General features: G+C 38.3%; 115 protein-coding genes, 7 tRNA genes, 1 rRNA gene, 1 pseudogene and 1 other annotated feature (1 of these 125 running past the window's edge). Of the genes and pseudogenes, 46 read left to right on the forward strand and 78 right to left on the reverse strand.

Annotation, left to right across the window (positions count from 1 at the left end):
• The 6 genes from DV424_RS03175 to DV424_RS03200 form a co-directional block, all read right to left on the reverse strand.
• Positions 1 to 109, reverse strand: a 16S ribosomal RNA gene (locus DV424_RS03175); the annotation flags it as partial.
• 175 nt (positions 110 to 284) lie between these two features.
• Positions 285 to 361 (reverse strand) — tRNA-Pro (locus DV424_RS03180).
• Positions 362 to 382: 21 nt separating this feature from the next.
• A tRNA-His gene (locus DV424_RS03185) sits at positions 383 to 458 on the reverse strand.
• Between the two features lie 26 nt (positions 459 to 484).
• A tRNA-Arg gene (locus DV424_RS03190) sits at positions 485 to 561 on the reverse strand.
• 148 nt (positions 562 to 709) lie between these two features.
• Positions 710 to 2,845, reverse strand: a complete 2,136-nt coding sequence (gene rlmKL / locus DV424_RS03195) for a bifunctional 23S rRNA (guanine(2069)-N(7))-methyltransferase RlmK/23S rRNA (guanine(2445)-N(2))-methyltransferase RlmL (RefSeq protein WP_118859048.1) — start codon at positions 2,843 to 2,845, stop codon at positions 710 to 712.
• A 130-nt stretch (positions 2,846 to 2,975) separates the two neighbouring features.
• A tRNA-Met gene (locus DV424_RS03200) sits at positions 2,976 to 3,052 on the reverse strand.
• 185 nt (positions 3,053 to 3,237) lie between these two features.
• Here DV424_RS03200 and mltA point away from each other — a divergent pair.
• From mltA to znuA, 3 genes are all read left to right on the forward strand, one after another.
• The gene (gene mltA / locus DV424_RS03205; RefSeq protein ID WP_118859049.1) at positions 3,238 to 4,350 is read left to right on the forward strand and encodes a murein transglycosylase A; all 1,113 of its coding nucleotides are present in this window, start codon (positions 3,238 to 3,240) and stop codon (positions 4,348 to 4,350) included.
• Positions 4,350 to 5,120, forward strand: a complete 771-nt coding sequence (tcdA, locus tag DV424_RS03210; RefSeq protein ID WP_192880642.1) for a tRNA cyclic N6-threonylcarbamoyladenosine(37) synthase TcdA — start codon at positions 4,350 to 4,352, stop codon at positions 5,118 to 5,120. The genes mltA and tcdA overlap by 1 nt, the downstream gene beginning before the upstream one ends.
• A 178-nt stretch (positions 5,121 to 5,298) precedes the next feature.
• A complete protein-coding gene (gene znuA, locus DV424_RS03215; RefSeq protein WP_118859051.1) occupies positions 5,299 to 6,342 on the forward strand; it encodes a zinc ABC transporter substrate-binding protein ZnuA in 1,044 nt (347 codons plus the stop codon).
• 49 nt (positions 6,343 to 6,391) lie between these two features.
• Here znuA and DV424_RS03220 read toward each other — a convergent pair whose 3' ends face one another.
• Positions 6,392 to 6,898 carry a DUF2301 domain-containing membrane protein gene (locus tag DV424_RS03220; RefSeq protein WP_118859052.1) on the reverse strand — a complete coding sequence of 169 codons (507 nt, stop codon included), beginning with the start codon at positions 6,896 to 6,898 and terminating at the stop codon, positions 6,392 to 6,394.
• A gap of 112 nt (positions 6,899 to 7,010) precedes the next feature.
• Entirely contained in the window at positions 7,011 to 8,372 is a 1,362-nt protein-coding gene (gene mpl, locus DV424_RS03225) for a UDP-N-acetylmuramate:L-alanyl-gamma-D-glutamyl-meso-diaminopimelate ligase (RefSeq protein WP_118859053.1), read from the reverse strand.
• Positions 8,373 to 8,518: 146 nt separating this feature from the next.
• On the opposite strand from mpl, the gene DV424_RS03230 reads away from it, so the two are divergent.
• Positions 8,519 to 9,112 carry a hypothetical protein gene (locus DV424_RS03230; RefSeq protein WP_118859054.1) on the forward strand — a complete coding sequence of 198 codons (594 nt, stop codon included), beginning with the start codon at positions 8,519 to 8,521 and terminating at the stop codon, positions 9,110 to 9,112.
• Positions 9,113 to 9,159: 47 nt separating this feature from the next.
• Here the strand turns inward: DV424_RS03230 and metC are convergent, their stop codons facing one another.
• A complete protein-coding gene (metC, locus tag DV424_RS03235) occupies positions 9,160 to 10,347 on the reverse strand; it encodes a cystathionine beta-lyase (protein ID WP_118859055.1) in 1,188 nt (395 codons plus the stop codon).
• A 136-nt stretch (positions 10,348 to 10,483) separates the two neighbouring features.
• On the opposite strand from metC, the gene DV424_RS03240 reads away from it, so the two are divergent.
• The 5 genes from DV424_RS03240 (at position 10,484) to DV424_RS03260 (ending at position 12,191) form a co-directional block, all read left to right on the forward strand.
• A complete protein-coding gene (locus tag DV424_RS03240) occupies positions 10,484 to 11,086 on the forward strand; it encodes a peroxiredoxin C (protein ID WP_005625599.1) in 603 nt (200 codons plus the stop codon).
• Positions 11,087 to 11,186: 100 nt separating this feature from the next.
• On the forward strand, positions 11,187 to 11,744 hold the full coding sequence (pgsA, locus tag DV424_RS03245; protein WP_005625600.1) for a CDP-diacylglycerol--glycerol-3-phosphate 3-phosphatidyltransferase: 558 nt from the start codon (positions 11,187 to 11,189) through the stop codon (positions 11,742 to 11,744).
• A gap of 154 nt (positions 11,745 to 11,898) precedes the next feature.
• Positions 11,899 to 11,974, forward strand: a tRNA-Gly gene (locus tag DV424_RS03250).
• A gap of 4 nt (positions 11,975 to 11,978) precedes the next feature.
• Positions 11,979 to 12,065: transfer RNA gene (locus DV424_RS03255), tRNA-Leu, on the forward strand.
• A gap of 50 nt (positions 12,066 to 12,115) precedes the next feature.
• A tRNA-Lys gene (locus tag DV424_RS03260) sits at positions 12,116 to 12,191 on the forward strand.
• 212 nt (positions 12,192 to 12,403) lie between these two features.
• Here the strand turns inward: DV424_RS03260 and thrC are convergent.
• The 3 genes from thrC to thrA are packed head-to-tail and all read right to left on the reverse strand — an operon-like array spanning position 12,404 to position 17,120.
• The gene (gene thrC / locus DV424_RS03265; RefSeq protein WP_118859056.1) at positions 12,404 to 13,678 is read right to left on the reverse strand and encodes a threonine synthase; all 1,275 of its coding nucleotides are present in this window, start codon (positions 13,676 to 13,678) and stop codon (positions 12,404 to 12,406) included.
• Between the two features lie 37 nt (positions 13,679 to 13,715).
• Complete coding sequence (gene thrB / locus DV424_RS03270) at positions 13,716 to 14,660, reverse strand: homoserine kinase (RefSeq protein WP_118859057.1); 945 nt, start codon at positions 14,658 to 14,660, stop codon at positions 13,716 to 13,718.
• 12 nt (positions 14,661 to 14,672) lie between these two features.
• Positions 14,673 to 17,120, reverse strand: a complete 2,448-nt coding sequence (gene thrA, locus DV424_RS03275) for a bifunctional aspartate kinase/homoserine dehydrogenase I (RefSeq protein WP_118859058.1) — start codon at positions 17,118 to 17,120, stop codon at positions 14,673 to 14,675.
• A 35-nt stretch (positions 17,121 to 17,155) separates the two neighbouring features.
• Positions 17,156 to 17,274, reverse strand: a sequence feature (Thr leader region).
• A gap of 170 nt (positions 17,275 to 17,444) precedes the next feature.
• On the opposite strand from thrA, the gene DV424_RS03280 reads away from it, so the two are divergent.
• A complete protein-coding gene (locus tag DV424_RS03280; protein ID WP_118859059.1) occupies positions 17,445 to 18,146 on the forward strand; it encodes a YggS family pyridoxal phosphate-dependent enzyme in 702 nt (233 codons plus the stop codon).
• 76 nt (positions 18,147 to 18,222) lie between these two features.
• On the opposite strand, the gene DV424_RS03285 is transcribed toward DV424_RS03280, so the two are convergent.
• From DV424_RS03285 to DV424_RS03315, 7 genes are all read right to left on the reverse strand, one after another.
• The gene (locus tag DV424_RS03285) at positions 18,223 to 18,978 is read right to left on the reverse strand and encodes a class I SAM-dependent methyltransferase (RefSeq protein ID WP_032824169.1); all 756 of its coding nucleotides are present in this window, start codon (positions 18,976 to 18,978) and stop codon (positions 18,223 to 18,225) included.
• A 132-nt stretch (positions 18,979 to 19,110) separates the two neighbouring features.
• Entirely contained in the window at positions 19,111 to 20,256 is a 1,146-nt protein-coding gene (gene nagA, locus DV424_RS03290; protein WP_118859060.1) for an N-acetylglucosamine-6-phosphate deacetylase, read from the reverse strand.
• 57 nt (positions 20,257 to 20,313) lie between these two features.
• Entirely contained in the window at positions 20,314 to 21,117 is an 804-nt protein-coding gene (gene nagB / locus DV424_RS03295; protein WP_009500377.1) for a glucosamine-6-phosphate deaminase, read from the reverse strand.
• 178 nt (positions 21,118 to 21,295) lie between these two features.
• A complete protein-coding gene (nanA, locus tag DV424_RS03300; protein ID WP_118775252.1) occupies positions 21,296 to 22,174 on the reverse strand; it encodes an N-acetylneuraminate lyase in 879 nt (292 codons plus the stop codon).
• Between the two features lie 10 nt (positions 22,175 to 22,184).
• Positions 22,185 to 23,051, reverse strand: coding sequence for a MurR/RpiR family transcriptional regulator (locus DV424_RS03305; protein ID WP_005625613.1), 867 nt, complete (start codon positions 23,049 to 23,051; stop codon positions 22,185 to 22,187).
• The gene (locus DV424_RS03310; RefSeq protein WP_118859061.1) at positions 23,044 to 23,946 is read right to left on the reverse strand and encodes an N-acetylmannosamine kinase; all 903 of its coding nucleotides are present in this window, start codon (positions 23,944 to 23,946) and stop codon (positions 23,044 to 23,046) included. The genes DV424_RS03305 and DV424_RS03310 overlap by 8 nt, the downstream gene beginning before the upstream one ends.
• A gap of 44 nt (positions 23,947 to 23,990) precedes the next feature.
• On the reverse strand, positions 23,991 to 24,677 hold the full coding sequence (locus DV424_RS03315) for a putative N-acetylmannosamine-6-phosphate 2-epimerase (protein WP_118859062.1): 687 nt from the start codon (positions 24,675 to 24,677) through the stop codon (positions 23,991 to 23,993).
• 358 nt (positions 24,678 to 25,035) lie between these two features.
• Here DV424_RS03315 and DV424_RS03320 point away from each other — a divergent pair, with 358 nt between their 5' ends.
• The 5 genes from DV424_RS03320 to DV424_RS03340 all read left to right on the forward strand — a co-directional run bounded on the left by DV424_RS03320 (position 25,036) and on the right by DV424_RS03340 (position 31,245).
• Entirely contained in the window at positions 25,036 to 26,022 is a 987-nt protein-coding gene (locus DV424_RS03320; RefSeq protein ID WP_118859063.1) for a sialic acid TRAP transporter substrate-binding protein SiaP, read from the forward strand.
• A gap of 71 nt (positions 26,023 to 26,093) precedes the next feature.
• On the forward strand, positions 26,094 to 27,944 hold the full coding sequence (locus tag DV424_RS03325; RefSeq protein ID WP_118859064.1) for a TRAP transporter large permease subunit: 1,851 nt from the start codon (positions 26,094 to 26,096) through the stop codon (positions 27,942 to 27,944).
• Between the two features lie 123 nt (positions 27,945 to 28,067).
• Positions 28,068 to 29,195: an N-acetylneuraminate epimerase gene (locus DV424_RS03330; protein ID WP_192880637.1), complete on the forward strand. Its 1,128-nt coding sequence runs from the start codon at positions 28,068 to 28,070 to the stop codon at positions 29,193 to 29,195.
• A gap of 88 nt (positions 29,196 to 29,283) precedes the next feature.
• Positions 29,284 to 30,747 carry an N-acetylglucosamine-specific PTS transporter subunit IIBC gene (nagE, locus tag DV424_RS03335; protein ID WP_118859066.1) on the forward strand — a complete coding sequence of 488 codons (1,464 nt, stop codon included), beginning with the start codon at positions 29,284 to 29,286 and terminating at the stop codon, positions 30,745 to 30,747.
• Positions 30,748 to 30,810: 63 nt separating this feature from the next.
• Positions 30,811 to 31,245 (forward strand): methyltransferase family protein, encoded by a 435-nt coding sequence (locus DV424_RS03340; RefSeq protein ID WP_118859067.1) that lies wholly within the window; start codon positions 30,811 to 30,813, stop codon positions 31,243 to 31,245.
• A gap of 42 nt (positions 31,246 to 31,287) precedes the next feature.
• Here DV424_RS03340 and hflC read toward each other — a convergent pair whose 3' ends face one another.
• The 11 genes from hflC to yceD all read right to left on the reverse strand — a co-directional run bounded on the left by hflC (position 31,288) and on the right by yceD (position 41,372).
• Complete coding sequence (gene hflC / locus DV424_RS03345) at positions 31,288 to 32,175, reverse strand: protease modulator HflC (protein ID WP_118859068.1); 888 nt, start codon at positions 32,173 to 32,175, stop codon at positions 31,288 to 31,290.
• Entirely contained in the window at positions 32,175 to 33,410 is a 1,236-nt protein-coding gene (gene hflK / locus DV424_RS03350; protein WP_192880638.1) for an FtsH protease activity modulator HflK, read from the reverse strand. Before hflK ends, hflC begins: the two co-directional genes overlap by 1 nt.
• A gap of 120 nt (positions 33,411 to 33,530) precedes the next feature.
• Positions 33,531 to 34,238 (reverse strand): 4'-phosphopantetheinyl transferase family protein, encoded by a 708-nt coding sequence (locus tag DV424_RS03355; RefSeq protein ID WP_118859070.1) that lies wholly within the window; start codon positions 34,236 to 34,238, stop codon positions 33,531 to 33,533.
• A gap of 59 nt (positions 34,239 to 34,297) precedes the next feature.
• On the reverse strand, positions 34,298 to 35,629 hold the full coding sequence (locus tag DV424_RS03360) for an anaerobic C4-dicarboxylate transporter (RefSeq protein WP_118859071.1): 1,332 nt from the start codon (positions 35,627 to 35,629) through the stop codon (positions 34,298 to 34,300).
• A 204-nt stretch (positions 35,630 to 35,833) separates the two neighbouring features.
• Positions 35,834 to 36,064 (reverse strand): acyl carrier protein, encoded by a 231-nt coding sequence (gene acpP / locus DV424_RS03365; protein WP_005627318.1) that lies wholly within the window; start codon positions 36,062 to 36,064, stop codon positions 35,834 to 35,836.
• Positions 36,065 to 36,336: 272 nt separating this feature from the next.
• Complete coding sequence (fabG, locus tag DV424_RS03370; RefSeq protein WP_118859072.1) at positions 36,337 to 37,065, reverse strand: 3-oxoacyl-ACP reductase FabG; 729 nt, start codon at positions 37,063 to 37,065, stop codon at positions 36,337 to 36,339.
• 12 nt (positions 37,066 to 37,077) lie between these two features.
• Positions 37,078 to 38,016 (reverse strand): ACP S-malonyltransferase, encoded by a 939-nt coding sequence (gene fabD / locus DV424_RS03375; RefSeq protein ID WP_118859073.1) that lies wholly within the window; start codon positions 38,014 to 38,016, stop codon positions 37,078 to 37,080.
• A gap of 625 nt (positions 38,017 to 38,641) precedes the next feature.
• Entirely contained in the window at positions 38,642 to 39,592 is a 951-nt protein-coding gene (locus tag DV424_RS03390) for a beta-ketoacyl-ACP synthase III (protein ID WP_118859075.1), read from the reverse strand.
• A gap of 20 nt (positions 39,593 to 39,612) precedes the next feature.
• The gene (plsX, locus tag DV424_RS03395; RefSeq protein WP_118859076.1) at positions 39,613 to 40,632 is read right to left on the reverse strand and encodes a phosphate acyltransferase PlsX; all 1,020 of its coding nucleotides are present in this window, start codon (positions 40,630 to 40,632) and stop codon (positions 39,613 to 39,615) included.
• Positions 40,633 to 40,654: 22 nt separating this feature from the next.
• The gene (gene rpmF, locus DV424_RS03400; protein WP_005544470.1) at positions 40,655 to 40,825 is read right to left on the reverse strand and encodes a 50S ribosomal protein L32; all 171 of its coding nucleotides are present in this window, start codon (positions 40,823 to 40,825) and stop codon (positions 40,655 to 40,657) included.
• 22 nt (positions 40,826 to 40,847) lie between these two features.
• Entirely contained in the window at positions 40,848 to 41,372 is a 525-nt protein-coding gene (gene yceD, locus DV424_RS03405) for a 23S rRNA accumulation protein YceD (protein ID WP_118859077.1), read from the reverse strand.
• 362 nt (positions 41,373 to 41,734) lie between these two features.
• On the opposite strand from yceD, the gene DV424_RS03410 reads away from it, so the two are divergent.
• The 6 genes from DV424_RS03410 (at position 41,735) to yedF (ending at position 47,916) form a co-directional block, all read left to right on the forward strand.
• Positions 41,735 to 43,600, forward strand: a complete 1,866-nt coding sequence (locus DV424_RS03410) for a pertactin-like passenger domain-containing protein (protein ID WP_118859078.1) — start codon at positions 41,735 to 41,737, stop codon at positions 43,598 to 43,600.
• A gap of 15 nt (positions 43,601 to 43,615) precedes the next feature.
• Positions 43,616 to 44,533: an autotransporter outer membrane beta-barrel domain-containing protein gene (locus DV424_RS03415; RefSeq protein WP_204628225.1), complete on the forward strand. Its 918-nt coding sequence runs from the start codon at positions 43,616 to 43,618 to the stop codon at positions 44,531 to 44,533.
• A 139-nt stretch (positions 44,534 to 44,672) separates the two neighbouring features.
• The gene (asd, locus tag DV424_RS03420) at positions 44,673 to 45,557 is read left to right on the forward strand and encodes an archaetidylserine decarboxylase (RefSeq protein WP_192880643.1); all 885 of its coding nucleotides are present in this window, start codon (positions 44,673 to 44,675) and stop codon (positions 45,555 to 45,557) included.
• 24 nt (positions 45,558 to 45,581) lie between these two features.
• Positions 45,582 to 46,205: a BamJ family beta-barrel-assembly machinery protein gene (locus DV424_RS03425; protein WP_118859080.1), complete on the forward strand. Its 624-nt coding sequence runs from the start codon at positions 45,582 to 45,584 to the stop codon at positions 46,203 to 46,205.
• A 203-nt stretch (positions 46,206 to 46,408) separates the two neighbouring features.
• A complete protein-coding gene (gene yedE, locus DV424_RS03430; RefSeq protein ID WP_118859081.1) occupies positions 46,409 to 47,629 on the forward strand; it encodes a selenium metabolism membrane protein YedE/FdhT in 1,221 nt (406 codons plus the stop codon).
• A 17-nt stretch (positions 47,630 to 47,646) separates the two neighbouring features.
• Entirely contained in the window at positions 47,647 to 47,916 is a 270-nt protein-coding gene (yedF, locus tag DV424_RS03435; protein ID WP_005627337.1) for a sulfurtransferase-like selenium metabolism protein YedF, read from the forward strand.
• A 62-nt stretch (positions 47,917 to 47,978) separates the two neighbouring features.
• On the opposite strand, the pseudogene DV424_RS09045 reads toward yedF, so the two are convergent.
• From DV424_RS09045 to suhB, 6 genes and pseudogenes are all read right to left on the reverse strand, one after another.
• Positions 47,979 to 48,311: pseudogene (locus DV424_RS09045) on the reverse strand (5-methyltetrahydropteroyltriglutamate--homocysteine S-methyltransferase); the annotation flags it as partial.
• 59 nt (positions 48,312 to 48,370) lie between these two features.
• On the reverse strand, positions 48,371 to 49,576 hold the full coding sequence (locus DV424_RS03445; protein ID WP_118859082.1) for a BaiN/RdsA family NAD(P)/FAD-dependent oxidoreductase: 1,206 nt from the start codon (positions 49,574 to 49,576) through the stop codon (positions 48,371 to 48,373).
• A complete protein-coding gene (gene nrfF / locus DV424_RS03450; protein ID WP_118859083.1) occupies positions 49,573 to 50,718 on the reverse strand; it encodes a heme lyase NrfEFG subunit NrfF in 1,146 nt (381 codons plus the stop codon). The genes DV424_RS03445 and nrfF overlap by 4 nt, the downstream gene beginning before the upstream one ends.
• Complete coding sequence (locus DV424_RS03455; RefSeq protein ID WP_118859084.1) at positions 50,715 to 51,245, reverse strand: DsbE family thiol:disulfide interchange protein; 531 nt, start codon at positions 51,243 to 51,245, stop codon at positions 50,715 to 50,717. The genes nrfF and DV424_RS03455 overlap by 4 nt, the downstream gene beginning before the upstream one ends.
• The gene (nrfE, locus tag DV424_RS03460) at positions 51,245 to 53,152 is read right to left on the reverse strand and encodes a heme lyase NrfEFG subunit NrfE (protein WP_118859085.1); all 1,908 of its coding nucleotides are present in this window, start codon (positions 53,150 to 53,152) and stop codon (positions 51,245 to 51,247) included. The genes DV424_RS03455 and nrfE overlap by 1 nt, the downstream gene beginning before the upstream one ends.
• A 108-nt stretch (positions 53,153 to 53,260) precedes the next feature.
• Positions 53,261 to 54,064 (reverse strand): inositol-1-monophosphatase, encoded by an 804-nt coding sequence (gene suhB, locus DV424_RS03465; RefSeq protein WP_118859086.1) that lies wholly within the window; start codon positions 54,062 to 54,064, stop codon positions 53,261 to 53,263.
• A gap of 199 nt (positions 54,065 to 54,263) precedes the next feature.
• Here suhB and DV424_RS03470 point away from each other — a divergent pair, with 199 nt between their 5' ends.
• From DV424_RS03470 to degS, 8 genes are all read left to right on the forward strand, one after another.
• Positions 54,264 to 54,782 carry a type II secretion system protein gene (locus DV424_RS03470; RefSeq protein WP_005645912.1) on the forward strand — a complete coding sequence of 173 codons (519 nt, stop codon included), beginning with the start codon at positions 54,264 to 54,266 and terminating at the stop codon, positions 54,780 to 54,782.
• On the forward strand, positions 54,776 to 55,492 hold the full coding sequence (locus DV424_RS03475) for a PulJ/GspJ family protein (RefSeq protein WP_032825077.1): 717 nt from the start codon (positions 54,776 to 54,778) through the stop codon (positions 55,490 to 55,492). Before DV424_RS03470 ends, DV424_RS03475 begins: the two co-directional genes overlap by 7 nt.
• 14 nt (positions 55,493 to 55,506) lie before the next feature.
• Positions 55,507 to 56,190 (forward strand): DUF2572 family protein, encoded by a 684-nt coding sequence (locus DV424_RS03480; protein ID WP_118859087.1) that lies wholly within the window; start codon positions 55,507 to 55,509, stop codon positions 56,188 to 56,190.
• A complete protein-coding gene (locus tag DV424_RS03485) occupies positions 56,183 to 56,470 on the forward strand; it encodes a DUF5374 domain-containing protein (protein ID WP_192880644.1) in 288 nt (95 codons plus the stop codon). Before DV424_RS03480 ends, DV424_RS03485 begins: the two co-directional genes overlap by 8 nt.
• Before the next feature lie 46 nt (positions 56,471 to 56,516).
• Positions 56,517 to 59,876, forward strand: coding sequence for an exodeoxyribonuclease V subunit gamma (gene recC, locus DV424_RS03490; RefSeq protein ID WP_118859164.1), 3,360 nt, complete (start codon positions 56,517 to 56,519; stop codon positions 59,874 to 59,876).
• Positions 59,877 to 59,939: 63 nt separating this feature from the next.
• Positions 59,940 to 60,389: a transcriptional regulator NrdR gene (gene nrdR / locus DV424_RS03495; RefSeq protein ID WP_046949673.1), complete on the forward strand. Its 450-nt coding sequence runs from the start codon at positions 59,940 to 59,942 to the stop codon at positions 60,387 to 60,389.
• 2 nt (positions 60,390 to 60,391) lie between these two features.
• The gene (gene ribD / locus DV424_RS03500; protein ID WP_118859089.1) at positions 60,392 to 61,510 is read left to right on the forward strand and encodes a bifunctional diaminohydroxyphosphoribosylaminopyrimidine deaminase/5-amino-6-(5-phosphoribosylamino)uracil reductase RibD; all 1,119 of its coding nucleotides are present in this window, start codon (positions 60,392 to 60,394) and stop codon (positions 61,508 to 61,510) included.
• Positions 61,511 to 62,533, forward strand: coding sequence for an outer membrane-stress sensor serine endopeptidase DegS (gene degS, locus DV424_RS03505; protein WP_118859090.1), 1,023 nt, complete (start codon positions 61,511 to 61,513; stop codon positions 62,531 to 62,533). It abuts the gene before it with no gap.
• A 61-nt stretch (positions 62,534 to 62,594) separates the two neighbouring features.
• Here degS and mutM read toward each other — a convergent pair whose 3' ends face one another.
• The 4 genes from mutM to radC all read right to left on the reverse strand — a co-directional run bounded on the left by mutM (position 62,595) and on the right by radC (position 64,780).
• A complete protein-coding gene (gene mutM, locus DV424_RS03510; RefSeq protein WP_118859091.1) occupies positions 62,595 to 63,410 on the reverse strand; it encodes a DNA-formamidopyrimidine glycosylase in 816 nt (271 codons plus the stop codon).
• A gap of 72 nt (positions 63,411 to 63,482) precedes the next feature.
• Complete coding sequence (rpmG, locus tag DV424_RS03515; protein ID WP_005613503.1) at positions 63,483 to 63,653, reverse strand: 50S ribosomal protein L33; 171 nt, start codon at positions 63,651 to 63,653, stop codon at positions 63,483 to 63,485.
• An 11-nt stretch (positions 63,654 to 63,664) separates the two neighbouring features.
• Positions 63,665 to 63,901 (reverse strand): 50S ribosomal protein L28, encoded by a 237-nt coding sequence (rpmB, locus tag DV424_RS03520; protein ID WP_005542826.1) that lies wholly within the window; start codon positions 63,899 to 63,901, stop codon positions 63,665 to 63,667.
• Between the two features lie 213 nt (positions 63,902 to 64,114).
• Positions 64,115 to 64,780, reverse strand: coding sequence for a RadC family protein (gene radC, locus DV424_RS03525; protein ID WP_118859092.1), 666 nt, complete (start codon positions 64,778 to 64,780; stop codon positions 64,115 to 64,117).
• 163 nt (positions 64,781 to 64,943) lie between these two features.
• Here radC and coaBC point away from each other — a divergent pair, with 163 nt between their 5' ends.
• The 5 genes from coaBC to crp are packed head-to-tail and all read left to right on the forward strand — an operon-like array spanning position 64,944 to position 68,244.
• On the forward strand, positions 64,944 to 66,146 hold the full coding sequence (coaBC, locus tag DV424_RS03530) for a bifunctional phosphopantothenoylcysteine decarboxylase/phosphopantothenate--cysteine ligase CoaBC (protein WP_118859093.1): 1,203 nt from the start codon (positions 64,944 to 64,946) through the stop codon (positions 66,144 to 66,146).
• Positions 66,147 to 66,193: 47 nt separating this feature from the next.
• The gene (dut, locus tag DV424_RS03535; protein ID WP_118859094.1) at positions 66,194 to 66,649 is read left to right on the forward strand and encodes a dUTP diphosphatase; all 456 of its coding nucleotides are present in this window, start codon (positions 66,194 to 66,196) and stop codon (positions 66,647 to 66,649) included.
• A 3-nt stretch (positions 66,650 to 66,652) separates the two neighbouring features.
• Complete coding sequence (gene slmA / locus DV424_RS03540) at positions 66,653 to 67,309, forward strand: nucleoid occlusion factor SlmA (protein WP_118803193.1); 657 nt, start codon at positions 66,653 to 66,655, stop codon at positions 67,307 to 67,309.
• A 21-nt stretch (positions 67,310 to 67,330) separates the two neighbouring features.
• A complete protein-coding gene (locus DV424_RS03545) occupies positions 67,331 to 67,582 on the forward strand; it encodes a YheU family protein (protein WP_005631427.1) in 252 nt (83 codons plus the stop codon).
• Positions 67,567 to 68,244 carry a cAMP-activated global transcriptional regulator CRP gene (gene crp, locus DV424_RS03550; RefSeq protein WP_118859095.1) on the forward strand — a complete coding sequence of 226 codons (678 nt, stop codon included), beginning with the start codon at positions 67,567 to 67,569 and terminating at the stop codon, positions 68,242 to 68,244. The genes DV424_RS03545 and crp overlap by 16 nt, the downstream gene beginning before the upstream one ends.
• 364 nt (positions 68,245 to 68,608) lie before the next feature.
• On the opposite strand, the gene rlmC is transcribed toward crp, so the two are convergent.
• From rlmC to rpmH, 11 genes are all read right to left on the reverse strand, one after another.
• Positions 68,609 to 69,787: a 23S rRNA (uracil(747)-C(5))-methyltransferase RlmC gene (gene rlmC, locus DV424_RS03555; RefSeq protein ID WP_118859096.1), complete on the reverse strand. Its 1,179-nt coding sequence runs from the start codon at positions 69,785 to 69,787 to the stop codon at positions 68,609 to 68,611.
• Positions 69,784 to 70,836 (reverse strand): beta-N-acetylhexosaminidase, encoded by a 1,053-nt coding sequence (gene nagZ, locus DV424_RS03560; RefSeq protein ID WP_118859097.1) that lies wholly within the window; start codon positions 70,834 to 70,836, stop codon positions 69,784 to 69,786. The genes rlmC and nagZ overlap by 4 nt, the downstream gene beginning before the upstream one ends.
• Before the next feature lie 3 nt (positions 70,837 to 70,839).
• On the reverse strand, positions 70,840 to 71,190 hold the full coding sequence (locus tag DV424_RS03565) for a YcfL family putative periplasmic lipoprotein (RefSeq protein ID WP_118859098.1): 351 nt from the start codon (positions 71,188 to 71,190) through the stop codon (positions 70,840 to 70,842).
• The gene (gene hinT / locus DV424_RS03570; RefSeq protein WP_065249363.1) at positions 71,190 to 71,540 is read right to left on the reverse strand and encodes a purine nucleoside phosphoramidase; all 351 of its coding nucleotides are present in this window, start codon (positions 71,538 to 71,540) and stop codon (positions 71,190 to 71,192) included. The genes DV424_RS03565 and hinT overlap by 1 nt, the downstream gene beginning before the upstream one ends.
• A 78-nt stretch (positions 71,541 to 71,618) precedes the next feature.
• On the reverse strand, positions 71,619 to 73,487 hold the full coding sequence (gene ppiD, locus DV424_RS03575; RefSeq protein ID WP_118859099.1) for a peptidylprolyl isomerase: 1,869 nt from the start codon (positions 73,485 to 73,487) through the stop codon (positions 71,619 to 71,621).
• A 66-nt stretch (positions 73,488 to 73,553) separates the two neighbouring features.
• Complete coding sequence (locus DV424_RS03580) at positions 73,554 to 74,120, reverse strand: manganese efflux pump MntP (protein WP_118859100.1); 567 nt, start codon at positions 74,118 to 74,120, stop codon at positions 73,554 to 73,556.
• 10 nt (positions 74,121 to 74,130) lie between these two features.
• Entirely contained in the window at positions 74,131 to 75,489 is a 1,359-nt protein-coding gene (gene mnmE, locus DV424_RS03585) for a tRNA uridine-5-carboxymethylaminomethyl(34) synthesis GTPase MnmE (RefSeq protein ID WP_118859101.1), read from the reverse strand.
• Positions 75,490 to 75,691: 202 nt separating this feature from the next.
• Positions 75,692 to 77,320, reverse strand: a complete 1,629-nt coding sequence (yidC, locus tag DV424_RS03590) for a membrane protein insertase YidC (protein ID WP_118859102.1) — start codon at positions 77,318 to 77,320, stop codon at positions 75,692 to 75,694.
• Positions 77,320 to 77,580 carry a membrane protein insertion efficiency factor YidD gene (gene yidD, locus DV424_RS03595; protein WP_005627402.1) on the reverse strand — a complete coding sequence of 87 codons (261 nt, stop codon included), beginning with the start codon at positions 77,578 to 77,580 and terminating at the stop codon, positions 77,320 to 77,322. The genes yidC and yidD overlap by 1 nt, the downstream gene beginning before the upstream one ends.
• Positions 77,544 to 77,903 carry a ribonuclease P protein component gene (gene rnpA / locus DV424_RS03600; protein ID WP_032803246.1) on the reverse strand — a complete coding sequence of 120 codons (360 nt, stop codon included), beginning with the start codon at positions 77,901 to 77,903 and terminating at the stop codon, positions 77,544 to 77,546. The genes yidD and rnpA overlap by 37 nt, the downstream gene beginning before the upstream one ends.
• A gap of 12 nt (positions 77,904 to 77,915) precedes the next feature.
• A complete protein-coding gene (rpmH, locus tag DV424_RS03605) occupies positions 77,916 to 78,050 on the reverse strand; it encodes a 50S ribosomal protein L34 (protein ID WP_005539760.1) in 135 nt (44 codons plus the stop codon).
• Between the two features lie 254 nt (positions 78,051 to 78,304).
• Between rpmH and dnaA the strand changes: the two genes are divergently transcribed.
• From dnaA to recF, 3 genes are read left to right on the forward strand one after another with little or no spacing between them, the layout of a single operon-like run.
• Complete coding sequence (dnaA, locus tag DV424_RS03610; protein ID WP_118859103.1) at positions 78,305 to 79,669, forward strand: chromosomal replication initiator protein DnaA; 1,365 nt, start codon at positions 78,305 to 78,307, stop codon at positions 79,667 to 79,669.
• A gap of 13 nt (positions 79,670 to 79,682) precedes the next feature.
• The gene (dnaN, locus tag DV424_RS03615; protein WP_118859104.1) at positions 79,683 to 80,783 is read left to right on the forward strand and encodes a DNA polymerase III subunit beta; all 1,101 of its coding nucleotides are present in this window, start codon (positions 79,683 to 79,685) and stop codon (positions 80,781 to 80,783) included.
• A gap of 1 nt (position 80,784) precedes the next feature.
• Positions 80,785 to 81,864 carry a DNA replication/repair protein RecF gene (gene recF / locus DV424_RS03620; protein ID WP_118859105.1) on the forward strand — a complete coding sequence of 360 codons (1,080 nt, stop codon included), beginning with the start codon at positions 80,785 to 80,787 and terminating at the stop codon, positions 81,862 to 81,864.
• Between the two features lie 40 nt (positions 81,865 to 81,904).
• Here recF and leuD read toward each other — a convergent pair whose 3' ends face one another.
• From leuD to leuA, 4 genes are all read right to left on the reverse strand, one after another.
• Positions 81,905 to 82,507, reverse strand: a complete 603-nt coding sequence (leuD, locus tag DV424_RS03625; protein ID WP_118859106.1) for a 3-isopropylmalate dehydratase small subunit — start codon at positions 82,505 to 82,507, stop codon at positions 81,905 to 81,907.
• Between the two features lie 10 nt (positions 82,508 to 82,517).
• Positions 82,518 to 83,927, reverse strand: coding sequence for a 3-isopropylmalate dehydratase large subunit (leuC, locus tag DV424_RS03630; protein WP_118859107.1), 1,410 nt, complete (start codon positions 83,925 to 83,927; stop codon positions 82,518 to 82,520).
• An 89-nt stretch (positions 83,928 to 84,016) separates the two neighbouring features.
• Positions 84,017 to 85,093, reverse strand: coding sequence for a 3-isopropylmalate dehydrogenase (gene leuB / locus DV424_RS03635; protein ID WP_118859108.1), 1,077 nt, complete (start codon positions 85,091 to 85,093; stop codon positions 84,017 to 84,019).
• An 83-nt stretch (positions 85,094 to 85,176) separates the two neighbouring features.
• Positions 85,177 to 86,724 carry a 2-isopropylmalate synthase gene (leuA, locus tag DV424_RS03640; RefSeq protein ID WP_114908745.1) on the reverse strand — a complete coding sequence of 516 codons (1,548 nt, stop codon included), beginning with the start codon at positions 86,722 to 86,724 and terminating at the stop codon, positions 85,177 to 85,179.
• A 543-nt stretch (positions 86,725 to 87,267) separates the two neighbouring features.
• Between leuA and dprA the strand changes: the two genes are divergently transcribed.
• From dprA to smpB, 5 genes are all read left to right on the forward strand, one after another.
• Positions 87,268 to 88,389: a DNA-processing protein DprA gene (gene dprA, locus DV424_RS03645; protein WP_118859109.1), complete on the forward strand. Its 1,122-nt coding sequence runs from the start codon at positions 87,268 to 87,270 to the stop codon at positions 88,387 to 88,389.
• A gap of 52 nt (positions 88,390 to 88,441) precedes the next feature.
• The gene (yaaA, locus tag DV424_RS03650; protein WP_118859110.1) at positions 88,442 to 89,218 is read left to right on the forward strand and encodes a peroxide stress protein YaaA; all 777 of its coding nucleotides are present in this window, start codon (positions 88,442 to 88,444) and stop codon (positions 89,216 to 89,218) included.
• Entirely contained in the window at positions 89,211 to 89,792 is a 582-nt protein-coding gene (locus DV424_RS03655) for a hypothetical protein (RefSeq protein ID WP_118859111.1), read from the forward strand. The genes yaaA and DV424_RS03655 overlap by 8 nt, the downstream gene beginning before the upstream one ends.
• 107 nt (positions 89,793 to 89,899) lie before the next feature.
• Positions 89,900 to 90,865, forward strand: a complete 966-nt coding sequence (gene pfkA, locus DV424_RS03660) for a 6-phosphofructokinase (protein ID WP_005633361.1) — start codon at positions 89,900 to 89,902, stop codon at positions 90,863 to 90,865.
• 245 nt (positions 90,866 to 91,110) lie between these two features.
• Positions 91,111 to 91,593 (forward strand): SsrA-binding protein SmpB, encoded by a 483-nt coding sequence (smpB, locus tag DV424_RS03665; RefSeq protein ID WP_005633362.1) that lies wholly within the window; start codon positions 91,111 to 91,113, stop codon positions 91,591 to 91,593.
• A gap of 51 nt (positions 91,594 to 91,644) precedes the next feature.
• On the opposite strand, the gene DV424_RS03670 is transcribed toward smpB, so the two are convergent.
• Complete coding sequence (locus tag DV424_RS03670) at positions 91,645 to 92,433, reverse strand: outer membrane protein assembly factor BamD (protein ID WP_118859112.1); 789 nt, start codon at positions 92,431 to 92,433, stop codon at positions 91,645 to 91,647.
• Between the two features lie 107 nt (positions 92,434 to 92,540).
• Between DV424_RS03670 and rluD the strand changes: the two genes are divergently transcribed.
• Both rluD and pgeF read left to right on the forward strand, forming a co-directional pair.
• Entirely contained in the window at positions 92,541 to 93,515 is a 975-nt protein-coding gene (rluD, locus tag DV424_RS03675; protein WP_118859113.1) for a 23S rRNA pseudouridine(1911/1915/1917) synthase RluD, read from the forward strand.
• A 1-nt stretch (position 93,516) separates the two neighbouring features.
• Complete coding sequence (gene pgeF, locus DV424_RS03680; RefSeq protein WP_118859114.1) at positions 93,517 to 94,251, forward strand: peptidoglycan editing factor PgeF; 735 nt, start codon at positions 93,517 to 93,519, stop codon at positions 94,249 to 94,251.
• A gap of 42 nt (positions 94,252 to 94,293) precedes the next feature.
• Here the strand turns inward: pgeF and mnmA are convergent, their stop codons facing one another.
• From mnmA to DV424_RS03730, 10 genes are all read right to left on the reverse strand, one after another.
• Positions 94,294 to 95,445 (reverse strand): tRNA 2-thiouridine(34) synthase MnmA, encoded by a 1,152-nt coding sequence (mnmA, locus tag DV424_RS03685; protein WP_118859165.1) that lies wholly within the window; start codon positions 95,443 to 95,445, stop codon positions 94,294 to 94,296.
• A gap of 116 nt (positions 95,446 to 95,561) precedes the next feature.
• Positions 95,562 to 95,822 carry a (Na+)-NQR maturation NqrM gene (gene nqrM / locus DV424_RS03690; protein ID WP_005629187.1) on the reverse strand — a complete coding sequence of 87 codons (261 nt, stop codon included), beginning with the start codon at positions 95,820 to 95,822 and terminating at the stop codon, positions 95,562 to 95,564.
• 2 nt (positions 95,823 to 95,824) lie between these two features.
• Entirely contained in the window at positions 95,825 to 96,865 is a 1,041-nt protein-coding gene (locus tag DV424_RS03695; protein ID WP_118859115.1) for an FAD:protein FMN transferase, read from the reverse strand.
• A 144-nt stretch (positions 96,866 to 97,009) separates the two neighbouring features.
• Complete coding sequence (gene nqrF, locus DV424_RS03700) at positions 97,010 to 98,245, reverse strand: NADH:ubiquinone reductase (Na(+)-transporting) subunit F (protein WP_005629183.1); 1,236 nt, start codon at positions 98,243 to 98,245, stop codon at positions 97,010 to 97,012.
• A 12-nt stretch (positions 98,246 to 98,257) separates the two neighbouring features.
• Entirely contained in the window at positions 98,258 to 98,854 is a 597-nt protein-coding gene (gene nqrE / locus DV424_RS03705) for an NADH:ubiquinone reductase (Na(+)-transporting) subunit E (RefSeq protein ID WP_005631374.1), read from the reverse strand.
• 3 nt (positions 98,855 to 98,857) lie between these two features.
• Positions 98,858 to 99,484 carry an NADH:ubiquinone reductase (Na(+)-transporting) subunit D gene (nqrD, locus tag DV424_RS03710; protein ID WP_005629349.1) on the reverse strand — a complete coding sequence of 209 codons (627 nt, stop codon included), beginning with the start codon at positions 99,482 to 99,484 and terminating at the stop codon, positions 98,858 to 98,860.
• The gene (locus tag DV424_RS03715; RefSeq protein ID WP_005629176.1) at positions 99,484 to 100,218 is read right to left on the reverse strand and encodes a Na(+)-translocating NADH-quinone reductase subunit C; all 735 of its coding nucleotides are present in this window, start codon (positions 100,216 to 100,218) and stop codon (positions 99,484 to 99,486) included. Before DV424_RS03715 ends, nqrD begins: the two co-directional genes overlap by 1 nt.
• Complete coding sequence (locus tag DV424_RS03720) at positions 100,211 to 101,446, reverse strand: NADH:ubiquinone reductase (Na(+)-transporting) subunit B (RefSeq protein WP_118859116.1); 1,236 nt, start codon at positions 101,444 to 101,446, stop codon at positions 100,211 to 100,213. The genes DV424_RS03715 and DV424_RS03720 overlap by 8 nt, the downstream gene beginning before the upstream one ends.
• Before the next feature lie 2 nt (positions 101,447 to 101,448).
• Positions 101,449 to 102,792, reverse strand: a complete 1,344-nt coding sequence (locus DV424_RS03725; RefSeq protein ID WP_118859117.1) for a Na(+)-translocating NADH-quinone reductase subunit A — start codon at positions 102,790 to 102,792, stop codon at positions 101,449 to 101,451.
• Positions 102,793 to 103,084: 292 nt separating this feature from the next.
• The gene (locus DV424_RS03730) at positions 103,085 to 103,396 is read right to left on the reverse strand and encodes a BolA family protein (RefSeq protein WP_118859118.1); all 312 of its coding nucleotides are present in this window, start codon (positions 103,394 to 103,396) and stop codon (positions 103,085 to 103,087) included.
• Between the two features lie 92 nt (positions 103,397 to 103,488).
• Between DV424_RS03730 and DV424_RS03735 the strand changes: the two genes are divergently transcribed.
• The gene (locus DV424_RS03735; RefSeq protein WP_118859119.1) at positions 103,489 to 104,088 is read left to right on the forward strand and encodes a YajG family lipoprotein; all 600 of its coding nucleotides are present in this window, start codon (positions 103,489 to 103,491) and stop codon (positions 104,086 to 104,088) included.
• Between the two features lie 232 nt (positions 104,089 to 104,320).
• Positions 104,321 to 105,691, forward strand: a complete 1,371-nt coding sequence (gorA, locus tag DV424_RS03740; protein ID WP_118859120.1) for a glutathione-disulfide reductase — start codon at positions 104,321 to 104,323, stop codon at positions 105,689 to 105,691.
• 70 nt (positions 105,692 to 105,761) lie between these two features.
• Here gorA and pnuC read toward each other — a convergent pair whose 3' ends face one another.
• The 12 genes from pnuC to lnt all read right to left on the reverse strand — a co-directional run.
• On the reverse strand, positions 105,762 to 106,439 hold the full coding sequence (gene pnuC / locus DV424_RS03745) for a nicotinamide riboside transporter PnuC (RefSeq protein WP_118859121.1): 678 nt from the start codon (positions 106,437 to 106,439) through the stop codon (positions 105,762 to 105,764).
• A gap of 167 nt (positions 106,440 to 106,606) precedes the next feature.
• On the reverse strand, positions 106,607 to 107,374 hold the full coding sequence (locus tag DV424_RS03750; RefSeq protein WP_118859122.1) for an amino acid ABC transporter ATP-binding protein: 768 nt from the start codon (positions 107,372 to 107,374) through the stop codon (positions 106,607 to 106,609).
• Between the two features lie 9 nt (positions 107,375 to 107,383).
• A complete protein-coding gene (locus tag DV424_RS03755) occupies positions 107,384 to 108,100 on the reverse strand; it encodes an amino acid ABC transporter permease (RefSeq protein ID WP_105899093.1) in 717 nt (238 codons plus the stop codon).
• Complete coding sequence (locus DV424_RS03760) at positions 108,084 to 108,857, reverse strand: amino acid ABC transporter substrate-binding protein (protein ID WP_105899094.1); 774 nt, start codon at positions 108,855 to 108,857, stop codon at positions 108,084 to 108,086. Before DV424_RS03760 ends, DV424_RS03755 begins: the two co-directional genes overlap by 17 nt.
• A gap of 271 nt (positions 108,858 to 109,128) precedes the next feature.
• A complete protein-coding gene (murA, locus tag DV424_RS03765) occupies positions 109,129 to 110,394 on the reverse strand; it encodes a UDP-N-acetylglucosamine 1-carboxyvinyltransferase (protein WP_118859123.1) in 1,266 nt (421 codons plus the stop codon).
• Positions 110,395 to 110,405: 11 nt separating this feature from the next.
• Positions 110,406 to 110,663, reverse strand: coding sequence for a BolA family protein (locus DV424_RS03770; protein WP_118782005.1), 258 nt, complete (start codon positions 110,661 to 110,663; stop codon positions 110,406 to 110,408).
• A gap of 15 nt (positions 110,664 to 110,678) precedes the next feature.
• Positions 110,679 to 111,002 (reverse strand): STAS domain-containing protein, encoded by a 324-nt coding sequence (locus DV424_RS03775; protein ID WP_118859124.1) that lies wholly within the window; start codon positions 111,000 to 111,002, stop codon positions 110,679 to 110,681.
• A gap of 10 nt (positions 111,003 to 111,012) precedes the next feature.
• A complete protein-coding gene (gene mlaC, locus DV424_RS03780; protein WP_192880645.1) occupies positions 111,013 to 111,657 on the reverse strand; it encodes a phospholipid-binding protein MlaC in 645 nt (214 codons plus the stop codon).
• 28 nt (positions 111,658 to 111,685) lie between these two features.
• On the reverse strand, positions 111,686 to 112,192 hold the full coding sequence (mlaD, locus tag DV424_RS03785) for an outer membrane lipid asymmetry maintenance protein MlaD (protein WP_046949632.1): 507 nt from the start codon (positions 112,190 to 112,192) through the stop codon (positions 111,686 to 111,688).
• Between the two features lie 9 nt (positions 112,193 to 112,201).
• Entirely contained in the window at positions 112,202 to 112,987 is a 786-nt protein-coding gene (gene mlaE, locus DV424_RS03790) for a lipid asymmetry maintenance ABC transporter permease subunit MlaE (protein WP_118859126.1), read from the reverse strand.
• A complete protein-coding gene (gene mlaF / locus DV424_RS03795; protein ID WP_118859127.1) occupies positions 112,984 to 113,778 on the reverse strand; it encodes a phospholipid ABC transporter ATP-binding protein MlaF in 795 nt (264 codons plus the stop codon). Before mlaF ends, mlaE begins: the two co-directional genes overlap by 4 nt.
• Before the next feature lie 39 nt (positions 113,779 to 113,817).
• Positions 113,818 to 115,343, reverse strand: the 3' portion of a protein-coding gene (lnt, locus tag DV424_RS03800) for an apolipoprotein N-acyltransferase (protein ID WP_118859128.1). The gene runs 13 nt beyond the window's last position; 1,526 of the gene's 1,539 nt are visible here — the last part of the coding sequence; the start codon falls outside the window, past its right edge; the stop codon is at positions 113,818 to 113,820.

Here is a 115,343-nt window from a genome sequence, read left to right on the forward strand (position 1 = left end):
TCCGCCACTCGTCAGCAAGAAAGCAAGCTTTCTCCTGCTACCGTTCGACTTGCATGTGTTAAGCCTGCCGCCAGCGTTCAATCTGAGCCATGATCAAACTCTTCAATTCAAGTTCAATCGCTCAATAAACTGCTTAGCTATAAATAAAACACTACTTAAAAAGTAATGATGAATTTTCAGTTAAGCACCTATTAAGACTTCAAAATTAAAAATATTTTTAAAACAAGTCAATCAACAAGTGCCCACACAGATTGTCTGATATATTGTTAAAGAGCAAAATAAAGTGGTCGGCGAGATAGGATTTGAACCTACGACCCACTGGTCCCAAACCAGTTGCGCTACCAAGCTGCGCTACTCGCCGTCAGATCTTATAAAGATAAGATGGGGTGGCTAATGGGATTCGAACCCACGACAACTGGAATCACAATCCAGGGCTCTACCAACTGAGCTATAGCCACCATTAAAAGTTGTTATTGCACTGACCTGGCGCGCTCGACAAGATTCGAACTTGCGACCTTTGGCTCCGGAGGCCAACGCTCTATCCAACTGAGCTACGAACGCGTTATTGCGTCGTTGCGGAGGCGTATATTAATGATTTCATAAAACCTTGTCTAGCACTTTTTGAAAAAAAATGTTTGAGCGATAGTTTTTTATTCAGTTTGTTTAAAATTCACTATTTTTTCGACTATTTTTACAACTTAGCAAATCATTATATATGTTGAATCATCCAACAATTATGAATTTGTTTATTACGTTCAAAATCTAGCGGTAACGTTTTATGCGAAATTTCTATTACACTTAAGCCAAATTCTTCCAACGCAACTAAATTCATTTTGAATCCACGTTTATTATTCGAAAAAACAATTGTGCCATTATTCGACAAAACTCGTTTTAAATTGCTCATCAATTTTACATGATCTCGTTGAACATCCCAACTCTCTTCCATACGTTTAGAATTCGAAAACGTCGGTGGATCCACAAATATCAAATCAAATTGACGATCACATTTTTCTAACCATTGAAGGCAATCTGCTTGAATTAATTTATGCTGTTTACCTTTAATATCATTCAAAATAAGATTTTGCTCCGCCCAATTAAGATAAGTATTGGACATATCAACGGTGGTTGTCGATTTAGCGCCACCAAGTGCTGCATGAACAGTTGCTGAGCCAGTATAAGCAAATAAGTTCAAGAAATCTTTACCCTTTGCCAACTCACCAATCATTTTTCTTGTTAAACGGTGATCTAAGAATAAGCCTGTGTCTAAATAATCTGTCAAATTTACCCAAAGTTGCACGCTATATTCATTCACATAAAAGTATTCACCTTTATTGGCCAATTTCTCATATTGGTTGGTACCTTTTTGTTTCTGGCGAACTTTAAGGATCAACTTATTCGTTTCGACACCCGTAACGTGCAAAGTTGCAGTAACAGCATCCAATAAACGTTGACGCGCTTTATTTTCATCAATATTTTTCGGCGCTGCATACTCTTGCACAACAATGTAATCCGCATAACGATCGACGGCTAAATTATATTCAGGCAAATCGGCATCATATAAACGATAAGCATCTAATCCTTGTTGCTTTGCCCATTTGCTAATTTTCTTAATATTTTTTTGTAATCGATTAGCAAAATCGGTTGCCACCTCCGAAGTGCGGTTAAATTCTAGTTCATTTTCAGCTGTAATTTCGTCAGATTTTCGTTCTGAAACTTGATAATTCTTCTGCACACAATCTAATGGGCCATTTTTTGCTTTAAACTGTCGGCTGGCACGCATTCTCAAACAATCAAGCAATGTGGATTCGCTACTAAAAACAGAAACATTCCAACCGCAAAATTCTTTTTTAAGTCTCTGCCCAAATACAGAATAGAGCGCGATTAAAGCTGGTGTTGTGCCTAAACGTTCCCCATAAGGTGGATTACAGATAACCGTACCAACTTCATTTAAACTAGGATTTTTTAACGCTGCCACATCAGCTTGCTGCCATTTAATTAAATGTGAAACACCTGCATTTTGTGCATTCTTCTGCGCCTTTTTTAACACGCGGTGATCGAGGTCAAATCCATAAAAGTGCGGTTGAATTTCACGTTGTTTTTCCTCTGCTAATTCAATCGCTTCATTTTTTACTTTTTCCCAAGCCGATTGATTATGCGATTTCCAAAAATCAAATCCCCAATGTAAACGATAAAGTTGCGGTGCAATTTTAGCTTCAATTTGTGCCGCCTCAATTAAAAGCGTACCTGAACCACACATTGGATCTACTAATGGAGAACCCACTTGCCAACCTGAACGCATAACAATTGCCGCCGCTAGAGTTTCACGTAAAGGTGCTTGACCTGCATCTTCACGATAGCCTCGCAAATGTAATGCTTCCCCACTTAAATCTAAAGAAATCACTAAATTTTCACGATTCAAATAAGCATGGATACGTACGTCTGGCTGAATTTTATCTACATCAGGGCGAGTTTTACCTTGACGTTCAAAGTAATCGACAATTCCATCTTTAACGCGCATCGCACCAAATTGAGTATGACGAATTTCTTGGTTGGTTCCATTAAAATCTACAAAGAATGTAACTCGTTCATCAAATTGCGCTAACCAATTAAAGCCTGAAACAGCTGCATAAAGATCCAAATCACTGTAAATCTTGGTTTCAATCAAAGGAAATAAAATGCGTGAAGCAAGGCGTGACCAAAGCAAAGTGCGGTATAAAGTTTCGTCATCTGCTTGATAATGAACGCCACCTTGAACCACTTTTGCCTCTTTCGCGCCAAGTTCAGTAAGTTCAACTTTTAATAATTCTTCAAAGCCACGAGAAGTCGTTGCAAATAATTGTTTCATTTAGGTACCGATTTTGAAAATTTTGAGAGATTATAGCATAGAAAAAGATGATCTAATTGAGATCATCATAGCGAGTTAAACTGTAAAAAGAAAAGCCCCGATTTTCTTAAATCAGGGCTTTAGAATTTGTTGGTTGCGGGGGCCGGATTTGAACCGACGGCCTTCGGGTTATGAGCCCGACGAGCTACCAAGCTGCTCCACCCCGCGTCTGATGTGGTGCACTATACGCTATTAATATTTTTTTGCAAGAATTAAACAAAAGTTTATGTTTCATTTGTTAATAAAATGTTCAATGTGCGTTTTTATTAATCAGCTTGACTAAATAACACTGGTCGTTTTGAAGGATTTTTGATAGCGTATGCAGCCTTATTTAAGCTTATTTAGGATTAAAAATGTCAGTTAGAAAATTTTTCTCATTAAAAACATTTTCTATTGCAGTGACAACCGCACTTTTAGTTGCCTGTGGTTCCTCTAATACAACAAAAACTCAAATTCCCACCACCTCAAATGGCAGCGATCCTCAACAATTTGGTGCGAAATATTCGGGTCGTACTTATCAACAAGCTGTATTTATGCCAGTTTCTCAAGTTGAAAACCAAAGTGCGGTCATTAATCAGGGTGATTTTTTAACGCAACTTTCGAATGTACAAAGTTATTCAAGCAAACTATCTGATCGTTTCTATGGCAACTATGAAAAAATCACAAATTGGGTACTTTCTGGCGCCAATATCAGTGAGCTTTCTAAATTTGGCATTAACCCGCAAATTATGCGTGGCTTTGATGGATTTCAAAATGTGCTGATGACAGGCTACTACTCTCCAGTCCTTCATGCACGCCGTTCACCGCAAGGTCAATTCCAAAATCCAATTTATCGTATGCCGGCAAATAAACGTTTTAGCCGTGCGCAAATCTACGCCGGTGCATTAGCGGGTCAAGGATTAGAATTAGCGTATAGTGATTCCATGTTAGAGAACTTTTTACTTGGAGTACAAGGCAGCGGCTATGTAGATTTTGGTGATGGCAACCTTAATTACTTCGCTTATGCAGGACAAAATGGCTTTCCTTATACCGCCGTTGGGCGTTTATTAGTAGAAGATGGTGAAGTGCCAAAAGAGAAAATGTCTATCCAAGCAATTCGTGAATGGGGCAATCGTAATCCATCTCGTGTACAAAGTTTATTAGAACGCAATTCTTCCTATGTATTCTTTAAAAATGATCCGAGTGGCAAAGTAAAAGGTTCTGCTGGCGTACCACTTGTACCAATGGCTTCAGTAGCATCAGATCGTAGCATTGTACCATCTGGTACTGTTCTTTTAGTCGAAGTGCCTGACATTGATAATAACGGAAACTGGCTTGGCACACACAAATTGCATTTAATGGTTGCACTTGATGTGGGCGGTGCGGTGAAAGGCCACCACTTTGACTTATATCGCGGCATTGGTGATCAAGCAGGTCATATTGCGGGATTATCAAAACACTATGGCCGAGTATGGATGTTGCAATAATGGCGCCAGTGGACAATTATGAACAGCGATTTGGCGGTATCGGTCGACTTTATACACCTGATGGACTCGCGCGCTTACGCCAAGGCCATATTTGCGTAATAGGTATTGGAGGCGTGGGTTCTTGGGTCGTAGAGGCTTTAGCACGTTCAGGCGTTGGTGAACTAACATTAATTGATATGGATGATATTTGTGTCACAAATATCAATCGCCAACTTCCTGCGATGAGCGGCACAATCGGCAAATTAAAAACTGAAGTCATGTCAGAGCGAGTAAAATTAATTAACCCAGAATGTACCGTCAATATTATTGATGATTTTATCTCGCCAGAGAATCAATCGGATTATCTCAACCGAGGCTATGACTACGTCATTGATGCCATTGACAATGTGAAAACTAAAGCGTCGCTGATTGCTTATTGTAAACGTAACAAAATTAATGTGATTACTATTGGTGGTGCTGGCGGTCAAACTGATCCAACCCAAATTAAAATTGCCGATCTCAGTAAAACCATTCAGGATCCGCTGCTCGCCAAAGTGCGGTCAGTTTTACGCAAGGATTACAATTTTAGCCAAAATCCAAAACGCAAATTTAGTATCGATGCGGTATTTTCAACACAACCTTTAATATTCCCACAAATGACTGAAGGTTGTTCTATTTCTGCCACAATGAATTGCGCAAATGGATTTGGTGCAGCCACAATGATAACTGCAACCTTTGGTTTTTTTGCCGTTTCTCGTGTAATAAATAAATTACTCAAGAAAAAATCTTAGTCTTCCTTTTAAAATGCACATTGACCATAAATGTGCATTTTTTATTGAATGAAACCCATTTACTTTAAAAATGAAAAATTTTCCCTCTTTTTAGCTATAAAATCATTGCAATTTATAGAAAAGAGCGTAGGCTTTTTGCCCTTTACTAATTATTATCAACAAGTAAGGAAACAGAAATATGAAAAAACTTTTAAAAATTAGCGCCATTTCTGCCGCACTTTTAAGTGCGCCAATGATGGCGAATGCTGATGTATTGGCATCAGTAAAACCTTTAGGCTTTATTGTTTCATCTATTGCAGATGGCGTAACTGGTACACAAGTCCTTGTTCCTGCTGGAGCCTCTCCGCATGATTACAATTTGAAATTATCTGATATTCAAAAAGTAAAATCTGCAGATTTAGTTGTATGGATTGGTGAAGACGTTGATTCATTCTTAGACAAACCAATTAGCCAAATTGAACGTAAAAAAGTAATTACCATCGCCGATCTTGCGGATGTTGAACCTTTATTAAGTAAAGCTCACCACGAACATTTCCATGAAGATGGCGATCACGATCATAAACATGAGCATGAGCACAAACACGAACATAAACATGAACATGAACACGGCCATGATCATAAGCATGAACATCACGACCATGACCACGCTCATGAACATCACGATCACGACCATGACCACGATCACCATGATCATGACGAAGGTTTAACAACAAACTGGCATGTTTGGTATTCTCCAGCTATCAGCAAAATTGTTGCACAAAAAGTAGCGGATAAATTAACTGCACAATTCCCAGATAAAAAAGCGTTAATTGCACAAAATCTTTCAGATTTTAACCGCACTTTGGCAGAACAAAGTGAAAAAATTACGGCACAACTTGCAAATGTTAAAGATAAAGGTTTCTACGTTTTCCACGATGCTTATGGTTATTTCAACGATGCTTATGGGTTAAAACAAACGGGTTACTTTACCATCAATCCATTAGTAGCACCGGGTGCAAAAACTTTAGCGCACATTAAAGAAGAAATTGATGAACATAAAGTAAATTGCTTATTCGCAGAGCCTCAATTTACGCCAAAAGTGATTGAGTCTTTAGCGAAAAATACTAAAGTCAATGTAGGACAACTCGACCCAATTGGCGATAAAGTTACTTTAGGTAAAAATTCTTATGCAACATTCTTGCAATCTACTGCAGATAGCTACATGGAATGTTTAGCTAAATAAATCTTTCTAAAAACAATGACCGCACATAAAAGTGCGGTCATTTTCTTTGCTAAATTTGATATTTAGTTTTATCTCCAATATCAAAATGCAAAGGCATTCGCCATTTTTGTATCGCTAAAACTAAAAGTAATACGCCAGAAATAATAGAAAAAATGCGTAGTGCAATAAGATTATTTAACACCCACGAAAACCACAAGCAAGCCACAAATATCGGCTGTAAATTTAGCAAAGGCACGCGGAAACAAAAATATTCTTTAAAACACAAACCGCCTAAAGTAAGTAACGCACCGCCAAGAGCCAACGCAGGATAATGATTAATATAAAAAAGTAATCCTATCCAAGTAGCAAATTGAAAAAGCAATCGAAAAGATTTTAAGTAAATGTGTAACGAAGAGGCACAACAGGTTGCCGCAATTAATATAAATGTGAGTGATAAATCTGGATACCAACTCACTGTAAGAACAGCCAACGCCGCTATCACAAAACCAGTGCGGTAAATAAGAACAGTCAGATAATCTAAAAAATCCATCGGTGATTTAATATGTGGATCAGCCATTGTATAAATTTTCCTTTTTATGAATTACAAATTAAAAATAAATATAGCCTAAAAATCAGAAATAAAAAGTACAGTCAATTTAAAAACACGTTCTAAATTAACCGCACTTTGATTATTTCTGTTTAAGTTTATCAAGAATTTTTTGATGAATGCCACCAAAACTGCCGTTAGACATCACCAAAATATGATCTGTAGGTTGAGCCTCAGCGACAATCATATCGACTAATCGATCTAAATTTGCATTCCAATAGGCAGGTTGTACACATTGATTTGCAATATCTGCCACTTCCCAAGGAAGTTGTTCTGGTTGAAGCATAAACACTTCATCAGCTCGGCCAAGCGCAGGCGCGATTTCATCTTTATGAACGCCCATTTTCATTGTGTTAGAACGAGGCTCAAGCACTGCAAGAATTCGCACGCCACCACCCACTTTATCTCGTAAAGCAGTTAGCGTAGCAAGAATAGCTTCTGGATGATGAGCAAAATCATCATAAACGGTGATGCCATTAACTTCACCTTTTACTTCTAAACGACGTTTAGCATTTACAAAAGATCCCAATGCTTTACACGCATCTTCAATAGCCACACCCGCATGATGAGCAGCAGCGATCGCCATTAAAGCGTTATGCATATTATGTTGTCCCACTACATTCCATTTTACTTCTGCTACTTTTTCACCATGATGGAAGACCGCAAAATGTGAAGCATCATTTGTAATACGCTCAGCAAACCACTCATTATCTTTGCCTAAAAATTGTTGTTGTGACCAACATCCCAATGCTAGTGTTTCTTTTGCACTTTGTTCACTCGCCGAACTTAATACCAAGCCACTTGCCGGAATGGTTCGAATCATATGATGAAATTGGCGTTGGATCGCTTTGAGATCATCAAAAATATCTGCATGATCAAAACTAATGTTGTTTACGATAAGTGTACGCGGATTGTAATGGACAAATTTCGAACGTTTATCAAAGAAAGCTGTATCATATTCATCAGCCTCAATAACAAAATAAGGGCTGTCTCCTAAACGAGCTGAAATGCCAAAATTACCCGCAATGCCACCGATTAAAAATCCTGGTTTTAAGCCATTTTGTTCTAAGATCCACGTTAGCATGCCTGTTGTAGTTGTCTTTCCATGCGTACCAGAAACTGCCAATACCCAACGATCGCGCAATAAATGATCATGCAACCATTGAGGACCAGATGTGTATTTCAAATTATTTTCCAACACATATTCTACACAAGGATTACCGCGCTTCATCGCATTACCAATAATTACTGTGTCAGGCGCAGGTTGTAATTGTGCAACATCATAATTTGGAATAATCTGGATGCCTTGCTCTTCTAAAAAAGTGCTCATTGGAGGGTAAACATTAGTATCAGACCCCGTCACGTGATAGCCCATTTGTTTAGCAATCATCGCCACGCCGCCCATAAATGTGCCACAAATACCTAAGATATGAATATGTTTCATTGTGCTTCTCTGTTGATTAAGGAAAACGAAAAATATGATAAAACAACTTCTATGAACTTTCAAAAGAAAAGACTGTCATATCAAACTATATGATCTATAATTAACGCCACTGAACTATTATTTAACCACTTCAATAGGAATAAACAATGAAATTTAATAAGTCTTTTCTTTTCGCAACTATCATCGCAAGCTCTATTGCATTAACCGCTTGTAACGATAAAGAGCAAAAACAAGCTGAAAAACCCGCAGTAGAAACAACTCAACCAGCTGTAGAAAAAGCTCAACCCGCAACAGAAGCTACACAATCAGCAACAACCCAATCAGAACAACAGACTCAAATAAAAATAGATGAATTAGTTGCTCAAGCTAATGTAGAATTTCAAAAAGTTGCAAACATAAAAGTTACTAATGTTTCTGTTACTGATGATTTAAAATCCTTTTCTATTACTTATGAAATTACAAATTTAAGCGATAAAGCAATTTCAGAAGCACAATGGCTCACTATTTATAAAGAAAATAATCAGCCGTTCTATGTAGCAAATCTTCCTGCATTACAATTTGGAAAAACAGTTGCACCAAAAGCAAATGAAGTCGTTACCTTATCAACTGATGAAGAAGCCGTGCTTTCTCAAATTCGTCCTCACTTACAACAAGGAAAAAGTATTCAAGTCGATATTATTGGGACTTCAATTCATTTTGCTGACGGTACCCAAATTGGTTTAGTTTCAGAACAAAAATAATCCTATAAAAAATGCCTGTGTAAAACAGGCATTTTTTATCCGCACTTTTAGGCAATTCGCTCAAATCCAGCTTTTAAATCTGCAATCAATTCATCTACATCTTCAAAGCCAATATGCACACGAATTAATGAACCTGTAAGATTACGTTTAATATTTGGACGAATATGTGCAATTTCTTCTGGTTGATTACAAAGAATTAGAGATTCAAATCCTCCCCATGAATAAGCCATAGTGAACAGTTGAAAATGATCCATGAAATTTGAGACTTGTTCTGATGTCAATCGCTTAGTTAATTCAAAAGAAAATAAGCCACTGCTTCCACTAAAATCACGTAAAAAGAATTCATGACCAGGGCAACTTGGTAAAGCTGGATGGTACACAGTTTTTACTTCTGGTTGCTCACTCAACCATTTTGCTACTTTAATACTGCTTTCCTGATGTTGTTTTAATCGGACACCCAATGTACGAATACCACGAGCAGTTGTATAAGCAGAATCTGCATCAACCATTTGCCCCATTAAATAGGAATGTTCTCTAAGTTGATCCCAAGTTCGCGCATTCGCAACGGCAGTACCAATCATAATATCAGAATGCCCCACTAAATATTTCGTACCCGCTTGAATAGAAATATCAATATCATGCTCTAACGCTTTAAATAGAACACCTGCCGACCAAGTATTATCAATCATAATCACAATATTAGGGTTCACCTTTCTTGCAGCCTTCACAATAGTCGGAATATCAGGAATTTCCATTGTGATAGAACTCGGTGCTTCTAAGAAAAGTACTTTTGTATTCGGTTGAATAAGCGTTGCAATATCAGCACCAATAAGAGGATCGTAATAAGTTGTATCGATCTGCATTTTTTTCAGCACAATATTACAGAAATCTTGGGTTGGCTCGTAAGCTGCGCCACTCATTAACACATGGTCGCCTGTTTTAACAAAAGAAAGAATCGAATTAGTGACTGCAGCTGCACCACAAGGATAAAAATAACAACCTGCCCCTCCTTCCATTTCGCACATTAAATCTTGTAACGCAAAATGTGTTAATGTCCCTCTTCTGCCATAAAATAATTCGCCTTTTGCTCTATGTTGAGTGGCATGTTTTTTATCTTCAATACTGTCAAATACTAATGAAGAAGCTCGCTGTAAAACGGGGTTTACGGAGCCTTGTGAAAAACGTTTTTTACGTCCTGCATGGACAAATGTTGTTAATAGATTGTGTTGTTGCATATTTCCACCTTATTTTAGATAAGATTAATTGCTTTAATAGATAAAATCGAGTATAAAATGTCGGCATTTCAAATAAAATCGCGCCGCTATTTTATGTGGCAAAACTTTAACTTAACTTTATATAGGAATTATGACTATGGTATTAGTAACCCGTCAAGCACCAGATTTTACTTCATCTGCTGTATTAGGCAATGGCGAAATCGTTGATAACTTCAACTTTAAAAAACACATTGCTGGAAAAGCTGCAGTAATCTTTTTCTACCCATTAGACTTTACCTTTGTTTGCCCTTCAGAGTTAATCGCATTTGACCACCGTTATGAAGAATTCAAAAAACGTGGCGTAGAAGTAGTTGGTGTTTCTATCGACTCTCAATTTACTCACAATGCATGGCGTAACACCCCAACTGAAAACGGTGGTATCGGTCAAGTTAAATATGCATTAGCGGCAGACGTTAAACACGAAATCGCACAAGCATACGGTATCGAACATCCAGAAGCAGGCGTTGCATTACGTGCTTCATTCTTAATCGACAAAAATGGCGTAGTTCGTCACCAAGTGGTAAACGATCTTCCATTAGGTCGTAACATCGATGAAATGTTACGTATGGTTGATGCATTACAATTCCATGAAGATCACGGTGAAGTTTGCCCTGCTCAATGGGAAAAAGGTAAAGAAGGGATGAAAGATAACCCTGAAGGCGTTGCAAAATACTTAAAACAAAACGCTGATAAACTTTAATCCGTAATTATTTACAAGAAAGCCACATAATGTGGCTTTTTTTATATTCTCAGATACTTTAGAATAGGCGTATCTCTGACACCAAGAGCGGTTCATTTCTATGAAATTTAATATTCCTATTTTCCTAACGATGTTTCGTGTAATCCTGATTCCGTTTTTCGTGATTGCATTTTATTTACCTATCGAATCCTCCCCTTTTATTACTACATTCATATTCTTTATTGCCGGTGTTACTGACTGGCTTGATGGTTATTTGGCTCGTAAATGGAAACAAACTACAAGATTTGGCGCTTTTTTGGATCCTGTTGCGGATAAAGTAATGGTTGTCGCAGCCTTGGTTCTCATCGTTGAATATCAACACTCTCTTTGGATTACGATTCCTGCCATTATTATGATTTCTCGCGAAATTATAATTTCTGCATTACGTGAATGGATGGCTGAACTCGGAGAGCGTAGTAAAGTCGCTGTCTCTTGGTGGGGAAAATGGAAAACAACCGCACAAATGTTAGCCCTAGGCGGATTATTATGGCGTTACAATAACTATATGGAAATTGCCGCTATAATCTTGCTTTACATCGCAGCTATTTTAACAGTATGGTCAATGATCCAATATTTACAGGCAGCAAAAGGTAGCCTACTAGATGACCTAAAACTCTAATTTTGGATAAAGTGCGGTATTTTCTACCGTACTTTTATTATTTTGTCTTATTTTTAATCAAACAAAGTTTTTTTTTATTTTTTCATTTGACACAAGACTATAAAACCGTAAAATACGCCCCGTTGTCACGTAGCAATGCTGATTAGTGATAAATGCGGGAATAGCTCAGTTGGTAGAGCACGACCTTGCCAAGGTCGGGGTCGCGAGTTCGAGCCTCGTTTCCCGCTCCAATTTGCCCGAGTGGTGGAATCGGTAGACACAAGGGATTTAAAATCCCTCGCCTTTCGAGGCGTGCCAGTTCAAGTCTGGCTTCGGGCACCATTTAAACACGAATCAAAAGATTTTAAAATTTACTTTAAAATCATCTAATTGGGTCGTTAGCTCAGTCGGTAGAGCAGCGGACTTTTAATCCGTTGGTCGAAGGTTCGAATCCTTCACGACCCACCACTTAAAAATAAAGCAAGCACCGAAAGGTGTTTTTTTATTGCCTAATATCTTGTAAAACTCTTTCAAATCACTTGATTATTAAAAAATAGTTATTCTTTCTACCCGATCTAAAATAATTAATATATTTTATCTCTACGTTATATTTTCTAAAATAAAATAGCGCCTGAAAATCAAGCGCTATCCAAAATACAATAAAAATTTACCGCACTTTATTACTTCAATAAGTAAGCCCGTAGTTGTGCAAAATCATTATCCATTTCATCAGAAAGCAATGGTAGCTGATTATGTTTATCCAGTGCTTCAGGTAATGGAAGCTGAATACCAAGAATACATTCTACGGATTCTTTAAATTTTGCTGGATGAGCTGTACACAGGAAGATTCCTGTTTCACTAGCTTTAAGTTGAGCTTTCAACACCTGATAAGCAATCGCTCCGTGCGGTTCACAAACATAACCTTCAGCATTCATTGCTTTTAAGGTTTCTTCAGTTTGTGCATCAGTCAGCATCCCCGAACCTAAATCAGTTAAATTCCAACCATTTCGTTTAAACAGTTCTTCCACTCTTGGCCAGTTATTTGGACGGCTTACATCCATTGCGTTAGAAAGAGTTGCAACTGTCGTTTTAGGATCCCAATTGCCCGATTTCAAATAACGTGGCACAGTATCATTTGCGTTTGTTGAAGCGACAAAGCGTTTTATCGGCAAACCTAAGGTTTTTGCAATTAACCCTGCAGTTAAGTTACCAAAATTACCACTTGGCACAGAAACCACAACATTATCACGTTTTTCTTTTGGCAATTGTGCGACAGCCTCAAAGTAATAACAAACTTGAGCTAATAAGCGGCTAATATTAATAGAATTTGCAGAGTTAAGTCCGATAGTTTGGCGCAATTCAGCGTCATCAAAGGCTTGCTTAACTAAAGCCTGGCATGCATCGAAATCAGCGTTAATCGCAACAGTACGAATATTCCCACCTAAAGTACAGAATAGCTTTTCTTGCAATGGACTGATTTTGCCTTTTGGATAAAGGATAACTACATTAATATTTTCTAATCCATAAAACGCATGTGCTACAGCTGCTCCAGTATCGCCAGACGTTGCCGTTAAAATAGTAATTTTGCCATCACCACGAACTGCTGCAAGCGCCTGAGCCATAAAACGGCCCCCAAAGTCCTTAAATGCCAATGTGGGACCATGAAATAATTCAAGTGCATAAATATTATCTTCCACTTTTTCTAACGGTGCGGTAAAAGTGAATGCATTTCTCACCATCTCGTCTAACGTTGCTTTCGGTAATTCTTCACCAATTAATGCCCCTAGAATTTTTTGGCTACGCTCCACAAGAGGCACTTCCAATAATTCATCAATGTTATTAAGTTGAGGGATAACTTCAGGAAAAAATAAACCTTGATCCCGTCCAAGACCTTGACGAACAGCCTGAGAAAAAGTGACTTGTTCTTCGGGATGTTTGATATTGTATAAATTCATATTTAATCCGTTTTTAATTTTATCTATTTAAATTAACTTATTTAATTTCTCTTGCGCCTTCGTTATCGACCTTGCATACATGCACAAAACCTTCATTATTTTGTAAATAATGATTCTCTAAATAAGTTGAAAGTTTAATTGCAGTTTGTAAATCAGGAGCAATAGAGAAAATAGTTGGTCCTGAGCCTGAAATACCAGTGGCAAGTGCACCTAAGTCTCGCGTAGCTTGTTTTACTTCAGCAAAATTAGGTAGCAGAGATTCACGATAAGGCTCAGCAATGACATCTTTCATCATAATCGCAGCAAGGTTTTCCTGATGGGTATGGCAAGCATGTACAAAGCCACCTAAATGACGACCATGGGCAATCACGTCTTGTCGAGTATAGCTTTTCGGTAAAATTGCACGAGCTTCAGCGGTAGAAACTTCAATTCCTGGATATGCCAACACCCAATACCAATTATCAAAAAATGGAAGCTTTTGACAAATATTGCCGAGCGATTGCACCATAAATTGCACACCGCCAAGATAGCAAGGTGCGACATTATCATAATGGATTGAACCAGAAATACGGCCTTCCAATTCTCCCATCATTTCAAGCAATTCCATTTTCGAAAAAGGGCCATCATGAAACTGATTTAATGCCACTAATGCAGCAACAATAGAACAAGCACTAGAGCCTAAACCAGAGCCAATAGGCATATTTTTTTCGAGCGTTAAACGCAAAGGCTTCAGATTTCCTCCGCGTAATTTTAATTGCTCGCTAAATAGCACATAAGTTTGGTAAACAATATTTTTTTGTGGTTCTTTCGGTAATTTACGAACAAAATAGCCCGCACTTTCTAACTCAAAACCACTTGAAATAGATTCTATTTGAACCACATCACCCAACAATGAACCATCAATAGGAGAGATCGCGGCGCCTAAAGTATCGAAACCTACGCTAATATTCGCGCTAGATGCAGGGGCGTAAATTCTTAACATTGGTAATCCTTATTAATGTTGTAATGTTCTTAAAATATCTGCAAAGATACCTGCCGCCGTCACCGCATTGCCTGCTCCATAACCACGCAATAAAAGCGGAATCGGTTGATAATAACGAGTGTAAAATGCTAAGGCATTTTCGCCATCTTTTACTTTATAAAGTGGATTATTCTGATCAACTGCAACAATAGATACTTTACATTTACCTTCACAAATTTTTCCAACATAACGCAATACTTTGCCTTCAGCTTTAGCGGTGGAAACACGAACTTTAAATTCTTCATCAAGCTGTGGCAATATTGCCATAAATTCATCTGCAGATTTTCCTTCAGAGAAGCCTTTCGGCAATACACCTTCAACTTCAACATCTGAAAGCTCAAGCTCAATTCCAGCTTCACGAGCAAGAATTAATAATTTACGTGCTACATCTTGTCCAGAAAGGTCATCACGGGGATCTGGCTCAGTAAAGCCTTTTTCTCGGGCAAGTGCGGTGACTTCTGAAAGAGAAAGTCCTTCCTCCAATTTACCAAAAATAAAGGAAAGCGAGCCAGATAAAATACCTTCAAAATATTCAAGTTCATCACCCGCAGCAAGTAAGTTTTGAAGATTTTCAATTACTGGCAAACCAGCGCCCACATTGGTTTCATATAAGAATTTATGTTGGCTTGCTTGAGCGTTTTGGCGTAACTCATTGTAATAAGCTAATTCTCGTGTATTCGCTTTTTTATTTGGCGTGACTACATGGAAACCTTCTTTTAACGCACGAGCATAAAGCCCCGCTACAGATTCGGCTGAGGTACAATCTACAAATACTGGATTCACCACATGATGTAATTTAATGAAAGAAAGCAATACATCAAAATCTGATGGTTGAGTCGCATTTTCTAAATCGGTTTTCCAATCGTCTAAACATAATCCATTTTCATCGAGCAACATGCGGTTGGAATTCGCAATAGCACAAACTCGAATTTCAACATTCTTCTTTGCTAGATACTCCTTTTGACGCTTTACCTGCTCAATTAATTCTCCGCCTACTCCACCAACGCCCACTAAAAACATATCCACTACTTTTTTATTATTGAAAAGAGCCTGATGGGTAGCTTTCACCGCTTCAATCGCTTTATTTTGCGGCACAACCGCAGAAATTGAACGTTCACTAGAACCTTGTGCAATCGCCACAATGCTAATATTTGCCTGTGCTAACGCAGAGAAGAAACGAGCAGCAATGCCTTTCGCTTGCTTCATTCCATCGCCCACAACAGAAATAATGGATAAATCTTTAATCACTTCAATTGGTTCTAATTGGTGTTCATTTAATTCATTAGCAAACTCAGTTTCTAGTACGGTTTTCGCTACTTCTGCAAATTTCACAGGCACACAGAAACTAATACTATATTCAGACGAAGACTGAGTAATTAAAATGACTGAAATACCTGCGCCTGACATAGCTGAAAATACGCGAGATGCCATGCCTACCATGCCTTGCATACCAGGGCCTGACACATTAAACATCGCCAAATTATCTAAGTTAGTGATACCTTTGACTTGTAAACCTTCTGATTTCACATTGCCATCAATAATCGAACCCGGCGCAGAAGGATTTCCTGTATTTTTAATGACACAAGGAATATTTTGTGGCAACAATGGGCCAATCGTACGAGGATGAATCACTTTCGCACCAAAATAAGAAAGTTCCATTGCTTCACGATAAGAAAGAGTTGGCAATAAACGGGCATCAGGCACTAAACGCGGATCACAAGTATAAACGCCATCCACATCGGTCCAAATTTCGCATACGCTTGCGCCTAAACAAGCGGCTAAACAAGCTGCAGAATAGTCTGAACCATTACGACCGAGCAGCACCAACTCACCTTTTTCATTACCCGCAGTAAAGCCAGCCATAAGCACCACTTTATCTTTTGCAATACTTGCTGCATCAACACGTTTTGTTGATTCTTCAATTTCAACAGACGATTCAAGGTAACCGCCTTTTGCCAATAATTGTTTGACAGGATCCACAATATGTACGCTATAGCCACTCGCTTCAAACCAAGCTTTCATCATCGCGATAGAAAGTTTTTCACCGCGGCAATCAATTGTCGCTTTAACTGCATCTTCTACTTTTCCTGCTTGACGAATTTCTTCTAATAATCCTTTGATTTGAGCAAATTCAGCATCAATAAGCGCCTTCGTGCCATTTAAGTCGAATTGATTATTTTCGGCATGTAAGCCATTGATGATGTTATAGAAAATTTCGATTGCTTCGTTGAAATGCGTATCGGTTGGTTGATTTAATGCAGCTTTTTCAGAAAGGGCGACGAGATGATTAGTTATTTTTGCTGGTGCTGATAAAACACCTGCAGCCTGCTCTTCTAAATGAGCTTGCTCGATCAATTTCGCTGCTTGGGAAAAACGTTCCGGATTTGCAAGCGAAGTGCCACCAAATTTAAGTACGCGCATGATTGGTTCTCCTAGAGATATTGTGTTTTTAAATTTATAAAAAAACCCGCTATTCAGTTGAATCGCGGGTTTTCTGTATCCTGTTTTTTGGTGCACTAACCCGCGCCATTAATCATAGTAATGGTCATCATAATAGTGGTAATCGTGCTAATGATTACGGATGAAGTGCGGTTATTTTTCATTGTGTTTTATCTTGAAAAATGAATGCGTAAAGAAATACCGAAATTTCCCGAGCTTGTCAAATAGAAAGTAACAAATTTTTCAGAAATTTTCTCAGCAAATAAATTTCGTGTAAACTAACCGCACTTTTATAAAGGAGAATCTATGGATATCCAACATAATCTCAACCTAATTCATCAAAAAATTGAAACAGCTTGCGAAGAAACAACACGCAATCAAAATACCGTAAAATTACTTGCCGTATCTAAGACCAAACCTATTTCCGCGATTCTTTCAGCTTATCAGGCTGGACAAAGGGCTTTTGGTGAAAATTATGTGCAAGAAGGTATAGAAAAGATCCAATATTTTGAATCCCAAGGTATTAACCTTGAATGGCATTTTATTGGTCCATTACAATCGAATAAAACCCGTCTCGTTGCAGAACATTTTGATTGGATGCAAACACTTGATCGAGCAAAAATTGCTGATCGTTTAAATGAACAACGACCGACTAACAAAGCACCATTGAATGTCTTGATTCAGATTAATATCAGCGATGAAGAAAGTAAATCTGGTATTCAACCTGAGGAAATATTAACACTAGCAAAACACATCGAAAATTTACCGCACTTACGCTTACGTGGCTTAATGGCAATACCTGCGCCGACCGATAAAATCGCAGAACAAGAAAATGTATTTAAAAAGATGTTGTCTCTATTTGAACAACTTAAACAAGCCTCACCCAATCAACAAATTGATACACTTTCTATGGGAATGACAGATGATATGCCGAGCGCAATAAAATGCGGTTCTACTATGGTACGCATTGGCACTGCGATTTTTGGTGCAAGGGATTATTCAAAATAAATCTAAACAACCCTAGTGAAAAAATTATCGTAATAAAAAGCGAACCGCACATAAAAGAGCGGTTCGTTTTTTAATGTTATTTTTGACTACATACAGCAATAAAATGTAATTTATGTTCAGGATCATTAAAGGTTTTGAACATTCTTTTAAATTGCTCACGATTTTCCGCTTTCATGGCATTACGGATGATTTTTAACGTCCCAAGAATGCCCTCATCATAAATCATTCCTTTTGGTGAAAGTAAGGTCATCTCACCAGAGAAAGTATCAACATTTCTAAAGCCACTTTCTTGGAATATTCCTTTCCAGCCATCTTTTGTTAATGGCGTGACAGTCACATTAATCGCTTTGCGCATATTTTCTAGAATAGTTTGATGATCATTCCCCACCAGCATAACATCGTGAGTAAGCAATAAACCATTAGGTTTTAACACTCGAAAATATTCTGCAATGGCTTTTTTCTTAGCTTCCACGGGTAACATCGTCAGCATCGCTTCATTAATGACAATATCAAAACTTTCATCCTCGAAAGGCAATTTCATCGCATTCGCACGCTGCACATGAATTTTTTCTTGCAAGCCATTTGCTTCGATATTTGCTTGTGCTTTTTCTAACGCATGTTCATCTAAATCAACACCTTCAATATGGCAACCAAATTGCTTCGCCAATCCAATCGCTGTCGTTCCCATATTACAGGCAACCTCTAAAACTTTTTTATCTTGGCTAAAATCGCCATTGGCAATTAACCAATCTGTCGCTTTTTTACCGCCTGGACGCAAACGAGTTTTACCTAAACGTGCAAGAAAATTATGCCCTACTTCATCTTTTGCCATATCTATCTCCTAGTAATTAACTTGGTTTTTATATTATAGATGAAAATTATTCTTATTAAAGTAGTAAAGCAAAAAATAACCCAACCGATTGGTTGGGCTATAAAATATCAGGAAAATTTACCGCACTTTAAATCAATTAGGTTTCCATTCACCATTGAGCACGGTTGCTGTCACTTTATAATCTGACGTAAACACAGCTAAATTTGCGATTTTTCCTTTTTCTACCGAACCTAAACGATCATCCACACCAATTGCTCGTGCAGGATAAAGGTTACTCATTCGAATTGCTTCAGCAAGTGGAATTTCCACAAACTCGACTGCATTCTTAATAGATTCGATCATGGTAATTGATGCGCCAGCGATCGTACCGTTTGCATCAAAACAGCGGCCATCTCGGATATAAATGGTTTTTCCTACGAAGGTGAAGGTTTCCAATTCAGGTGGCGCACCTGCTGCAGCAAGAGAGTCAGTCACAATACAGAGTTTGTCGCCTTTGATTTTTTTATCAATGCGAACATTACCGTAATTGATATGCACACCATCCACGATAATACCAGTGTAAACATCAGAATCGAGTACCGCCCCTACTACGCCCATCGCACGTCCAGAACTAATTGGCGACATGGCATTATGCAAGTGAGTCGCAAAAGTTGCGCCTTTGTGGAATGCGGCTTTAGCGACTTCATAAGTCGCATTAGAATGGCCAACAGAGACAATGATGCCCGCTTTCACAAAATCAGGCGTATAGTTAATGGTTGGGTTTTCTGCAGCAATGGTAATTTTTGTAATAACATCACCATTTTCACAGAGGAAATCCTTCATTTCAGGCGTAATTTCACGAATATATTCGGGACGGTGTACCCCTTTTTTCTCAACGCTGATAAACGGTCCTTCAATATGTAAACCAAGTGCTTGGTTTTTATGCTTATTTAAATATTCACGCATAATTTTCACCGCACTTTTTATGTTTTCATCTGGTGCCGTGATAAAAGTAGGAAGGAAACTTGTACAACCTGATTTCAAGTTAGTTTCCTGCATAATTTCCAAGGTTTCAACGCTAGTTTGGTCGTTAAACATCACGCCACCACAGCCATTTAATTGAAGATCAATAAAACCAGCCGTTAAATTATTACCTTGTAAATCAATGGTTTTGATACCTGTTTCTAATTCAGCTTGTAGAACTACCGCTTCAATAATTTCACCGTTAATAATTACAGCAAAATCACGTAAAACATCATATTTTGTGTAAATCACACAATTCGTTAATGCATATCTCATTTTTTGTCCTTAAATAAAATAATCAGAAAAATTACCGCTCTTTTGAGTGGTAGGATCTTATAACACGCTATGAATGGCGCGTTGTTCTAATTCAGTAAAATATTTAACCGTTTTTACTTTCAATTCTTGTTGTGCTGGCTCATCACAAACTAACACAAAATGGCGATGTAGCTGAAGTGCACTCACTGTCCACATATGGTTTACACCACCTTCTACAGCAGCTTGAACTGCAAGCGCCTTATGATGGCCAGTCGCAAGGATCATCACTTCTTCAGCATCTAATAATGTGCCTACACCAATAGTCAAAGCATATTTAGGCACTTTATTCACATCATTATCAAAGAAGCGTGAATTTGCGATCAGCGTGTCTTGAGTTAACGTTTTAATACGAGTACGGGAACTTAATGATGATGCTGGTTCATTAAAGGCTATATGACCATCATTGCCTACTCCGCCCATAAATAAATTAATTTTTCCGTAAGATTTAATTTTTTCTTCATAACGGCGACATTCCGCATCATGATCATCCGTGTTGCCATTAAGAATATTGATATTTTCTGGCTGAATATCGATATGATTGAAGAAATTGTTATACATAAAACTATGATAACTTTCAGGATGTTCCTCTGGTAAACCCACATATTCGTCCATATTGAATGTTACTACATGCTTAAAGCTCACCTCTCCCGCTTTACAAAGTGCGATTAATTCTTGGTAAGTTTTTAATGGCGTGCCACCAGTTGGTAAACCTAGAACAAAAGGGCGTTCAGCCGTAGGATTAAAATGATTGATACGATCAACAATATGGCGGGCAGCCCAACGACTCACCTGTTGTTCGTTGTGTAGAGGGATAAGACGCATACTATACTTCCTTTATTTTCAATACCGTGAATAAACAAACCAACGGTTAAACATAATGGTTCCCCACTACGAAATAGAAAAACTGAGAAGCAGGAAACGAGAATTGCTACCCCAATAGGGATAAATTATGAGTAACCTAGGGAAATCACTCCCCTAGGTTCTCACGATATTCCATTAATTATAAAAATTTTGCTTTCAACTCTTTTGCTTTTGCAAGCTGAGCATCTGTTGCTTTTGCTGTCATTGGCTCACGGCAATAACCCGCATCCACACCTTCTAATTTAAGCAATTCTTTAATGGTTAAATATAAACCATTCGCTAAAATGCCTTCGATTAAATCATTGGTTACGTGTTGAATGTCTAACGCTTCGGCTAATTTACCCGCTTTGGTTAATTCAAAAATTTGACGAGCACGAACACCGTTTACGTTGAAAGTCGAACCGATTGCACCATCCACACCAAGTGCAGCCGCAGGTAACATCATTTCATCGAAACCTGCCCAAATTAAGTGGTTTGGATAAGCTTTTTTCAAACGTTCTAATAAGTAGAAATCACCTGCTGTGAATTTTACCCCTAATACTTTCGGGTTTTTGTAAAGTTCACCAAATTGTTCAATTCCCATATTCACGCCAGTTAAGAACGGAATAGAATACACGATCATATTATTGCCCGTTTCTGCAATAATGGTGTCGTAATAATGTTTGATTTCTGGGAAACTAAATTTATAGTAGAACGGAGTAACTGCAGATAAGCTATCGTAGCCTAATTCTGTTGCATATTTACCTAATTCCACCGCTTCTTTTAAATTTACGCTGCCCACTTGAGCAATTAGCGCGATTTGATCTTTTGCTTCATCTTTTGCAATACGGAAGATTTCTTTTTTCTCTTCAGTTGAAAGCATAAAGTTTTCGCCTGTTGAACCACCCACATATAAACCATCAACTTTCATCTTATCGATATTGTGGCGGATAATTTGACGTAAACCTTTTTCATTAATTGTGCCATCTTCATTAAATGACACTAATAATGCACTGAAAATACCTTTTAAATCACGCATAAGTTTTCTCCTATTTTATACGTTGTTCAAGAATCACATTGAGAGTTTTTTGCTTGGTTTGAGCTGCAAGTTCTTCTTCGCCCTGCACTAACAAAGCATAAATTAAATCTAATACAAAAAGCTGTGCAATTTTGGTACCAATGGAGTCACCTTGTAGCTTCCCTTGTTTATTACCATTTACCAAAACATAATCAGCATATTCTGTAACGGGGGAACGCAAACTGTGAGTTAATGCCACTGTCGTTGCACCGTTTTGTTTAGCAATTTTGAGTGTGTGCGCTGTTTCTGCGGAATATCCGGAATGACTTAAACCAATTGCCACATCAGAAGACGTAAGTAATGCCGCCTGCATATACATAAAATGATTATTGCCTGTTGCATCCACTTGAAAACCGATACGCATCAATTTATTTTTCGCATCTTCAGCTGTCACACCAGATGATCCCACGCCAAATAAAAAGATACGACGTGCTTTTTTAATGGCTTTAACGACTTGTTCAAGCTGTTTCAAATCTAATAAATTAACCGTTTCTTCCATTACATTAGAAACTGCCGCTTGCAACTTTTGTGCAATCGTTAAAGAATCATCACTCGGCATAATTTCTGTTTCGAGCACAGTTTCATCATTGTTATCTTTCGTGGCAAGCTCAATGGAAAGTTCTAATTTAAAATCGCTGAAACCTTTAAAACCAATGGTTCGACAAAAACGGACGAGCGTAGCTTCTCCAACTTCCAAATGTTTAGCGATTTCTGAAAGGGGACATTGAGACACCAAATCAGGGGAACGCAAAATCGTATCAGCAATTTTTTTCTCTGATTTAGTTAAGCTATGGTAAAGCGAACTAATAGTGTTTAACACATTTCCGGATTTAGCCATAAATTGTTCCTTTTGGTTTATCAAGCAGAACATCTTTCACCCAATAAGCTGCGCCCACTAATCCTGCATCTTGACCAAATTTGGCAGATTCAATGTCACAGCTATATACAGCAGGCATATCCTGTAAGAAGCGTTTGACTAATGGTAAATAACCTTCAGCCAACCCGACACTACCACCTATAACGACTTTTTGTACATCTAATCCAATCACTAAATCTGCCACTAAATTGGCAATGGCTTGGGCTGAACGTTCTATAAGTGCGGTAGCTTTTTCATCATTTTTTCTAAAACGTTCAAAAACTTCTTTTGGCTCACAAGGATCATCCCATTGGGAAGACACTGCTTCAATTGCACGCCCTGCCGCAACGGCTTCTACACAACCTCGACGACCGCAACCACACATTGGGCCATTTGGATCCGCTAATGTATGCCCGATATGTCCTGCGATTCCCTTTAGACCAGTTTGTAATTGTTGGTTTAATATGACACCGCCACCGACGCCAGTAGAAACCGTAATAAAAACAAAGTTTGATACTTTCTCTGGATCTTGAAGTTGATATTCCGCATAAGTCGCGGCTTGTGCATCATTTAATAAACCAATTGGTTTATCCGTGTGTTTAGCAATACTTTCTTTTAGTGGAAATTGATTTAAACCACCCAAATTTTTAGGATTAAGTGCGGTTAAAACACCATCATTTATAATACCGGTTGAAGCCACCGCCACATAATCAAATTGCCCCGCATAATGATTAAGAAGTTGTTCCAATGCTTGATGCATTCCTTCTACCACATTTTCACGCGGTGTATGAATTTGCTGGCGTTGTTCAACTTCGCCGTTTTTTACGATAGCCGCTGCGATTTTTGTACCGCCAATGTCTAGAGCTAAACAACGCATAACTTATCCTTATAATATGAAGTATTTTCTCACATGTCTTACGACTATCTTGCAGATTTCACAGAATTAGCGAACCAACTCACGATATGCTCAAGACGAGTTAAGGCTGAACCAACGGTTACGCAATCTGCGCCAATTTCAATGGCTACTTTTGCCAATTCAGGGGTGTTATAGCGACCTTCTGCCATCACAAAACAACCTGCAGCTTTTAAATCTTTCACTAATTGATAATCAGGTTCTTTGGGAACTGGACCACTTGTATAACCAGACATTGTGCTACCCACAATATCAAAACCGAGTTTTTGACAATACAAGCCTTCTTCTAAATTAGAGCAATCTGCCATAGCCAAGCAGCCCATTTCATGGATTTTTTTCACCGCACTTTCAATATCAACTGGGCGAGGACGGCTGGTGCCATCTACCGCAATAATATCTGCCCCAGCATTGGCAAGATCTTCAATATCTTGCAGAAATGGCGTAATACGAATCGGACTATCAGGTAAGTCACGTTTTACAATACCGATAATTGGAATGTTTACAAAAGGACGTGTCGCTTTAAGGTTATCTACACCTTCAATACGTAAACCTGATGCGCCACCAGCCACAGAAGCTTGGGCCATAGCAGAAACAATTTCTGGTTTATCCATTGGGCCATCATCAACAGGTTGGCAAGAAGCAATGAGACCATATTGAATTTGAGAAAGCACATCTTGATGAGATAATTTCGACATAATATCACTCCTAAATATATTGAGGCCGATAATGCTCAAATGCTTTATTACAAGCCATCTAGGCGTTAGCATTATTTAGGCTCAACCATCCTCAAAAATATAACTGAGCCTGCATTTTCGTCAGTGCTTGGCATTATATAAAAACATAACTCCATTTTAAAAGTTTTTTTGAAGTATTTTTTTGCAAATGTGATCTACCTCTCAATTTTGAAATAAAACTTCAAAGAGCAGTTCAAAAAGTATTTTTTTACTTTAGAATAGCGTCCGAGTCGTTTTTTGATGTCTAAAACATCAAGTATTCACTTTTAAGCTGAGCCAATTATGGCTTATATCAACATAGGTTCACACAGGAGCGAACATTATGAAATTTACTAAACTTTTCCTTGCAACTGCTATCACATTAGGCGTTTCTTCAGCCGTTTTTGCCGCAGATTATGACTTAAAATTTGGTATGAATGCGGGTACTTCATCTAATGAGTACAAAGCCGCAGAAATGTTTGCAAAAGAAGTAAAAGAAAAATCACATGGTAAAATCGAAGTTTCACTTTATCCAAGTTCACAACTTGGTGATGACCGTGCCATGTTAAAACAATTAAAAGATGGTTCTCTTGATTTCACTTTTGCTGAATCAGCTCGTTTCCAATTATTCTATCCTGAAGCCGCAGTGTTCGCGTTACCCTATGTCATCACCGATTACAACGTTGCGCAAAAAGCCTTATTTGACACTGTATTTGGTAAAGATTTAATTAAGAAAATGGATAAAGATCTTGGTGTTACTCTACTTTCTCAAGCTTATAATGGTACACGTCAAACAACTTCAAACAGAGCAATCAATAGCATTGCAGATATGAAAGGCTTAAAACTTCGTGTACCAAATGCTGCAACTAACTTAGCGTACGCAAAATATGTAGGCGCATCTCCAACACCTATGGCATTCTCTGAAGTATATCTTGCACTTCAAACTAACTCTGTAGATGGTCAAGAAAACCCATTAGCAACAGTACAAGCACAAAAATTCTATGAAGTGCAAAAATTCTTAGCGATGACTAACCACATTTTGAATGACCAACTTTATTTAGTGAGTAACGAAACTTATAAAGAATTACCAGAAGATCTTCAAAAAGTAGTCAAAGACGCCGCTGAAAATGCAGCAAAATACCACACTAAATTATTCGTAGATGGCGAAAAAGATTTAGTGACATTCTTTGAAAAACAAGGGGTGAAAGTAACTCGTCCTGATTTAACGCCATTCAAAGATGCGATGAAACCATTCTATGCTGAGTTTGTAAAACAAACTGGTGAGAAAGGTGAAAAAGCATTAAAAGAAATCCAAGCTATTAAATAATCTCTATCATGTGCGCCAGCAATTTGGTTGGCGCACTCATTTTCGTTCTCCACAATCTCTCGGAGTGAAGTATGAAATTTTTTAACAAACTTGAAGAATGGATTGGTGGCGTACTGTTCCTTGTCATCTTCGGTATTCTTGTAGCCCAAATTCTATTCCGTCAAGCTTTCCACTCGCCGTTAATTTGGAGTGAAGAACTCGCTAAATTATTGTTTGTATATGTAGGTATGCTCGGTATTAGTGTTGCTATCCGCAAACAAGAACACGTTTACATTGATTTCTTAACCAATTTAATGCCACCTTCAGTTAAAAAAGTCGCAAACTCTTTTGTACAGTTAGTGATTTTCCTTGGTATTATTTTCTTTATTCATTTTGGTATCAAAACTTTCCTTGGCTCTAGTTTCCCGATTGATGCATTAGGTGGAATTTCAGAAAAATGGATTTACGCTTCTTTACCGATCATTTCTATCCTAATGTTAGTGCGCTTCTTCCAAGCACAAGCGGACAATTTTAAAGAAGATAAAAGCTATTTACCGGCGACATTTTTCATTGTAAGTGCGGTCATTTTATTAGGCATTTTATTTACGTTCCCAGAGTGGTACAAAGTATTACGCATTACAGAATATGTGAAATTTGGTTCTAACTCTGTATACGTTGCCCTAATATTCTGGCTAGTTATTATGTTCCTTGGTGTGCCGGTAGGTTGGTCATTATTCATCACCACATTGCTTTATTTCTCCATGACCCGATGGAATGTGGCAAACGCAGCAGCTGAAAAACTGACCATGAGTTTAGATAGTTTCTCATTACTTGCTGTGCCGTTCTATATCCTAACGGGTATTTTAATGAATACTGGCGGTATCACAGAACGTATCTTTAACTTCGCAAAAGCCTTACTCGGTCACTACACTGGTGGTATGGGTCATGTAAATATTGGTGCAAGTTTATTGTTCTCAGGAATGTCAGGTTCTGCACTTGCTGATGCAGGTGGCTTAGGTCAATTAGAAATCAAGGCTATGCGCGATGCAGGTTATGATGACGATATTTGTGGTGGTATCACTGCAGCATCTTGTATCATCGGTCCATTAGTTCCACCAAGTATCGCCATGATTATTTACGGTGTAATCGCCAACGAATCCATTGCGAAACTCTTCGTTGCAGGTTTTGTACCAGGCGTACTCGTTACGATTGCCTTGATGTTCATGAACTACTACATCTCTAAAAAACGTGGTTATCCAAGAACACCAAAAGCAACTCGTGGAGAACTTTGCACATCATTCAAAAAAGCGTTCTGGGCAATTTTAACCCCATTACTCATCATCGGTGGTATCTTCTCTGGCTTATTTAGCCCAACAGAATCTGCCGTTGTTGCTGCGACTTACTCCGTCATCATTGGTAAATTCGTTTATAAAGAATTAACCATGAAAATGCTCTTCAATAGCTGTGTTGAAGCTATGGCGATTACGGGTGTGGTTGCATTAATGATTATGACTGTGACCTTCTTCGGAGATATGATCGCGCGTGAACAAGTTGCAATGCGTATTGCAGATGTATTCGTTGCTGTAGCTGATTCGCCACTTATGGTATTAGTCATGATCAATGCGCTCTTGCTCTTCTTGGGTATGTTCATTGATGCATTAGCATTGCAATTCTTGGTATTACCAATGTTAATTCCAATCGCAATGCAATTTAATATCGACTTAGTATTCTTTGGTGTAATGACGACTTTGAATATGATGATCGGTATCTTAACACCGCCAATGGGAATGGCTCTCTTTGTGGTGGCGCGTGTGGGTAACATGTCTGTATCTACTGTAGCTAAAGGTATATTGCCGTTCTTAATCCCAATATTCTTAACATTAGTATTAATTACGATTTTCCCACAAATCATTACTTTTGTGCCAAATCTATTGATGTCTTAACACTAAAGTGCGGTTAAAAAAAGCAAGGCTTTTATAACCGCACTTTTTTTATAAAATAAATCCTATTCAATGCGGTTTTATGAATAGCAACCCATAAACATAACTTAATAAATGAGGTTTATTATGAAATTGACAAAAACAGCATTATGCGCCGCACTTTTTGCAACTGTTGCATTTTCAGCTAACGCACAAGCCTATCCAGATTTACCAGTAGGCATCAAAAGCGGAACGGGCGCACTCATCGGTGATACCGTATATGTAGGCTTAGGTTCTGGTGGCAATAAATTCTATTCTTTAGACTTAAAAGATCCTACTGCACAATGGAAAGAAATTGCAGCATTCCCTGGTGGTGAACGTAATCAACCTGTTGCAGCAGCTGTAGATGGAAAACTTTATGTATTCGGTGGTTTGCAAAAAAATGAAAAGGGCGAACTTCAACTTGTTAATGACGCTTACAGCTACAATCCAGCTGATAATACTTGGATGAAACTTCCTACCCGCTCTCCGCGTGGTTTAGTGGGTTCAAGCAGCGCATCTCACGGTGATAAAGTTTATATTTTAGGTGGTTCTAACCTCTCTATATTTAATGGTTTCTTCCAAGACACCGTAGCAGCTGGTGAAGATAAAGCAAAAAAAGATGAAATCGCAGCCGCTTATTTCGATCAACGTCCAGAAGATTATTTCTTCACAACAGAATTATTGAGCTATGAACCATCAACCAATAAATGGCGCAATGAAGGTCGTATTCCATTCTCTGGCCGTGCTGGCGCGGCATTCACTATCCAAGGTAATGACTTAGTGGTTGTTAATGGTGAAGTGAAACCAGGTCTTCGTACCGCAGAAACGCATCAAGGTAAATTCACTGCTAAAGGTGTGCAATGGAAAAACTTACCTGACTTACCTGCGCCAAAAGGTAAATCACAAGATGGTTTAGCCGGCGCACTCGCAGGCTATAGCCATGGTCATTATTTAGTCACGGGTGGAGCAAACTTCCCTGGTTCAATTAAACAATTCAAAGAAGGCAAACTTCATGCGCATAAAGGTTTAACCAAAACATGGCATAACGAAGTTTATACTTTAAATAACGGTAAATGGAGCATCATTGGTGAATTACCAATGAATATTGGCTATGGTTTCTCTGTGTCTTACAACAATAAAGTATTGCTCATCGGCGGTGAAACTGACGGTGGTAAAGCGTTAACCAGCGTCAAAGCCATTAGCTACGATGGTAAAAAATTGACCGTTGAATAATTTGGCATAGAATAATGTATAAGGCTTGAGGCAAAGAATGGGCTCAAGCCTTTTGATTTCATCAAAATATAAAAATTAAGGAGATTATATGAGTGTACTTAGTTACGCACAAAAAATCGGTCAAGCCTTAATGGTACCTGTGGCAGCCTTACCTGCTGCGGCATTATTAATGGGTATTGGCTATTGGATTGACCCAGATGGTTGGGGTGCAAACAGTCAATTAGCCGCATTATTAATTAAATCTGGCGCAGCAATTATTGACAACATGGGCTTACTCTTCGCAGTAGGCGTAGCGTTTGGTCTTGCAAAAGACAAACACGGTTCCGCCGCACTTTCAGGTCTTGTTGGTTTCTACGTAGTAACTACCCTACTTTCCCCTACTGGTGTAGCACAATTACAACACATTGATATTAGTGAAGTGCCAGCAGCATTCAAAAAAATCAATAACCAATTTATAGGGATTTTAATTGGTGTGATTTCAGCTGAACTTTACAACCGTTTCTATCAAGTTGAATTACCAAAGGCACTTTCGTTCTTTAGCGGGAAACGCCTCGTGCCAATTTTGGTTTCTTTCGTGATGATAGCCGTATCATTTGCCTTACTCTATATTTGGCCTCATATTTTCAACGCGCTCGTTTCATTTGGTGAATCCATCAAAGATTTAGGTGCAGTAGGTGCGGGAATCTACGGTTTCTTCAACCGCTTATTAATTCCTGTTGGCTTACACCATGCCTTAAACTCTGTATTCTGGTTTGATGTAGCGGGTATCAACGATATTCCAAACTTCTTGGGCGGTGCTAAATCCATTGCCGAAGGCACTGCAACTGTGGGTGTAACTGGTATGTATCAAGCTGGTTTCTTCCCAGTGATGATGTTTGGTTTACCAGGTGCTGCCCTTGCGATTTATCACTGTGCAAAACCAAATCAAAAAGTACAAGTGGCCTCAATTATGCTTGCGGGTGCATTAGCTTCTTTCTTTACAGGAATCACTGAACCGCTTGAATTCTCATTCATGTTTGTTGCACCTGTACTTTATGTATTGCATGCATTATTAACGGGTATCTCTGTCTTCATTGCAGCTACAATGCACTGGATTGCAGGATTCGGCTTTAGTGCTGGTTTAGTGGATATGGTACTTTCTAGCCGCAATCCACTTGCTGTTAGCTGGTATATGTTGCTTGTACAAGGTATTGTATTCTTTGCTATCTATTATTTTGTGTTCCGTTTTGCAATTAATGCCTTTAATCTCAAAACGCTAGGACGTGAAAATAAAGCAGAAACAGCTGCAGCCCCAACACAAAGCAATCAATCTCGCGAAGAAAGAGCGGTGAAATTTATTGCGGCTTTAGGTGGTTCAGAAAACTTCAAAACTGTGGATGCTTGTATCACTCGTTTACGCTTAACTTTAGTTGACCATCACAATATTAATGAAGATCAACTTAAAGCGCTTGGTTCAAAAGGTAATGTAAAATTAGGCAATGATGGATTACAAGTCATTTTAGGGCCTGAAGCTGAACTTGTAGCAGAAGCGATTAAAGCAAAATTAAAATAAATTTTGACCGCACTTTACATGCCGTCTATCACTAGGCGGCATTTTTATTAATGAGATTTAGCGATGTTATTTATTCCACCACCACTACTCTGTTTATTAATTGGCGCTGCAATGTATTTTTTGCCAAAAGTAACTAGTTACTCTGTCCATTTTGCAGTTATTGCCTTTGTCATTACTCTTTCATTTTTGATTGCTGGAGGCAGTGTATTACAATTTTTTATACGCAAAACGACCATCAATCCTCATGACTTTAAACATACAACACAATTAGTTTCTACAGGCATATTTCGATTTAGCCGTAATCCAATGTATTTAAGTTTGCTGTTAATGTTAATTGCGTGGGCTCTTTGGTTAGGTAATAGTTTGGCTTGGTTAGGCGTGATTGTCTTTATACTAGTTATGAATCGCTTTCAAATAGCTCGAGAAGAAGCCTATTTGGAAAGTAAATTTGGCGATGAATATCGTCGTTACAAACAAAAAGTAAGACGCTGGCTATAAAAAAACACCTTCACGATGAAGGTGTTTTTATCAATTTTAAATCTATTTCTTCGGTGCCTGCATAAAGCGGAAGAAATCACTATCTGGTTTTAAAATCATAATATTGTCAGAATTTGCAAAACTCGCTTCATAGGCTTTTAAGCTACGTACAAAAGTAAAGAATTGAGGCTCTTGTGCAAAAGCATCTGAATATAATTTTGCCGCTGCAGCATCGCCTGAACCTCGTAATTCTTGTGCAGTTTTATTTGCATTAGCAAGAATCAACGTCACTTTACGATCTACATCTGCTTGGATAAATGCAGCTTTTTCTTTACCTTGAGAACGGTGTTCACGCGCGACTGCATCACGTTCTGCACGCATACGTTGGTAAATTGAAGAAGATACTTCGTCCGGTAAATTAATTTGTTTTACACGCACATCAATCACTTCAATACCCAATTCTGCCGTACTATCTTGCCCTGAATTTAAAGCTTTTTTGGCGCCTTCCATTAATTCACCACGCGTACCAGAAACGATATCTTTAATGGTTCTTGTACCAATTTCAGAACGCAAACGGTCGTTTACTTTACGACTTAACAAGCTTGAAGCTTGGGTATAATCGCCACCACCAGTAGATGTGTAGAATCGACCAAAATCACTAATCTTCCATTTCACATAAGAATCTACTAGCAAGTCTTTTTTCTCAACAGTAACAAAACGTGTTGCCGATCCATCTAAAGTACGAATACGTGCATCTAAAACTTTAATGCTATCAATCAAAGGCACTTTAAAATGCAAGCCTGGCTCATAGACAACCACTTTGTTATCTGCATCACGCTGTACTTTGTTGAATCGCAACATAATACCGCGAGTACCTTCCGTCACGACCACGACACTGGAATACACCACTGCCGCAATGACAAAAATAGCTGGTAATAAAAATTTACGCATTAGTTAAATCTCCCTTGGCGAATCGGCTCAACAGTGCTTGGTAGTTGGATTGAAGAATGATTAATACGCTCTGGCTGTGATAAAACAGGCGCAGATTCTACCGCTCTTTCTGTTACGGCTGGCGCTTTAGCTGATACTTTTTTACCCATGATTTGTTCTAACGGTAACACAGTTAAATTGTTACCATTATTGCCATCAAGCATCACTTTTGACGTATTTGCCATGACTTTTTCCATGGTTTGAATATATAAACGCTCACGTAGTAAATCTGGTGCAGCTTTAAATTCAGGCAACAAACGCTGCAAACGTTCCACTTCGCCTCGTGCATCTAACACGATACGATCTTTATAAGCTGTCGCTTCTTCAATAATACGTTGTGCATCACCACGCGCAATCGGCTCTTTCTCTCGGGCATAGGCTTCCGCTTCACGAATAAAACGTTGTTCATCTTCCTGCGCTTTAATCGCATCATCAAACGCATCTTTTACTTCTTCAGGTGGGCGCGCAGATTGGAAGTTCACATCAATAACCTCAAGTCCCATATCATAGGATTTAATAATGTCATTTAACGCTTTCCACGTATCTTCACGAACAACCGCACGGCCTGTTGTTAAAATATCATTCATTGACATATGGCCGATCACATAACGCAATGCACTGTCAGTTGCTTGACCTAGACTGTCATCCGCATTCGTCACGCTAAAACGATATTTTGCAGGATCTTGCACGCGATATTGCACAGTCATTTCTACACGAACCATATTTTCATCTTTAGTCAGCATTGAACCTTGTGTGCGAAGTTCTTTAACTTGCTCTACATTCACTGGCAATACTTTATCTACAAATGTTGGTTTCCAGTTCAACCCTGGTTGAACAATAGAATGCAACTCACCAAAACGAAGCACCACACCACGCTCAGCCTCTTTAATGGTGTAGAAACCACTTACGCCCCAAATAATCGCACCAATGGCAACAGCAAGCGGCACCACTTTTCCAAAATTAAATGGCGTATTGTTTTGAGAACTACCATTGTTTTGACCGCTCTTTTTATTTCCACCACCTAATTTTCTGAGAAGGTTATTAAAAATCTCCTCAATATCTGGCGGAGATTGCTCTTGATTTCCACGATTTTGATTGTTATTCCATCCATTATTATTGGATGAATTTCCCGGCTGTTGGTCGTTGCTTTGCCCTGGTTTACTCCAAGGATCGAGATCTGAACCGTTCTGTGACATTTCATTCTCCATTTGTCAAAAATTGTTAAGAGTTTAGCTAAATAAATGGGGCGCGTCTATGAAAATACAAGGCTTTTTAGGCAATAAAAAATCCTTGATTTTACACAAAGATTTTCTTGATTAATTCACATTATAAAGAACGAATTTTTGAAGTTCTTTTATCTGTAAACTTTCCCCACTCCATTCATAAAAGTGCGGTAATTTTTCTTGATGATTGACAAAAGCGGCTAAATAAACAGGGAGTTCATCAGTAAACCATAACTGCCCCTGCGGACAATAATCTGAAAAAATTTTTTGTTGTTCAGGAAAATGACGAACATTGGATAATTTTACGATTCCAAATCCTTGAGATTTCAATACAGCCTCTCTCAAACACCAACAACGATAAAAAGCCTTCAAAGAATCCTGCTGATGATGAAACCAATCAATTTCTTCTTTTGGTGCAATATGTTCCATCAACGCCGTAAAATTTCTTATTTTAGGAAATTCAATATCAATTCCCACCGCACTTTTTTCTTCATTTCTAATATCTAATATTACCGCCACCCAATCACCTGAATGGCTGATATTAAAATCTATTCGCTCATCAAGAAAATAAGGTCTGCCACTTTCAGTACGATGAATTTGAGATAAAAGTGCGGTGGATTTTCCTGATATTTTTAGAAGTTGGAAAAGCAATAAGTGAGCAAGCCGACGACACTGATGACGCTGAAAAACACGCGAGCTATCTGTTTCAATTTGATATAGATTTTCTGGAATCAGTTCATCGGGTAACGATTCCACAGAAAAAGGTTGATTTATATTGCCGTAGGCGATGTAGGTTGTCATAAAATAAAAGCACCATTCAAAGGTGCTTTTATATTAAAAGGATTTAGTTTGTGTGTAAATTAGCGAATCACTAATTCCGCCATAGAAACACCGACTAAGCAAGCGACAACAACCCCAATTAAACCTGGCACCATGAAACTGTGGTTAAAATAATATTTACCAATTTTCGTTGTACCCGTTACGTCAAAGTTTACTGTTGCAATGTCTGATGGATAATTTGGAATGAAGAAATAGGCATAAGTTGCTGGCATTAAACCAACCAAGATTGGTGCTGGAATACCTAAGCCAATACCAACAGGTAATAACATAACTGCGGTTGCAGCTTGGCTGTTAATTACGACAGAAACTGCAAATAATGCTAACGCGAATGTCCAAGGATAAGTTTGAACCATATCAGTAATCGCAGCTTTAAATTCTGGCATTGCATATTGGAAGTAAGTATCACTCATCCAAGCAATACCATAAATCGCAATCGCTGCCACCATACCAGACTTAAATACCACGCCATTTGGCACGATTTGAGGATTCGTTTTCGTTGCGAGTAAAATCACACCACCAAAACAAAGCATCATCATTTGGATGATTAGCGACATGGAAATTGCTTTTCCGCTACCGATAGTACGAATTTCAGGAATCATCGCAATCGCAACAATCACCACCAAGGCTAATAAGAACAAATAAACAGATTTTTTAGCGCCTTGTGGAAGGGCTTCATTCAATGTTGTGCTTGTGGTATTTAAAATACGTTCGCTCCATACGGGATCTTGTAAACGACGTTGATATTCAGGATCTTGTTCCAACTCTTTACCACGACGCATACTATATAAAGAAAGCGCTATCGTACCTGCTAAGGTTGCAGGAACTGTCACACAAATAATATCTAACAAACTAATATGCTCAAAACCAGGCATTGCAGTAATTTTACCTAGATAGAAGACAACAGCGGCAGAGAGTGGACTAGATGTGATGGCTAATTGAGATGCCACCGAAGACGCCGCCATTGGACGTTCTGGACGGATTTTGTTTTTCAATGCAACATCACCAATGATTGGCATAATTGTGTAAACAGAGTGACCAGTACCAAGCATAAACGTTAATAAATACACGACTAATGGGCCGAGTAAAGTGACACGTTTTGGATTTTTACGGAGAATGCGTTCGGCAATTTGTAACATAAATTTCAAACCGCCTGCAGCTTCAAGTACGGATGCACAAGTCACCACCGCAAGAATGATGAGCATTACATCAATCGGTGCTTTCCCCACTGGCATACGGAATACGAAAACTTCTATAGCAAGACCGATACCAGAAACAACACCTAATCCGATACCACCGTAACGGCTACCGATATAGAGCATTAATAGTAAAAATAAAAATTCTAAGTAAAGCATAAACACCTCAAAAACGAAAAACTATGCAAATAATACTTCTTTTTAGGCATATAACTAAATAATTTTTTAAAATTTAAACCAAGATTTTAAGTAAAAGATAATTTAGATCAATTTTACAATGCTGGAATAAGAGAAAAGTGCGGTAATTTTAGAAAGAAATTTTTGAAAAAAATTAGGCGACTTAAAAAGTCGCCCAACTTGAAATTATTGATTGTTTTGCACGTAGTCAATCGCAGATTGAACAGTTGTGATTTTTTCAGCTTCTTCATCTGGAATTTCGATATCGAATTCTTCTTCTAAAGCCATTACTAATTCAACTGTGTCTAAAGAGTCCGCACCTAAATCTTCAACGAAAGAAGCTTCAGATTTAACATCTTCTTCTTTAACACCTAATTGTTCAACGATGATTTTTTTCACGCGTTCTTCAATACTCATTTGTTTTTCCTATTTTGTTGGTTTTAACTCATAAAAGAGCGGTTAGTGTATGTATTTTTTATCAACTTGCAACTATTTTATAGGCTGGTCGCACCACAAAATGGACAATCTGAATACACACATTAAAAATAGTTACGTACCTTTGCATACGCTCAAGGCGTAACCAAGCTACACTGCGAATGGGATTCTAACATTATCTAAAATCTTTGGCTATGATTTTGTGTTTAGAACGCCACTCAAGTCTAAATAAAGAGAAATACTGATTTTCAGCATTAGCTCATATATAAACCACCATTTACATGCAACGTTGTGCCTGTAATGTAAGCCGCATCATCAGAAGCTAAGAAAGCTACAGCTTTAGCAATATCTTTGGCTTCGCCTAAACGACCGGCTGGAACATTAGATAAAATACCCGTTTTTTGTTCATCAGTAAGCACTTCTGTCATATCCGTTGCAATAAAACCTGGTGCAACCACATTTACAGTAATACCTCGTGCAGCCACTTCTTTTGCTAAAGATTTAGAAAAACCGATCACACCCGCTTTTGCTGCACAATAGTTAGCTTGTCCTGGATTACCCATTGACCCCACCACTGAACCAATATTGATGATGCGACCAAAACGTTTTTTCATCATTGAACGTAACATGGCTTTAGAAAGATGATACACCGAAGTTAAGTTAGTTTGCATAATATCAAACCACTCATCATCTTTCATACGCATCAATAAATTATCGCGAGTAATACCAGCGTTATTCACGAGAATATCAATATCGCCAAAATCATTTTTAATTTGCTCAAGTAAAGTTTCGATAGATTCCTTATCCGTTACGTTTAAAACTAAACCTTTACCTTTATCTCCTAAATATGCAGAAATTGCCTCTGCACCTTTTTCAGATGTTGCAGTACCAATTACAAATGCACCTTTTGAGCTAAGTTCTTCTGCAATCGCACGACCGATACCACGGGTAGCCCCTGTCACTAAAGCAATTTTACCTTGCATTTTTTCTTCCTTTTACGCTAAAAATTCTTCTACAGCATTGAATGATGCAACATCATTTACTGATATAGCTTGTAAATCACCCACAATGCGTTTGGTTAAACCATTTAATACTTTACCCGGCCCCACTTCAACAAACGCTTGAACACCATCTTGCGCCATTTTTTCAACTGTTTCAGTCCAACGAACTGGGCTATATAACTGACGAACAAGTGCGGTACGAATTTCTGCACCTTCAGTTTCAGCTTTCACATCAACGTTATTTAATACCGATGTTGTTGGTGTATTAATTTGAATATTCTCAAGTGTTACCGCTAATTGCTCGGCTGCAGGTTTCATTAATGCACAGTGAGAAGGTGCGCTCACAGCTAACGGCAATGCACGCTTCGCCCCCGCTTCTTTACATAATGCAGTCGCACGCTCAACTGCAGCTTTCGCTCCAGCGATAACGACTTGGCCTGGTGAGTTAAAGTTCACCGCAGATACAACTTCACCCTCCTCTGCTTGTTTACAAGCATTAATAATTGCTTCATTATCCAAACCAATAATCGCATACATTGCACCAGTACCTTCAGGCACAGCTTGTTGCATTAATTTTCCGCGCAATTCCACTAATTTAATCGCATCTTGGAAATCCAACACGCCAGCACAAACTAACGCAGAATATTCACCTAAGCTATGGCCTGCCATCACTTCTGGTTTTAATTGAGGAAATTTTTCTTGCCATACACGATAAATAGCGACTGACGCTGCCAAAAGTGCGGGCTGTGTTTGCCAAGTTTTATTAAGTTCTTCAGCTGGGCCTTGTTGAACAAGATGCCATAAATCATATCCAAGCGCATCAGATGCTTGTTTAAATGTTTCAGTAACGATTGGATATTCAGTGGCAAGATCAGCAAGCATACCGACAGTTTGGGAGCCTTGGCCTGGGAAGACCATTGCGAATTTTTTCATTATGTTTTGTCCTATTGTTTTAATTAAAAATATTTTTCGATAATTGACATCAGGGTTTCGCCGATGGCGACTTACTTTTTCTTTGCCTCGCCAAAGAAAAAGTAAGCAAAAAGAAAAGCGACCCTGCTTTTCCTTGTTTCCTTTGTTCCATTGAATTTGCTTAACGGAAATTTTCTGAACTCGCTGCGCTCAAACAGACGAAAATTTCCTACAAATTCAATTCCACAAAGGTGGAAAAGAAGGGAACCCAATTTGTTCTTTCTCCGATTTAAAGTGCAGTCAAAACTCAAAATATTTTTTGTTCTTAAAATGAACTTAAAATTAACCACACTTTTTAAATAATGCTCCGATAAATTCGGGGCCCCATATAAATCGCCTTTGCGACTTTCAATTTTTAGGCAATTTGCGTCTGTTTGAGCGCAGCGAGTTCAGCAAATTGCCGTTAAGAAAATTGAAACAAAGCAAAGAACAGCGATTTAACTGGGGCGTGTTTCCTTTGCCTACTTTCTTTTACACGAGTAAAAGAAAGTAGGTCGCCATCAGGCGAAACCTGACAATAAAATACCAAAAGTGCGGTCAAAATTAACCGCACTTTTTAAACCGCTTGCATATTCTAACAAACTAATTAGAAACGCACTAACGCTGAACCCCAAGTCCAACCACCGCCAAAGGCTTCTAATAATAGTAACTGCCCACGTTGAATACGGCCATCTCGAACAGCTTCATCTAAAGCGATTGGCACTGTTGCTGCACTATTATTAGCGTATTTATCTAACGTTACCACCACTTGCGACATATCCATTTCTAATTTTTTAGCTGTCGCTGTAATAATACGTAAATTTGCTTGGTGTGGTACAAGCCAGTCTAAATCTTTTTTATCTAAATTATTTGCTAAAAGGGTTTCTTCCACCACATTTGAAAGTTCACGAACTGCCAATTTGAACGTTTCGTTACCTTGCATCTCGATATATCCAGATTTTTCTACACCACGTTCAGGTTGAGCTAAAACAAGCGCATTATGTTTATCAGCTGAGGCGTGTAAATGGGTGGAAATAATTCCTTCTTGTTCACTCGCTTCTAAAATTACAGCACCCGCACCATCACCAAATAGCACAACAGTGCTGCGATCTGTTTCATCTAATTTACGAGAATTGAGATCTGAACCAATCACTAAGGCTTTTTTCACTTTTCCTGCACGAATAAATTGATCGGCTACGCTCAATGCATAGACAAAGCCTGTACAAGCTGCTGCCAAATCAAAAGAAATCGCATCATCAATATTTAATAACCCTTGTACTTGGCACGCGGCACTTGGATAAGCATGTGAATTACTTGTAGTTGCAACAATAATCAGTTCAATATCTTGAGGATTAATTTCAGCAGCTTCGATCGCATTTTTTGCTGCTTCAAATCCCATTGTTGCAACAGTTTCATCTGCCGCTGCGATACGACGTTCACGAATACCGGAACGAGTGACAATCCATTCATCTGATGTATCAACCATTTTTTCCAATTCCGCATTGGTGCGGATGTAGCTTGGTAAATAACTACCAGTAGATAAAATTCTGCTATTCATAATAAATAAAAATTAAGTCATTAATAACGAGCAAGCCCAGCCAATATTTTTTCTGGAAGTTGCTGGCGAGCTTGGAAAGCGGCATCAGCAATAGCATGTGCAAAAGCATTCACGTTTGCGCTACCGTGACTTTTCACCACCACAGCTTTTAAGCCGATAAGCGATGCACCATTATATTCGTCTGGATTAATATGTTTCAAGCGTTGATAACTTTGTTTGAAAAAATATCGCATTATCCACGCCAAAATCGGTTTTAAACGTGATACCCTCGATTGATTTTTAAATAAAGACAACAAATTTTTTGCCGCCCCCTCAAGGGTTTTTAACGCGATATTGCCAGCAAATCCCTCACTAACAATAACATCTACGCGACCATTCAACAAAGCATCACCCTCAATAAAACCAACATAATTAAGTGCGGTAGATTTTTCTAACAAATTTGCGGCTTCGCGAATAGATTGATGTCCCTTAATAGCTTCTACACCAATATTTAATAAACCAATGCGCGGATAAACAAGATGAAGATGATTTTCTGCAAAAATCGCGCCCATTTGTGCAAATTGATAAAGATTTTGCGCATCACATTCCACATTTGCGCCTAAATCTAACATCACCGATTTTTCACCATTTATCGTAGGAATAAATGAAATTAATGCAGGTCGATCAATCCCTTGTAAAGGCTGCAATAAAATCTTCGATACCCCCATTAACGCCCCTGTATTGCCCGCACTGACACAACCTTGCGCTTCGCCACGTTGTACAGATTCCAATGCTAAACGCATTGATGTACCTTTACTATGACGCAACGCATAAGATATGCCTTGATTATTTTCGATAACACTTGAGCAATGTTGAACTTGTATTCGTTCTAAAACGGATTGAGAGCAATTATTCAGAAGAGGAGAAATTTGTTGGCTATCGCCAAAGAGGATTAAAGAAAGCATAGGATCATTTTCCAATGCTAAAAGAGAGGCAGGGATAGTAATACGGGGACCAATGTCCCCGCCCATCACATCTAACGCCAAGGTTAGACGGTTCAAGTGAACACCTATAAGTAAAAAATTACTTATTAATCACTTTACGACCACGATAGTAACCGTCTGCAGTTACGTGGTGGCGTAAGTGAGTTTCGCCGCTTGCTTTATCTACTGATACTGCAGCAGTTGTTAAAGCATCGTGTGAACGACGCATATCACGACGTGAACGAGATTTTTTGTTTTGTTGAACAGCCATTGGCCATACTCCTAAATTTAATTTACTTTTGCTTTAAATTAGCTAATACAGCGAACGGGTTCGGTTTTTTTGCCAATTCTTCAGGCAATTCGCCAAAAACCTGTTCCTGCGCGGACACTTCACAGTGTTCAGATGAATGCATTGGTACAAGCGGCAAAGCTAAAATTAGCTCATCTTCCACCGTGCCAATTAAATCTATTTCGCCAAACTCATTGAACTCGATTGGCTCATAAATTTCGGGCAAGTCATCAGCTTGATCCCAATTAGCCACTGGACTATAAGTAAACTCACATTCCAATGTTTGTTTGTAAGGTTCGTTACAACGCTGACATTCTAATTCAACATCAACTTGTACTTTACCTTTCATCACCACTAATTTTTGTGGATCAATATAAAACGATAATGTTACCTGTGCATCGCTGAGCACGTTTACCACTGATTCCGCCAAACGCTCAAGCTGATTAGCAGCATAATAGCCAACATAATCAAGCCGTCTTTGAGCATCTTTTACCGGATCAACGGTGAGGGGTAGTTTTACCTTTTGCATAGGGCGTGAATATTACCTGTTGTTGCGAAGATAGTCAAAGGGAAATCAATAAATTTCTCAAATTTACACTAGAGCAAATTTTATTTACTTTCAATTCAGATAAATTAGTTTCATCCTTAATTTTATGCACACTTTTTTTATGTGTTGTTAATCTAGACAAAATTTGAGCTCAATCTATTCACCACTAAAAATTCGCCCCGAATAGCTCAAAAAAAAACAATTTTAGTTTAAAAGTTAATCGGGTATAGGTATGATTAGGCGGTTAGGTAGAATCCTATAACAAAAAATGAAGTTAAAACACTCCGCACTTTTAATTTCATTTATAAATAAAAATAGCGAATCATTATAAAAATAAGGTTATTATGAAAAATCGAAAAATATTACTACTTGTTCTTTTAGCTCCTCTAATCGCACAAGGAAAGGTCATTGAAAATCCAAACTATACCTTAGTGTATGCAAAAGCAGGGGAAACCACTTCATATACCTATGATGCAGCTACTGCAAATAAACCTTTAAACTACCTTATCATTGCAGCTCAGGGTGGCAGCAATAACATTACTATAAAAGGGAAGTTAGGGGATAATCCTACGGTTCCTGCACCAAGTACGTTTGAGACACATAACATTGTGCGTGATATCACAGAAGGAGACTATAAGTTTACCTATCGACGCAGTGAAAAGATATCGACTGGCGCTGTGTTAATCGCAGATGGAAGTACGGAAGGAAATAATACGATTACTTTTGAGAATGTCACTATCGACAATCATGCTGCCGCTGCGGGTATACAGACTCACGATCAAATCACGAATAAGATAGGAGGTAGTTTATCTCCTGCATTGCTGACTTTCAAAGGCGTTAATACCATAAATACCCATTTGGATGATGACAAATTGACTAAGGCTGAGAAAGAGCAATCAAATGGTATTCATCTATTCAATAATAGTTCCAGAGTAGGGGAGTACCATGTTCGTTCAGAAAAAGGCTCTACATTGAATATCGATGTGAAGTCAGGTACACACTATTCTCGTGGGATTTCTATTAATCATTATAACAATAAGACTGGTTCAACCGATATTGATACAGCATATCCAACGAAAACCATGATGGAATACGATGGTGATGTGAATATCAAGGTAGAGAGAAACGGTCATATGAATGCTGAAAATTATGGAGTTGGCTTAACTGCTCGGGCTAATAAAAGGAATAGAGGTCATATTCCTGATGATTCTAAAATGGAAGTCACATTTCGGGGAAATCTTAATATCGATGTGACGCCTGTATATGATGACAAGGGGAATCCTAAGAGTATTGGAGACGCTATAAGTGTAGAGGGAAAAAACAGCAAAGTTGATATTGTTGGTGAAGCAGACAAGGTTGTTCAAATCAAGGGGGATATTCATGCCTATAATAGTGGTGTGGTCAATGTTAATTTAGGTAATGAAAACTCCTATTTTGAAGGTGAAGCGCATATTGGGAAACAAGCTTATACATCTAAGCAAAACCTGTTTGATGAAACAGTAGATGCAGATGATAATGTAATGCTCAATAATACAAGAGACATTGAGCGTAAAAAGAAACAAATTGATTCTTGGACAAAAAGTTTAAATAAACCCACAGTAAGTGAAAAGTTAAAAGAAAAATTAAAGAAACGGATTGCTGATACGGAAGCTGAGATTCAGCGAGCTAAAGAATTTTTTGATGAAAATGGTATTATCAAAAATGATGTCATCGATAATACGAAAAATGCTATTAATCTAACCATGAGTAATGGGGCTCGTTGGAAAGTAACAAATGATTCTATGATAAAAGAATTAGACCTATCGAAAGGTGCTGTTGTAGAGTTCGGTAATAATAAGAAATTAGTCAATGTTTCCGTAAAAAACTTAAAAGGCAATGCAGGCACCTTAAAAATGTATGGTGATATAGTCAAACGTGAATCAGATCAATTGATTACCAGAAAAAGCAGTGAAGGAGCGCATATTATTGAATATGAAGATAAAGATAAAGATAAAGCGACTGCGAAAACAACAGGAAAGGAATACCTTAAACTTGTTGAAAATAGAGGCGATGAAAAAGATAACAAAGCGATTTATAAACTGAATGTCCGCTGTACCGAACAAGGGGCTTACTGTTTTTCCATAGGTGAATCTACAGATTCTAAAATAGTCGATATTAAGACTGACAATAAACACGATTTCTATCTTCATCCTGCCACTTTGAGTTCATGAGCTCAAGCTGCAGTGGTGTTGAATGATTTAATCTATCAATCTAATTTAACTTTAACTGAAAGTTTACATCAACGTTTGGGAGAGGTTCATTTCAATAAAGAGATTGTTAAACAACAAAATGTTTGGGTTAAATCTCTTGGTGGCGAATATGTCGGAACAGAAACTGTGAAAGTGAGAGGATACACGAATCGTTATCGTGGATTAAAAGCAGGTTATGATTGGATTAAAGCAAGAGGAAATTGGATTAATTACAACGGGCTCTCATTTGGATACATCAATTCAACTGCACGATTGAATACATTTGGTGGAAAAATTCATATTTATGGTAAAGAGTTAGGTTTATATTCTGCTTGGCTAAACAAAGAAAACGATCTGTATTTGGATTTTTGGGCAAAAGCTATTAGATATCGTGGCGGCTATAATGTAATTAATTATTCAAATAAAGACATTACATCTCCAAACATCATGGCGTCTACATACATTTTTTCTTCTGAAATGGGGAAACGTTTTAACCTAAGCCAAAATGCTGAACGTGTTATTTATTTCCAACCAGAAGCACAATTAAGTTATCACGCTACGAATGGCTATTCATTTAAAACCTCACATGATGCCAGCGTTAAAACAGAAAGAATGCGTAGTTTAGTGAGGCGAATCGGCTTTCGTGCAGGGCTGGATTATTTCAATGAGAAAAATCTACATCCTTATGTCAAGCTAATGTATGAAAGAGAATTTTTAGGTGAAATGCAACACACATTTAATGAAGTTGCAGTTGAGAGATTCAGTAATAGAGGAAGTTGGTGGGTTTATGGCTTTGGGCTTTCTTATATGAATAAAGCGAAAAATACGCAACTCTATTTCGAGGCACAACGTTCTTCAACGCATAACTTTAAACAAAATTGGCAAGCTCATCTTGGTATAAGATACTTGTTCTAATTAATACGCCACAATGGCACACGCTTTCAACGTGTGCCAATTTTTTTACCTTGATTATTTCCCCCAATCATCAAAAAAGTTGGCACTTTGATAAAAATTGCTATAATCACGCCTCTTTTTTTAACAAGGAAAGATAATGATGACTTCAAATTCTTATTGGCAACGCCTAAAAGTGGCATTTCAATATGTCATGCCGCAAATTTATTTAACTCAAATTGCTGGCTGGTTTGCTAAACAAAAATGGGGTGTGCTAACCCATGTTGTAATTAAAGCTTTTGCGAAAAAATACAACATTGATATGAGCATTGCGCAAAAAGAACAATTTTCTGATTACGCAAGTTTTAATGAATTTTTTATTCGTCCGTTAAAAGAAAACGCGCGTCCAATTAATCAAAATCCTACCGCACTTTGTTTACCAGCAGATGGTCGCATTAGCGAGTGCGGTCATATTGACGATAATCTTTTATTGCAAGCTAAAGGGCATTTTTTCAGCCTAGAAGACTTACTAGCAGAAGATAAAGAATTAGTGGAAACCTTTAAAAATGGTGAATTTGCCACTACTTATCTTTCTCCTCGTGATTACCACCGAGTACATATGCCGTGCGATGGTACGCTGCGTAAAATGATTTATGTGCCGGGTGATTTGTTCTCTGTGAACCCATTTTTAGCCCAACATGTACCGAATTTATTTGCGCGTAATGAACGCGTGATTTGTGTTTTTGATACTGAATTTGGCACAATGGTACAAATTTTAGTCGGTGCAACCATCACTGCAAGTATTGGCACAACTTGGGCGGGCGTGATTAATCCACCGCGCCACAATGAAGTGAAAACTTGGGAAGTGAAAACTTGGACTTATGAAGGCGAAAGTGCGGTCAAATTATTGAAAGGTCAAGAAATGGGTTGGTTCAAACTTGGTTCGACAGTAATTAATTTATTCCAAGCAAATCAAGTGCGTTTGGCTGATCATTTAAGCGTTAATGAACCTGTTCGCATGGGCGAAATCTTGGCATATAAAAAATAATTTTTAACGAAAGGAAAACATCAAATGAATTTTGAACAAGTAAAATTAGAAAGCGTTTCTGAAAAAGGTAGCTACGGTATTGGTTTGCAAATTGGCCAACAATTAGCCGATAGCCAAATGGAAATCACCGTTGAAGCAGTGGCAAAAGGCATTTTTGACGCGTTAAATCATAATCAACCTGCATTAGACATCAATGAATTAATGCATTCGGTTCAGGCGCTTCAACAACAAGCAACTGAAGCACAACAAGCGCAATTTAAAGCCATTGAAGAAGAAGGCAAAAAATTCTTAGAAGAAAATGCGAAAAAAGCGGGCGTAAACGTAACCGATAGCGGTTTGCAATATGAAATCATGACAGAAGGCAATGGCGCAAAACCAGCTGCAACAGATAAAGTGCGTGTACACTACACAGGTACATTACCAGATGGCACCGTATTCGACAGCTCTGTTGCTCGTGGCACACCAGCTGAATTTCCTGTAAATGGCGTCATCCGTGGTTGGGTTGAAGCATTACAAATGATGCCTGTTGGTTCTAAATGGAAACTCACTATTCCACACGAACTTGCCTACGGTGAACGTGGCGCTGGCGCATCAATTCCGCCATTCTCAACACTCGTATTTGAAGTAGAATTATTAGATATTCTTTAATCGAAAAATATGATATTTATAAAGGCAAAGCTATAAAGGTTTTGCCTTTATTGTTAAAATAATGTTATTATTTTACCTGACAAATTTCATTTGTCTTATATCGCAAGTTTTGTGTATAGGAAAATGGGCACTTCTTTTTTCACTGTATTCATTATTTATACCTTTCTTGCAAATCTTTCTTTTCAATAAATTTAGGTTATCTTATGAAAGAGATTTGGCTACAATTTAAACAAAATTATTTAATTAAATACTGGAATCCGATTGTTGCAGTGACTGCAGCGGGTTTGCTTTCCGCTTATTACTTTGGGGTAACAGGCACTTATTGGGCTGTTACAGGGGAATTTACTCGGTGGGGAGGGCATGCATTACAAGCGTTAGGCGTTGATGTATCTGAATGGAGTTACTACAAAATCATAGGAATGCAAGGTAATATCTTCTCACGTGTTGATGGTGTCATGATCTTAGGCATGTTTGCAGGTTGTATTTCTGCGGCACTTTGGGCAAATAATGTAAAATGGCGCAACCAACCACATAAACGTCGGATTGTTCAGGCTTTAATTGGAGGTGCATTAGCAGGATTTGGTGCACGTTTAGCAATGGGATGTAATTTAGCTTCACTTTTTACAGGTATCCCACAATTTTCGGTACACGCTTGGTTCTTCACTATCGCAACAGCAATAGGTACTTATGCTGGTGTAAAAGTCACATTACTACCAATATTTCGCGTTAAATTAGAACTGAAAAAAGGTGCAGCGAAAATAAAAGAAACAGATCCTAAACAAGCACAACACCGTTTTTGGATTGGTATGGTTGTATTTTTTGCTTATCTTATTGCTTCACTTTATGTAATGACTCAATCTATTAAGCTTGGTTTTGCTATGCTTTGTGGTTTGGCTTTCGGGTTATTAATTGAACGAGCTCAAATTTGTTTTACCTCAGCTTTCCGTGACTTATGGGTAACTGGGCGTGCTTATATGGCAAAAGCTATTATTTTTGGAATATTAGTGGGCACAATTGGTGTATTTAGCTACGTTCAACTTGGCGTCTCACCTAAAATTATGTGGGCTGGTCCCAATGCTATTATTGGCGGTTTATTATTCGGCTTTGGTATTGTGCTCGCTGGTGGTTGTGAAACAGGTTGGATGTATCGCTCAATGGAAGGTCAAGTACACTTTATGTGGGTTGGCTTAGGTAACGTAGTCGGATCAACTTATCTCGCCTATGTTTGGGATGATATCGCTCCTGTTTTAGCACTTGATTACGAAAAACTTAATTTACTAAAATCTTTCGGGCCCGTAGGTGGCTTACTTGTGAATTACGGTTTATTAATTTTATGTTTAATTGCCGTAGTCTGGTGGGAACGTCGTTTCTTAGCCAAAGCAAAATCTCAAATAACCGCACAAACTGGCTGTGGATGTAATTAACCAAAAGGAGCATAATCATGGCATTTACTATTGTTCAAAAATTAGATAAAGATCCAAAAGACATTTCACCCGATTATACATTAGATACGTTAGGCGAACCCTGCCCTTACCCCGCTATTGTAATGTTAGAAACCATGCCACAATTACAAAAAGGTGAAATTTTAGAACTATTAAGCGATTGCGCACAATCTATCAACAACATTCCTATTGATACTAAAAATCATGGCTATACACTGCTAAGTGTAGAGCAAGATGGAACAAAATTGCGTTACTTAATTCAGCGTTAATAAATGGCTCCGTAAGGAGCCATTTATTATCTACCAATAAAATCAAATTAATCTTCGCCCCAAACCTCTTTAGCGATTTCTTCGCGTGTAGTATAAATACCCGCATCCCACTGGATAAGATACATTAATTGATTGGGACTAGGGATGGTGTATTTAACTATGCCACGATCACCAACAATAGCATTCAATTTCTTAAAATGCTCAATAAATAGATGATTTTGATACCTGCATCTAACTGATGCTTGGAATAACTTTGTAATTGCTTGATCTTCAATCTCAGTTAATTGTTCACGAGAAATTTCACTTGATGCAAATTTTAAACGAGCCTCTTTTAATACTTGTGAGCGTAAATAAAAGCCTACTGTGGCTACATGTAATGGGAGTTTTTTTGATATTTTACTTCCTTATTTTATGATTTAATTAAAAGAATTCTAACGTATTTTCTACACCCCTTCTATTTTTCACTAATTCCTTGTGAACAAGCATAAGCCGAGCTCCACGCCCATTGGAAATTATAGCCGCCTAGCCAGCCCGTCACATCCAGCACTTCACCAATAAAATACAAACCGCTTACTTGGTTACTTTCCATTGTTTTAGAAGAAATTACTTTAGTATCCACACCGCCCATTGTCACTTCTGCTGTACGGTAGCCCTCTGTGCCATTTGGGGTAAATTCCCAGTGATGAATAAAATCCACTAGATTTTTTACCCGCACTTTACTGATGTTAGCGATAACTTCATCTTGCACAAGGCCTTGTTCAATCCAAAGTTCAACCAATTTTTTCGGAAGTAATCGAACCAAGATGGTTTTCAACATTTGTTTTGGTGAATGTTGTTTTGCTTGATTAATTTCCTCTTCCACATTGTGGTTCGGTAATAAATCAATTTCTACAGACTCAGTGGGCTGCCAATAATTGGAAATTTGCAATACCGCAGGGCCTGAAATACCACGATGGGTAAACAAAAGCTGGTTATAAAAAGATTTTCCGCTCTGCGCTGTGATCGTAACTGGCAAACTAATACCTGAAAGTGCGGTTAAAAATTTATCTGTTTCTCGATACGTAAAAGGCACCAAACTCGCTCGTGGAGGAATAACGGGAATGGAAAATTGTTCTGCAATTTGATAGCCAAATGGCGTTGCGCCAAGCCCTGGCATAGAAAGCCCACCTGTGGCGACAATCAAATTTTTACATTGCCATTGGGTTGAATTTATCTGTAAAACAAACCGCACTTTTTCATCATTTTGAATCCGTTCAACTTGAGAAACTTCGCTACGCAATAAAATCTTAGCGCCATATTTATCGCATTCAGATTTCAGCATTTCAACGATTTGTTCTGCGCCCTCATCGCAAAATAATTGCCCCAATTCCTTTTCGTGATAAGCAATCCCCTGCTCCGCGACAAGAGAAATAAAATCCCAGTTGGTATAACGAGCCAGTGCCGATTTGACGAAATGAGGATTTTGCGAAAGGTAATGAGCTGGCGTAACCTCTAAATTGGTGAAATTACAAAATCCACCGCCCGACATCAAAATCTTACGTCCGATTTTTTTGCCGTTGTCGAAAACTGTCACCGACTTGCCTAATTTAGCCAATTGTGCAGCACAAAATAATCCTGCCGCACCTGCACCAATAATAATGTTTTCAGAATATTGGCTCACGGATTTTGCCCTTTTTCACCACGTTGTAAAAAATCCAACATCTTCATTCGTTGAATAACTGAACGACGATCCACTGCCGCATTACCTGAATCTAATAATTGCTGTAAATACGCACTGGCTTGTGGATATTGACGATTTTCTAAGGCAATTGTCGCCAACAAAGAAAGGCTAGATACTTCATTTTTATCTTTTGTCAAAGCTTCATTCAAAAGTTGCTCGACTTTTGCTGTCACTTGCTGACCTGCTTGATAATAAAGTGCGGTGGCTGCCAAGCCTAAAATATTAGGTTTACTGCCTGATATTTTTTCTGCATTAGAATAAGCTACAAGTGCACTATCAAATTCATTATTTTGCACATAGGCTTCCCCTAGTTGAAGCCAAGTTTCCGCATTATTTGGATCAGTACGCAGTTTATTTTGGATCTTCTCAATCACATTTTCATTTTTATGTTCATCATTCATTTCAACATTTTGATTATGTTGCTCAATCATCGATTGCTCACCTTGTTGAACACGACTAAAACGATCAAGAGAAAAATAATAAGCGGTTGGAATAGCCATTAATAAAAAGAAAATCACAAAAGAAAGTTTATGATTACTTTTCCCAAAGGAATCTGTCTTTTGTTCCTTTTGCTTAGAATCCGAATGAGACTCAGCATTAACAGAAAAATATCTCTGTTCTTTTTCCAACACGCTTCTCTGCTCGACTGAAGATAGGGACGATTTTTTCCTATTTGAGAAATAAAGCAATGCTGCAGCTAAAATTAAAAGAGCGACTGGCAATAGCCACAACAATGCGGTATTCCATTTGAATGGCGGTTTGTAATTCACAAAATCACCAAATCTAGCCGTCATTTGATCGATAATTTGCTGATTACTTTTGCCCTCATCCACCATTTTGTACACTTCAAGACGCAAGTCATAAGCAATAGGCGAATTAGATTCCACCAAATTTTGGTTTTGACATTGTGGACAGCGTAAAGATTTTGCCAACTCTACGGCGCGAGTACGATCATCTTGATTTTGAAATTGATAGGTATCCACCATTTCCGCTTGGGCGAATAAGGAAAATGCAAATAAAAGTGCGGTTGCAAAAACAAATGTTTTTTGAACTTGAGTAAAAATATCTAATAGGCTTTTCATTTGTTCTTCAATGCTTCAATTTTTGGCAAAAATACCGTTTGCCAAGTTTCTTTATCCAGTAAACCAGAATGGCGATAACGAATCACACCATTTTCATCCACAAGATAAGTTTCTGGTGCGCCATCTACGCCTAATTTTAATCCCAATTCCCCATGACTATCATCAATGTTTAAGACAAACGGATTGCCCATTCGCTTGAGCATTTCAATGCCATTTTGCGAATTGTCGCGATAATCTATACCCACAATAGGCAATGTTTTTGCAATCTCAATTAACAGCGGATGTTCTTCTTTGCAATAACCACACCAACTGCCCCACACATTTAATAAAAATGGCTGTTTAGGAAAATCTTTCGGGCTTACGATTTGTGATGGCTCATGTAAATTAGCCTGATAAAACTCTGGAACCGGTTTATCAATTAAAGCCGACGCAATTTTTTTCGGATCTTGATTTAACCCTGCAATTAATAATATACACACGCCTAAAAGCACAAAGAGCGGTGTAAAAAAGATAAGTTTTTTGTTCATTATTTTTCCTGTTTTCTGCGTAATCCGAAAACGCTAAAAAGTGCGCCAAAGGCCATTAAAATACCGCCCGCCCAAAGCCAACGAATCAGTGGTTTATAATGTAAGCGGAAAGTAAATTCCCCTTTGCCGAGAGAATCGCCCATCACAATATATAAATCGCCCCAAAAACCACCATCAAGCCCCACTTCACTCATTGTCATTGTTCGTACATCGTAATAACGGCGTTCTGGGATAATTTCTGCATAAGGTTTACCATTTTTAGTTACGTCAAAAAAGGCGACTTCTGCCGTAAAATTTGGCCCAATTTCATTAGAAAATTGGCGATAATGAAATTCATATTGCCCTAACGTTTGACTTTGTTGCGGTGCTAAACGCACACCAATTTCACTGCCAAAATACCCAGTCATCACCGCACCAATAGTCACAATCGCCACGCCACAGTGTGCTAAAATCATCCCAAATTGAGACAAACGAATTTGTCGCCAATTTTGCCATAACGTGACGAATAAAAGCCAAATCGCAAGAGTTAATAACACAAAGGCGAAAGCGTGAAAATTCAACGCAGAATTATGGCGTAGCTGTTGCCAAATCATTAGGCCTGCAAGAATCAAAGACGGAATAAGCAACCACCCACAACGTATCAATAATGTGCGATCAAATTGCTCCTTACGTATGCTAAGCACAATTACCATTAAGATTAAAATCGCCGTAATAATGGGGAAGAAAATACTATTAAAATAAGGACTTCCCACCGAAATTGAGCCCCAATTCATCGCTTGGAATAACATCGGGTAAAAGGTACCTAAAAAGGTAGAAACCGTCGCAATGGTCAGCAAAATATTCAGTAATAAAATGCCACCCGATTTAGAAACGAACTGAAATTTCACCGCACTTTCTGATGAACTTCCCGCTCGTAAAGCGAATAAACCAAAGGCTAACGCTGTCAAAACAAAGAAAATTAATAACAACACATAACCGCGCGTGTTATCTAATGCAAAAGCGTGCACAGAAGTGAGTGCACCAGAACGAACAATAAACGTGCCTAATACGCTAAAGGCAAAAGCAAGCAAAGAAAAAAGTGTAGTCCAATAACTAAATACGCCTTGTTTTTCCGTCGCCATTAAACTGTGCAATAACGCCAAACCAAGCAACCAAGGCATTAAAGACGCATTTTCTACGGGATCCCAGAACCACCAACCGCCCCAGCCTAGCTCGTAATATGCCCACCAAGCACCAAGCACAATGCCAATGGTTAAAAATAACCAAGAAACCAACACCCATCCACGCATTGAGCGGGCAATTTGTCGTGCAGATTGGTTATAAATCAACGCACTCAAACTCATTGCAAAATTTACCGCAAAGCCCACATAGCCAACATATAATAAGGGCGGATGGAAAATTAATCCCACATCTTGCAACATTGGATTGAGATCGCGCCCTTCTGTGGGAGCAGGGAAAATGCGTCCAAATGGATTGGAATAAAATAAAATAAACACCGCAAAACCAAAGCAAATCAATCCCAATAAAGATAAAGATTGAGCGGAAAAAGTGCGGTCATTTTTTCGATTAAAAAAAGCAAAAGCAGCAAGCCATAAACTCAATGAAAATAACCAAAACAACATTGAACCTTCATGTCCGCCCCAAGTGGCAGCTACTTTAAAAAATGTAGGTAATTGGGAATTAGAATGTGCCGCTACATATTCAAGAGTGAAATCATCCACCGCAAAAGAATAAGCAAGCAAACCAATTGAGAACGTCGTCGCAAGGGTAAAAATATAACTAAGCGGCCAAGCAGCATTAATTAAAGTCGAATTTTTTTTGAATAACCCAAGTTGAGGCACTAACGCAAGAAAAAACGCGCTAGCTGTTGCGAGTAAAAGAAGGAAAAAGCCAAGTTCTGGAAGCATAATGTCGTCGTTTTTTTCGTTGATGCGCAGATAAAGTCGCTAATCAAGTATGTTTCATTAATAAAATTAAAAATAGCACCTTGATAGGTGCTATTGTGCTTATAAAAATTAATGATTAAATTCAGCACCTAAACAAGGGCGAATTTTATTTAACATTTCTTTTATTACGCGTGATGGTGCGGCAATGATATTGCCGCTGCGTAAGTAGCCGTTACCTGCATCAAAATCACAGACTAAACCACCCGCTTCACGCACGATTAAATCGCCAGCGGCACAATCCCATGCTTTTAAGCCCATTTCAAAATAACCATCAATACGGTTTGACGCCACATAGCATAAATCCAATGCTGCAGAACCAGTGCGACGGAAATCTGCAGCATCTTCAATTAAGGCATTCATCATTGCAAATTGAGTTGGCATTAATTTTGGTTGTTTGAATGGGAAACCGGTCGCTAAAATTGAACCTTGAATTTCACGTTTACTATCTACGCGTAAACGTACTTCGTTTAATTTTGCGCCTTCACCACGCACAGCGGTAAATAATTCATTACGGATTGGATCGTAAACAACCCCAACTTCAGTACGATTTTTTACACGAATTGCGATAGACACGGCAAAATGAGGAAGGCCCGTCATAAAATTACGGGTACCATCTAGTGGATCAATCACCCATTGTACATCGCTATCTTTGCCTTCAAGCGCACCCGTTTCTTCACTGATGATGGTGTGCTCAGGATAAGATTTACGAATAATTTCAATGATTTCTGCTTCTGCCGCTTTATCAACGTTTGTCACATAATCATTAATACCTTTTTGTGTGCTTTCGATAGCATCACGGCGTTCATAATTTTTAGCAATCACATTGCCCGCTTTTCGTGCCGCACGAATTGCGATATTTAACATTGGATTCATATTTCCACCAGATTTTAAAGAACAGAAAAATTCCGCGCCATTATAGCGAGATTTGCAAAAATAACCAGTTGAAAATCATAAAAGTGTTGTTTTTCCTATGTATTTGGGAAATTTTGCGATGCAGATCGCAAAAATAGCATGAAGGGATTTTTCCATTAATTATTTACCATTAAAGTGCGGTAGAAAATTGGAGAGTTTTATGCAGAAAGGTGTGACATTAGTGGAATTATTGATTGGGTTAGCCATTATCAGCATTGCGCTGAGTTTTGCCGTGCCATTATGGCAAACGGATTCACCTAAAACGATTTTAGCCAAAGAGCAACATCGCCTGTATTTATTTCTACGCCAAATTCAGGCTCGTGCAGAAAATTCATCGGAAGTGTGGTTTTTACTTATCAATCGTAACCTTGCGACACAGCAATGGTGCTTAACAGCACAAGTAAAAAATGATCAAACTTGTGATTGCTTAAACCCAACAAACTGCCCAAAAGAGGCCTATGCTCATTTTTACTATCCTTATTTTCCTAAAAAAACGATGATTCAAAGCCATTATATTTACCCCAAAGAAATCACAAGGTTTTATGGTGCGCGTAATACCAGTGTTACTCGTTGCTTTATTCTGCAAGCGGAAAATGAACGTACATTATTTTCATTTTTCAATGTTGGCAGTATCCGTTTGAAAACCAATCAAGCGGCTAGTGCATGCAATCAATCATGAAAACATTATTAAAAGGGCAAACCCTATTAGCACTGATGATTTCACTAGCATTGTCGTCTTTATTATTGCTAAGCATTTCGCATTTTTATGTGCAAATTCAAACGCAAAATCAACATATGTTATTGCATTTAAAACTACAAGCAGAATTACAACGAACATTACAGCTCATTGGTAAAGATCTTCGGCGATTGGGATTTAGAGCATTAAATACAAAAGGAACAGAAAGCAATTTATCTTTATTTGAATTAGATGAACAAGGCACAGCCATTTTCATTAGTCAAGAAGATAACGCCCCACTTAATAGCTGCGTGTTGTTCTTTTATGATTTAAATAAAAATGGGTGTATTGGCAAAGATTCGCCGAAAACCTGTATGAAAAATGGGAAAAATACATCTAAAAACAGTACAGAAGAATTATTCGGTTATAAAGTGAGTAACAAAATGATAAAAACCAAACTAACTTATCAAAGTGTTATTCCAACTAATTGCACTGCAGAAACTTGTAAGCGCGCTTTTCAACAAACCGCTTGTAACGCTGGGGGCGGTTGGACAGATTTATTAGATAACAATGAATACGAAGTCACTACCCTACAATTTAATTGGTTAATCGAAGGCAAAGGATTAGAAATCAAGCTAAAAGGAAATTTAAAACAAACCCCAAATATCAGTTATGAAACATCCCTTGTTGTTGCACTATGGAATCAAAAATAACGGAATCAAAAATAATGACAATACAAAAAGGCATTATCACGCTGACTATTCTGATTTTTATTTCAGGTTTATTAACCGTAATCTTATTGTTGGATGACAGCTATTTAAGTTTTTTTCGTGCGCAACAAAATCAACGAAAACACTATGTGGAAAGAACATTACAACTGCAAAACATGACAGAGGAGAAAAAACAAACTGCCTGCCTTGATTTACCGTTAAATAATAATGAAAGTGTAAAGCAAATCAGCATCACGCTTGATGGTGCCACCGATGCAATTCAATATTTTCTTTGGTGTGAAAGAATAAGTCTATTTAAAAAATCGCCTACGAGAGGCGATAATCAGGGTGCATTGAAAGATTTTATTCACACAGAAAAACTCACTGAGTTTCGACCGCACTTTTCTTCTCCGCCCAGAATTTTAAACGCGAATAAAACACCTCAACTTTATTGGTTTTCAGATTCACAAGCGGAAATTGAAATTAATGGCACCGTGTCTGCCGTATTAATTGCGGAGGGAGATTTAAAACTAACGGGCAAAGGGAGGATTAGTGGCGCGGTGATTACCAACGGGAATTTAACTTTAGATGGGGTAACTTTAGCCTATGGCAAACCGGTTGTAACAACCTTAGTGCAACAATATAGCCAATGGCAGTTGGCTGAAAAAAGTTGGAGTGATTTTAATGTTACGGATGAATAAAGGCATGTCGCTCACTACCCTATTATTTTCTTTGGCTTTATTTAGCGTTTTATTTATTGCTTTCAATCAATGGACGGCAAGCCAAAGAAAAAGTGCGGTGAAAACTTATCAAGATTTTCAGGCGATACAGATTGCGGAGAATCAAGCTCAACGCCAATTTTTAGGGTTAGCTTGTGAACACTTGATACAACAAAATGACTTAACTTTTCGTGTTCAATGTGGAAACGAACGCATCATTGTGCGTTATCCGATGGGTGAAATTTCGATAAAAACTAAGTAGAATGGCCTTGTCTTTTTCTAGATTAAATCATCAAAAGGTCGCCATTGTGTTCATTGTTTATTATTCTAATCAGCTTGAAAAACAAAAAGAAATTCTTTCGTCCCTATTCAAATCGTTACCTCCGGAAGATCCTTTTCAGCAAGATATTATTTTGGTGCAAAGCCCAGGTATGGCGCAATGGCTGCAAATTGAATTAGCGAAAGAAACTGGCATTTCAGCGAACCTCAAATTTCCTATGCCAGCAAGTTTTATTTGGCAGCTTTATGCTCAAAATTTACCCGCAACGGCATTGGAAAACCCTTTTGATAAAGATTCAATGATGTGGCGTTTAATACGCTTAATCCCGACTTTTCTCGAGAAAGAAAATTTTTTGCCTTTACGCAATTATTTAGCATCATCGCCTCATTCTGAACAATACAAACTTTATCAACTCAGCAGCAAAATTGCTGATTTATTTGACCAATATTTAGTGTATCGGCCAGAATGGATTTTTGCTTGGGAAAAAGACGAAGATGAACAAATCACTGCGCAAATACAAAAACAACAGCCTAACCTAAACGATACTTTGTTTGCGCAAATTCAAGGCAATACAAAATGGCAAGGTGAGTTATGGCGTGCATTGGTCGTCGATGTTAAATCAGAGGTTGGTGATGCCACACATCGAGCGGCTTTGCATAATCAGTTCTTAGCCTTGCTTGCCGATAAAAAAGCACCGAAAAAATTACCTTCACGCATATTTATTTTTGGTATTCCTGCGCTTCCAACTGCTTATCTCAATATTTTGCAAGCCATGTCATCAGAAGTAGATATTCATCTATTTTTTAATAATCCCTGCCAAGAGTATTGGGGAGATATTAGCGATTTACGCCTCGATTATTTGCGTTCTCGCAATCGTTATCAATTCAATAAACAAGATGAAAATCAACCGCTCTTTTCCGAAGATCAACTTTCTCAACTAGAAAACGCTCGATTTGATATCACTTATCAAAAAGAAAACCTTCAAGTAGGAAATCCGTTACTGGCTGCTTGGGGAAAAATGGGGCGAGATTTCCTTTACACCTTGGTGCGAGATGAAGAATATATTCCAACTTATCCCATCAATGCCTATCAAGAAATTAAATCGAACAGTTTGCTTGGACAATTGCAGTCTCAAATTCTGCATTTAGAAAATAAACCGCTAAATATCGCAAAAAATGACCGCACTTTAACCTTACATTCTTGCCACAGTGCTATGCGGGAAGTGGAAGTATTGCACGATTATTTACTGGATTTATTTAATCAAGATCCTAACCTTACGCCAAAAGATGTGGTTGTGATGGTGGCAGATATAAACCAATACACGCCTTATATTCAGGCTGTTTTCGGGCAAAAAAATGGGGAAGCGCCACAAATTCCATTTTCACTTTCAGATAATAAACTTTCAGAAAGCGATGTGTTGGTATCAAGTTACTTAACTTTATTACGCTTAAAAGAAAGTAATTTTAGTGCAGAAGATGTCTTAGCGTTGTTGGATATTCCTGCGATGCGCGAACGATTTAATATTTCCCTTGCTGATTTGCCATTAGTGCGAGAATGGGTGGCGGATTCAGGGATTCGTTTCGGTCTGCAAAAAAATCAAGATGGCATCAATTTCAATTCTTGGCAGGCTGGATTAGAACGAATGATTTTAGGCTATGCGATGCGTGAAGAACACGGCATTTGGCAAGATAGTTTGGGGTTAAACAGCAGCTATGGCTTAAAAGGTGAACTTGCTGGAAATTTATCTCACTTTTTCACCGCACTTTCCACCCTACATGAAACGCTGCAACAAGCACATTCCATCGAAAAATGGCAAGATATTTTAACCGCACTTTTATCAAATTTCTTCGCTCAAAATGAAAACTCAAGCGACACAATTTTCTATATTCAAGAGAAAATTAATGAATTAGCTGAGCATCTAAAAACGCTCCATTTTACTGAAGAATTACAAGCAGATGTGATTGCCGATGTCATCACAATGAAATTGGAAGATGCGCCAAATAGCCTCAAATTCCTCGCAGGAAAAGTAAACTTCTGCACCTTATTACCAATGCGTTCTGTGCCATTCAAAGTAGTTTGTTTACTTGGAATGAATGATGCAGATTACCCTAGAACACAAACACCAAACAGTTTTGATTTAATGCAATATCACCATCAAAAAGGCGACCGTGTGCGCCGTGATGATGATCGCTATTTGTTCTTAGAAGCCTTATTGGCAGCACGTGATTATTGCTATATCAGCTATGTTGGGCGTTCCATTACAGATAATCAACCGAAAGAACCTTCTGTATTGGTAAGCCAACTCATGGATTATATTAATCAAGGGAAAAGCGAAAATCCCCTTACGGTGATTGAGCATCCAATGACGGCATTTAGCCCAGATAATTTCAAATATAACGAGAAATTCACCCGCTCTTTTGCGACAAAATGGTTGCCAATCGCGCAATTTGACACGGCTGCTAACAATTCAGAATTTGCCGTTACCATGACAGAAAACCCAGAAAAAATCGAAGAAATTGAACTGGATCGTTTAGTTAGCTTTGTTGAAAACCCAGTGAAATTTTTCTTTGAAAAACAACTCGGTGTCTATTTCCGTGATGAAGATGATCGTATTGCCGACAGTGAAAACTTCACCTTAAGTGGGTTAGATAATTATTCTCTCAATAATGACTTAATTTACCTTGATGAACAAAATTTTGCTGATTATTTTAGACAAGCAGAAGTAAAAGGCGTGTTACCTCGCGCCGAGTTTGGAAAGGTTTATGCTGAAAATATTCGCGACAATGTTCTAGAATTTAAAGAGAAAATAGCCGATCTTGGCGAGCCTAAACAGGCTTCTATAGATTTTAATATTGCCGTAGATTGGCAAAATGAAAATCAAGAAATTCGTCTATTTGGTTATATGGACGCTTTATTTGGCGATGATTCACAGGTGATTCAGTGGCATTTTGCGAAATACAAAGATCGCTATTGTATCCGTCCTTGGATTTATTATTTGATTCAATGTGTCACACAAGAAAATGCGGTACCACCAAAATTAATTACACAAGATCAAGTTATCGAATTACCGCCTATTGAGCGTGAAGTAGCGCTCGCTCAATTAAAAATTTACGTAAAAGATTATTTACAAAGCCAAATAGAAATTCAATTGGTGCCAACAGTAAGAAATATAAGTGATTTTATTGTGAGTGATGGAAATTCTGTTTCTGAAAAACTTCAGGAATTAACTGAAAGTAATGCTTTCGGGGCAAAAGCTGATCCATATTGGTCACGCATATTGGCGCAGACCTCAAAATTTGAACAACCTGAAAATATTAAAAAATTATTAAAACAAACAAAAGATTGGTTTGGCTTATTATTCGTACAAAAGAAAACAAGAAAGGCATAAAGCTAATCGTCAAAGAACCGATTTTTTGCTAAGATAACTGCCCTTTTTTACGGAGAATTTTCTATGCGCTGTCCATTTTGTTTTACAGAAGAAACCAAGGTAATTGATAGCCGTTTGGTATCGGATGGCTATCAAGTTCGCCGCCGTCGTGAGTGCGGTCATTGTCATGAACGTTTTACTACCTTTGAAACAGCCGAATTAATCGTACCAAAAATTATTAAAACTGACGGCACTCGAGAGCCGTTCAATGAAGATAAATTACGCAGTGGTATTCAGCATGCGTTGGAAAAACGCCCTGTAAGTGCGGATGATGTTGAACAAGCAATTAACCATATAATTTTTCAATTACGCGCGACGGGTGAACGTGAAGTACCAAGTAAACTGGTTGGAAAACTCGCGATGAATGAGTTAAAAAAACTCGATAAAGTGGCTTATATTCGTTTTGCATCGGTCTATTTGAGTTTCGATAACATTAATCAATTCACCAAAGAAATTGAGAACTTAAAGGATTAACCATGAGCGAATTTTCCGCACAAGATCACAAATTTATGCAACGCGCCTTGGATTTAGCCGCCAAAGGACAATATACCACCACACCGAATCCATCGGTAGGATGCGTATTGGTAAAAAATGGTGAAATTGTGGGGGAAGGCTTTCATTTTAAGGCTGGACAGCCTCATGCTGAACGCGTTGCCTTAGCTCAAGCTGGCGAAAATGCCAAAGGATCAACCGCTTACGTCACCTTAGAGCCCTGCGCTCATTATGGTCGCACCCCACCCTGTGCATTAGGATTAATCGAGGCTGGCGTAGTGAAAGTCATTGCTGCGATGCAAGACCCAAATCCCCAAGTAGCAGGGAAAGGCTTAAAAATGTTGTCTGATGTAGGCATCGAAAGTGCGGTGAATTTATTGCACGCTCAAGCGGAAAAAATAAATAAAGGCTTTTTAAAACGAATGCGTCAAGGTATGCCTTTTGTTCAACTCAAACTTGCAATGAGTTTAGATGGACGAACAGCAATGGCAAGTGGAGAAAGTAAATGGATTACGGGCCCTGATTCTCGTTCGGACGTACAAAAAATGCGAGCAAAATCATCCGCACTTTTATCCACTTCTGCGACAGTCGTTGCAGATGATCCAAGCCTTAATGTACGCTGGAATGAATTTCCTGAAAATCTTAAAACAGAATATAAAAAAGAAGATCTTCGTCAGCCTGTACGTGTCATTTTAGATTCACAACATCGCATTCAGCCGACTCATAAACTTTTTTTAACTCATTCTCCCGTTTGGTTAGTTTCTAATGAACCGCGAGATTTAGCAGGCTTTCCTGATTTCTGCGAACAAATTATTCTTCCAAAAGAAAATTTACTAAAAGAATTAATGCAAGAACTGGGAAAACGCCAAATAAATACCCTTTGGGTAGAATCTGGAGCAAATTTAGCGGGCAGTTTAATTGATGCGAAATTAGTCGATGAATTGATTATTTACATTGCGCCAAAATTACTTGGCGACAATGCTCGTGGTCTATGCCAATTACCGAATTTAACTAAACTTGCCGATGCACCATTATGGCAGCTTAATGAATTAGAACAAATCGGTGACGATATAAAATTAACTTACACACCGAAAGGAATCTAAATGCTAAAAAAACTTTTCCATTCCGCACTTTGGGGCTTGGCTGCTGCGGGCGTGATTTTGTTTGCGGTTCCAAGACTGAATAACAGCAATATTTTCACTTCAGACGATATTGTATCGTTCAAAAATGCGGTGCGTATTGCCTCACCTGCGGTAGTGAATGTTTATAACCGCTCTTTTTCTTCCGCCAGCATTAATGATAATGATCAGCTACAAGTGAATAACTTAGGTTCTGGCGTGATCATGAGTAAAGATGGCTATATTCTGACTAATAAACACGTTATCCAAAATGCGGATCAAATTGTAGTAGCGTTACAAAATGGAAATATTTTTGAGGCTAGTCTTGTTGGTTCAGATAATCTCACCGATCTCGCTGTTCTCAAAATTCGTGCTAATAATCTTTCAACTATTCCACAAAATTCAGATCGTCAAGCTCATGTAGGTGATGTGGTATTAGCAATTGGTAATCCCTACAACTTAGGGCAAAGCGTGTCTCAAGGTATTATTAGCGCAGTGGGACGTAATGCGGTAGGTGATTCTGTTGGCAGACAAAACTTTATCCAAACCGATGCTTCAATTAACCGCGGCAACTCAGGTGGCGCATTAATTAATTCTGCAGGGGAATTGGTTGGAATCAGTACCCTTAGTATTGGTAAAACCGCCAATGAAATAGCAGAAGGACTAAATTTTGCCATTCCAATGGATATTGCAAATGATGTTTTACAGAAAATTATACGAGATGGGCGTGTTATCCGAGGTTATTTTGGCGTGCAAAGTGATATTAGTTCAAGTAATGAAGAAGGCATAGTGATTACAGGCGTAAGCCCGAACAGCCCAGCTGCGAAATCAGGTATTCAAGTTGGAGATGTGATTTTGAAATTAAATAATCAAGAAGGTATTTCAGCCCGAGAAATGATGCAAATTATCGCAAATACAAAACCTAATTCAAAAGTTCTCGTCACCATTCTACGATTAGGAAAAATTTTACAACTTCCTGTTGTCATTGAAGAATTTCCAGTAAATTAAAAATAGCGGTCGTTTCTGACCGCTATTTTCATCTCTCTTTTCCATCGAAAACCAACTCACCCTAGCCCATATTCTGACATTTCGGGCAAAAGAAACTATTACGCTGCCCTATCACTAAACTTTCAATTTTTGTACCGCACTTCGGACAAGGTTTGTCTTTATTGCCATATACCAATAATTCTTGTGCAAAATATCCTGGGCGCCCATCTGGCTGTAAGAAATCTTTAAGTGTCGTTCCACCTTGAATAATGGCTTTTCTCAAAACATCTTTAATCGTGTTCACTAAGGAAATACATTGATTGCGGGTCAGATTTTTAGCGAGTTTAAGTGGATGAATACCACAAATAAACAAACTTTCATTCGCATAAATATTACCAACACCCACTACCACTGCGTTATCCATCAAGAAGGTTTTAAGTGCGGTTGATTTTTGACGAGATTTTTTGAATAAATACTCGGCATTAAATTCATCAGAAAGCGGTTCAGGCCCTAGCTTTAAGAAAAGATGAAAGTCATCTAAATTCTCCGTCCACAACCACGCACCGAAACGACGAGGATCGTTATAACGTAATAATTTGCCATTGTTCATTACAATATCAATATGGTCATGTTTATCTATTGCACTATCCTGTGGCACAATTCGCACCGAACCTGACATGCCCAAATGCCCGATGATATAGCCTTTTTCCGTTTGAATAATCAAATATTTTGCTCGACGAGTGAGATCGACAATTTTTACATTTTTTAGCGTTATCAATTCCTCTGATACGGTCCAGCGCAATTTAGGCTGGCGCACAACAACTTTCTCAATCGTAAAATTCTTAAGATAAGGGCTAATACCGCGTAGTGCAGTTTCGACTTCGGGAAGTTCAGGCATGATTTGTTCCTTAATAAATCAGGGATACAAAAAAACCCGAACAATGTTCGGGCTTTTTCTAAATAAGCAAAATTATTTGATTTTTGCTTCTTTATAGATAACGTGTTTACGCACTACTGGATCAAATTTTTTGATTTCCATTTTTTCAGGCATATTACGTTTGTTTTTATCAGTTGTGTAGAAGTGACCGGTCTCTGCAGTAGAAACTAAACGGATTTTCTCACGAGCGCCTTTAGCTGCCATTTTTTAGCTCCTTAGATTTTTTCGCCACGAGCACGGATTTCAGCTAATACTGCATCAATGCCTTTTTTATCAATAATACGCATACCTTTCGCAGTTAAACGTAAGGTTACGAAACGGTTTTCACTTTCAACCCAGAAACGGTGAGTATGAAGGTTTGGAAGAAAACGACGACGTGTCGCATTCATCGCGTGTGAGCGGTTATTACCCACAGCTGGACGCTTGCCTGTTACTTGACAAACTCTAGACATAATAATCTCCAATAATTAAATATAAGCTCGAGCTTACGGTTCGGATTGTTTAAAGCTAGTTAAAACCAGCTTGCTACCTCGTCAGGTCGCGCTAATCCGACCCGCTTACTATATTAAAGGTCGCAAATTATACTGGCTTTGTTTTCATTTCTCAAGTGCAAATGCGATTTTCCTGAATGTAATCGGTAAAAAAATGGTCAACATTATAAAAATTTATAATAAAAAGTTCTCTGCAAAAGAATAGCAATCTGTTTTTCCGACAATTAGGTGATCAAGCACTCTGATTTCCATTAGTTCTGCTGACTCCTGAATTTTTTTAGTAATAAGCTGATCCGAATAACTCGGCTCCGTTATACCCGAAGGATGATTATGCGCCAAAATTAAAGCAGCCGCATTACAATAAAGTGCCTCTTTAATTATTTCCCGAGGATAAACCGCAGATACATTAATAGTACCTAAAAATAACCGCTCTTTTTTAATCAGACGATGTTGATTATCCAAAAATAAAACCATAAACACTTCTCTTTCCTCATGTTGCAATTCAGTGAGTAAAAAAAGTTTTACCGTTTCAGGATCATTAATAATCGGTGTACTTAACATCTCTTGCTTTAAGTAACGCTTGGTCATTTCCGTAATCGCTTGCAGCTGAATAAATTGCGTAATGCCTAAGCCTTTCACGGAACAGAAGGCTTTTTCATCTGCAGAAAGTAAGGCATGCAAGGAACCAAAATGTGATAAGACATTTTTCGAAAGCTGAATGACTGGGCAACCTTTTATGCCAATTCGTAAAAAGATCGCCAGCAATTCATAATCAGCAAGAGTTTCTACGCCAAATTTAAGCAATTTTTCCCGTGGCATTAAATCATCATTGTTTTCCATAAAATATTAAACACAAAATAGAAAAAATTGTGACCGCTCTTTTCTCGTTTTACGAGCAACTTATACAAAGTCTGCGATATATATCGCAAAAATAGCATTGGGCATTCAATAAAATTAAAGTAAAATAACAGAATTGTGGCTAAGCACTAACAAAGGTTGAAACATGAAATTAAACGGAAAACATATTGTAGTCGGCATAACTGGCGGTATTGCAGCCTATAAAACAATAGAGTTGATTCGTTTATTACGCAAAGCAGAAGCTGAAGTACGTGTAGTATTAACCCCAGCAGCGGCAGAATTTGTTACTGCTTTAACGCTTCAAGCCATTTCAGGCAATGCTGTCGCACAATCTTTACTTGATCCACAAGCTGAGCTAGCAATGGGGCATATTGAACTTGCCAAATGGGCTGATGCAATCATTATTGCTCCAGCTAGTGCAGACTTTATTGCCCGTCTTACTGTCGGCATGGCGAATGATTTACTTTCAACAATTTGTCTTGCAACTGATGCGCCAATTTTTCTTGCCCCAGCAATGAATCAGCAGATGTATCGCCAATCCATTACTCAACAAAATTTAACGGCTCTTCAAACACGTGGAATTGAGCTTATCGGCCCGAATAGTGGTTTTCAAGCTTGCGGCGATATGGGGAAAGGGCGTATGTCAGAACCAGTGGAAATTTTTACCGCACTTTCTGACTTTTTCTCTCAAAAACAAGATCTACAAGGATTAAATATCGCCATTACAGCAGGCCCAACGCGTGAGGCAATCGATCCCGTTCGTTATATTTCTAACCATAGTTCAGGGAAAATGGGATTTGCGATTGCTGAAGCCTTTGCCGAACGTGGGGCGAACGTCACGCTGATTTCAGGGCCAGTGAATTTAACAACACCAAAAAATGTAAATCGAATTAATGTCATCTCAGCACAAGAAATGTGGCAAGCCTCTCTTGAAAGTGCGGTGAAAAATCAAATTTTTATTGGTTGTGCGGCCGTTGCTGATTACAGAGTAGCTGAAGTTGCTGACCAAAAAATCAAAAAATCAGGGGATGAAATATCTATCAAGTTAATTAAAAATCCCGATATTATCTCAGATGTAGGACATTTAAAAACACATCGTCCTTTTACTGTTGGATTTGCGGCCGAAACCCAAAATGTTGATGATTATGCAGAAGATAAACTTAAACGCAAAAATCTTGATATGATTTGTGCCAACGATGTATCTGGTGGACAAGTTTTTAACGCTGATGAAAATGCCTTGCAGCTTTTCTGGAAAAATGGCCATAAAAAATTATCGCTAAAATCAAAAGTGGAACTTGCAGCTGATTTAGTCAGTGAAATTATCGAACGCTATCAAAAAACCTTATAATTCCAACCGCACTTTTACCTAAAAATGAATTTCAAACGGAGTATTACATGAAAAAAATTGACGTAAAAATTTTAGATTCTCGCATTGGAAATGAATATCCTCTGCCAACTTACGCAACTGAAGGTTCGGCAGGTCTTGATTTACGAGCTTTGATCGATGAAAGCTTTGAAATTCAACCAGGTGAAACCAAATTAATTCCGACGGGGCTATCAATTTATATTGCAGATCCCAATTTGGCAGCAGTGATTTTGCCTCGCTCGGGTCTTGGCCATAAACACGGCATTGTGCTAGGAAACCTTGTGGGATTAATTGACTCCGATTATCAAGGGCCATTAATGGTATCAATGTGGAACCGTGGAAATGAACCATTCAAAATTGAAGTTGGCGATCGCATTGCTCAACTTGTTTTCGTGCCAGTAGTACAAGCTGAATTTAATATTGTAGAAGATTTTCAACAAACCGAACGTGGTGAAGGCGGTTTCGGTCATTCAGGTAAACAATAATTTATGGTAGAAGAACAATTATCTTTATCAGGCGTAGAAGAGATTGCGCCTAAAATTGAAACACCAAAAATTGAAAAAAGAACGGTAAAAGAACGTCGTCAACAAGTGCTGACTGTGTTGATACATATGCTTCATTCCGAACGTGGCATGGAGCGTATGACAACGGCACGTCTAGCAAAAGAAGTGGGGGTATCAGAAGCTGCGTTATATCGTTACTTTCCAAGCAAAACAAAAATGTTTGAAGCCTTAATCGAGCACATCGAAAATACCTTATTAAGCCGTATTACCGCTTCTATGCGTAACGAAACCCAAACAATGAATCGCATTCATGATATTTTACAAACGATCTTAGATTTTGCCCGTAAAAATCCTGGGTTAACTCGAATTCTAACGGGCCATGCATTAATGTTTGAAGACGCCCAATTACAAGTTCGAGTCGCACAATTTTTTAATCGTCTTGAAATGCAGTTTGTCAATATTTTACAAATGCGAAAATTGCGTGAAGGACGCGGCTTTAATGTAGATGAACGCGTAATTGCCTCGCATTTAGTGACATTATGTGAAGGACAATTTATGCGCTATGTTCGTACTAATTTCCGTCTGAATGCAAGCCAGTCTTTCGAACAACAATGGCGTTTTATCGAGCCACTTTTTGCCTAATTGACTTTACCGAGTAAATATATGATTATTCCTTGGCAAGAACTAGAAGCAGAAACATTAGATAATATCGTAGAAAGCGTAATTTTACGCGAAGGAACCGATTACGGTATAGAAGAACTTTCACTCAACCAAAAAAAACAACTTTTACTGACTCAAATTCGCAATGGAATTGCGGTGATTGTATGGTCTGAATTGCATGAATCCATTGACATCAAAAATAAAACGGAATTTTTGAAACAGGAATGTAAGGAGCACGAATGTCAAATGAATTAACCGAAATTGATGAAGTTGTCACCTCCTCTCAAGAAGAAGAGACAACTCAACGAGATCCAGTTTTAGATTGGTTTCTTACTCACTGCCATTTACATAAATATCCCGCAAAATCGACTTTAATTCACGCAGGTGAAGATGCAACGACACTTTATTATGTCATTAAAGGCTCTGTAATGGTGTCAGCAAAAGATGATGAAGGTAAAGAGATGATTCTCACTTATTTGGGTGCAGGACAATTCTTTGGTGAGGCTGGATTATTTGATGAAGGTTCAAAACGATCTGCTTGGGTAAAAACAAAAACAACATGTGAAATTGCTGAGATTTCTTATAAAAAATATCGTCAATTAATTCAAGCAAACCCAGAAATCTTAATGTTTTTAACCGCACAATTGGAAAGACGTTTACAAAATACTTCACGCCAAGTCAGTAATTTAGCATTCTTAGATGTGGCAGGCCGTATTGCTCAAACGCTAATGAACTTAGCTAAACAGCCTGAAGCAATGACACATCCTGATGGCATGCAAATCAAAATTACACGTCAAGAAATAGGGCAAATGGTTGGTTGCTCACGAGAAACTGTAGGACGTATTATTAAGATGTTAGAGGATCAGAATCTTATCCATGCTCATGGAAAAACCATCGTGGTATATGGCGCAAGATAATTTTTCATCATAAATTATTCAAAATAAAACCATTCAAAACCAATTTGGATGGTTTTTGTTTAATTAGAAATAATATTCAAAACATTAATTGACAATTAATATAAAGGATTCTATCATTATCCAACTTCTTACAAATATAGTGGGAAGACAGGATTGGTCTCCTGATATAGTGGCTTTTAAAGGTTTATAACCTTATTGCATAGTTTTATGCCGCAAAAGCTAGAACACCAAGATGCATTTTCTAATCTATGGTGGGCTAGGTAGAAATCCCGCAGGGATGCGTGCAGTAAGCCACTTGCTGTTAAGACCAATTCTGCTTAGTTCCACCACCCTTCTTTCAAATCTCCAAACTGTTTATATTTCTTCAATTATTCTTTTTTCTTTGTAATAGAACTAATACTTCATAATGAGATGTTTGCGGAAACATATCAAAAAGTTGAATTTTCAATGGTTTATAAAAAGTGAGATACTGTAAATCTTTACCCATTGTTACAGAATTACAACTAGAATATAAAATAAAGTCCGATTGCATTTCGTTAAGAAATTCACTTAATTCCTTTCCAATTCCACGACGTGGTGGATTCACAATCACAAGATCTGGCTTATTCTCATCCTGATTTTTCATCACACTCGCCGCGTCTAGCGATTGGAAACTTACATGTTCTAAACCTAATATTTTAGCGGAATGACTCGCTGCCAAAATAGCTGATGAGGAAATTTCAATTCCAGTTAACTCTATACTTTTTCCCCATTTTTCCTGTAAAGCTTTCGCGCAATGTAAGCCAAATCCCCCCACGCCACAAAATAAATCCCAGACTTTATAGATTGGTAATTCTCTTACCCATTGCTGAGCAGTTACATATAATCCCGCAGCCACTTTAGGATTGGTTTGAAAGAAACCTTGTGGGCGAATAAAGAGCGGAATACCATTGAAATTTTCAGGCAAAAATTGTTGTTCTGTCAGAAAAATCTCTTGTTCACCTTCTAAGATGGCTGCGTGTTGTGGTTGTAAATTAATACTAACAATTTCTAAGTGCGGTAATTTTTCCAATAATTTTGGTAATTCTCGACGAATTAATGGCAATTTATTTTCTGTGCGCAATACAAAGCGCAACATTAATTTTCCCGTCGCAATACTTTCTGTCAGCAAAATATATTTAAGCTCACCTTTTTGTTTAGCAATGTTATAAGGTACTAAACCAGCACGGCCAATAAAATCCTTCAAAACCGGAAAAATCAATGAAAAATGAGTTGGATAAAGAGGACAATCACACAAATCAATCGCACTTTGTGGATCATTAGGATTTTTTAAAATGCCAAGTATTGGGCGTTCAACACTGCCACTAACAACCATTTTAGCTTTATTACGAAAGCCTTGTTCATCAGATTCAAAAGGAGCCAACCATTGCGCTCCATCGCAATTAATAGAAATCAGTTGCTGCTTTAAATGATGTTGTTTTTCAGTTAGCTGCTGACTATAGGGTATGACAAGCCATTGACAAGAACGACATTTATTTTGTTGATAGTATCGACAATCAATCATTTTCTTGCAGCCTGAATCTCTAGCCAACGGCTTTGAATATCTGCGAGATTTAGGTGATTCAGTTTCCAACGTTGATCTAAAACCAAGTCATTCCACTTGATCACTCTACGTTTAAATAAATTTTGTAAGCGAGCTTGACGAGCCATAAAGTGCGGTTCATTTTCATTAAGTTTTAGATTATCTAATACTTGAATGACACCTTCACGTTCATTGCACAGTAACAAAAGATCACAACCTGCATTCAGTGCTTTTTTGCTACGCTCCAAAAAATCGCCCATTACACCTGCGCCTTTCATACCGAGATCATCGGAAAAAATTGCACCTTGGAAATTTAATTGTTTTCGTAAGATTTCTTTCAACCAATATTCTGAGCCGCTTGCTGGTTGACTATCACATTGTCTATAAATGACATGCGCAGGCATAATGGCATCGAGTTTATTTTGTGAAATCAACTGTTGGAAAGGTTGGAGATCGCCACTAAAAATTTCGTCTTTTGCGCGATCATCATAAGGGGTTTCTAAATGAGAATCGGCTAATACATGGCCATGACCAGGGAAATGTTTACCTGTAGATGCCATACCTGCTTGATGCATACCATCGATAAAAGCGGCTGCTAAATTTACCGCACTTTTTACATCAGATGAAAAACTGCGATCACCAATCGCTCGACATTCATGCCCCAAATCCAGCACCGGCGCAAAACTCAAGTCAATATCCAAGGCAATCATTTCTGCAGCCATTTGCCAACCTGCTTCTTTAGCGAAGTTCACTTGTTCAGTTGCTGACAATGTTTCTTGAAAAGCCTGCATTGAAGGCAACATCGTGAATCCATCACGGAAACGTTGAACTCGTCCACCTTCTTGATCAACCGTAATCAATAAAGGCTTTTTCACTCGCTGACGAACAGAAAGAATTAATTCTTGAATTTGTTCTCTGTTTTCAAAATTTCGAGTAAATAAAATCAATCCCGCAACAAGAGGGTGAGAAAGTAACTCAACTTCCTCTTGTTCCAACTCTTTTCCTTTTAAATCAATTAACAACGTGCTCATAAATTATTTTAAATAAAGGCGATAATTTTTACTTTCTACAGTGGGTTTAATTAAATCGATCGATTTCTCTTCTTGTGGTTTTAGCAAAAATTGAGCGGAATAACTCTCTTGCTGATTTTCCCAAGTTTGGGTTACCCCTAAATGATCGTACCAATATAAGTAGTAACTTATATTCAAAAGTTGCTGACTTTTATTTTTTATAAGCGCTGATTTTTGACTCGTTTCAACTTGAATTAAAGGTGAAAGATTAGATGTGATATTTAAAATCGGCTTCGTTGAATAAGTTAAGTTTTCTACTGAACTTGAACAAGCAGCGAGCACAAGGCTCGCCAAAATTAAAAAATATTTTTCCATTATTTCGCTAACATTCTACCTAAAGGTTCACCACCGACTAAATGCATATGCAAATGGAATACTTCTTGCCCACCATGTTTATTGCAATTCACAATTAGGCGATAACCGTCTTCCGCGATACCTTCTTCTTTAGCGAGTTTAGCCGCCACGCTAAATAATCGCCCTAGCGCTACTTCATCTTGCTCCGTCACATCATTCACTGTTGGGATTACTTTATTTGGAATGATCAAAATATGTGTTTTAGCTTGTGGTGAAATATCACGAAACGCAGTGACTAATTCATCTTGATAGACGATATTTGCAGGAATTTCTTTACGGATAATTTTACTAAAAATTGTTTCTTCTGCCATTGTTTGCTCCCTATAAAAAAGTGCGGTGAATTTACCGCACTTTTTATCAAAATTTATCTGAGATTGCAATTTAATCAATTATTGCTGAGCTTCATCATCTTGATTGATGAAAGAATCATTTACTTCAATTTTTGCTCTCTCACGCAATCCTTGCATTAATTGCGCTTGAACTTCAGCCTGACTTGTACGTAATAATTGAGCACTAAATTGGCTTAATTCTTTATCGTTAAGCACGCCGTCTTCTACTTTATTTAAAGCAATAATAACCACATCTCCTTTCTCATTACGAGCAACTTGGTAAACAACTTTACCTGATGCTGGTTTAGCAATTGAAAATACGCCATTTGTTAAAATTGGATCTTTATTTTCACTTAAAGTAAAAATTTGCTCACTTGAGAAATTAATTCCATCCACTTTTGATTCAGCATTTTCGCTTAATGCTTTCACCGCTTGTTGTGCTTTCTCGTTAAGAACATTTTCAGCCTTCTGGCGTTTTAAGAACATTTCAATATCTGCTTTCGCATCTTCCAATGTTCTCACACCTTCAGGTTTGTGATCTAACACACGCACAACAATAGCGTGATAATCGCCTACGTTTAAAGGTTCTGAGTTAGCACCACCATTGGCAATATCAGATTCAAAAACGGCAGAAACTACATTAGGGAAATTTAATTCTGCAGGTACATTTTGACGAGAAAAATAACCGCTCTCTTGAACTTTAACACCTGCAACTTGTGCAGCGGTATTCAGTGATTTGCTATCTTCAAAAGCCTTATCACGCACTTGCTTTTCAATTGCGTAATAACGATTTTCTAATAAGGATTTACGCACTAAATCTGCAACTTGTGCTTTCACTTCATCTAAAGTTTGAGCTTTACGTTCTTGCACTAAAACAATATGGTAATTGCCATCCACATTGATTGGCTGGCTATATTGCCCTACCTGCAATGCAGCGGCTGCATCTTCAAAGGCTTTTGGTAATTCATTCGCATTTACCCAACCTAAATCACCACCATTCTCACCAGAAACTTTATCTAAAGATTTAGCTTTAGCTACATCAGCGAAATTTGCATCTTTTTGTAATTCATCGTAAGCAGACTTAGCATCTTGCTCATTTGCAAATTGAATATGTGCTAAACGCTGAGTCATAAATTGAGCTTTATTATCTTGATAATATTGGGCAATTTCCACATCTTTAACTTCGATACCTTTTTCGATTTGGGTACCTGAGAGATCAATATATTGAACCTTCACTTGTTCTGGCTGAACAAAAGATTTTTGATTAGCTTCGTAATAAGCTTTAATTTCATCATCAGATACAGATTGCTTTGCCATTTCATCAGCAAGAGATAACGTCGCTAAGCGCGCTGAACGTTTTTGGAAGAAAACTTCTGCGGTATTTTTTGCTTGAGCAGGCACGATAAACTCACTGTTAGCAACACCACTTTGCATTTGTTCAAGAGTTAATGCGCCACGCAAAATAGCCGCATAACCATCTGAACTTAAACGATTTTGTTGTAATACTTGTTGATAAACACCGTTATCAAATTTGCCATTAACTTGAAAATTAGGATCTGTCACGATTGCTCGTTTAATCATTTCATCACTCACGCCTAATTTTAATTCTTTCGCATATTGACGAAGCAATTCTTGATCAATCATTCGATTGATGGTGCTTTGACGAAGTGCGGTAACAAATTCTGGAGAATCTGACTTAGCCATAAATGCTTCGCCTTCGCGTTGTGCACGAGCCTCAAATTCTTGGTTGTAGCGATTTAAAAAATCTTGTTGCGAAATCGCTTCACCATTAACTTTTGCAGCATAAGTATCATTTGAACTAAAAAGATAGCCAGACATACCGCCTACTAAAAACGATAAAGTAATCAAACCCAAAATAAACTTAGCTGCCTTTGAATTTGATAAATTGTGCATTTTTTCAATTAACATTCTATAACCCTTGTTATAAACATAAAATTTTCCCCGATTATAATCTAAACGTAGAAAATTAGCATCTTAAAAAGTGAAAACACCGTGCTCATAAAGCAAGCTAATACCAATTCCAATCAGCACTATTCCACCAAAAATATCCGCTTTTGATCTAAATTTTTGCCCAAGAAAATGACCGCTCTTTACGCCGAATAATGAAATGATAAAAGTAGTCAGTGCAATAATTACCATAGCCGAAAAAATATCGACAGAAAGAAAAGCAAAAGATATGCAAATTGCTAAGGCATCCACACTCGTAGCTAAACCCAAAGTCAATAAACGTTTCAAATTTATAGATGGCTCTACACTTGCTTCGGAATCAGCATTTAATCCCTTACGCACCATATTAATGCCAATTAATGCAAGTAAAACAAAACCAATCCAATGATCCCAATCTTGAATCATTGAACTGAATTGCAAGCCTACAAAAAAACCTATTGCAGGCATGATACCTTGGAAAAATCCAAAACATAGAGAAATATAAAGAGCGTGTTTGCAACGAAAAGATCTTAATGCAACACCTTTAGAAATGGATACAGCAAAAGCATCCATTGATAAGCCCAGTGCAATAATACAAAGTGTATAAAAGCTCATAATTTAGAAATTATTTTCCAATACAGAAAGAACTAAAAATATTACCTAGCAAGTCATCTGATGTGAATTCACCTGTAATTTCACTCAAGTGAGCTTGTACTAAACGTAATTCTTCCGCTAAAAGTTCTCCCGCATGAAATTCTGTAAGTTGAACCAAACCGATTTGCAAATGCTCTGCAGCCTTCTCAAGTGCATCTAAATGACGACGACGAGCTAAAAAGCCCCCTTCCATGCCAGTTTGAAAGCCCATTGCTTGTTTCAAATGCTCACGTAAAAGTTGTACACCATCATGCGTTTGAGCGGAAAGACTAATAATTTGATAACCGCCCTGTTCGCTTTCACTTGCTTGTTCATCATTTAAATCAATTTTGTTTCGAACAAGAGTGACAGGCAATGTTGTGGGTAATTTTGCTAAAAATTCTGACCGTACTTTGCTTAAATCTGCACTTTCAGGATCGCTACTATCTAACATCAAAATAATACGATCGGCTTGTTCAATCTCCGTCCATGCGCGAGAAATGCCAATTCGCTCTACTTCATCGGTTGCATCCCGAAGCCCCGCGGTATCAATAATATGCAATGGCATGCCGTCGATATGAATATGCTCACGCAATACATCGCGCGTTGTGCCCGCAATATCCGTTACGATAGCCGCTTCACGACCAGCTAGCGCATTAAGCAAGCTCGATTTACCTGCATTCGGACGACCGGCAATCACCACTTTCATGCCCTCACGTAAAATAGAACCTTGTTTGGCTTCAGAGCGAACATCTTCCAACTGATTAATAATACCGCGTAAGTTTGCTTCAATTTTTCCATCCGCCAAGAAATCAATTTCTTCATCAGGAAAATCAATGCTCGCTTCTACATAGGTGCGTAAGTAAATAACAGAATCAACTAATTCATTTACTTTCTTTGAAAATTCACCTTGCAAAGATTTTAATGCTGAGCGTGCTGCCTGTTCTGATGTTGCATCAATTAAATCAGCAATGGCTTCCGCTTGAGCAAGATCCAATTTATCATTCAAAAAAGCTTGTTCAGAAAACTCACCCGGTCTAGCCAAACGGATTCCGTCAATTTGCAAAATACGTTTGAGTAATAAATCTAATACAACCTGCCCACCATGACCTTGCAATTCCAATACATCCTCACCAGTAAATGAATGTGGTGATTTGAAGTAAAGGGCAATCCCTTGATCTAAAACAGTGCCATCAGCATCCTTAAAAGGGAGATAATCAGCCATTCTTGGCTTAGGACACTTTCCCAACACCGCTTGTGCAACTTCTGTTGCTAAAGGCCCAGAGACTCTTAAAATCCCAATACCACCACGACCTGGCGCAGTAGCTTGAGCAACGATTGTTTCTTTCATAAAAAACCTATTATTGTCTGGGGTAGATATGTTTCCTAGGGTAGGTATACCCTAGGTTCATCCCAGTGTTACCCCCTTGGGGAAGATATTAACGTTCCCCAAAGGGGAACTATTATAACTATAATTAACCGTGGGTATACTTACCCACGACAGCAAAATAAAGAAAGGCACTATTCGTGCCTTTCTTTTTGCCAGTTAGTGACTATTTCTTACGGGAATGTAACCCTTTTTTCTCTAACCCTCGATAAATTAATTGCTGTTGTGCAATTGTAATTAAGTTAGAAACTAACCAGTACAACACTAAACCAGCAGGGAACCATAAGAAGAAGAACATAAAGACTAATGGCATAAAGTTCATCACTTTTTGCTGCATTGGATCAGCCACTGGTGTTGGAGACATTTTTTGCAACAAGAACATTGAGATACCCATTAAAATAGGGAAAATATAATAAGGATCTTGTGCTGATAAATCTTGAATCCAACCAAAGAACGGAGCATGACGTAATTCAACTGCTTCCATAAATGTCCAATACAATGCGATGAAGATTGGCATTTGAAGAAGAATTGGCAAACAACCACCGAGTGGATTTACTTTTTCTTCTTTATAAAGTTTCATCATTTCTTGGCTCATACGTTGGCGATCATCACCGAAACGTTCACGCATTTCTTGCATTTTAGGTTGCAACATACGCATTTTAGCCATTGAAGTATATTGTGCTTTCGTAAGTGGATATAAAATTGCTTTCACAACGATTGTTACACAGATAATCGCTAAACCCCAATTAGACACAATCCCTTGGATAAAGGTTAATAACCAGAATAACGGTTTCGCAATAAACCAAGCCCAACCATAATCAACCGTTAAATCTAAGTGATTTGCTACAGTAGCCATTTGGTTTTGAAGTTTAGGGCCAGTCCATAATGAACTTGTAATCGTCTCTTGACCACCAGCAGGAATAGTGACAATAGGACCACGATAACCGATGGAAGCAACATTATTTTTAGTATCTGTAATTGTGTAAAGTTGATTATTTACATCTTGATTAGGGATCCAAGCCGATACGAAATAATGCTGTAATACTGCAACCCAACCAGCTTTAGTATCAATAGAAAGATTATTATCCTTCATATCACCAAAACTATATTTTTTATAATTTGTTTCTGAAGAAGAATATGCGCCACCAGTGTAAGTTGGCATTGCGACATTACCAGAGCTTTCAACAATAGAATGTTTTAATTGACCATAAGGTTCCACTTCAATAGCTTGACCACTTTGGTTATCAATCTTGTAATCTACGCCTAAATCATAGCTACCGCGTTTTAATACGAAGATTTTTTGATAAGTCACACCATCTTTTTCAAAAAGAAGAGGAACTGAGAGAGACGCTTGACCATCTGCTAATTTAAAATTATCACCTTCAATTTGATATTGCGCACGACCAAAACGAGTATCGATACCGTTTTTACCAATTAAACCACTTTGTGCAATATACACATGTTCTTTGGTGTCCTTTAATAACTCAAACGGTGTTTTGGAATCCAATTCAGCATCATATTTTAATAATTCAGAACTAATTACATCACCGCCTAAAGTATCAACTTTCAAACGGAATACATCGTTTTCAAGGGTAATAATACGGCCATGAGTTTGAGAGTCTGCTACAACTTGCGAATTAGAAGAAGGAGAACTTGCCGGAACATCAGAATTGGCAGTCATTGAAGTTGTTTGCTCAGTTGGCACTTGTGGATTTTTATCCAACTGCCATTGCTGATAAACAAGGAAAGAAATAAAAATTAGCGCTAACACTAATAGGCTACGTCTTGAGTCCATTATTTTTTCTCATCGTTATTATTGATTTTAGGTGGAACAGGATCGAATCCACCAGCGTTCAAGGGGTGACATTTTAATACACGTTTTAGAGTAAGCCAACTACCTTTTAACAATCCATGTGTTTTTAACGCTTCAATGCCATAGCAAGAACAAGTAGGCACAAACCGACAACGCGGTCCGATAAGAGGACTAATAACAACTTGATAGAAACGAATAAATCCAATTAAGATTTTTGCACCAAACGAATGTGTCGTTGCCATAATTTTTCTAAGATTTGCACAAAAGAGCTATTATCAAGCTTACCAATACCACCTTTTGCAACAAAAACAAAATCACATGCTGGTAAACGATGTTGCGATAAACGAAAACTTTCTCGCACTAAGCGTTTAATACGATTACGATCATGAGCTCGTTTTAAATGTTTTTTAGCGACAGTCAAACCTAAGCGAGGATGCTCAAGATTATTTTTTCTGGCAAGGATGGTTATTTCTGGCGTGCTAGCTCTGAACGGTTGTTCGAAGACATTTTTGAATTGAACGGGAGTTAACAAACGTAACTCCCTTGAAAAGTTCAGCTTAACCACTAAGAACGGTGATTATGCAGATAAACTTTTACGACCTTTAGCACGACGACGCGCTAAAACTTGACGGCCATTTTTAGTTGCCATACGAGCACGGAAACCGTGAGTACGACTACGTTTTAATACAGAAGGTTGAAATGTACGTTTCATTGTAATCTACCTAAATCCAGATTATGAGTTAATAAAAATAGAGCGCAATTTTAATCATAAAATACGCGTTCGTCAAATAAGAAACGGAAATTTTTCGGGAAAAACTCTCGAACTTCCAAAATCGGGGGGATTATACGGATTTTTGTATAAATCTCAAGCCGATTTTTTAGAAGATCTTTCCACGCATTTATTGTAAAATCTCCGCCAATTTTTACCGCACTTTTCTCTATTACAAAAACAACAAGGATCCTTTTGTGAATCTCTCAAATCTTTGGCAAGGTTGCCTGTTACAACTTCAAGATCAAGTTTCAGCCAGCGATCTTAGCACTTGGCTTCGTCCTTTACAGGCTGATGTGGTGGCGGATAACCACATTGTTTTATATGCTTCTAATATGTTTGTGAAAGGTTGGGTGGAAACTCATTATCTCGCACAAATCCAGCAAATTTGTCAAACACTTGCACAAAATCCCGAACTGAGTATTTCTTTAAAAGAAGGGGTCAAACCGACCCCCAAAGTAGTAGACAATGCACCAAGTGGCAATCCTAAAACAGAAAGAGCGGTAGATTTTCAAGCTGAATCTAGTGCTTCAGTAAAATTTGAATCTCATCTCAATACTAAACACTTATTTGATAACTTTGTTGAAGGTAAATCGAACCAACTCGCACGCGCAGTCGGTCAAAAACTTGCTCAAGCACCAGGCGAACCATCAGCCAATCCTTTCTTTTTATATGGCGGCACTGGTTTAGGGAAAACTCACTTGTTACACGCCATTGGCAACGGCATTTTAGCCAATAAACCGAATGCGCGAGTGCTTTATATTCACGCCAACAACTTTATGCAACATATGGTAAAAGCAGTGCGTGATAATAAAATGGATCAGTTCAAAAAATTCTATCGTTCTCTCGACGCACTTTTAGTGGATGACATTCAATTTTTCGCTGAAAAAGAAAAAACTCAAGAAGAATTCTTCCATATATTCAATAACTTATTTGAAACTGGTCGCCAAATTATCTTAACATCAGATCGTTATCCAAAAGAAATTGAAAAAATTGAAGAACGTTTAAAATCACGTTTTGGCTGGGGATTAACAACAGCTATTGAGCCGCCCGATCTTGAAACGCGTGTAGCGATTTTATTGAAAAAGGCAGAAGAACATAATATGAACTTGCCAGAAGAAGTTGCTTTCTTCATTGCTCAGCGCTTGCGTACCAACGTGCGTGAACTCGAAGGGGCGTTAAATCGCGTGAAAGCAATGCAAGACTTCAAAGGCGGTGACATTGATATTGATTTCGTGCGTGACACCTTAAAAGATATTTTGGCTCTGCAAGAACGCTTGGTTACCATTGAAAATATTCAAAAAGTGGTAGCTGAATATTATCGAATTAAGGTTTCAGATTTAAAATCAAAAAGCCGTGCACGTTCAGTCACTCGTCCTCGCCAAATTGCAATGGCCTTAGCAAAAGAATTAACAAACCGCAGTTTGCCAGAAATCGGTCGCGCCTTTGACCGTGATCATACAACCGTATTAAACGCTTGCCGCGAAGTACCAAAATTCCGCGAGCAAGACAATAGCATTCAAGAAGATTGGGCGAATTTAATCCGTACTTTGTCCGCATAAAAAGGAGAACGCAATGCAATTTAGTATTTCAAGAGAAAATTTATTAAAACCGTTGCAGCAAGTATGTGGCGTATTGAGTAATCGCCCAAATATTCCAGTATTAAACAACGTGCTGTTGCAAATTGAAGATAATCGATTGACTATCACGGGCACAGATTTGGAAGTCGAACTCTCTAGTCAAACTCAGCTTTCATCGTCTTCTGAAAATGGCACCTTTACGATTCCAGCAAAAAAATTCTTAGATATTTGCCGCACTTTATCTGATGATTCAGAAATCACGGTGACTTTTGAACAAGACCGTGCATTAGTACAATCTGGGCGTAGCCGCTTTACGCTGACAACCCAACCTGCCGAAGAATATCCCAACCTCACGGATTGGCAGTCTGAAGTAGATTTTGAACTACCGCAAAATACCTTGCGCCGTTTAATTGAAGCCACTCAATTTTCCATGGCAAACCAAGATGCCCGCTATTTCTTAAATGGTATGAAGTTTGAAACAGAAGGCAATTTATTGCGTACAGTGGCGACAGATGGCCATAGACTTGCAGTCTGCACCATCTCGCTTGAGCAAGAATTACAAAATCATTCTGTGATTTTACCGCGTAAAGGCGTGTTAGAACTGGTTCGTTTATTAGAAACAAGCGATGAACCTGCACGTTTACAAATCGGTACCAACAATTTACATATTCATCTAAAAAACATTGTATTTACATCAAAATTAATTGATGGCCGTTTCCCTGACTATCGCCGAGTACTGCCTCGTAATGCAACGAAAATTGTCGAAGGCAGCTGGGAAATTCTTAAACAAGCCTTTGTTCGCGCGTCAATCTTATCGAATGAGCGCGTACGTAGCGTGCGTTTAAACTTAAGCGAAAACCAACTAAAAATTACCGCCTCCAACACCGAACATGAAGAAGCGGAAGAAATCGTAGATGTCAATTACAATGGCGAAGAATTAGAAGTGGGCTTTAATGTCACCTATATTCTTGATGTTTTAAATGCGCTTAAATGCAATCAAGTTCGCATGCGCCTAACTGATGCCTCTTCTAGTTGCTTAATCGAAAATTGCGAAGATAGCAGTAGCGAATATGTAATTATGCCAATGCGTTTATAATATGGCGATTTCGCGTTTACTGGTCGAAAAATTTCGTAACTTAACAGCCGTGGATCTTGATTTTGATCCCGGCTTTAACTTTTTGGTCGGCAATAATGGCAGCGGGAAAACAAGCTTATTAGAAGCCATTTTTTATCTTGGTCACGGACGCTCATTCAAAAGTGCGGTAACAAATCGCATCATTTCTTACGACGAACCTCACTTTACCCTATTTGGACAAATCCAAGAAAGCCAACATCAATGGTCAGTGGGGTTACAAAAACTTCGTCAAGGCAACACGTTAGTAAAAATTAACGGTGAAGATGGCAATAAAATTTCTGATCTTGCTCATCTTTTGCCAATGCAATTAATCACCCCAGAAGGCTTAACCTTACTAAATGGGGGGCCAAGTTATCGCCGAGCATTTTTGGATTGGGGACTTTTTCACCATCAAACAAGTTTTTATACTGCTTGGAGCAATCTTAATCGATTACTCAAACAAAGAAATGCAGCGCTTGCACAAAATCAGCCCTACTCCGCTATTAAAGTTTGGGATGTCGAGCTTGCCAAACTCGCTCATCAAGTGAGTCAATGGCGTGCCGACTATGCAGAAGCACTGCGCCCTGAAATCGAGCAAACTTGCCAACTTTTCCTCCCTGAATTAGAAATTAATGTCAGCTTTCATCAAGGCTGGGAAAAAAATACGGATTACGCTGAGATTCTTGAGCAAAATTTTGAACGAGATCGTGCCTTAAATTACACATTTTCTGGCCCTCAAAAAGCTGATTTTCGTTTCAAAGCACAGGGATTACCTGTCGAAGATGTGCTTTCTCGTGGACAACTTAAACTTTTAATGTGCGCATTAAGATTGGCTCAAGGCGAACATTTAATGAAAGAAAAGCAACGCCATTGTATTTTTTTGATCGATGATTTTGCATCAGAATTGGATCAATATAAGCGAGCGCTGTTGGCAGAACGATTACAACAAAGTGGCTCACAAGTGTTTGTTACAGCCATTACTCAAGAACAACTAAAAGAGATGCAAGTCGAAAACAGAAAAATGTTTTCGGTCGATAATGGAATCATTAAAACGTTAGATTAGATCAAAAGTACGGTGAAAAATCACCGCACTTTTATCTTTTTTAGCGCAAGAACGTTGGGATGTTTTTTTCGTATTCTGAGATTTTTTCTTCGTATTGAAGAGTTAAACCGATATTGTCCAAGCCGTTTAACAAACAATGACGGCGGAACTCATCCAGTTCAAAGTGATAGACTTTGTCACCTACAGTGACGGTCATCGCTTCCAAATCCACATGGATTTGTTTGCCTTCATTTGCCCACACCCATTGGAAGATTTCTTCTACTTCTTCTTCGCTTAAACGAATCGGTAACATGTGGTTGTTTAAGCTGTTGTTATAGAAAATATCTGCAAAACTTGGTGCGATCATCACTTTGAAACCGTAATCGGCTAGCGCCCAAGGTGCATGTTCACGAGAAGAACCGCAACCAAGGTTTTTACGTGCTAATAAAATGGTCGCGCCTTGATATTGTGGATAATTTAATACGAAATCTGGATTTGGTTTAGTGCCTTCTACATCCAAATAACGCCATTCATGGAATAAGTGCTTGCCGAAACCTAAGCGCGTAATCGCTTGTAAAAATTGTTTTGGAATAATCGCATCCGTATCCACGTTTGCTGCATCCAATGGCACTACTAAGCCTGAAAGTTGTTTAAATCCTGCCATTTTCTGCTCCTTAGTTTAATGTGACGTCACGAATATCAACGAATTTACCGAACATTCCCGCTGCGGCAGCCATGGCAGGACTCACTAAGTGGGTACGACCGTTACGACCTTGGCGACCTTCAAAGTTACGGTTTGAAGTGGAAGCACAACGTTCCCATTCGCCTAAACGGTCATCGTTCATCCCTAAGCACATGGAACAGCCCGGATTACGCCATTCTGCGCCCGCTTCGATAAAGATTTTATCCAAACCTTCTTTTTCCGCTTGTTCTTTCACTAAACCGGAGCCTGGTACCACTAAAATACGTTTTACGTTATCGGCTTTTTTGCGGCCTTTCATGACAGCCGCTGCCGCACGTAAATCTTCGATACGAGCATTGGTACAAGAACCGATAAATACTTGATCTACAGGGATATCTTTTAAATCAGTGTTAGCGTCTAAGCCAATATAATTCAAGGCTTTTTCTGCTGAAGCACGAGTCACGGGATCGGTCATTTCTGCTGGGTTTGGCACTGGCTGATCGATACCGATTACTTGGCCTGGGTTTGTTCCCCAAGTTACCTGTGGCGCAATATCTTTCGCTTCTAATGTGATGACCGTGTCAAATTTCGCATCATCATCGGATTTTAAGGTTTTCCAATAAGCAACTGCATCATCCCAATCTTTCCCTTTCGGGGCATGTGGACGGCCTTTTAAGTATTCGAAAGTGGTTTCATCTGGTGCGATTAAGCCAGCTTTCGCGCCCATTTCGATTGCCATGTTGCACACCGTCATTCTGCCTTCCATGGAAAGATCGCGAATAGCCTCACCACAGAACTCCACTACATGGCCTGTGCCGCCTGCCATAGTGGTTTTACCGATAATGGCAAGAATAATGTCTTTGGCGGTAATGCCCGGCGCCACTTTGCCTCGCACTTCAATTTTCATGCTTTTTGCACGGGCTTGTTTTAAGGTTTGTGTGGCTAAAACGTGTTCTACTTCGGAGGTACCGATACCAAATGCCAAGGCACCGAATGCACCGTGGGTAGCGGTATGGGAGTCACCACAGACAATTGTCATACCTGGCAAAGTTAAGCCTTGTTCCGGTCCCATCACATGCACGATACCTTGTTCTTTCGTGGTCATGTCGAATAATTGAATACCGGTCGCTTTCGTGTTTTTTGCAAGTTCCAATACTTGAATTTTTGCTTGGCCTTCAAGTTTGTTCACATCGCGTACTTGGGTAGAAATACTGTGATCCATAGTGCCGTAAGTTTTACTTACTTGACGTACTTGACGGCCTGCGACACGTAAACCGTCAAAAGCTTGCGGACTGGTCACTTCATGGATTAAATGACGGTTAATATACAAAATCGGCGTTTCGCCTTCCGCTTCGTACACCACGTGGGCATCGAATAATTTTTCGTAAAGAGTTTTTGCCATAATTTTTCTCAATTCGTTAGAGGCTTTTGTTAGAGTAAGTGCGGTCAAAATCCGAGGTATTTTTAAACCGCACCTTCATTGTTTTTTTATTAGATTGCGTTAGCAATTAATGTACCCATTTCCGCAGTTGAAACAGGCGCGGAATCATCAGCTAAATCTCCCGTACGGTGACCGCTTGCTAAGACTTTTTGCACAGCATTTTCAATCGCATCTGCCGCATCATTTAAGTTGAAGCTATAACGCAACATCATCGCGGCAGAAAGAATTTGTGCGATTGGGTTAGCAATGCCTTTGCCTGCAATATCTGGTGCAGAACCGCCAGCAGGCTCATATAAGCCGAAACCTTCTTCGTTTAAGCTAGCAGATGGCAACATCCCCATAGACCCTGTGATCATCGCGGCTTCATCAGAAATAATATCGCCGAAAATGTTAGAGCAGAGAAGTACATCAAAAGATTCAGGGGCTTTGATTAATTGCATGGTCGCATTGTCGATATAAATGTGATCTAAGGTGACTTCAGGGTAATCTTTCGCCACTTCTGTCACAGTTTCACGCCATAAGATTGAAGCTTGTAATACGTTCGCCTTATCCACAGAAGTCACATGTTTACGACGTTTCATTGCCGCATCAAAAGCTGCACGGGCAATACGTTCGATTTCATATTTGTAATAAACTTCGGTATCGAAAGCTTTAGTTTGTGCACCTTCACCTTCACGGCCTTTAGGCTGACCGAAATAAATCCCGCCGGTTAATTCGCGTACAACCACCATATCAAATCCTTTTGCCGCAATATCTGCACGTAATGGGCAGAATTTTTCTAAACCTTTATAAAGGGTTGCAGGACGAAGATTGCAGAATAATTTGAAATGTTTACGCAATGGTAATAATGCACCACGTTCTGGTTGTTGATCTGGTGGTAAATTTGTCCATTTCGGACCACCCACAGAACCAAACAAAATCGCGTCAGCATCATCACAACCTTTTAAGGTTTCGGGTGGTAATGGGCAACCACAATGATCAATTGCAGCACCGCCCACATAAAACTCATTGAAGTTAAGTTTAAAACCGAATTTTTCTTGGACTTTGTTTAACACTTTAATAGCTTCAGCCATCACTTCCGGGCCGATACCGTCTCCTGGTAGAACTGCGATGTTGTATGATTGCATATTGTTTTTCCTATTTTTTCACACTAAAGTGCGGTTAATTTTCTTCATATTTTCTCCTCTCTTTTGTAAAGAGAGGAATTGGGTTAATGATGTTTGTGGCTTTTAATGTCTGCCACTTTATGTGCGCGATAAATGGCATTAATCGCATGCACTAACGCTAACGCGGAAGATTCAACAATATCTGTTGCTAAACCAACACCATGGAATTTACGGCCTTCATGTTCCACCACAATATCCACTTGCCCTAATGCTTCTGCGCCCTCGCCTTTAGCGGTTAAGTTATAGTGAGACATTTTGATTTCTAAACCCGTTAAATTTAAGATGGCATTATAAACCGCATCCACTGGGCCATTACCGCCAATTGAAGACGTACTTAATTTTTCGCCATCTAACTTCAATTGAACAAAGGCTGTGGCTGGATATTCTTTCGTTGAGTGTGCAGAAAGTTTATCTAATACCAAACGATCTTCATCGCCCTGTTGCATATCAATAAACGCCAATGCTTCCAAGTCATAATCAAACACTTGACCTTTTTTATCCGCCAATTTTAAGAACGCGTCATACAATTTATCCAAATCGTAATCTTGTTCGTTATAGCCCATATCCGTCATATGACCTTTTACCGCTGCGCGACCTGAACGTGCGGTTAAATTCAATTTTTCTTTTTTCAAACCGATCGTTTCTGGAGACATGATTTCGTAGGTATTTTTGTTTTTCAACATACCATCTTGATGGATGCCAGAAGAGTGCGCAAAAGCATTTGAACCCACAATGGCTTTATTCGGTTGAATCGGCATATTGCAAAGCTGGCTGACCATTTGGCTCACACGATGAATTTCTTGGGTATTAATACGAGTATCCACGCCCATAAAATCCTGACGCACTTTCATTGCCATGACCACTTCTTCAAGAGAGGTATTGCCCGCACGTTCACCAATTCCATTAATGGTACATTCAATTTGGCGCGCACCATTTTGTACTGCTGTTAAAGAATTAGCGGTTGCCATGCCTAAGTCATTGTGGCAATGCACAGAAATCACTGCTTTATCGATATTCGGTACACGATTGCGCACTTGAGCAATAATGTTGCCATATTCATTTGGTAGGCAGAAACCTACCGTATCGGGAATATTTACCGTAGTTGCACCCGCATTAATTGCGGCTTCAACAATACGGCAGATATTGTCGATACCGGTACGGCCGGCATCTTCGCAAGAGAACTCAACATCATCCGTATAATTACGTGCTCGTTTCACTGCTGCAACGGCCATTCCTACCACATCATCAAAAGAACGTTTTAATTTCGCTTCAACATGCAATGCAGAACTTGCAATAAAAGTATGAATACGGAATGCTTCAGCAACTTTCAATGCTTCGTATGCGGCATCAATGTCTTTATCTACGGCTCGAGATAACGCGGCAACACGAGCGTTTTTAATATGGCGCGCAATGGTTTGAACAGACTCAAAATCTCCTTGAGAAGAAACGGGGAACCCCACTTCCATTACATCCACGCCTAAGCGTTCAAGTGATAAAGCAATCTGCAACTTTTCTTTTACCGTCAAACTTGCTTTTAACGCCTGTTCCCCATCACGCAAGGTGGTATCAAAAATAATAACGCGATCTGTCATAACAATGTCCTTACTAAATATCCTTCTGAAATCACTCCAAAAGTGCGGTGCATTTTCCTGTATTTTTTAGACAAAAAACCCGCAACTTATAAAGTGCGGGTTTAAAATTAGGTATTTACATCTGACTGTTTTTCATCCACAACTTAGCCGCACACCGAATGTGAGAGCAGCAGGTTGAGAGATAAAGAAACAATATGATACATAAATAAAAATCCTTCTGTGTAAAACGTTTTCCATATTACGAATAAAAAACTGACTGTCAAACTATTTTTTAGCGTTTTATATCAAAAATAATCATTAATATACAATATGAAATATACATTTAACTAACAAATCTAAAATAAAAAGAATATTCAACCAAATTAATTGCAATCAGCGAATTTTTATTATTGAATTTTTTACATTTTCAAAATAAGAAAAATTTTGCAATTTTTTACTCATCAAAAAGAATTTTTGCGATCTACATCGTAAAATGCTTTCAAGTTAATCGTTTCTTTCACTCGTTTTTTCCATACTAAATTTTCAAATCAAAAAGGAAAAAGCATGCAAGATATTACCTACACACTACTCCGCCTAATGCAAGTCCCTAAACTTGGCGGAGTTGGCATTGATAAAATTTTATCCAATATTACGCTAGATGAGTTGCTCAATTATGATGATGTTGCTTTCCGACAAATGGGATGGGGCGCCATTCAAATTCGTCGTTGGTTCAAGCCTGAAGCAAAATTTATTGAGCCTGCACTAGAGTGGTCACAAAAAGAGGGGAATCATTTGGTAAATTCTTTTTCCCCCTTTTATCCCTTTCTATTGAAACAGATAGCAAGCTTTCCTCCTCTGCTATTTGTAAAAGGAAATTTGACCGCACTTTCACAACGTCAAATTGCGATGGTGGGAAGTCGCTACTGCACGGCTTATGGTGAATATTGGGCTAAATATTTTGCTACGGAACTTTCATTGGCTGGCTTTACGATTACCAGTGGACTTGCATTGGGAATAGATGGGCATTGCCATCAAGCAGTTGTTAATATTCAAGGACAAACCATAGCAGTTTTGGGAAGCGGGTTAGAACAAATTTATCCCGTAAAACACCGAAAACTTTCAGAACTTATTTTGCAAAACAACGGCACATTAGTTTCTGAGTTTTTACCAAACCAAGCACCTATTACGACAAATTTCCCTCGTCGTAATAGGATTATTAGCGGGCTTTCTGTCGGGACATTAGTGGTTGAAGCCACAGAAAAAAGCGGCTCTCTGATTACCGCTCGGTATGCATTGGAACAAAACCGAGAGGTTTTTGCTGTTCCAGGCAATATTCAAAGTGAATTTAGCCAAGGTTGTAATCGCCTCATCCAACAAGGCGCAATGTTGGTGGAAAATGCAAAGGATATTTTGGAAACCCTCTACCAACATTCTATTCATAGCCAAACTGAAATCGATTTTGACCAGATCGCTGTGCCTAATTACACGCCACCACCCGATCCTCGGCGATTAGTAGAAGCACCAAGTCACCCGAAACTTTACTCGCGTATCGGTTACACGCCTGTGAGCATTGATGATTTAGCTGAAGAATTTAACTTGAGTGTCGATGTTTTACTTGTTCAGTTGCTCGATCTTGAATTGCAAGATCTCATCATGAATGAAAATGGGCTATATAAACGCGTTTAGTGTAAATTTTTATGCTAAGATACGCCTATTCTTTTTTCATAAAAGGACGATTATGTTAGCCATTATCTCCCCTGCGAAAACCCTTGACTTTGAAAGTGCGGTAAAAAATTTTCCTGTTTCTCAACCGCACTTTACTGATTACAGCGAACAACTTATTGAGGTTTGTCGTAAACTTTCTCCGCAAGATCTTTCATCGCTTATGTCTATCAGCGATAAGTTAGCTGGTCTAAATGCCGCACGCTTTGCAGAATGGACAAAATTTCACAATGAAAACAATTCCCGCGCTGCATTATTTGCATTTAAAGGCGATGTTTATACTGGTTTAGATGCAGACTCACTTTCGGAAGATGATGTCCTTTTTGCGCAATCCCATTTACGTATGCTTTCTGGCCTTTATGGACTTTTAAAACCACTTGATTTAATGCAACCTTACCGATTAGAAATGGGCACAAAATTAGCCAATCCGAAAGGAAAAGATCTGTATGCCTTTTGGGGAAATGTGATTACCCAAGCGGTTCAACAAGCTATAGATGAACAAGGCGATAATGTATTAGTCAATCTAGCCTCTGATGAATATTATAAATCGGTTAAAGAAAACCAACTTAAAGCCAAGATAATCAAGCCAGTTTTCTTAGACAATAAAAATGGAAAATACAAAGTAATCAGCTTTTATGCTAAAAAAGCTCGAGGCTTAATGTGCCGTTATCTTATTCAAAATCGTTTAACCAACATTGAACAGTTAAAAGAATTTGATTTAGGTGGTTATTGGTTTGATTCGGCATCATCCACTGAAAGCGAATTTGTATTTAAGCGAGATATCAATGAATAAAATTTTTGTTATATTGACCGCACTTATACTCTCTGGCTGTGCAACTAAACTGACTCAATTAAATGTTCCTACACAGTTAGAGCACAACGGTAAAAATTATGCCCTTACTGGCAGCCAAGATTTACAAACCATTGCACGCTATGTTTATATAGCTAAGCCAGATACACTAGAAAATTGGCAATCTGAAATTGAAATTCTCTTTGATCGCAATCAACCAGCGCGTTCAATTAAAGAGCGGATCGCATTGAGAGAACGTATTTATCGTAATACAGGCGTAAAAGATTTCCATTTCGATGCTATTCCAGAAAATTCGATGAATCCACAGGAATTAAATGGATATGTCATCTATTCGCCAACAAAGGAAAATCCATCTTGGCAAGTCAATGTGATGAAAGGACGACAATTACCACAATGTGGCTTTGTTCAGTATCAATATTCACAAAAAGTACAGCAACCAACACTTTCTAAACATTTATCCATCGATAAAGTGCAACAACATTTGCAAAAATACGTTGTGGATATAGAAAGAAAGCACTTACAAGATTTGAAGTGGCAACTGTTTTGTCAAAAATAATGTAAAAAATTATGCCGGATCAAAATCTCATCAGATTTTGCTAGAGCAGATACCTCTAATGATGTAATCTTATGCCAGTTTCCAATTACGGTTAAAAGTAGGTAAATATGATTAAAAAAATTGCAGTTTTAACAAGTGGTGGCGATGCGCCAGGTATGAATGCCGCAATTCGTGGCGTAGTACGTTCTGCACTTGCAGAAGGCTTAGAAGTATTTGGTATCTATGATGGTTACCAGGGCTTATACAACAATAAAATCAAACAACTAAACCGCTACAGCGTATCAGATGTGATTAATCGTGGCGGTACTTTCTTAGGTTCTGCACGCTTTCCTGAATTTAAGGATCCAAATGTTCGTGCGAAATGTGCTGAAATTTTACGTTCTCACGGCATTGATGCACTTGTTGTTATCGGTGGTGACGGTTCTTACATGGGCGCAAAATTGTTAACCGAAGAACATGGTTTCCCTTGTGTTGGCTTACCAGGCACTATTGATAATGATGTTGCAGGTACTGACTATACCATCGGCTATCAAACCGCATTACAAACCGCAGTCGATGCTATCGATCGTTTACGTGATACATCAAGCTCACACCAACGTATTTCTATCGTTGAAATTATGGGTCGCCACTGTAGTGACTTAACGATTTCTGCGGGCATCGCTGGCGGTTGCGAATATATCGTCGCATCAGAAATTGAATTCAATCGTGAAGAATTAATTCAACAAATTGAACGTAGTATTATTCGTGGTAAACGCCATGCAATTATTGCAATCACAGAACTTTTAACCGATGTTCATTCTCTGGCAAAAGAAATTGAAGCTCGCGTTGGACACGAAACTCGTGCAACTGTTTTAGGGCATATTCAACGTGGTGGTTCACCTTGTGCATTTGACCGTATTCTTGCTTCACGTATGGGCGCATACGCGGTAGATTTATTGCTACAAGGTAAAGGTGGCTACTGCGTAGGCATCCAAAATGAACAACTTGTTCACCATGATATTATTGATGCAATTAATAATATGCATCGTGAATTTAAAGCTGATTGGCTTAAAGTGGCAAAACGTTTGGAATAATCGTTTATTCACTTTATATAAATCACCAAAACTTAATTCATCTTTTTTATCTCACTTAAACAGACACAGCAATGTGTCTGTTTTTTCTTACAAAAGTGCGGTGATTTTTTCTTGAGTTTTCTATAAATCCTTTATCTTTTAAAGTTTGAAAATAAACGCGACTGCTAGTTCTACCTAGATGATCTTTTTTGCTATAAAAATAGATATCCGATAAAATGCGCCAAGCAAAATAAGGTATAAAAATTATGACAAAGAAAAAAGTAAAACCAGGATCAAATACTATCGCACTGAATAAACGTGCGAGACATGATTATTTTATAGAAGATGAAATTGAAGCAGGTCTTGAGCTACAAGGCTGGGAAGTCAAATCAATGCGCGCAGGAAAGGCAAACATTAGTGATAGTTATGTCATTTTCAAAAATGGCGAAGCCTTTTTATTCGGTGCAAGCATTCAGCCATTAAATGTTGCATCAACGCATATTGTTTGTGATCCAACTCGCACTCGAAAGTTATTATTAAATAAACGCGAATTAGCATCCCTATTTGGCAAAGCAAACCGAGACGGTTTTACCATCGTAGCGCTTTCTCTTTATTGGAAAAGTGCATGGGCAAAAGTCAAAATTGGTTTAGCCAAAGGTAAAAAACAACATGATAAACGCGATGATATTAAAGAGCGTGAATGGAAAGTAACAAAAGATCGTATTATGAAAAATGCACATCGAGGATAATATATAGCAAAAAGCCCGAAATTATTCGGGCTTTTTATTCATATCCTATGACTATTTAACAGTCGGAACTTTTAATTCTGGCTCATCTGGTTTTTCAATTGGTGCAAAGGTTTTATCTTTATTTGCATCAATAATTTTTTGGGTATCATTGGCTAATGCTGTTAAACCCATTTTTTCATACGCTTCTTTCATCAAAAATAAACCTTCATAAGTTGCTTTAGCATCAGGATATTGTTTCAACATTCCAACTACACGGTTTGACACTGCAACCCAAGCATCACGTTTTGCATAGAATTTTGCAATATCTAACTCATGACGAGCAAGCGCGTCTTTAATATAAGCCATACGAGCTAAAGCATCTTGAGCATAAGGGCTATTAGGGAATACACGAACTAAATTTTGGAAATTAGAAAAAGCGGTACGCATAGAAGTGGTTTCACGTGTCGCACGATCAATTCCAAAGAAATCTTGAATGAAATTATCACCTGTTGCAGCGTTGGTTAACCCAGCCATATAGACTGCATAGTCTTGGTTCGGACTTTGTGGGAATTGATGTAAAAAGCTATCTACCGTCAATAATACTTGCGTATAATCTTGTGCTTTATAGTTTGCATAAATTAAATCTAGCATCGCCTGTTCTTGATAAATACTACCAGGGAAACGTTCAGTCGCTGCTTTTAAATAACGAATAGCTTCAGAATAACCGCCTTCTTGTAATGATGTGACACCTTTAGTGTACAACTCATTTACTGATGCTTGCTCCACATCTTTTGAACCACTTGAACATCCAACAACCAATGCTGCCACGGCAAGCAATGCCAAAGATTTTATTTTACGCATTGTTTTTTCCTTAATTTTTACGAAAACCAATAAATAAGATACAATTGTCCGCTATTGTATAGAACATTAATCAATAAGCCAACTTTTAAAATTTTTAAGAGCTATTTATGCCACAAATTACCCTTTCAGCTGAAGTGCAACTAGAACAAATGGGACAACGTTTAGACCAAACACTTGCAGAGTTGTTCCCTGAATATTCTCGCTCCCGATTAAAAACGTGGATTGAAGCAGATCTCGTGAAACTTAATGATCGCATTGCCAATATTCCGCGTGAGAAAGTACTCGGAGGAGAAAAAATAGAAATCACCGTAGAAGTGGAAGATGAGACACATTTTGAACCAGAAAATATTCCATTGAATATCGTGTATGAAGATGACGACATTATTGTGATTAATAAACCCAAAGATCTTGTGGTACATCCTGGTGCTGGCAATCCAAATGGAACCGTGCTCAATGCGCTACTCTATCATTATCCCCCGATAGCAGAAGTACCGCGTGCAGGAATTGTGCATCGATTAGATAAAGATACGACAGGCCTAATGGTTGTTGCGAAAACTATTCCAGCACAAACTAAGTTAGTACGCGACTTACAAAAACGCAAAATTACGCGTGAATATGAAGCAGTAGCCTCAGGCATTATGACTAAAGGTGGCACAGTCGATCAACCTATGGCTCGTCATGCAACCAAACGTACTTTAATGGCGGTTCATCCAATGGGAAAACCCGCTGTCACCCATTATCGTATTATGGAGAATTACCGTAACTACACCCGTTTACGTTTACGTTTGGAAACAGGTCGTACACATCAAATCCGTGTTCATATGGCACATATTGCCCATCCATTGTTAGGCGATCAAACCTATGGAGGACGTCCTCGTCCACCAAAAAATGCGAGTGAAGACTTTATGGAAGTATTGCGTAATTTCAAACGTCAAGCTTTACATGCGGTCATGTTACGCTTAGCTCATCCAATTACAGGTGAAATGATGGAATGGTATGCACCATTACCAGATGACTTTGTTGAATTGCTTAATGCACTCAAAGCCGACTATCTCGAGCATCAAGATGAGTTAGATTATTAACATGCAAGTGATTAACCCAAATTGGAGCGTTCCAAAGAACATTCATGCCTTTACCACTACTCGTGAAGGGGGCGTAAGCTTGACGCCTTATTTTAGTTTTAACTTAGGCGATCATGTCGGTGATAACAAAAGTGCGGTAAAAACTAACCGCACTTTATTAGTAGAAAAATTTGGTTTGCCACAAACACCTATATTTCTAACGCAAACACACAGTACTCGAGTGATTCAATTACCTTATTCAGGACAAAATCTTGAAGCGGATGCAGTTTATACAAATGTTCCTCATCAAGTTTGTGCTATTATGACTGCAGACTGTTTGCCGGTTCTATTCACCACAACATCTGGCAATGAAGTAGCTGCAGCACATGCTGGCTGGCGTGGTTTATGTGATGGCGTATTGGAAGAAACTGTCAAATGCTTTCAGGCCAAACCTGAAGATATTATCGCGTGGTTTGGCCCTGCAATAGGTCCAAAAGCCTTTCAAGTTGGTATTGATGTTGTAGAAAAGTTTGTTGCAGTAGATGAAAAAGCCAAACTCGCCTTTCAACCTGATGCAATAGGAGAAGGTAAATATCTAGGTAATCTTTATCAAATCGCGACTCAGCGATTAAACAATCTAGGCATTACGCAAATTTATGGTGGAAATCACTGTACATTCAATGAAAAAGAATTGTTCTTTTCTTATCGCCGTGACAACCAAACAGGCCGAATGGCAAGTGTCATTTGGTTTGAATAAATAGTCTAAAAGCGCATAAAATGCGCTTTTAGTATCTTTGTTTTATATTCTTTCTTCGATAATACCACCGCCCAAACAAACTTCACCAAGGTAAAATACGGCAGATTGCCCTGGGGTTACTGCTGATTGAGGTTCATCAAAAATAACTCGAATGGTTTCATCCTCAATTGGTTCAATCACACAAGGAATATCTTGTTGGCGATAACGCGTTTTCACCGTGCAACGTAATAACTCTCGAATAGGTTCGCGATCAACCCAATGTAATTGGCTAGCAATCAAACCTTTTGAAAATAAACGAGGATGATCGTGCCCCTGAGCGACAATAAGTTCATTATTTTCCACATCCTTATCTACCACATACCAAGCCTCATCACCCGCATTTTTTAAACCACCAATGCCTAATCCTTTACGCTGTCCCAACGTGTGATACATCAAGCCATCATGGCGACCAATAATTTCACCATCAACAGTACGAATATCACCAGGTTGAGCAGGTAAGTAACGCGCTAAGAAATCCTTAAATTTACGCTCACCAATAAAACAAATACCGGTAGAATCTTTTTTCTTCGCCGTAATTAAGCCAAGATCTTCAGCAATAGCGCGAACAATGGGCTTCTCAATTTCACCGACGGGGAATAAACTTTGCCCCACTTGTTTATGGCTTAAGGTATAAAGAAAATAACTTTGATCTTTATTAGCGTCTAGACCACGTAATAATTTTGCATTTTCATCATCACCAGCTCTACGTACATAATGCCCTGTTGCAATGTAATGGGCGCCAAGATCTTCAGCTGCATATTCTAAAAATGCTTTAAATTTAATTTCTTTATTACACAAAATATCAGGGTTCGGCGTGCGCCCTGCTTTATATTCAGTCAGAAAATGCTCAAAGACATTATCCCAGTATTCTGCTGCAAAATTAATTTTATGTAGTTTGATACCCAATTTATCACATACTGCTTGAGCATCTGCAAGATCAGCTGCTGCAGTGCAGTAATCCGTATCATCATCTTCTTCCCAGTTTTTCATAAACAGGCCTTCCACCTGATAGCCTTGCTGTTGAAGAATAAAAGCTGACACAGAAGAATCCACTCCGCCAGACATACCACAAATCACTTTTTTTGTCGCATTTCTCGCAAGCTGTTCTTGCGTCAGTTGAGGAAAGTGTTGATTATAAGTATTTGAAATTAACATAGTTCTCCCGTAACTTCGGTTAAGGCGAAGCACATTGGTCATTGAATGAGAAAACGGCAAAATAATTTTGCCGTTAATTTTATTTTGCACATAAAGTGCGGTCATTTTTGAGCAAGTTATTTCACTTCATAAAATTGCGAATCATCATCTTTTTTCGCGAATTTTTGCTCATATTCAGCTTTCGCTTGTTCATCGCCCGCATCTAATTTTGATTGCAGCGTGTCGCAAGGTTTATCACAATCGCAAGCTTTGGCAATACCAAGGGTAGATAAACCACCACAACTGCCTTTTAAACTTTGTTTTTTGATAATAAATCCGATAGACATCAACAATATAATTGCGACGAAAGCGATTAAAGTAAAAAATAAAGTTTGCATAACTATTCTTTTGTTTCTGTTAATTTTTTGAAAGCAGAGGATGATTTTGTGACAAAACCATTATCTGTTTTAATGATTAAGTAAACAGCAAGATTATTTTTCTCTGCCACTTCTAACGCCTTGTCTTCACCCAGCACAAATAACCCTGTTGATAAGCCATCTGCAGTCATTGAGGTTGGTGCAAGTACCGTAATTGAAGCTAAATGATGCTGAATTGGATAACCTGTTTTCGGATCAATTTCATGAGCAAAGCGTTTACCATTTTCTTCAAAGTAAATACGATAATCGCCAGAACTTGCCATTCCCATATTGTCTAATCCAATGACAGCCTCAACCGCTCGTTCACCTGTTGTAGTTGGTTTTTCAATTGCGATCTGCCAAGGTTTGCCTTCAATATTTTTTCCTTTCGCACGAATTTCACCGCCGATTTCAACCATGTAATTCTGAGCATTTAGTTGTTCTAATTTTTCAGCAACCTGATCAACGCCAAAACCTTTAGCAATCGAAGACAAATCAACATAAACTTGAGGAAGTGCTTTGCTTAATGTCGGTTTTGCACCACTCATATCGAGGGCAATTTTATCAATACCAACCCAAGCTTGGCGTTCAGCTAATTGTTCTGGTGTAGGTTGTTTTTCTGGACGTTTTTCAGGGCCAAATCCCCATAAATTCACAACTGGGCCAACAGTTACATCCAATGCACCTTCAGTCACTTTATTTAAACGAATCGCTTCGGCCAATACTTTGGCAAAATCTGCTGAAATCTCAATCGGTGTATTCACTTGGGTATTTTGATTGAAACGGCTCAGTTCCGAATCTTTTTTGTAAGTGGACATTTTAGCGTTCACATCTTTTAAGATAGCTTCAATTTCTTCATGCGTCTTTTCAGATGTTGCTTTCATCGATCCTTCATCAAGGTATTTAACATGATAAGTTGTTCCCATTGTTTTACCACTTAATGAGATAACTTTTGTTTCTTTTTGACAGGCTGCAAGACTTAATACCATTGCCACAGCCATAATACCACTTATTAATTTTTTCATCTGGATTTCCTACATCTGTGAATTACTGGCAAATTCAACAAAACTTACCTGTAATCATAGAAAATTTTCTAAAAACACCTTAAATTTTGACCGCACTTCATCACAAAGTGCGGTCAGTTTTTATGATGAATTGATTAACTAAAATCAGCCACCAAAGTCATCTAATAGAATGTTTTCATCTTCAACACCAAGGTCTTTCAACATTTTGATTACCGCAGCGTTCATCACCGGAGGTCCACACATATAGTATTCACAATCTTCTGGTGCTTCATGATTTTTCAAGTAGTTTTCATAAAGTACATTGTGAATAAAGCCTGTATAGCCAGTCCAATTATCTTCAGGCAATGCGTCCGATAATGCAACATGCCATACAAAGTTTGGATTTTCAGCTTGTAATTGGTCAAAGTCTTCTTGATAGAAAATTTCACGTTTAGAACGTGCACCATACCAGAATGACATTTTACGTTTAGAATGAAGACGTTTTAATTGGTCAAAAATATGAGAACGCATTGGAGCCATACCAGCACCACCACCGATAAATACCATTTCTGCATCGGTTTCTTTCGCAAAGAATTCACCAAATGGACCAGAAATAGTAACTTTGTCACCTGCTTTTAATGACCAAATGTATGAAGACATTTGACCTGGAGGCGCATCAGGTTGGCGTGGTGGAGGTGTTGCAATACGCACATTAAGCATAATGATGCCTTTCTCTTCAGGATACGAAGCCATTGAGTATGCACGAATAATATGTTCATCCACTTTAGAGACATAACGCCATAAGTCGTATTTATCCCAGTCTTCGTGGTATTCTTCAGGAATATCAAAATCTTTATAGTTTACCACATGTGGATCAGCTTCGATTTGAATATAACCACCCGCGCGGAATGGAACTTCTTCACCTTCAGGAATAGCTAATTTAAGCTCTTTAATAAAGGTTGCTTTGTTATCGTTAGAAATAACAGTACATTCCCATTTTTTCACGCCGAAGATTTCTTCTGGAAGTTCAACTTCCATATTACCTTTCACGTTAACTTGACAAGCTAGACGATAACCTTCTTTTGCTTCACGTTTGTTAATGTGAGAAAGTTCGGTTGGAAGAATTTCTCCGCCACCATTTTTCACTTTAACAATACATTGACCACAAGAGCCACCGCCGCCGCAAGCAGAAGACACAAAAATACCTTTACTTGCTAAAGCACCTAATAATTTGCCACCTGCAGGTAATGTGATCGCTTTTTCAGGATCGTCATTGATGCCTATAGTAATATCACCAGAATCGACTAATTTTGATTTCGCAAATAAGATGATTGCCACTAACACTAATACAATAACCGTGAATGCGGCAATACCGAGTGCAAGAATTACTGAATCGCTCATTGATTACACTCCTTATAATTGAATACCAGAGAAAGACATAAAGCCTAACGCCATTAAACCAACAGAGATAAAGGTAATACCTAAACCTTTTAATCCTGCAGGAATATCCGCATATTTCATTTTCTCAGTTAAGCCAGCAAGCGCAACAATCGCTAACATCCAACCTAAACCTGAGCCAAAACCGTACACGATAGATTCAGGGAAATTGTAATCACGTTGAACCATGAAAGATACCCCACCAAAAATCGCACAGTTTACTGCAATTAACGGTAAGAAAATCCCTAATGCATTATAAAGAGATGGCATAAATTTATCTAATACCATTTCAAGAATTTGCACTAAACCAGCAATAACCCCAATGAAAGTAATGAAGTTCAAGAATGATAAATCTACACCTTCAATTAAAGCATTTTCTTTTAATACATTTGCATAAATTAATTGGTTTACTGGCACTGCGATCCCAAGAACGAAAGTTACCGCAATACCAAGACCAAACGCAGTTGATACCTTTTTAGATACCGCTAAGAAAGTACACATTCCTAAGAAGAAGGAAAGTGCCATATTTTCAATGAAGACTGCCTTAACGAATAGGCTAATATAATGTTCCATTGATTACTTCTCCTGTTGCTCTGGTTTCCAAGTTCTTAATCCCCAGATAACAAATCCGATGATAAAGAATGCACTTGGTGCAAGTAGGAATAAACCATTTGCTTGGTACCAACCACCATTCTGAATGGTTTCAAAAATAGTCATACCAAATAATTTACCTGAACCGATAAGTTCACGGAAAAATGCTACGATAATTAACATCGCACCATAACCTAAACCATTACCGATACCATCTACAAAACTTTCAACGGGAGGTGACTTCATCGCAAATGCTTCAGCACGTCCCATTACGATACAGTTAGTAATAATCAAACCAACGAATACCGAAAGTTGTTTAGATAAACCATAAGCGTAGGCTTTTAATATTTGGTCAACAACGATTACAAGTGATGCAATAATTGCAAGTTGCACAATAATACGAATACTGTTTGGAATGTAGTTGCGAATCAGAGAAACAAAGAAACTTGATAACCCAGTTACCAAACTCACTGCAATCGCCATTACAACAGCAGTTTCTAATTTTGTTGTTACCGCCAATGCAGAACAAATACCCAAGATTTGTAATGCAATTGGGTTGTTCTTAACAACCGGAGCTAACAACAGATCTTTATAATTTGCTTTTTCAGACATTAGTTTGCTCCCGCATGAAGTTTTTCAAGATATGGACCAAAACCGTTCGCACTAAACCAATAATCAAATGTACCTTGTACACCATTACCAGTTAAAGTCGCGCCTGATAAACCATCAATACTATGCTCATCTTGTGGAGCTTGCCCTTTCACGATGTGAATTGCAGGTTGATGTTGTTCATCAAACAATTTTTTACCTTTAAATAAACTTGCCCAGTTTGGATTTTCAATCTCACCACCCAACCCTGGCGTTTCACCATGTTGGTAGTAAGTGATTCCATTGATCGTATTACCATCTGGTTGAACAGATACTAGACCATACATCACTGACCACAAGCCAGTTCCATAAATTGGTAAAATAACTTGTTGAGTTTTACCTTGTTCATCTTTTACAAGATAAACTTCTGTCGTTTTGCTACGAGAACGAATACGTGCTTTATCCGCATCAGCAGGAATTGCTTGTTGGCTATCGTCTGCTTGTTGTGTGTATTCACCCGTTGCTAAATCAACGAAACGAGGCTCGATAAATTTTGCATAAGTTTCTTTTACATTAGTATTTTCTTGTAAAAGACCAGCTACATTTAAGATATTTTTTTGTTTATCGAGTAACTTTTGTTCTTCTTGTGCAGGCTTTAACATTACTGCGGAACCAGCAACAATAATGGAACAAACTAAACTCAGTAGCAATACGACAAGAATTGTGCCGCCTACGCTGTCTTTATTAAACTTAGCCATTTGTTCTTGCTCTCCGACGTTTGATATTTGCTTGAACTACGATGTAGTCGAAAATCGGTGCAAATAAGTTTGCAAATAAAATCGCTAACATCACGCCTTCCGGATAAGCTGGGTTTACAGTACGAATTAATACAGCCATTACACCAATTAATGTACCGTACCACCACTTACCTGCATTGGTAAAGGATGCTGAAACAGGGTCTGTTGCCATAAATACCATACCTAATGCAAATCCACCTAAAACAAGGTGCCAATGCCAAGGCATTGAGAACATTGGGTTAGTATCAGAACCAACTAAATTGAATAGCGTTGAAGTTGCAATCATACCAATCATCACACCAGCAATGATGCGCCATGCTGCAATACGAGTGAATACAATCACTGCACCACCAATTAAAATTGCAAGCGTAGAAACTTCACCCATTGAACCAGGTAAGTTACCCACAAAAGCATCCATCCAAGTGATTGGGGTACCAGTTACTGTATGTTGTAATGCTCCCTGACCACCTTGTGACCATTGTGAAAGTGCGGTTGCGCCAGAGAAACCATCAGCGGCAGTCCAAACAGTATCACCTGAAATTTGAGCTGGATAGGCGAAGAACAAGAAAGCTCGGCCTGCAAGTGCAGGGTTCATGAAGTTACGACCTACGCCACCAAAAATTTCTTTTGCAACAACGATACCAAAAGTAATACCTAATGCGGCTTGCCATAATGGCAATGTTGGTGGAACGATCAACGCAAATAAAATGGTTGAAACGAACATCCCTTCATTTACTTCATGGCCACGCACAACTGAGAACAATAATTCCCAAATTGTACAAACGGTGAACACCACTAAGTAAATTGGTAAAAAGAAAATTGCACCCAGCGCCATTTTTGAGCCCCAAGTTGCATTGGCAGTTAAATCTAAACCTAATGAACTTGCAAGTGCATAGTGCCAATCATTAGCAATTAGTTGATCTAAATTGCCTAATTGATTTAAGGCAGGAATCGCTTGGTTACCCACATTGTACATCCCGTAGAAAATCGCAGGGAACAACGCAAGGAAAACCGTAATCATCATACGTTTTGAGTCTAACGCATCACGAACGTGAGTGTTTTTGTGCGTTACTGTACCTGGTGTATAAAGCAAGGTATAAATCGATTCAAAGATCGGATAAAGCTTGCTGTATTTACCACCTGGTAAAAACGCGGGTTCCATTTTTTCAAAAAGATTTTTCAAACCCATTTTTAACCTTCCTTATCAATCTTATCTAATACTTGACGCAAGATTGAACCGTATTCATATTTGCCTGGGCAAACGAAAGAGCATAATGCTAAGTCTTCTTCGTCTAATTCAAGACAACCTAACGCTTGCGCGCCATCGGTATCACCCACGATTAAATCACGTAATAATAATGTCGGTAAAATATCCAACGGCATAACACGCTCATAGCTACCAATTGGAACCATTGCACGCTCACCACCGTTTTCAGCCGTAGTGAAGTTGAATAATTTCTTACCGAAGTGACCTAACACTGTACGAGTAATTGAATATTTATTAGATTGCGGTGTAATCCAGCCAAGGAATTCTTTCTCATTACCTTCAGCGATTACCGATACTTGCAATGCATAACGACTTAAATAGTCATGAGCACCTTTTGCAGTTTGTCCACAAAGCACTGAACCTGAAATTACGCGATTTTCACCCGCACTTAATTCATTTTGGGTTAATTGAGAGAGATTAGCACCAATTACAGTGCGAATTAAACGAGGTTCTTTCACTTGCGGACCAGCAAGAGAAATAACGCGTTCAACATAAAGTTCACCTGTTGTAAATAATTTACCCACTGCGATCACATCTTGATAATTGATGTGCCATACAGTTTTATTTACACCAACAGGATCAATAAAATGAATATGAGTACCAACAAGTCCTGCTGGGTGAACGCCACCGAAATCATGAATCTGTAAATTTTCAAGATCAACAGTTGGGATATTGGTATCACCTGCTTTACACAAGTGTAACGGTTTTGAAGGGAATAAACGACTTAATACCGTTAAACCATTTGTGAAATCTTGCCAAAATTCTTTTAGCACAATTGCAGGATCTGCGGCTAATGGATTGGTATCCATTGCATTCACGAAAATTGAGGCTGGTTCACTATCAATCGCTGGCACTTTGCTAAATGGACGAGTACGTAATGCAGTCCATAAACCTGATTCAACAAGGTTTTGTTTTACTTGTTCAGAAGAAAGCGTATTCAATTGTTCTGCGCTATATTTTGCGAAAGTGATTTGCTCATCCCCTTCCACATTAATTACGACAGATTGTAACACACGTTTCTCACCACGATTGATTACAGTGATAGTACCACTTGCAGGGGCTGTAAAAATCACACCTGGATTTTTCTTGTCTTCAAAAAGCACTTGGCCTTTCTTTACAACATTGCCTTCGCGCACCTTCATCGAAGGACGCATCCCCACATACTCCTCACCTAGAATCGCAACTTGATTCACAACATTTCCGTTGTGGATTACTTGTGCCGGTTTTCCTGCAATAGGAAGATCCAAGCCTTTTTTAATTGTAATCATACTGTTTGCACTACTTTTCAAGGTTAAAAATACGATTGCAAATAAGCTAACTTAAATGCAATCTCGTGTTTGAGCGTGACAAAATACTTCAAAGAAAGCATAAATATCACAAAAATAAAAAACTCAAATCGGTTAATTTCACGATAAACATCCCTATCGAGAAATTGAATTTGGATAAAATTAAACGCCTTATTCTAGCGAAAATCTGTTTTTTTCGCTACTTAAATGCCTACTTTTTTGTAAAAACCTTTTGCGATATATCAAAAAAATGTTACATCTTCATAACATAAAATTAATGACCGATCCCTGCACACCTAGTTGAGGCGGGAATTTTCTCATTTAGCTCGCCCCATTCCTCTGCAGTAAACAAGTGCAACGCTAACGCATGAACACCGCTATTAAGCTCATCTGCAAGCAATTGATAAACACGTTGATGGCGTTGAACTTTACGCATTCTTTCAAAAACATTACTCACAATCACACATTTAAAATGAGATTCCGCGCCACGACCAGAACTATGTAAGTGGCTTTCATTTTCTACACTAAAAAAGTGCGGTTGAAATTCTAGTTGAATTTTTTGTTCGATAGTTTGTTGAACAGACATCATAAATCTCCACAAAATCACAATGAAACGCTATACATTAGCAATGAAGTTTGCAAGAATAACACAGTTTTAACTGGCTCATTGGGGAAATTATGACATTATCAAACAAAATCAAAACATTATCAGCAGTAAGTATTGCAGCCGCTACGCTGTTCCTTGCTGGCTGCCAAGCACAATCAAATACATTAACGTTCACACCACCAGCACCGAATGCAACAATGAACATTAATCAAAATGCGATTGTGTATGTAACAACGAAAGATAGCCGCACAACGCAAGATATCGCGAGCTATACCAAGCGTGGAGAACTCATTAAATTAAATTCATCACCAAGTGTTACACAATTATTCCAACAAGTGATACAACAAAATCTTATTAGTAAAGGTTTCAGAATTGGGCAATCCAATGGATCAAATGCCTGGGTAACAGTGGATGTGCGTGAATTTGCTACGCAAGTAGAGCAAGGTAATCTTCGTTATAAACTTAATACAAAAATTCAAGCAACTGTTTATGTTCAAGGCGCGAAAGGTTCATATAACAAAGCATTTAATGCTACTCGTTCACAAGAAGGCGCATTAAACGCAGATAATGACGAAATTCAGAAAGTTCTGTCTCAAACATTTAACGATATTGTGAATAACATTTACCAAGATCAAGAAGTATCCGCTGCGATTAACCAATATTCAAATTAATCACATAGCTAATTAGATATGCTCTTAAGTGAGGATGGTTAATATAACCTTCCTCATTTTTTATGATGCCATTTTATTCTACATACTACTTTTCACATAAAATAATCTAAAACTAATTATCTGTTCAAAAAGAATAAAAATATTCATAAAACCAATTACATCAATTTATAGCATTCTTCATAAAAATTAGGCAAAATACGGAAAATTTTTGAGTTCAAAAAAGGATCAAATTATGACTAAACATTATGATTACATCGCTATTGGCGGTGGCAGTGGCGGTATTGCTTCTCTAAATCGTGCTGCAAGCTATGGAAAAAAATGCGCAATCATTGAAGCAAAACATCTTGGTGGTACTTGTGTAAATGTAGGTTGCGTACCTAAAAAAGTAATGTTTTATGGTGCACATATTGCAGAAGCAATTAACAATTACGCGCCAGATTATGGTTTTGATGTTGAAGTGAAAAAATTTGATTTTTCAAAACTGATTGAAAGTCGCCAAGCCTATATTGGTCGTATTCATACATCTTATAACAATGTATTAGCGAAAAATAACATTGATGTAATTAACGGTTTCGGAAAATTTATCGATGCGCATACTATTGAAGTAACACTTGCTGATGGTACAAAAGAGCAAGTAACCGCAGATCATATTTTAATCGCAACAGGTGGCCGCCCATATCGTCCAAACATTAAAGGACAAGAATACGGCATTGATTCAGATGGTTTCTTTGCATTAACCGAATTACCAAAACGTGCTGTTGTTATTGGGGCTGGCTATATTGCTGTTGAACTTTCTGGCGTATTAAACAGCTTAGGCGTGGAAACACATTTATTAGTGCGTCGCCATGCGCCAATGCGTAATCAGGATCCATTAATCGTAGAAACATTAGTGGAAGTGCTTGCACAAGATGGAATTCAATTACATACCAATTCCACACCATCTGAAATTGTTAAAAATGCAGATGGATCTCTTACAGTTAAATGTGATGGTCAATCTGATGTTACTGTGGACTGTGTTATTTGGGCGGCAGGTCGTGTTCCAGCGACAGATAAAATTGGCTTAGAAAATGCAGGTGTAGAAACAAATGAACACGGCTATGTCAAAGTCGATAAATATCAAAATACTAATGTGAAAGGCATTTATGCGGTAGGCGATATTATCGAAAACGGCATTGAATTAACACCAGTTGCAGTTGCTGCAGGTCGTCGCCTTTCTGAACGTTTATTCAATAATAAACCGACTGAACATTTAGATTACAATTTAGTTCCAACCGTTGTATTCAGCCATCCACCAATCGGCACTGTAGGTTTAACTGAACCTCAAGCTATCGAACAATATGGAGCTGAAAATGTTAAGGTATATAAATCCTCTTTCACTGCAATGTACACTGCAGTCACTCAACATCGCCAACCGTGCAAAATGAAATTAGTTTGTGTGGGCAAGGATGAAAAAGTTGTAGGTTTACACGGTATTGGTTTTGGTGTAGATGAAATGATTCAAGGATTTGCCGTCGCAATCAAAATGGGCGCAACAAAAGCCGATTTTGATAACACAGTGGCTATTCATCCAACGGGTTCAGAAGAATTCGTGACCATGCGTTAATCTTTAAAGCAAAGAAAAAAGAGCGGTAAAATTACCGCTCTTCTTTGTTTCTAAGTTTGCTTAAGTATGTTTAGATACGTTTAACCAATTTCGTCCAGTTATAATAACCGTACAACGAGTTAAGTAAGTAGGCTGAATACATTAAGTACATGGCTGGTGTTTCTGCCCATAAGAAAATAGAAAGGATATTTAAAGCAATCCATAACAACCACTGTTCACGATAACGCAAAATCATTAAAATCTGTGCAGCAACCGTAATAATTGTTGTTAGACCATCTAAACCAGTTGAACTACCACCAGCCGCTTGTAATGCTTGAACAAAAAGCAAAGTACCAACCGTAGTCACAACAATTAATGTCATCCATCCTTTAACAGTTAACGCTTTTGCAATCACACTTTCTCCACCATCACTATTTTGCATATTGGCTTTCCACATAAAGTAACCAATAAATTGAGATGGCAAATATACATAGAGTACGGTATTCATTTCGCCTAAGAAATTTGATCCCCAAGCGACATAAAAATAAGTGTAAGCAAAAATTAATCCAAAGAAATAATTACTAATTTTACCTTTACTTACCAATACCACACACAAAATACCGGAAATACCAGAAATCATTGCTAACCAGGAATCTGGTGCTTGTACATAAGCCCAAATCTGCGCAATGATGAAAAGCGCAAGCCAAACTACCTCAAAAGGTTTCCAACCAGAAACAAATTCTTGTTTTAAACGTTCTGTCAAAGTCATTATTTACTCCTGTTGACTTAAAAATTTAAATGCGATCATTCTTGCATTGTGCGTTGATAATGTAAAGATTCAGAAGCATTTAATTCTCAACTTGTGAAATTCATCACGTTTCAATTAAATCCTAAATAATCCATTATTCATAAAACTCTCTAAAAATTTACCGCACTTTAAATACAATAATCTGGATCAAGTGGCATTTTTGCTTGTAGCAAGAACTGTTTAGTCCGCTCGTGTTGTGGGCAAGAAAAGAATTTCTCTGCTGTATTTTGTTCTACAATATGCCCGTCTGCCATCAAAATTACACGATCTGCAACATCTTTCGCAAACTGCATTTCGTGAGTAACAATAATCATTGTCCAGCCCTCTTGAGCGAGCATTTTTAGTGTTTGTAACACTTCGCCCACTAATTCAGGATCTAATGCCGATGTAGGTTCATCTAATAAAATAATATCAGGTTTTACCGCAATGGCTCGAGAAATCCCCACTCGCTGTTGCTGACCGCCAGAAAGTTGAGATGGAAATAAATCCGCTTTATTTTTAAGCCCTACTTTTTCTAGCAAACTAAGTGCTTTTTCACGAGCTTGAGCTTTATCTTGTTTTTGCACAACAACTATTCCCTCCATAACATTTTCAAGGGCAGAACGATGAGGGAATAAATTGTATTGCTGAAAGACCATTGACGAACGTCGGCGTAACTTCAATTCATCTGATTTACTAATTTTCTGGCTAAAATCAATTTTTAGACTGCCATCAGTAAATTCCAAAATTCCTTGCTCCGGTCTCTCAAGCAAGTTTAAACAACGTAAAAAGGTGGTTTTTCCAGAACCTGAAGGCCCTAAAATTGCGACTACTTCGCCTTTATTAATTTCAAAATCAATGCCTTTTAACACATGATTGCCATTAAAGTTTTTCTGAATATTACTTACTTTTAACATAGACAATCCTTACAAGTGACGAGAAAGGCGTTTTTCTAAACGCATTTGACCAATAGACAATACAAAACAGAAAACCCAATAAATCAGTGCTGCTTCACTATAAATCAAAATAAATTCATAATTTTCCGCCGTGATATTTTGTGCGACACGAAATAACTCTGCGATCCATACTAAAGAAGCCAAAGAGGTATCCTTTACTGTGCTAATAAAAGTGTTAGAAAGCGATGGCACGGAAATACGCAATGCCTGTGGCATAATCGTGCGAATAAATGCCTGTTGATAATTCATTCCTATAGCATAAGAAGCCTCCCACTGCCCTTTTGGAATCGCAATAATTGATGCACGCACCGTTTCTGCAGCATAAGCACCGATATTGACCGAGAAAGCAATAATGGCAGTTGGGAACGGCTCAAGTTTAATGCCAACTTCTGGCAATCCATAGAAAATAATAAAAATCTGCACAAGCATTGGCGTACCACGAATAATAGAAATATAAGCACGACAAATACTTTGCAAAATTTTAGTTAAAAAATTTGGATTGGGTAGTGTACAAATTACGGCAACCATTACCGCAATAAATAAGCCACAAAAAAAGGAAATAACGGCTAAGGGAATCGTATATAAAATTGCGCCTTCTAACATAGGCCAAAACGAGCTAATTACATAATCAGCTCGTTCTGCGCTCATAAATGGAAGACTTGCTAACAAATTATTGAGTAATGTCATCACCAAACCATTTAATTGAAAGTTGTTTTAATGTACCGTCTTGGCGTAATTCTTCTAATGCTTTATTCACTTTTGCAATAAGTGTTTCCTCGCCTTTCAAAAATGCGAAACCTGTCGGAATTTTCTTATCGCTCTCAACGGCAATTTTTAAACCCGCATTTGGTTGTTTTTTGAAATAATCAAGCACAGCTAATTTATCATTCACAGTTGCATCAACACGTTCTTGTTTGACTGCTTCAAGATTTTGTGCAAGGCTATCTACTGTCACAATAATCGCACCGTTATCACGAGCGTCTTTGCTCCAGTTACTCGTTGCTGATTGTGCTGATTTTTTACCTTTTAAATCAGAGAAAGTCTTAATGCTATTGTTATTTTCTTTCGTCACAATAACGCCAGCAGAATAATTATAAGGCGCAGAATAATCATATTTTTTCAAACGTTCTGGACTTGGATTCGTTTGGTTTGCAATAACATCAAATCGTTTTGCATTCAAACCTGCATACATTCCATCCCAAGCGGTTTCTTTAAACTCAACTTTCAAGCCTAGTTTTTCTGCCACTTTCTCAATGATTTCCACATCAAAACCTGTCAATTTGCCGTCTTTACTATGGAAAGTAAATGGTGCATAAGTCCCTTCAGTCCCTACTAATAAAGTTTTCGTTTTTTCAACACGATCGGCAATTTCGCCTGCGTGAGAAAACGTTGAGAAAGCAATAGCTCCAGTTAAAAGTGCGGTAGTAAAAAGTAATTTTTTCATTTTTTATTCCTTATGTTGTGTTTTGGATTGATGCGATTATAAAAACCAAATTTATGAAAAAACAATACTATTTATTTATAGTTTATAAACTTTTGTTCTAAAAACTAGAAAAGAATTAACCGCACTTTTTGAAAATTATTTTGCATCTATACAACGTAATGACTTATATTTTCACAATTAACGCAAAAATGCCTTTATAAAGAAAGGCATTTATAGAAATTTGACGAATTACTATGGCTGTAAATAGAAAGAATATAACGAGTAACTATATTTAATTATCAGAAAAACGTTCAATTTTTGCACCTAGACCACGTAATTTATCTTCGATATGTTCATAACCACGATCGATATGATAAATACGCTCTACAATGGTTTCTCCCGTTGCGATACAGCCTGCAAGCACTAAACTGATTGAAGCACGTAAATCTGTCGCCATCACTTCTGTGCCAGACAATTGTTCAACTCCGTGACATACCGCTGTATTTCCTTCAATTTCAGCTTTACCGCCCATACGAATTAATTCAGGAATATGCATAAAACGATTTTCAAAAATTGTTTCAGTGATAATGCTTGTACCTTCTGCCACCATATTTAATAAGGTAAATTGAGCCTGCATATCAGTTGGAAACCCCGGATGTGGGGCGGTACGAATATTCACTGCTTTAGGGCGATTACCAAGCATATCTAAAGTAATGCTATTCTCAGTCACATCAACTTGAGCGCCAGCTTCACGAAGTTTATCGATCACTGCATCTAAAGTATCAGCTTTAGTATTTTGACAAATAACACGACCGCCTGAAATTGCTGCGGCAATTAAGAATGTTCCTGTTTCAATACGATCTGGCACGATACTGTGCTCACAACCAGTTAAACGTTCAACACCTTCAATCGCAATGTGATCAGAACCTGCTCCTGTTATTTTCGCACCCATTTTATTGAGGAAGTCAGCGGTATCTACAATTTCAGGCTCACGAGCCGCATTTTCAATTACGGTCGTGCCTTTCGCAAGCGTTGCTGCCATCATAATAGATAAAGTTGCACCTACGCTCACTTTTTCCATTACAATGCGAGTTCCTACAAGACGATCTAATACTTGTGCTTTTACATATCCTTCTTCAAGAACGATGTCTGCGCCTAATTTTTCTAAACCGCTAATATGGAGATCAACTGGACGAGCACCGATAGAGCAACCTCCAGGTAACGATACTTGGCCTTGATGAAAACGAGCAACTAAAGGCGCCAATGCCCAAATTGAAGCACGCATGGTTTTGACCAATTCATAAGGGGCAGTGAAATGATCGATATTCGATGCATCTAATAAAACTGCGCCAGTTTCATCACGATCTACAACCACGCCTAATTTACGTAAAATTTTCAAAGTGGTTTCAATATCTTTAAGCTCAGGAACGTTTGTGAGTTTAACTGGTTCTGTTGCCAAAATAGCGGCAAAAAGAATTGGAAGTGCGGCATTTTTTGCACCTGAAATATTCACGGTTCCACTTAAACGAGATTGCCCATAAACACGGAATTTTTCCATTTTTTGAATCCTTAATTAAATTGGTTTAATGCTCGATCGCGTTTCCATTTTTCTACGGTATAAGTTTTGATTGTTAGGGCGTGAATTTCACCAGTGCTAAAATAATGCATTAAGGGAGCATAAATAGTTTGTTGTTGTTTTACGCGAGAAAGTGCGGCAATTTCATCACTCACTACAATCACGCCAAAATGTGCGTTTTCACCTTGAGCATAAACCTCTTCTACGTTTAGCGCATCTTTTAAAATTCGTTCAATTTCTTGAAGTTCCATCAGATTTCCGTTTAATTAAGATCTGTAAAATTTGCCAATCCAATCAGATAAACCGACAAGATCTGCGAGAGTTAATAATTGTTTTGGTGGATAAACTAATCGCACTGTTTTGTTAAGCTTTTGGCACTCTCGTAAAAAATCACAAAGAGCTGCAAAACCAGCTGAATCAATATGTTGAATACCAGATAAATCCCATTCAACAACCGTTTTATCAAGCACATTAGCTGATAAAAAAACGTCACGTTGCTGCCAAATAGGCAACAACGTGTTACGAGATAGCTTCCCAGACAAAAGGAGTGCTATCTTATCATCATTTTTCTTTAAATCCCAATTTAACATGGCAACAAGATTATTTGCTTAATGTTACAGGTTGGGCTGCTGATTTTTGTACTTGTGCAGTTAATGCATCAATGCCATGCTGACGTAAGATACCACTCCATTCTTGTTGTTTTGTCACAACCATGCTCACACCTTCAGCAACCATGTCATAAGCTTGCCATTCGCCAGTTTTACTATTTTTACGCCATTTAAAATCTAATTTAATTGGCGCAGCTCCGTTAACTTGAATGATATTCACACGAATATTTACTAAGTTTTTATCGCCTAATGCTTTTTCTGGCTCAATTTGGATTTGTTGATTTGAATATGCCGTTAATACTTGTGCATAAGCTTGTTCAATAAAGTCACCAAAAGCTTTAAAGAATTTTTCACGTTGTTCAGGTGTAGTAGATTTGAAATGAGAACCTAGCACCAAAGAACCTGCATAATTGACTTGAACATAAGGCAGTAAATCATTACGAACGATAGTACGTAGATAATTTGGATTTTTTTTAATCTGGCTTTGATTTGCCTGAATATCAGAAAACAATTTGTCTGACGCTTGTTGCATTAATACATAAGGGCTTGTTTCAGCCATAGCTGTACCAGCAGTAAAAGGTGCGGTAAATACTAAGGTTAAAATTGCAAACCATTTTTTTACTTGGAAAAATTTCATCATAAATCTCCTAAATAAATGTTAGTTGTTATTGTACTGTAGGCTCAGTCTTTTCACTGTTACCATCAGATTTTTTATCGCCGTAAAGGAATTGGCCGATTAAATCCTCCAACACCATAGCAGATTTTGTATCTTGAATTTGGCTACCCTCTTTAAGCATGGCCGATTCGCCATCATCAAATCCCATTGTCAATGCAATATATTGCTCACCCAATAAGCCCGATGTCTTAATTGATAAAGAACTATTTTCTGGGATTTCATTATATTCTTGATTAATCGCGATACTTACTTTTGGTAAATAGCTTTTTTCATCAAGTGTAATACCGCTCACACGCCCAATAACCACTCCACCAACTTTTAATGGTGCGCGTACTTTAAGTCCACCAATATTATCAAAAGTTGCCGTCACAGTATAAGATTTCGCCTCACCAAAACCTTGTACGTTGGCTACGCGTAAACCTAAAAAAACTAAGGCACCAATACCAAGTAATAAAAATAACCCGACCCAAAATTCATATTTAATTGTTTGTCTCATAAAAAATCCTTAACCTGCTCCAAACATAATAGCAGTCAAAATAAAATCTAATCCTAGAACAACAAGAGAGGCATGCACAACTGTTCGTGTTGTAGCTTGGCTGATACCTTCTGATGTTGGCATACAATCATAACCATTGAACAGCGCAATCCAAGTTACGGCTACAGCAAAGAAAACTGCTTTAATAAAGCCATTTAAAATATCATAGCTCCAACTCACGGAATTTTGCATAACAGACCAAAAGCTGCCTGAATCAACGCCTTTCCAATCCACACCTACTAAGGAACCGCCCCAAATACCAATTGCGATAAACAAGATTGACAAAATTGGCATGGAAATAACTCCTGCCCAAAAACGTGGTGCAATCACGCGACGTAAAGGATCAATAGCCATCATTTCAAGACTAGAAAGTTGTTCAGTGGCTTTCATTAAGCCTATTTCAGCGGTCAATGCAGAACCTGCCCGACCAGCAAATAAAAGTGCGGTAACAACAGGGCCTAATTCTCGTAAAAGAGAAAGTGCTACAAGCTGCCCTAAGCTTGTTTCAGCAGAAAAATCGACTAATACCACATAACCTTGTAGCCCTAATACCATTCCAATAAATAAACCGGACAACAAAATAATGAGTAACGATTGGACACCTAAAACATGGATTTGCTTCACAAGCAAAGGAAAATGCTTACGAATTTGTGGCTTGCCGATCAATGCGCCAAATAACATAAAACCTGCTCGCCCTAATGCACGGAAAAAGTCGATCACCTGTTTTCCTAAAGCAGAAATAAAATTGACGATCATTCAAACAATTCCTTCACATAATCTTGCGCTGGGTACTTAAAGCGCACAGGTCCATCAGATTCACCTTTTAAGAATTGCACCACGCGCGGATCTTTGCTTTGTAAAAGCTGCTCAGATGTTCCTTCTGCGATGACTTTTTGGTCTGCAATAATATAGGCATAATTTGCAATACTCAATACTTCCTCCACATCGTGCGACACCACGATAGAAGTCAAATTTAACGCTTCATTTAATCGTTTAATCAGGCTCAAAATTACGCCCATACTGATTGGATCTTGTCCAGTAAATGGCTCATCAAACATAATTAAATCAGGGTCAAGTGCAATAGCTCGCGCTAATGCAGCTCGACGAGCCATACCACCAGAAAGTTCTGAAGGCATCAATGCGGCGGCACCTCGCAACCCAACCGCCTCCAATTTCATCAACACAATTTGACGAATTAAACTTTCAGGCAAATGCGTATGTTCACGAATTGGAAAGGCGACATTATCAAAAGTAGAAATATCCGTAAAAAGCGCACCTGATTGGAATAACATCCCCATCCGCTTGCGTACTTCGTACAGTTCACGATTAGATAGACGACAAATATCTTGTCCATCAAACAAAATTTCACCTTGTTCTGGTATTAGCTGCCCACCTATTAATTTAAGTAAGGTAGTTTTACCAATCCCCGACGGCCCCATTATCGCAGTGATTTTTCCTTTTTTTACTTGCAAATTCAGGTTATCGTAAATCACGCGATCACCGCGTTTAAAGGTGAGATTCTTAACTTCAATTAGATTTTGATTCATTAAAATCTCGTTTATAAATAAAAAGTGCGGTCGTTTTGACTAGCGTTTTTGTGAAAGGTTCATCTTACGACGAACAAACACCATCGCTCCGTGTAATACTAAAAACAGCAATGACAAAGCATATAAAGGCATATTTCCTAACACAGAATAAGGGGTTTTGCCTTCTGTAGGTGCAATCTTATAAGTCAAGGTTGTTTCAATAAATTGTGGGGCTTGTGCTAACACCTTACCTTGCGCATCAACAAAAACTGAAATCCCCGTATTCGTTGCACGAATAAGCGGTTTGCCTAATTCTAAAGCACGCATTCTTGCCATCTGTAAATGTTGCCAAGGCCCAATAGAATCGCCAAACCACGCATCATTAGATAACGTGAGCAAATAATCCGTATCTTGTTTCAAATTTTGTCGCACTTGCTCGCCGAAAATAATTTCATAACAAATTGCTGGCGAAAAAGCACGTTTTTTGGCGATTAAAGAGGGTTGAACTGCCTCTCCACTTTGAAATGCTGACATTGGTAAATTAAACACTGAATTAAGTGGTCGCAAAATACTTTCTAGCGGAACATATTCCCCGAAAGGCACAAGATGATGTTTATTATAACGATTTTGCGTATTTGGTTGATAAGGAAAATCTGGGTTTCCTGCAGTCATAATTGAATTTAATAACTTACCAGATTTCGTATCTTGGAATACCGTGCCAATCATAATCTCCGTTTTCGTTTCTTTAGCCGCACGCTCTAATCCCTCAAAAAATGGCGTAATCGCATTTTCAAGCGTTGGCAATGCTGATTCAGGCAAAATAATTAAATCGGTTTTACCAAGATTTTCTGCGATTAATTTTTGATAAATCGCCAAAGTAGAATAGAAATAATTAGGATCCCATTTAAGATTTTGTTCAATATTTCCTTGAGCAAGTGTGACTGAAATTGCCTTATCTTCAACAGGTTTTACAAAGTGAATTCGGGATGAATAAGCACTTAATCCCCCCACGATAATCAATAACAAAGCATTCGCTAAAACTAATTTAAGGTTTTTCGTTTTAAACAAAGAAGAAACGAGATTAAAAATGACCGCACTTGCCCAAACAGTAAAGAACGTTAATCCTGTTACGCCAAAAATCGGGGCAATGCCATAAAATGGGCTGTTAATTTGTGTATAACCAAATTGAAGCCAAGGAAAACCGGTAAAAATCCAACCTCGTAAAAATTCTGTCAATGTCCAAATCACGGCAAAAATTACCGCACTTTGAACTTGGAAACGCTGAACCAAATAGGTAAAGAGTATCGGGTATAGCGCAAGATAAGCCGCAAGTAAACCGACAAGGAAATAACTCACACCTAAAGACGCGCCACCAAATTGGTGAATACTGACGTTAAGCCAACTTACCCCAAAGCAGAAAAATCCCATCGACCACAAAAACGTCGCTAAAAGTGCGGTGGATTTTTTAGGATTTTTAGCGACATAAAGTAAACCGAGTAAAGAAACATAGGCTAAAGGCCAATAATCAAATGGCGAAAAAGCAAAAACACCGACTAAACCAGATATAATCGCAATAAGATAAGTAA

This window comes from Haemophilus haemolyticus, assembly GCF_003493605.1.
In the GTDB taxonomy this organism is placed as follows: domain Bacteria; phylum Pseudomonadota; class Gammaproteobacteria; order Enterobacterales; family Pasteurellaceae; genus Haemophilus; species Haemophilus haemolyticus_J.

Bases quoted from the DNA above. Each gene is read 5' to 3' on its own strand.
- rlmC (WP_118859096.1), bottom strand. From the start codon at position 69,787: ATGATTGATTGTCGATACTATCAACAAAATAAATGTCGTTCTTGTCAA.
- DV424_RS03760 (WP_105899094.1), bottom strand. From the start codon at position 108,857: ATGAAAAAATTACTTTTTACTACCGCACTTTTAACTGGAGCTATTGCT.
- nqrD (WP_005629349.1), bottom strand. From the start codon at position 99,484: ATGTCTGAAAAAGCAAATTATAAAGATCTGTTGTTAGCTCCGGTTGTT.
- hflC (WP_118859068.1), bottom strand. From the start codon at position 32,175: ATGCGTAAATTTTTATTACCAGCTATTTTTGTCATTGCGGCAGTGGTG.
- DV424_RS03360 (WP_118859071.1), bottom strand. From the start codon at position 35,629: ATGCTTTACTTAGAATTTTTATTTTTACTATTAATGCTCTATATCGGT.
- thrA (WP_118859058.1), bottom strand. From the start codon at position 17,120: ATGCGCGTACTTAAATTTGGTGGCACTTCGCTTGCAAATCCGGAACGT.
- mnmA (WP_118859165.1), bottom strand. From the start codon at position 95,445: ATGTTAATTTCAAATACTTATAATCAACACTTTCCTCAACTGACGCAA.
- nagB (WP_009500377.1), bottom strand. From the start codon at position 21,117: ATGCGTCTTATCCCTCTACACAACGAACAACAGGTGAGTCGTTGGGCT.
- DV424_RS03390 (WP_118859075.1), bottom strand. From the start codon at position 39,592: ATGAATAGCAGAATTTTATCTACTGGTAGTTATTTACCAAGCTACATC.
- mlaC (WP_192880645.1), bottom strand. From the start codon at position 111,657: ATGAAATTTTTCCAAGTAAAAAAATGGTTTGCAATTTTAACCTTAGTA.
- suhB (WP_118859086.1), bottom strand. From the start codon at position 54,064: ATGAATCCAATGTTAAATATCGCAATTCGTGCGGCACGAAAAGCGGGC.
- gorA (WP_118859120.1), top strand. From the start codon at position 104,321: ATGACTAAACATTATGATTACATCGCTATTGGCGGTGGCAGTGGCGGT.
- nqrE (WP_005631374.1), bottom strand. From the start codon at position 98,854: ATGGAACATTATATTAGCCTATTCGTTAAGGCAGTCTTCATTGAAAAT.
- rlmKL (WP_118859048.1), bottom strand. From the start codon at position 2,845: ATGAAACAATTATTTGCAACGACTTCTCGTGGCTTTGAAGAATTATTA.
- mlaE (WP_118859126.1), bottom strand. From the start codon at position 112,987: ATGATCGTCAATTTTATTTCTGCTTTAGGAAAACAGGTGATCGACTTT.
- DV424_RS03230 (WP_118859054.1), top strand. From the start codon at position 8,519: ATGAAATTTAATAAGTCTTTTCTTTTCGCAACTATCATCGCAAGCTCT.
- DV424_RS03240 (WP_005625599.1), top strand. From the start codon at position 10,484: ATGGTATTAGTAACCCGTCAAGCACCAGATTTTACTTCATCTGCTGTA.
- DV424_RS03715 (WP_005629176.1), bottom strand. From the start codon at position 100,218: ATGGCTAAGTTTAATAAAGACAGCGTAGGCGGCACAATTCTTGTCGTA.
- rpmB (WP_005542826.1), bottom strand. From the start codon at position 63,901: ATGTCTAGAGTTTGTCAAGTAACAGGCAAGCGTCCAGCTGTGGGTAAT.
- rpmH (WP_005539760.1), bottom strand. From the start codon at position 78,050: ATGAAACGTACATTTCAACCTTCTGTATTAAAACGTAGTCGTACTCAC.
- slmA (WP_118803193.1), top strand. From the start codon at position 66,653: ATGGTAGAAGAACAATTATCTTTATCAGGCGTAGAAGAGATTGCGCCT.
- DV424_RS03695 (WP_118859115.1), bottom strand. From the start codon at position 96,865: ATGAAAAAATTAATAAGTGGTATTATGGCTGTGGCAATGGTATTAAGT.
- fabD (WP_118859073.1), bottom strand. From the start codon at position 38,016: ATGAAAAAATTCGCAATGGTCTTCCCAGGCCAAGGCTCCCAAACTGTC.
- leuB (WP_118859108.1), bottom strand. From the start codon at position 85,093: ATGCAATCATACAACATCGCAGTTCTACCAGGAGACGGTATCGGCCCG.
- rluD (WP_118859113.1), top strand. From the start codon at position 92,541: ATGCCACAAATTACCCTTTCAGCTGAAGTGCAACTAGAACAAATGGGA.
- znuA (WP_118859051.1), top strand. From the start codon at position 5,299: ATGAAAAAACTTTTAAAAATTAGCGCCATTTCTGCCGCACTTTTAAGT.
- pgeF (WP_118859114.1), top strand. From the start codon at position 93,517: ATGCAAGTGATTAACCCAAATTGGAGCGTTCCAAAGAACATTCATGCC.
- DV424_RS03455 (WP_118859084.1), bottom strand. From the start codon at position 51,245: ATGAACAAAAAACTTATCTTTTTTACACCGCTCTTTGTGCTTTTAGGC.
- nrfF (WP_118859083.1), bottom strand. From the start codon at position 50,718: ATGAAAAGCCTATTAGATATTTTTACTCAAGTTCAAAAAACATTTGTT.
- thrB (WP_118859057.1), bottom strand. From the start codon at position 14,660: ATGTTAAGAATTTACGCCCCTGCATCTAGCGCGAATATTAGCGTAGGT.
- nagZ (WP_118859097.1), bottom strand. From the start codon at position 70,836: ATGAGCACGTTGTTAATTGATTTAAAAGGAAAAGAGTTGGAACAAGAG.
- yidC (WP_118859102.1), bottom strand. From the start codon at position 77,320: ATGGACTCAAGACGTAGCCTATTAGTGTTAGCGCTAATTTTTATTTCT.
- dprA (WP_118859109.1), top strand. From the start codon at position 87,268: ATGCAAGATATTACCTACACACTACTCCGCCTAATGCAAGTCCCTAAA.
- DV424_RS03565 (WP_118859098.1), bottom strand. From the start codon at position 71,190: ATGGAAAAATATTTTTTAATTTTGGCGAGCCTTGTGCTCGCTGCTTGT.
- DV424_RS03340 (WP_118859067.1), top strand. From the start codon at position 30,811: ATGTTATTTATTCCACCACCACTACTCTGTTTATTAATTGGCGCTGCA.
- murA (WP_118859123.1), bottom strand. From the start codon at position 110,394: ATGGAAAAATTCCGTGTTTATGGGCAATCTCGTTTAAGTGGAACCGTG.
- DV424_RS03775 (WP_118859124.1), bottom strand. From the start codon at position 111,002: ATGTTAAATTGGGATTTAAAGAAAAATGATGATAAGATAGCACTCCTT.
- fabG (WP_118859072.1), bottom strand. From the start codon at position 37,065: ATGCAAGGTAAAATTGCTTTAGTGACAGGGGCTACCCGTGGTATCGGT.
- ribD (WP_118859089.1), top strand. From the start codon at position 60,392: ATGAGCGAATTTTCCGCACAAGATCACAAATTTATGCAACGCGCCTTG.
- DV424_RS03580 (WP_118859100.1), bottom strand. From the start codon at position 74,120: ATGAGCTTTTATACACTTTGTATTATTGCACTGGGCTTATCAATGGAT.
- yceD (WP_118859077.1), bottom strand. From the start codon at position 41,372: ATGCAAAAGGTAAAACTACCCCTCACCGTTGATCCGGTAAAAGATGCT.
- recF (WP_118859105.1), top strand. From the start codon at position 80,785: ATGGCGATTTCGCGTTTACTGGTCGAAAAATTTCGTAACTTAACAGCC.
- metC (WP_118859055.1), bottom strand. From the start codon at position 10,347: ATGCAACAACACAATCTATTAACAACATTTGTCCATGCAGGACGTAAA.
- nagA (WP_118859060.1), bottom strand. From the start codon at position 20,256: ATGAGATATGCATTAACGAATTGTGTGATTTACACAAAATATGATGTT.
- DV424_RS03325 (WP_118859064.1), top strand. From the start codon at position 26,094: ATGAAATTTTTTAACAAACTTGAAGAATGGATTGGTGGCGTACTGTTC.
- DV424_RS03770 (WP_118782005.1), bottom strand. From the start codon at position 110,663: ATGGAACTTCAAGAAATTGAACGAATTTTAAAAGATGCGCTAAACGTA.
- DV424_RS03735 (WP_118859119.1), top strand. From the start codon at position 103,489: ATGACATTATCAAACAAAATCAAAACATTATCAGCAGTAAGTATTGCA.
- crp (WP_118859095.1), top strand. From the start codon at position 67,567: ATGTCAAATGAATTAACCGAAATTGATGAAGTTGTCACCTCCTCTCAA.
- mlaD (WP_046949632.1), bottom strand. From the start codon at position 112,192: ATGAGACAAACAATTAAATATGAATTTTGGGTCGGGTTATTTTTATTA.
- radC (WP_118859092.1), bottom strand. From the start codon at position 64,780: ATGGAAAACAATGATGATTTAATGCCACGGGAAAAATTGCTTAAATTT.
- DV424_RS03310 (WP_118859061.1), bottom strand. From the start codon at position 23,946: ATGCGTTGTTTAGCTCTAGACATTGGCGGTACAAAAATCGCAGCGGCT.
- pnuC (WP_118859121.1), bottom strand. From the start codon at position 106,439: ATGACTTTGACAGAACGTTTAAAACAAGAATTTGTTTCTGGTTGGAAA.
- DV424_RS03750 (WP_118859122.1), bottom strand. From the start codon at position 107,374: ATGTTAAAAGTAAGTAATATTCAGAAAAACTTTAATGGCAATCATGTG.
- leuC (WP_118859107.1), bottom strand. From the start codon at position 83,927: ATGGCAAAAACTCTTTACGAAAAATTATTCGATGCCCACGTGGTGTAC.
- mnmE (WP_118859101.1), bottom strand. From the start codon at position 75,489: ATGAAAGAAACAATCGTTGCTCAAGCTACTGCGCCAGGTCGTGGTGGT.
- DV424_RS03305 (WP_005625613.1), bottom strand. From the start codon at position 23,051: ATGGCTAAATCCGGAAATGTGTTAAACACTATTAGTTCGCTTTACCAT.
- DV424_RS03480 (WP_118859087.1), top strand. From the start codon at position 55,507: ATGACAATACAAAAAGGCATTATCACGCTGACTATTCTGATTTTTATT.
- yidD (WP_005627402.1), bottom strand. From the start codon at position 77,580: ATGGCAACGACACATTCGTTTGGTGCAAAAATCTTAATTGGATTTATT.
- tcdA (WP_192880642.1), top strand. From the start codon at position 4,350: ATGGCGCCAGTGGACAATTATGAACAGCGATTTGGCGGTATCGGTCGA.
- DV424_RS03285 (WP_032824169.1), bottom strand. From the start codon at position 18,978: ATGGCAAAAGATGAAGTAGGGCATAATTTTCTTGCACGTTTAGGTAAA.
- DV424_RS03425 (WP_118859080.1), top strand. From the start codon at position 45,582: ATGAATTTTGAACAAGTAAAATTAGAAAGCGTTTCTGAAAAAGGTAGC.
- nrdR (WP_046949673.1), top strand. From the start codon at position 59,940: ATGCGCTGTCCATTTTGTTTTACAGAAGAAACCAAGGTAATTGATAGC.
- thrC (WP_118859056.1), bottom strand. From the start codon at position 13,678: ATGAATTTATACAATATCAAACATCCCGAAGAACAAGTCACTTTTTCT.
- DV424_RS03355 (WP_118859070.1), bottom strand. From the start codon at position 34,238: ATGACAACCTACATCGCCTACGGCAATATAAATCAACCTTTTTCTGTG.
- hinT (WP_065249363.1), bottom strand. From the start codon at position 71,540: ATGGCAGAAGAAACAATTTTTAGTAAAATTATCCGTAAAGAAATTCCT.
- nagE (WP_118859066.1), top strand. From the start codon at position 29,284: ATGAGTGTACTTAGTTACGCACAAAAAATCGGTCAAGCCTTAATGGTA.
- mpl (WP_118859053.1), bottom strand. From the start codon at position 8,372: ATGAAACATATTCATATCTTAGGTATTTGTGGCACATTTATGGGCGGC.
- dut (WP_118859094.1), top strand. From the start codon at position 66,194: ATGAAAAAAATTGACGTAAAAATTTTAGATTCTCGCATTGGAAATGAA.
- DV424_RS03330 (WP_192880637.1), top strand. From the start codon at position 28,068: ATGAAATTGACAAAAACAGCATTATGCGCCGCACTTTTTGCAACTGTT.
- DV424_RS03280 (WP_118859059.1), top strand. From the start codon at position 17,445: ATGGATATCCAACATAATCTCAACCTAATTCATCAAAAAATTGAAACA.
- pfkA (WP_005633361.1), top strand. From the start codon at position 89,900: ATGATTAAAAAAATTGCAGTTTTAACAAGTGGTGGCGATGCGCCAGGT.
- DV424_RS03470 (WP_005645912.1), top strand. From the start codon at position 54,264: ATGCAGAAAGGTGTGACATTAGTGGAATTATTGATTGGGTTAGCCATT.
- DV424_RS03725 (WP_118859117.1), bottom strand. From the start codon at position 102,792: ATGATTACAATTAAAAAAGGCTTGGATCTTCCTATTGCAGGAAAACCG.
- leuD (WP_118859106.1), bottom strand. From the start codon at position 82,507: ATGGCAGGATTTAAACAACTTTCAGGCTTAGTAGTGCCATTGGATGCA.
- DV424_RS03755 (WP_105899093.1), bottom strand. From the start codon at position 108,100: ATGACATTACTCAATAATTTGTTAGCAAGTCTTCCATTTATGAGCGCA.
- yedF (WP_005627337.1), top strand. From the start codon at position 47,647: ATGGCATTTACTATTGTTCAAAAATTAGATAAAGATCCAAAAGACATT.
- DV424_RS03315 (WP_118859062.1), bottom strand. From the start codon at position 24,677: ATGTCGAAATTATCTCATCAAGATGTGCTTTCTCAAATTCAATATGGT.
- DV424_RS03720 (WP_118859116.1), bottom strand. From the start codon at position 101,446: ATGGGTTTGAAAAATCTTTTTGAAAAAATGGAACCCGCGTTTTTACCA.
- mltA (WP_118859049.1), top strand. From the start codon at position 3,238: ATGTCAGTTAGAAAATTTTTCTCATTAAAAACATTTTCTATTGCAGTG.
- yedE (WP_118859081.1), top strand. From the start codon at position 46,409: ATGAAAGAGATTTGGCTACAATTTAAACAAAATTATTTAATTAAATAC.
- smpB (WP_005633362.1), top strand. From the start codon at position 91,111: ATGACAAAGAAAAAAGTAAAACCAGGATCAAATACTATCGCACTGAAT.
- nrfE (WP_118859085.1), bottom strand. From the start codon at position 53,152: ATGCTTCCAGAACTTGGCTTTTTCCTTCTTTTACTCGCAACAGCTAGC.
- DV424_RS03485 (WP_192880644.1), top strand. From the start codon at position 56,183: ATGAATAAAGGCATGTCGCTCACTACCCTATTATTTTCTTTGGCTTTA.
- asd (WP_192880643.1), top strand. From the start codon at position 44,673: ATGACTTCAAATTCTTATTGGCAACGCCTAAAAGTGGCATTTCAATAT.
- DV424_RS03730 (WP_118859118.1), bottom strand. From the start codon at position 103,396: ATGTCTGTTCAACAAACTATCGAACAAAAAATTCAACTAGAATTTCAA.
- DV424_RS03545 (WP_005631427.1), top strand. From the start codon at position 67,331: ATGATTATTCCTTGGCAAGAACTAGAAGCAGAAACATTAGATAATATC.
- DV424_RS03410 (WP_118859078.1), top strand. From the start codon at position 41,735: ATGAAAAATCGAAAAATATTACTACTTGTTCTTTTAGCTCCTCTAATC.
- coaBC (WP_118859093.1), top strand. From the start codon at position 64,944: ATGAAATTAAACGGAAAACATATTGTAGTCGGCATAACTGGCGGTATT.
- yaaA (WP_118859110.1), top strand. From the start codon at position 88,442: ATGTTAGCCATTATCTCCCCTGCGAAAACCCTTGACTTTGAAAGTGCG.
- nqrM (WP_005629187.1), bottom strand. From the start codon at position 95,822: ATGCAAACTTTATTTTTTACTTTAATCGCTTTCGTCGCAATTATATTG.
- acpP (WP_005627318.1), bottom strand. From the start codon at position 36,064: ATGAGTATTGAAGAACGCGTGAAAAAAATCATCGTTGAACAATTAGGT.
- pgsA (WP_005625600.1), top strand. From the start codon at position 11,187: ATGAAATTTAATATTCCTATTTTCCTAACGATGTTTCGTGTAATCCTG.
- rpmF (WP_005544470.1), bottom strand. From the start codon at position 40,825: ATGGCTGTTCAACAAAACAAAAAATCTCGTTCACGTCGTGATATGCGT.
- DV424_RS03220 (WP_118859052.1), bottom strand. From the start codon at position 6,898: ATGGCTGATCCACATATTAAATCACCGATGGATTTTTTAGATTATCTG.
- nanA (WP_118775252.1), bottom strand. From the start codon at position 22,174: ATGCGTGATTTAAAAGGTATTTTCAGTGCATTATTAGTGTCATTTAAT.
- DV424_RS03670 (WP_118859112.1), bottom strand. From the start codon at position 92,433: ATGCGTAAAATAAAATCTTTGGCATTGCTTGCCGTGGCAGCATTGGTT.
- dnaN (WP_118859104.1), top strand. From the start codon at position 79,683: ATGCAATTTAGTATTTCAAGAGAAAATTTATTAAAACCGTTGCAGCAA.
- mlaF (WP_118859127.1), bottom strand. From the start codon at position 113,778: ATGAATCAAAATCTAATTGAAGTTAAGAATCTCACCTTTAAACGCGGT.
- hflK (WP_192880638.1), bottom strand. From the start codon at position 33,410: ATGTCACAGAACGGTTCAGATCTCGATCCTTGGAGTAAACCAGGGCAA.
- degS (WP_118859090.1), top strand. From the start codon at position 61,511: ATGCTAAAAAAACTTTTCCATTCCGCACTTTGGGGCTTGGCTGCTGCG.
- mutM (WP_118859091.1), bottom strand. From the start codon at position 63,410: ATGCCTGAACTTCCCGAAGTCGAAACTGCACTACGCGGTATTAGCCCT.
- nqrF (WP_005629183.1), bottom strand. From the start codon at position 98,245: ATGAGCGATTCAGTAATTCTTGCACTCGGTATTGCCGCATTCACGGTT.
- rpmG (WP_005613503.1), bottom strand. From the start codon at position 63,653: ATGGCAGCTAAAGGCGCTCGTGAGAAAATCCGTTTAGTTTCTACTGCA.
- DV424_RS03655 (WP_118859111.1), top strand. From the start codon at position 89,211: ATGAATAAAATTTTTGTTATATTGACCGCACTTATACTCTCTGGCTGT.
- ppiD (WP_118859099.1), bottom strand. From the start codon at position 73,487: ATGTTAATTGAAAAAATGCACAATTTATCAAATTCAAAGGCAGCTAAG.
- leuA (WP_114908745.1), bottom strand. From the start codon at position 86,724: ATGACAGATCGCGTTATTATTTTTGATACCACCTTGCGTGATGGGGAA.